The sequence below is a fragment of the Halohasta litorea genome (assembly GCF_024494645.1).
Taxonomy (GTDB): Archaea; Halobacteriota; Halobacteria; order Halobacteriales; family Haloferacaceae; genus Halohasta; species Halohasta litorea.
Genome location: NZ_JANHDJ010000004.1, coordinates 1 through 109,472, shown reverse-complemented (window position 1 = coordinate 109,472; position 109,472 = coordinate 1). Strand labels below are relative to the sequence as shown.

Annotated in this window: 118 protein-coding genes, 3 tRNA genes and 3 pseudogenes (1 of these 124 running past the window's edge); 57 read left to right on the top strand and 67 right to left on the bottom strand. The window is 61.9% G+C overall.

Annotated features, from left to right (window positions below; translation table 11 throughout):
• The 6 genes from NO877_RS10900 to NO877_RS10875 form a co-directional block, all read left to right on the top strand.
• A protein-coding gene (locus NO877_RS10900) for a YciE/YciF ferroxidase family protein (protein ID WP_256396366.1) crosses the window boundary here: on the top strand, positions 1-496 show its 3' portion. It extends 14 nt beyond the left edge of the window; 496 of the gene's 510 nt are visible here — the last part of the coding sequence; the start codon falls outside the window, past its left edge; the stop codon is at positions 494-496.
• A gap of 138 nt (positions 497-634) precedes the next feature.
• On the top strand, positions 635-3,136 hold the full coding sequence (locus NO877_RS10895) for an efflux RND transporter permease subunit (protein WP_256396365.1): 2,502 nt from the start codon (positions 635-637) through the stop codon (positions 3,134-3,136).
• 45 nt (positions 3,137-3,181) lie between these two features.
• The gene (locus NO877_RS10890) at positions 3,182-3,496 is read left to right on the top strand and encodes a DUF5785 family protein (protein ID WP_256396364.1); all 315 of its coding nucleotides are present in this window, start codon (positions 3,182-3,184) and stop codon (positions 3,494-3,496) included.
• Between the two features lie 92 nt (positions 3,497-3,588).
• On the top strand, positions 3,589-4,158 hold the full coding sequence (locus NO877_RS10885) for a CBS domain-containing protein (protein ID WP_256396363.1): 570 nt from the start codon (positions 3,589-3,591) through the stop codon (positions 4,156-4,158).
• The gene (locus tag NO877_RS10880) at positions 4,158-4,637 is read left to right on the top strand and encodes a GNAT family N-acetyltransferase (RefSeq protein ID WP_256396362.1); all 480 of its coding nucleotides are present in this window, start codon (positions 4,158-4,160) and stop codon (positions 4,635-4,637) included. The genes NO877_RS10885 and NO877_RS10880 overlap by 1 nt, the downstream gene beginning before the upstream one ends.
• Positions 4,638-4,650: 13 nt before the next feature.
• Positions 4,651-4,724 (top strand) — tRNA-Thr (locus tag NO877_RS10875).
• A 184-nt stretch (positions 4,725-4,908) separates the two neighbouring features.
• On the opposite strand, the gene icd is transcribed toward NO877_RS10875, so the two are convergent.
• On the bottom strand, positions 4,909-6,171 hold the full coding sequence (gene icd, locus NO877_RS10870; protein ID WP_256396361.1) for an isocitrate dehydrogenase (NADP(+)): 1,263 nt from the start codon (positions 6,169-6,171) through the stop codon (positions 4,909-4,911).
• Positions 6,172-6,392: 221 nt separating this feature from the next.
• Here icd and NO877_RS10865 point away from each other — a divergent pair, with 221 nt between their 5' ends.
• Positions 6,393-6,719: a HalOD1 output domain-containing protein gene (locus NO877_RS10865; protein WP_256396360.1), complete on the top strand. Its 327-nt coding sequence runs from the start codon at positions 6,393-6,395 to the stop codon at positions 6,717-6,719.
• Positions 6,720-6,739: 20 nt separating this feature from the next.
• Here the strand turns inward: NO877_RS10865 and NO877_RS10860 are convergent, their stop codons facing one another.
• The gene (locus tag NO877_RS10860; RefSeq protein ID WP_256396359.1) at positions 6,740-8,131 is read right to left on the bottom strand and encodes a hypothetical protein; all 1,392 of its coding nucleotides are present in this window, start codon (positions 8,129-8,131) and stop codon (positions 6,740-6,742) included.
• A gap of 317 nt (positions 8,132-8,448) precedes the next feature.
• Here NO877_RS10860 and map point away from each other — a divergent pair, with 317 nt between their 5' ends.
• Positions 8,449-9,354, top strand: coding sequence for a type II methionyl aminopeptidase (map, locus tag NO877_RS10855; protein WP_256396358.1), 906 nt, complete (start codon positions 8,449-8,451; stop codon positions 9,352-9,354).
• Between the two features lie 15 nt (positions 9,355-9,369).
• Here the strand turns inward: map and NO877_RS10850 are convergent, their stop codons facing one another.
• Positions 9,370-9,570, bottom strand: coding sequence for a DUF7835 family putative zinc beta-ribbon protein (locus NO877_RS10850; RefSeq protein ID WP_256396357.1), 201 nt, complete (start codon positions 9,568-9,570; stop codon positions 9,370-9,372).
• A 128-nt stretch (positions 9,571-9,698) separates the two neighbouring features.
• Between NO877_RS10850 and NO877_RS10845 the strand changes: the two genes are divergently transcribed.
• Together NO877_RS10845 and NO877_RS10840 are read left to right on the top strand one after the other, a co-directional pair.
• Entirely contained in the window at positions 9,699-10,244 is a 546-nt protein-coding gene (locus tag NO877_RS10845) for an HIT family protein (RefSeq protein WP_256396356.1), read from the top strand.
• Between the two features lie 42 nt (positions 10,245-10,286).
• Positions 10,287-11,132 carry a TatD family hydrolase gene (locus NO877_RS10840; RefSeq protein ID WP_256396355.1) on the top strand — a complete coding sequence of 282 codons (846 nt, stop codon included), beginning with the start codon at positions 10,287-10,289 and terminating at the stop codon, positions 11,130-11,132.
• Between the two features lie 14 nt (positions 11,133-11,146).
• Here the strand turns inward: NO877_RS10840 and NO877_RS10835 are convergent, their stop codons facing one another.
• Positions 11,147-12,031 (bottom strand): halocyanin domain-containing protein, encoded by an 885-nt coding sequence (locus NO877_RS10835; RefSeq protein ID WP_256396354.1) that lies wholly within the window; start codon positions 12,029-12,031, stop codon positions 11,147-11,149.
• Between the two features lie 293 nt (positions 12,032-12,324).
• On the opposite strand from NO877_RS10835, the gene NO877_RS10830 reads away from it, so the two are divergent.
• On the top strand, positions 12,325-12,906 hold the full coding sequence (locus tag NO877_RS10830; RefSeq protein WP_256396353.1) for a DUF2150 family protein: 582 nt from the start codon (positions 12,325-12,327) through the stop codon (positions 12,904-12,906).
• A gap of 361 nt (positions 12,907-13,267) precedes the next feature.
• On the opposite strand, the gene NO877_RS10825 is transcribed toward NO877_RS10830, so the two are convergent.
• Together NO877_RS10825 and NO877_RS10820 are read right to left on the bottom strand one after the other, a co-directional pair.
• Positions 13,268-14,557: a hypothetical protein gene (locus NO877_RS10825; protein WP_256396352.1), complete on the bottom strand. Its 1,290-nt coding sequence runs from the start codon at positions 14,555-14,557 to the stop codon at positions 13,268-13,270.
• The gene (locus tag NO877_RS10820) at positions 14,554-15,375 is read right to left on the bottom strand and encodes a hypothetical protein (RefSeq protein ID WP_256396351.1); all 822 of its coding nucleotides are present in this window, start codon (positions 15,373-15,375) and stop codon (positions 14,554-14,556) included. Before NO877_RS10820 ends, NO877_RS10825 begins: the two co-directional genes overlap by 4 nt.
• A 358-nt stretch (positions 15,376-15,733) precedes the next feature.
• On the opposite strand from NO877_RS10820, the gene hmgB reads away from it, so the two are divergent.
• Positions 15,734-17,074 (top strand): hydroxymethylglutaryl-CoA synthase, encoded by a 1,341-nt coding sequence (gene hmgB, locus NO877_RS10815; RefSeq protein ID WP_256396350.1) that lies wholly within the window; start codon positions 15,734-15,736, stop codon positions 17,072-17,074.
• Between the two features lie 52 nt (positions 17,075-17,126).
• Complete coding sequence (locus tag NO877_RS10810; protein WP_256396349.1) at positions 17,127-17,516, top strand: thioredoxin family protein; 390 nt, start codon at positions 17,127-17,129, stop codon at positions 17,514-17,516.
• On the opposite strand, the gene NO877_RS10805 is transcribed toward NO877_RS10810, so the two are convergent.
• Positions 17,513-18,220: a helix-turn-helix domain-containing protein gene (locus NO877_RS10805; RefSeq protein WP_256396348.1), complete on the bottom strand. Its 708-nt coding sequence runs from the start codon at positions 18,218-18,220 to the stop codon at positions 17,513-17,515. The two genes, NO877_RS10810 and NO877_RS10805, sit on opposite strands and share 4 nt — an antisense overlap.
• An 88-nt stretch (positions 18,221-18,308) precedes the next feature.
• Positions 18,309-18,746: a pyridoxamine 5'-phosphate oxidase family protein gene (locus NO877_RS10800; RefSeq protein WP_256396347.1), complete on the bottom strand. Its 438-nt coding sequence runs from the start codon at positions 18,744-18,746 to the stop codon at positions 18,309-18,311.
• A gap of 190 nt (positions 18,747-18,936) precedes the next feature.
• Here NO877_RS10800 and NO877_RS10795 point away from each other — a divergent pair, with 190 nt between their 5' ends.
• Positions 18,937-20,430, top strand: coding sequence for a replication factor C large subunit (locus NO877_RS10795; RefSeq protein ID WP_256396346.1), 1,494 nt, complete (start codon positions 18,937-18,939; stop codon positions 20,428-20,430).
• Between the two features lie 28 nt (positions 20,431-20,458).
• Here NO877_RS10795 and NO877_RS10790 read toward each other — a convergent pair whose 3' ends face one another.
• Positions 20,459-21,820 (bottom strand): FG-GAP repeat protein, encoded by a 1,362-nt coding sequence (locus NO877_RS10790; RefSeq protein WP_256396345.1) that lies wholly within the window; start codon positions 21,818-21,820, stop codon positions 20,459-20,461.
• Positions 21,821-21,911: 91 nt separating this feature from the next.
• Positions 21,912-25,844, bottom strand: a complete 3,933-nt coding sequence (locus tag NO877_RS10785; protein WP_256396344.1) for a PAS domain S-box protein — start codon at positions 25,842-25,844, stop codon at positions 21,912-21,914.
• A 212-nt stretch (positions 25,845-26,056) separates the two neighbouring features.
• On the opposite strand from NO877_RS10785, the gene NO877_RS10780 reads away from it, so the two are divergent.
• From NO877_RS10780 to NO877_RS10770, 3 genes are all read left to right on the top strand, one after another.
• Positions 26,057-27,010 carry a TIGR03557 family F420-dependent LLM class oxidoreductase gene (locus NO877_RS10780; protein ID WP_256396343.1) on the top strand — a complete coding sequence of 318 codons (954 nt, stop codon included), beginning with the start codon at positions 26,057-26,059 and terminating at the stop codon, positions 27,008-27,010.
• Between the two features lie 66 nt (positions 27,011-27,076).
• Positions 27,077-27,541, top strand: a complete 465-nt coding sequence (gene mobB, locus NO877_RS10775; protein ID WP_256396342.1) for a molybdopterin-guanine dinucleotide biosynthesis protein B — start codon at positions 27,077-27,079, stop codon at positions 27,539-27,541.
• A gap of 57 nt (positions 27,542-27,598) precedes the next feature.
• A complete protein-coding gene (locus NO877_RS10770; RefSeq protein ID WP_256396341.1) occupies positions 27,599-27,769 on the top strand; it encodes a hypothetical protein in 171 nt (56 codons plus the stop codon).
• Between the two features lie 98 nt (positions 27,770-27,867).
• On the opposite strand, the gene NO877_RS10765 is transcribed toward NO877_RS10770, so the two are convergent.
• The 3 genes from NO877_RS10765 to NO877_RS10755 form a co-directional block, all read right to left on the bottom strand.
• Positions 27,868-28,587 (bottom strand): TenA family protein, encoded by a 720-nt coding sequence (locus tag NO877_RS10765; protein ID WP_256396340.1) that lies wholly within the window; start codon positions 28,585-28,587, stop codon positions 27,868-27,870.
• The gene (tenA, locus tag NO877_RS10760) at positions 28,584-29,243 is read right to left on the bottom strand and encodes a thiaminase II (RefSeq protein ID WP_256396339.1); all 660 of its coding nucleotides are present in this window, start codon (positions 29,241-29,243) and stop codon (positions 28,584-28,586) included. Before tenA ends, NO877_RS10765 begins: the two co-directional genes overlap by 4 nt.
• A gap of 92 nt (positions 29,244-29,335) precedes the next feature.
• The gene (locus NO877_RS10755) at positions 29,336-29,881 is read right to left on the bottom strand and encodes a DUF2062 domain-containing protein (RefSeq protein ID WP_256396338.1); all 546 of its coding nucleotides are present in this window, start codon (positions 29,879-29,881) and stop codon (positions 29,336-29,338) included.
• Positions 29,882-30,292: 411 nt separating this feature from the next.
• Here NO877_RS10755 and NO877_RS10750 point away from each other — a divergent pair, with 411 nt between their 5' ends.
• From NO877_RS10750 to NO877_RS10735, 4 genes are all read left to right on the top strand, one after another.
• Positions 30,293-31,882 carry an alpha,alpha-trehalose-phosphate synthase (UDP-forming) gene (locus NO877_RS10750; protein ID WP_256396337.1) on the top strand — a complete coding sequence of 530 codons (1,590 nt, stop codon included), beginning with the start codon at positions 30,293-30,295 and terminating at the stop codon, positions 31,880-31,882.
• Positions 31,866-32,735, top strand: coding sequence for a trehalose-phosphatase (otsB, locus tag NO877_RS10745; RefSeq protein WP_256396336.1), 870 nt, complete (start codon positions 31,866-31,868; stop codon positions 32,733-32,735). The genes NO877_RS10750 and otsB overlap by 17 nt, the downstream gene beginning before the upstream one ends.
• A 67-nt stretch (positions 32,736-32,802) precedes the next feature.
• Entirely contained in the window at positions 32,803-33,231 is a 429-nt protein-coding gene (gene sufU / locus NO877_RS10740) for a Fe-S cluster assembly sulfur transfer protein SufU (protein ID WP_256396335.1), read from the top strand.
• An 81-nt stretch (positions 33,232-33,312) separates the two neighbouring features.
• Entirely contained in the window at positions 33,313-33,996 is a 684-nt protein-coding gene (locus tag NO877_RS10735; RefSeq protein WP_256396334.1) for a LysE family translocator, read from the top strand.
• Between the two features lie 9 nt (positions 33,997-34,005).
• Here the strand turns inward: NO877_RS10735 and hemB are convergent, their stop codons facing one another.
• From hemB to NO877_RS10720, 3 genes are all read right to left on the bottom strand, one after another.
• Positions 34,006-34,992, bottom strand: a complete 987-nt coding sequence (hemB, locus tag NO877_RS10730; protein WP_256396333.1) for a porphobilinogen synthase — start codon at positions 34,990-34,992, stop codon at positions 34,006-34,008.
• A 67-nt stretch (positions 34,993-35,059) separates the two neighbouring features.
• Entirely contained in the window at positions 35,060-35,224 is a 165-nt protein-coding gene (locus NO877_RS10725; RefSeq protein ID WP_256396332.1) for a DUF6757 family protein, read from the bottom strand.
• A gap of 96 nt (positions 35,225-35,320) precedes the next feature.
• The gene (locus tag NO877_RS10720) at positions 35,321-36,130 is read right to left on the bottom strand and encodes a PHP domain-containing protein (protein ID WP_256396331.1); all 810 of its coding nucleotides are present in this window, start codon (positions 36,128-36,130) and stop codon (positions 35,321-35,323) included.
• A 124-nt stretch (positions 36,131-36,254) separates the two neighbouring features.
• Here NO877_RS10720 and NO877_RS10715 point away from each other — a divergent pair, with 124 nt between their 5' ends.
• Positions 36,255-36,539 carry a DUF5789 family protein gene (locus NO877_RS10715; protein ID WP_256396330.1) on the top strand — a complete coding sequence of 95 codons (285 nt, stop codon included), beginning with the start codon at positions 36,255-36,257 and terminating at the stop codon, positions 36,537-36,539.
• Between the two features lie 16 nt (positions 36,540-36,555).
• Here NO877_RS10715 and NO877_RS10710 read toward each other — a convergent pair whose 3' ends face one another.
• Positions 36,556-37,605 carry a DUF5784 family protein gene (locus NO877_RS10710; RefSeq protein WP_256396329.1) on the bottom strand — a complete coding sequence of 350 codons (1,050 nt, stop codon included), beginning with the start codon at positions 37,603-37,605 and terminating at the stop codon, positions 36,556-36,558.
• Positions 37,606-37,727: 122 nt separating this feature from the next.
• On the opposite strand from NO877_RS10710, the gene NO877_RS10705 reads away from it, so the two are divergent.
• A complete protein-coding gene (locus tag NO877_RS10705) occupies positions 37,728-37,895 on the top strand; it encodes a DUF5786 family protein (RefSeq protein WP_256396625.1) in 168 nt (55 codons plus the stop codon).
• 44 nt (positions 37,896-37,939) lie between these two features.
• Here NO877_RS10705 and NO877_RS10700 read toward each other — a convergent pair whose 3' ends face one another.
• Together NO877_RS10700 and NO877_RS10695 are read right to left on the bottom strand one after the other, a co-directional pair.
• Positions 37,940-39,622, bottom strand: coding sequence for an ABC1 kinase family protein (locus NO877_RS10700; protein WP_256396328.1), 1,683 nt, complete (start codon positions 39,620-39,622; stop codon positions 37,940-37,942).
• Complete coding sequence (locus NO877_RS10695; protein WP_256396327.1) at positions 39,623-39,985, bottom strand: Hsp20/alpha crystallin family protein; 363 nt, start codon at positions 39,983-39,985, stop codon at positions 39,623-39,625. It abuts the gene before it with no gap.
• A 155-nt stretch (positions 39,986-40,140) separates the two neighbouring features.
• Here NO877_RS10695 and NO877_RS10690 point away from each other — a divergent pair, with 155 nt between their 5' ends.
• Complete coding sequence (locus tag NO877_RS10690) at positions 40,141-41,370, top strand: molybdopterin molybdotransferase MoeA (RefSeq protein WP_256396326.1); 1,230 nt, start codon at positions 40,141-40,143, stop codon at positions 41,368-41,370.
• Positions 41,367-43,286, top strand: coding sequence for a molybdopterin biosynthesis protein (locus NO877_RS10685; protein WP_256396325.1), 1,920 nt, complete (start codon positions 41,367-41,369; stop codon positions 43,284-43,286). The genes NO877_RS10690 and NO877_RS10685 overlap by 4 nt, the downstream gene beginning before the upstream one ends.
• Before the next feature lie 19 nt (positions 43,287-43,305).
• On the opposite strand, the gene NO877_RS10680 is transcribed toward NO877_RS10685, so the two are convergent.
• The 4 genes from NO877_RS10680 to NO877_RS10665 form a co-directional block, all read right to left on the bottom strand.
• Positions 43,306-43,668, bottom strand: coding sequence for a DUF8113 family protein (locus tag NO877_RS10680; RefSeq protein WP_256396324.1), 363 nt, complete (start codon positions 43,666-43,668; stop codon positions 43,306-43,308).
• A 47-nt stretch (positions 43,669-43,715) separates the two neighbouring features.
• Complete coding sequence (locus NO877_RS10675; RefSeq protein WP_256396323.1) at positions 43,716-44,561, bottom strand: ubiquinol-cytochrome c reductase iron-sulfur subunit; 846 nt, start codon at positions 44,559-44,561, stop codon at positions 43,716-43,718.
• Between the two features lie 132 nt (positions 44,562-44,693).
• Positions 44,694-45,836 carry a CBS domain-containing protein gene (locus tag NO877_RS10670; RefSeq protein WP_256396322.1) on the bottom strand — a complete coding sequence of 381 codons (1,143 nt, stop codon included), beginning with the start codon at positions 45,834-45,836 and terminating at the stop codon, positions 44,694-44,696.
• An 82-nt stretch (positions 45,837-45,918) separates the two neighbouring features.
• The gene (locus tag NO877_RS10665) at positions 45,919-46,122 is read right to left on the bottom strand and encodes a hypothetical protein (RefSeq protein WP_256396321.1); all 204 of its coding nucleotides are present in this window, start codon (positions 46,120-46,122) and stop codon (positions 45,919-45,921) included.
• 123 nt (positions 46,123-46,245) lie between these two features.
• Here NO877_RS10665 and NO877_RS10660 point away from each other — a divergent pair, with 123 nt between their 5' ends.
• The 4 genes from NO877_RS10660 to NO877_RS10645 are packed head-to-tail and all read left to right on the top strand — an operon-like array spanning position 46,246 to position 48,639.
• A complete protein-coding gene (locus NO877_RS10660; RefSeq protein ID WP_256396320.1) occupies positions 46,246-47,385 on the top strand; it encodes a PTS fructose transporter subunit IIC in 1,140 nt (379 codons plus the stop codon).
• A gap of 26 nt (positions 47,386-47,411) precedes the next feature.
• A complete protein-coding gene (locus NO877_RS10655; protein WP_256396319.1) occupies positions 47,412-47,873 on the top strand; it encodes a PTS sugar transporter subunit IIA in 462 nt (153 codons plus the stop codon).
• Positions 47,870-48,151, top strand: coding sequence for an HPr family phosphocarrier protein (locus NO877_RS10650; protein ID WP_303646948.1), 282 nt, complete (start codon positions 47,870-47,872; stop codon positions 48,149-48,151). The genes NO877_RS10655 and NO877_RS10650 overlap by 4 nt, the downstream gene beginning before the upstream one ends.
• Positions 48,148-48,639, top strand: a complete 492-nt coding sequence (locus NO877_RS10645) for a PTS fructose transporter subunit IIB (protein WP_256396318.1) — start codon at positions 48,148-48,150, stop codon at positions 48,637-48,639. Before NO877_RS10650 ends, NO877_RS10645 begins: the two co-directional genes overlap by 4 nt.
• 167 nt (positions 48,640-48,806) lie before the next feature.
• Here the strand turns inward: NO877_RS10645 and ppsA are convergent, their stop codons facing one another.
• Positions 48,807-51,191 (bottom strand): phosphoenolpyruvate synthase, encoded by a 2,385-nt coding sequence (gene ppsA / locus NO877_RS10640; RefSeq protein WP_256396317.1) that lies wholly within the window; start codon positions 51,189-51,191, stop codon positions 48,807-48,809.
• 226 nt (positions 51,192-51,417) lie between these two features.
• Between ppsA and NO877_RS10635 the strand changes: the two genes are divergently transcribed.
• From NO877_RS10635 to NO877_RS10625, 3 genes are all read left to right on the top strand, one after another.
• Positions 51,418-52,425 carry a sodium:calcium antiporter gene (locus NO877_RS10635; RefSeq protein WP_256396316.1) on the top strand — a complete coding sequence of 336 codons (1,008 nt, stop codon included), beginning with the start codon at positions 51,418-51,420 and terminating at the stop codon, positions 52,423-52,425.
• A 515-nt stretch (positions 52,426-52,940) separates the two neighbouring features.
• Positions 52,941-53,981: an aspartate-semialdehyde dehydrogenase gene (gene asd / locus NO877_RS10630; protein ID WP_256396315.1), complete on the top strand. Its 1,041-nt coding sequence runs from the start codon at positions 52,941-52,943 to the stop codon at positions 53,979-53,981.
• Positions 53,982-54,110: 129 nt separating this feature from the next.
• Positions 54,111-54,512, top strand: a complete 402-nt coding sequence (locus tag NO877_RS10625; RefSeq protein ID WP_256396314.1) for a CBS domain-containing protein — start codon at positions 54,111-54,113, stop codon at positions 54,510-54,512.
• Here NO877_RS10625 and NO877_RS10620 read toward each other — a convergent pair.
• Positions 54,509-55,459, bottom strand: a complete 951-nt coding sequence (locus NO877_RS10620) for a D-2-hydroxyacid dehydrogenase (RefSeq protein WP_256396313.1) — start codon at positions 55,457-55,459, stop codon at positions 54,509-54,511. The two genes, NO877_RS10625 and NO877_RS10620, sit on opposite strands and share 4 nt — an antisense overlap.
• Before the next feature lie 106 nt (positions 55,460-55,565).
• On the opposite strand from NO877_RS10620, the gene NO877_RS10615 reads away from it, so the two are divergent.
• Positions 55,566-55,904, top strand: coding sequence for a hypothetical protein (locus NO877_RS10615; RefSeq protein WP_256396312.1), 339 nt, complete (start codon positions 55,566-55,568; stop codon positions 55,902-55,904).
• Positions 55,905-55,922: 18 nt separating this feature from the next.
• On the opposite strand, the gene NO877_RS10610 is transcribed toward NO877_RS10615, so the two are convergent.
• Positions 55,923-56,447, bottom strand: a complete 525-nt coding sequence (locus NO877_RS10610) for a PAS domain-containing protein (protein WP_256396311.1) — start codon at positions 56,445-56,447, stop codon at positions 55,923-55,925.
• A 126-nt stretch (positions 56,448-56,573) separates the two neighbouring features.
• Between NO877_RS10610 and NO877_RS10605 the strand changes: the two genes are divergently transcribed.
• Positions 56,574-57,965 carry an NAD(P)/FAD-dependent oxidoreductase gene (locus NO877_RS10605; protein WP_256396310.1) on the top strand — a complete coding sequence of 464 codons (1,392 nt, stop codon included), beginning with the start codon at positions 56,574-56,576 and terminating at the stop codon, positions 57,963-57,965.
• 37 nt (positions 57,966-58,002) lie between these two features.
• Here NO877_RS10605 and NO877_RS10600 read toward each other — a convergent pair whose 3' ends face one another.
• From NO877_RS10600 to cofD, 5 genes are read right to left on the bottom strand one after another with little or no spacing between them, the layout of a single operon-like run.
• Complete coding sequence (locus NO877_RS10600; RefSeq protein ID WP_253736401.1) at positions 58,003-58,188, bottom strand: 30S ribosomal protein S17e; 186 nt, start codon at positions 58,186-58,188, stop codon at positions 58,003-58,005.
• 45 nt (positions 58,189-58,233) lie between these two features.
• On the bottom strand, positions 58,234-58,833 hold the full coding sequence (locus tag NO877_RS10595) for a DUF447 domain-containing protein (RefSeq protein ID WP_256396309.1): 600 nt from the start codon (positions 58,831-58,833) through the stop codon (positions 58,234-58,236).
• Positions 58,830-59,702, bottom strand: coding sequence for a triphosphoribosyl-dephospho-CoA synthase (locus tag NO877_RS10590; RefSeq protein ID WP_256396308.1), 873 nt, complete (start codon positions 59,700-59,702; stop codon positions 58,830-58,832). The genes NO877_RS10595 and NO877_RS10590 overlap by 4 nt, the downstream gene beginning before the upstream one ends.
• Positions 59,699-60,496 (bottom strand): tRNA-dihydrouridine synthase, encoded by a 798-nt coding sequence (locus NO877_RS10585; protein WP_256396307.1) that lies wholly within the window; start codon positions 60,494-60,496, stop codon positions 59,699-59,701. The genes NO877_RS10590 and NO877_RS10585 overlap by 4 nt, the downstream gene beginning before the upstream one ends.
• Positions 60,493-61,491 (bottom strand): 2-phospho-L-lactate transferase, encoded by a 999-nt coding sequence (gene cofD / locus NO877_RS10580; protein ID WP_256396306.1) that lies wholly within the window; start codon positions 61,489-61,491, stop codon positions 60,493-60,495. The genes NO877_RS10585 and cofD overlap by 4 nt, the downstream gene beginning before the upstream one ends.
• A gap of 68 nt (positions 61,492-61,559) precedes the next feature.
• Between cofD and NO877_RS10575 the strand changes: the two genes are divergently transcribed.
• Positions 61,560-62,501, top strand: a complete 942-nt coding sequence (locus NO877_RS10575; RefSeq protein ID WP_256396305.1) for a biotin--[acetyl-CoA-carboxylase] ligase — start codon at positions 61,560-61,562, stop codon at positions 62,499-62,501.
• Between the two features lie 13 nt (positions 62,502-62,514).
• Here the strand turns inward: NO877_RS10575 and NO877_RS10570 are convergent, their stop codons facing one another.
• The 7 genes and pseudogenes from NO877_RS10570 to NO877_RS10540 all read right to left on the bottom strand — a co-directional run.
• The gene (locus NO877_RS10570; protein ID WP_256396304.1) at positions 62,515-63,036 is read right to left on the bottom strand and encodes a universal stress protein; all 522 of its coding nucleotides are present in this window, start codon (positions 63,034-63,036) and stop codon (positions 62,515-62,517) included.
• 68 nt (positions 63,037-63,104) lie between these two features.
• Complete coding sequence (locus NO877_RS10565) at positions 63,105-63,683, bottom strand: NADPH-dependent FMN reductase (RefSeq protein ID WP_256396303.1); 579 nt, start codon at positions 63,681-63,683, stop codon at positions 63,105-63,107.
• 82 nt (positions 63,684-63,765) lie between these two features.
• Entirely contained in the window at positions 63,766-64,176 is a 411-nt protein-coding gene (locus tag NO877_RS10560; RefSeq protein WP_256396302.1) for a transcriptional regulator, read from the bottom strand.
• Between the two features lie 132 nt (positions 64,177-64,308).
• A pseudogene (locus NO877_RS10555) lies at positions 64,309-64,464 on the bottom strand (universal stress protein); the annotation flags it as partial.
• Positions 64,465-64,699: 235 nt separating this feature from the next.
• A complete protein-coding gene (locus NO877_RS10550; RefSeq protein ID WP_256396301.1) occupies positions 64,700-65,209 on the bottom strand; it encodes a hypothetical protein in 510 nt (169 codons plus the stop codon).
• A 175-nt stretch (positions 65,210-65,384) separates the two neighbouring features.
• Positions 65,385-65,732: a PadR family transcriptional regulator gene (locus NO877_RS10545; protein ID WP_256396300.1), complete on the bottom strand. Its 348-nt coding sequence runs from the start codon at positions 65,730-65,732 to the stop codon at positions 65,385-65,387.
• 76 nt (positions 65,733-65,808) lie between these two features.
• Positions 65,809-65,974, bottom strand: a pseudogene (locus NO877_RS10540) (IS6 family transposase); the annotation flags it as partial.
• 168 nt (positions 65,975-66,142) lie between these two features.
• Here NO877_RS10540 and NO877_RS10535 point away from each other — a divergent pair.
• Entirely contained in the window at positions 66,143-68,428 is a 2,286-nt protein-coding gene (locus NO877_RS10535) for a nitric-oxide reductase large subunit (RefSeq protein ID WP_256396299.1), read from the top strand.
• 76 nt (positions 68,429-68,504) lie between these two features.
• On the opposite strand, the gene NO877_RS10530 is transcribed toward NO877_RS10535, so the two are convergent.
• From NO877_RS10530 to NO877_RS10515, 4 genes are all read right to left on the bottom strand, one after another.
• On the bottom strand, positions 68,505-69,176 hold the full coding sequence (locus NO877_RS10530) for a helix-turn-helix domain-containing protein (RefSeq protein WP_256396298.1): 672 nt from the start codon (positions 69,174-69,176) through the stop codon (positions 68,505-68,507).
• 113 nt (positions 69,177-69,289) lie between these two features.
• Positions 69,290-69,595, bottom strand: coding sequence for a cupin domain-containing protein (locus NO877_RS10525; RefSeq protein WP_256396297.1), 306 nt, complete (start codon positions 69,593-69,595; stop codon positions 69,290-69,292).
• Positions 69,592-69,978, bottom strand: a complete 387-nt coding sequence (locus NO877_RS10520; protein WP_256396296.1) for a cupin domain-containing protein — start codon at positions 69,976-69,978, stop codon at positions 69,592-69,594. The genes NO877_RS10525 and NO877_RS10520 overlap by 4 nt, the downstream gene beginning before the upstream one ends.
• Positions 69,979-70,163: 185 nt before the next feature.
• The gene (locus NO877_RS10515) at positions 70,164-70,751 is read right to left on the bottom strand and encodes a DUF7998 family protein (protein ID WP_256396295.1); all 588 of its coding nucleotides are present in this window, start codon (positions 70,749-70,751) and stop codon (positions 70,164-70,166) included.
• 124 nt (positions 70,752-70,875) lie between these two features.
• Between NO877_RS10515 and NO877_RS10510 the strand changes: the two genes are divergently transcribed.
• Complete coding sequence (locus tag NO877_RS10510; RefSeq protein ID WP_256396294.1) at positions 70,876-71,181, top strand: hypothetical protein; 306 nt, start codon at positions 70,876-70,878, stop codon at positions 71,179-71,181.
• A 73-nt stretch (positions 71,182-71,254) separates the two neighbouring features.
• Here NO877_RS10510 and NO877_RS10505 read toward each other — a convergent pair whose 3' ends face one another.
• Positions 71,255-71,563: a CGCGG family putative rSAM-modified RiPP protein gene (locus NO877_RS10505; RefSeq protein ID WP_256396293.1), complete on the bottom strand. Its 309-nt coding sequence runs from the start codon at positions 71,561-71,563 to the stop codon at positions 71,255-71,257.
• Between the two features lie 88 nt (positions 71,564-71,651).
• Here NO877_RS10505 and NO877_RS10500 point away from each other — a divergent pair, with 88 nt between their 5' ends.
• The 3 genes from NO877_RS10500 (at position 71,652) to NO877_RS10490 (ending at position 74,021) form a co-directional block, all read left to right on the top strand.
• Positions 71,652-73,388, top strand: a complete 1,737-nt coding sequence (locus NO877_RS10500) for a cbb3-type cytochrome c oxidase subunit I (protein WP_379827495.1) — start codon at positions 71,652-71,654, stop codon at positions 73,386-73,388.
• 65 nt (positions 73,389-73,453) lie between these two features.
• Positions 73,454-73,726 (top strand): DUF2249 domain-containing protein, encoded by a 273-nt coding sequence (locus tag NO877_RS10495; protein ID WP_256396292.1) that lies wholly within the window; start codon positions 73,454-73,456, stop codon positions 73,724-73,726.
• 61 nt (positions 73,727-73,787) lie between these two features.
• Positions 73,788-74,021, top strand: a complete 234-nt coding sequence (locus tag NO877_RS10490) for a DUF2249 domain-containing protein (RefSeq protein WP_256396291.1) — start codon at positions 73,788-73,790, stop codon at positions 74,019-74,021.
• 1 nt (position 74,022) lies between these two features.
• On the opposite strand, the gene NO877_RS10485 is transcribed toward NO877_RS10490, so the two are convergent.
• On the bottom strand, positions 74,023-74,289 hold the full coding sequence (locus tag NO877_RS10485) for a DUF2249 domain-containing protein (RefSeq protein ID WP_256396290.1): 267 nt from the start codon (positions 74,287-74,289) through the stop codon (positions 74,023-74,025).
• A 196-nt stretch (positions 74,290-74,485) separates the two neighbouring features.
• On the opposite strand from NO877_RS10485, the gene NO877_RS10480 reads away from it, so the two are divergent.
• The 6 genes from NO877_RS10480 (at position 74,486) to NO877_RS10455 (ending at position 80,612) form a co-directional block, all read left to right on the top strand.
• A complete protein-coding gene (locus NO877_RS10480; RefSeq protein WP_256396289.1) occupies positions 74,486-75,604 on the top strand; it encodes a TIGR04053 family radical SAM/SPASM domain-containing protein in 1,119 nt (372 codons plus the stop codon).
• A 21-nt stretch (positions 75,605-75,625) separates the two neighbouring features.
• Positions 75,626-75,919, top strand: coding sequence for a glutamyl-tRNA reductase (locus NO877_RS10475; protein ID WP_256396288.1), 294 nt, complete (start codon positions 75,626-75,628; stop codon positions 75,917-75,919).
• 58 nt (positions 75,920-75,977) lie between these two features.
• Entirely contained in the window at positions 75,978-77,339 is a 1,362-nt protein-coding gene (locus NO877_RS10470; RefSeq protein WP_256396287.1) for a heme-copper oxidase family protein, read from the top strand.
• A 182-nt stretch (positions 77,340-77,521) separates the two neighbouring features.
• On the top strand, positions 77,522-78,664 hold the full coding sequence (locus NO877_RS10465; protein ID WP_256396286.1) for a hypothetical protein: 1,143 nt from the start codon (positions 77,522-77,524) through the stop codon (positions 78,662-78,664).
• A gap of 369 nt (positions 78,665-79,033) precedes the next feature.
• Positions 79,034-79,963 carry a D-2-hydroxyacid dehydrogenase gene (gene ddh, locus NO877_RS10460; RefSeq protein WP_256396285.1) on the top strand — a complete coding sequence of 310 codons (930 nt, stop codon included), beginning with the start codon at positions 79,034-79,036 and terminating at the stop codon, positions 79,961-79,963.
• A gap of 175 nt (positions 79,964-80,138) precedes the next feature.
• Positions 80,139-80,612 (top strand): redoxin domain-containing protein, encoded by a 474-nt coding sequence (locus tag NO877_RS10455; protein ID WP_256396622.1) that lies wholly within the window; start codon positions 80,139-80,141, stop codon positions 80,610-80,612.
• Positions 80,613-80,815: 203 nt separating this feature from the next.
• Here the strand turns inward: NO877_RS10455 and nirK are convergent, their stop codons facing one another.
• Positions 80,816-81,910, bottom strand: a complete 1,095-nt coding sequence (gene nirK / locus NO877_RS10445; protein WP_256396284.1) for a copper-containing nitrite reductase — start codon at positions 81,908-81,910, stop codon at positions 80,816-80,818.
• A 297-nt stretch (positions 81,911-82,207) separates the two neighbouring features.
• Between nirK and NO877_RS10440 the strand changes: the two genes are divergently transcribed.
• Positions 82,208-82,717 carry a halocyanin domain-containing protein gene (locus NO877_RS10440; protein ID WP_303646947.1) on the top strand — a complete coding sequence of 170 codons (510 nt, stop codon included), beginning with the start codon at positions 82,208-82,210 and terminating at the stop codon, positions 82,715-82,717.
• 13 nt (positions 82,718-82,730) lie between these two features.
• On the opposite strand, the gene mobA is transcribed toward NO877_RS10440, so the two are convergent.
• The 14 genes and pseudogenes from mobA to NO877_RS10370 form a co-directional block, all read right to left on the bottom strand.
• Positions 82,731-83,333 carry a molybdenum cofactor guanylyltransferase gene (mobA, locus tag NO877_RS10435; protein ID WP_256396282.1) on the bottom strand — a complete coding sequence of 201 codons (603 nt, stop codon included), beginning with the start codon at positions 83,331-83,333 and terminating at the stop codon, positions 82,731-82,733.
• Between the two features lies 1 nt (position 83,334).
• Entirely contained in the window at positions 83,335-84,600 is a 1,266-nt protein-coding gene (locus tag NO877_RS10430) for a P-loop NTPase (RefSeq protein ID WP_256396281.1), read from the bottom strand.
• Positions 84,600-85,436, bottom strand: a complete 837-nt coding sequence (locus NO877_RS10425) for a HEAT repeat domain-containing protein (protein WP_256396280.1) — start codon at positions 85,434-85,436, stop codon at positions 84,600-84,602. The genes NO877_RS10430 and NO877_RS10425 overlap by 1 nt, the downstream gene beginning before the upstream one ends.
• Positions 85,433-86,326 carry a DUF8068 family protein gene (locus NO877_RS10420; RefSeq protein WP_256396279.1) on the bottom strand — a complete coding sequence of 298 codons (894 nt, stop codon included), beginning with the start codon at positions 86,324-86,326 and terminating at the stop codon, positions 85,433-85,435. Before NO877_RS10420 ends, NO877_RS10425 begins: the two co-directional genes overlap by 4 nt.
• On the bottom strand, positions 86,319-87,053 hold the full coding sequence (locus NO877_RS10415) for a molecular chaperone TorD family protein (RefSeq protein ID WP_256396278.1): 735 nt from the start codon (positions 87,051-87,053) through the stop codon (positions 86,319-86,321). The genes NO877_RS10420 and NO877_RS10415 overlap by 8 nt, the downstream gene beginning before the upstream one ends.
• Positions 87,054-87,055: 2 nt before the next feature.
• On the bottom strand, positions 87,056-87,904 hold the full coding sequence (locus tag NO877_RS10410) for an ethylbenzene dehydrogenase-related protein (RefSeq protein ID WP_256396277.1): 849 nt from the start codon (positions 87,902-87,904) through the stop codon (positions 87,056-87,058).
• On the bottom strand, positions 87,894-88,952 hold the full coding sequence (gene narH, locus NO877_RS10405) for a nitrate reductase subunit beta (RefSeq protein ID WP_256396276.1): 1,059 nt from the start codon (positions 88,950-88,952) through the stop codon (positions 87,894-87,896). The genes NO877_RS10410 and narH overlap by 11 nt, the downstream gene beginning before the upstream one ends.
• On the bottom strand, positions 88,949-91,837 hold the full coding sequence (narG, locus tag NO877_RS10400; protein ID WP_256396275.1) for a nitrate reductase subunit alpha: 2,889 nt from the start codon (positions 91,835-91,837) through the stop codon (positions 88,949-88,951). The genes narH and narG overlap by 4 nt, the downstream gene beginning before the upstream one ends.
• A gap of 6 nt (positions 91,838-91,843) precedes the next feature.
• Complete coding sequence (locus NO877_RS10395; RefSeq protein ID WP_256396274.1) at positions 91,844-92,032, bottom strand: DUF8120 family protein; 189 nt, start codon at positions 92,030-92,032, stop codon at positions 91,844-91,846.
• On the bottom strand, positions 92,029-93,402 hold the full coding sequence (locus NO877_RS10390; protein ID WP_256396273.1) for a cytochrome b: 1,374 nt from the start codon (positions 93,400-93,402) through the stop codon (positions 92,029-92,031). The genes NO877_RS10395 and NO877_RS10390 overlap by 4 nt, the downstream gene beginning before the upstream one ends.
• Positions 93,399-94,082 (bottom strand): QcrA and Rieske domain-containing protein, encoded by a 684-nt coding sequence (locus tag NO877_RS10385; RefSeq protein WP_256396272.1) that lies wholly within the window; start codon positions 94,080-94,082, stop codon positions 93,399-93,401. Before NO877_RS10385 ends, NO877_RS10390 begins: the two co-directional genes overlap by 4 nt.
• Positions 94,082-94,654: a hypothetical protein gene (locus NO877_RS10380; RefSeq protein WP_256396271.1), complete on the bottom strand. Its 573-nt coding sequence runs from the start codon at positions 94,652-94,654 to the stop codon at positions 94,082-94,084. Before NO877_RS10380 ends, NO877_RS10385 begins: the two co-directional genes overlap by 1 nt.
• Before the next feature lie 426 nt (positions 94,655-95,080).
• Positions 95,081-95,229 (bottom strand): annotated as a pseudogene (locus NO877_RS10375) (IS6 family transposase); the annotation flags it as partial.
• 51 nt (positions 95,230-95,280) lie between these two features.
• Complete coding sequence (locus tag NO877_RS10370) at positions 95,281-96,213, bottom strand: HhH-GPD family protein (protein ID WP_256396270.1); 933 nt, start codon at positions 96,211-96,213, stop codon at positions 95,281-95,283.
• A gap of 89 nt (positions 96,214-96,302) precedes the next feature.
• Between NO877_RS10370 and NO877_RS10365 the strand changes: the two genes are divergently transcribed.
• The gene (locus NO877_RS10365) at positions 96,303-96,626 is read left to right on the top strand and encodes a ribbon-helix-helix protein (RefSeq protein WP_256396269.1); all 324 of its coding nucleotides are present in this window, start codon (positions 96,303-96,305) and stop codon (positions 96,624-96,626) included.
• A 1-nt stretch (position 96,627) separates the two neighbouring features.
• Here the strand turns inward: NO877_RS10365 and NO877_RS10360 are convergent, their stop codons facing one another.
• Together NO877_RS10360 and cca are read right to left on the bottom strand one after the other, a co-directional pair.
• Entirely contained in the window at positions 96,628-97,977 is a 1,350-nt protein-coding gene (locus tag NO877_RS10360) for an aminotransferase class III-fold pyridoxal phosphate-dependent enzyme (RefSeq protein WP_256396267.1), read from the bottom strand.
• A 61-nt stretch (positions 97,978-98,038) separates the two neighbouring features.
• Entirely contained in the window at positions 98,039-99,403 is a 1,365-nt protein-coding gene (cca, locus tag NO877_RS10355; protein ID WP_256396266.1) for a CCA tRNA nucleotidyltransferase, read from the bottom strand.
• Between the two features lie 99 nt (positions 99,404-99,502).
• On the opposite strand from cca, the gene NO877_RS10350 reads away from it, so the two are divergent.
• Both NO877_RS10350 and NO877_RS10345 read left to right on the top strand, forming a co-directional pair.
• Positions 99,503-99,575, top strand: a tRNA-Asn gene (locus tag NO877_RS10350).
• A gap of 308 nt (positions 99,576-99,883) precedes the next feature.
• A tRNA-Ile gene (locus tag NO877_RS10345) sits at positions 99,884-99,958 on the top strand.
• A gap of 61 nt (positions 99,959-100,019) precedes the next feature.
• On the opposite strand, the gene NO877_RS10340 is transcribed toward NO877_RS10345, so the two are convergent.
• Both NO877_RS10340 and NO877_RS10335 read right to left on the bottom strand, forming a co-directional pair.
• Complete coding sequence (locus tag NO877_RS10340; RefSeq protein ID WP_256396265.1) at positions 100,020-101,498, bottom strand: ribonuclease FAU-1 family protein; 1,479 nt, start codon at positions 101,496-101,498, stop codon at positions 100,020-100,022.
• An 8-nt stretch (positions 101,499-101,506) separates the two neighbouring features.
• Positions 101,507-101,884: a DUF7532 family protein gene (locus NO877_RS10335; RefSeq protein WP_256396264.1), complete on the bottom strand. Its 378-nt coding sequence runs from the start codon at positions 101,882-101,884 to the stop codon at positions 101,507-101,509.
• A 99-nt stretch (positions 101,885-101,983) separates the two neighbouring features.
• Between NO877_RS10335 and NO877_RS10330 the strand changes: the two genes are divergently transcribed.
• Entirely contained in the window at positions 101,984-103,006 is a 1,023-nt protein-coding gene (locus tag NO877_RS10330; RefSeq protein WP_256396263.1) for a PrsW family intramembrane metalloprotease, read from the top strand.
• A 6-nt stretch (positions 103,007-103,012) separates the two neighbouring features.
• Here the strand turns inward: NO877_RS10330 and NO877_RS10325 are convergent, their stop codons facing one another.
• Positions 103,013-103,363, bottom strand: coding sequence for a cell division protein SepF (locus tag NO877_RS10325; protein ID WP_256396262.1), 351 nt, complete (start codon positions 103,361-103,363; stop codon positions 103,013-103,015).
• A gap of 165 nt (positions 103,364-103,528) precedes the next feature.
• Between NO877_RS10325 and NO877_RS10320 the strand changes: the two genes are divergently transcribed.
• Complete coding sequence (locus NO877_RS10320) at positions 103,529-104,236, top strand: DUF1028 domain-containing protein (protein WP_256396261.1); 708 nt, start codon at positions 103,529-103,531, stop codon at positions 104,234-104,236.
• A 9-nt stretch (positions 104,237-104,245) separates the two neighbouring features.
• Here NO877_RS10320 and NO877_RS10315 read toward each other — a convergent pair whose 3' ends face one another.
• Complete coding sequence (locus NO877_RS10315; RefSeq protein WP_256396260.1) at positions 104,246-104,725, bottom strand: RNA-binding protein; 480 nt, start codon at positions 104,723-104,725, stop codon at positions 104,246-104,248.
• A 180-nt stretch (positions 104,726-104,905) separates the two neighbouring features.
• On the opposite strand from NO877_RS10315, the gene NO877_RS10310 reads away from it, so the two are divergent.
• From NO877_RS10310 to NO877_RS10300, 3 genes are all read left to right on the top strand, one after another.
• Positions 104,906-105,208 carry a DUF7562 family protein gene (locus NO877_RS10310; protein ID WP_256396259.1) on the top strand — a complete coding sequence of 101 codons (303 nt, stop codon included), beginning with the start codon at positions 104,906-104,908 and terminating at the stop codon, positions 105,206-105,208.
• A gap of 66 nt (positions 105,209-105,274) precedes the next feature.
• Positions 105,275-106,606, top strand: coding sequence for a ribonuclease catalytic domain-containing protein (locus NO877_RS10305; RefSeq protein WP_256396258.1), 1,332 nt, complete (start codon positions 105,275-105,277; stop codon positions 106,604-106,606).
• A gap of 69 nt (positions 106,607-106,675) precedes the next feature.
• Entirely contained in the window at positions 106,676-106,807 is a 132-nt protein-coding gene (locus tag NO877_RS10300; RefSeq protein ID WP_256396257.1) for a transporter, read from the top strand.
• 220 nt (positions 106,808-107,027) lie between these two features.
• On the opposite strand, the gene NO877_RS10295 is transcribed toward NO877_RS10300, so the two are convergent.
• Positions 107,028-107,219, bottom strand: coding sequence for a hypothetical protein (locus NO877_RS10295; RefSeq protein WP_256396256.1), 192 nt, complete (start codon positions 107,217-107,219; stop codon positions 107,028-107,030).
• Positions 107,220-107,251: 32 nt separating this feature from the next.
• Between NO877_RS10295 and NO877_RS10290 the strand changes: the two genes are divergently transcribed.
• Together NO877_RS10290 and NO877_RS10285 are read left to right on the top strand one after the other, a co-directional pair.
• Positions 107,252-107,467: a hypothetical protein gene (locus tag NO877_RS10290; protein ID WP_256396255.1), complete on the top strand. Its 216-nt coding sequence runs from the start codon at positions 107,252-107,254 to the stop codon at positions 107,465-107,467.
• Between the two features lie 180 nt (positions 107,468-107,647).
• Positions 107,648-108,739 (top strand): type I restriction enzyme HsdR N-terminal domain-containing protein, encoded by a 1,092-nt coding sequence (locus NO877_RS10285; RefSeq protein ID WP_256396254.1) that lies wholly within the window; start codon positions 107,648-107,650, stop codon positions 108,737-108,739.
• 198 nt (positions 108,740-108,937) lie between these two features.
• Here the strand turns inward: NO877_RS10285 and NO877_RS10280 are convergent, their stop codons facing one another.
• Positions 108,938-109,243: a hypothetical protein gene (locus tag NO877_RS10280; protein WP_256396253.1), complete on the bottom strand. Its 306-nt coding sequence runs from the start codon at positions 109,241-109,243 to the stop codon at positions 108,938-108,940.
• Positions 109,244-109,472 lie beyond the last annotated feature (229 nt).

Here is a 109,472-nt window from a genome sequence, read left to right as displayed (position 1 = left end):
CCTCCACGACAAGTTCGTCTACGAACTCCAGCAGGTGTACTACATCGAGACCGAACTGGTCGACATCCTCGACGAGATGGTCGAGAGCACGGCCGACGAGACGATCAGCGAGGGGTTCGAAACCCACCAGCGGGAGACCGCCGAGCAGGCCCGACGGCTCGAAGGCGTCTTCGATGCCCTCGACGAGCCGACCGAACTGCGGCAGTGTCACGCTCTCGACGGCCTCATCGAGGACCGACAGGCGTTCCTCGATAGCGCCGTCGCGGATACGGACCTGATCGACCTCTACAACGTCGGCGCAGGGGTGAAAGTCGAGCGCCTGGAGATTTCGGCCTACGAAGGACTGCTGACCCATGCCGATCGGCTGGATCTCCCGAACGAAGTCACCGAACCCCTTGAGGAAAACCTCGACCAGGAGGAGGCCACGCTCAAAGAGCTAAAAGGAACGATGAGCGGCTCGACCGTCCACCAGCTTCTCGGTCGATTGATGGGCTAAGGCGAGCCGAACGCACCCGAGTAGCCTGTCGTCACTCGATCGGAGACAGGTACCCGCGGTGAATCAACTCGTTGTCCGTTTCTTTCAATGTGAGCATCCTTTTACTCCGTCGTCCGAAACGGGCTGATAACACAGACGATGGAATATCAGTGGCTGATAGACCGCGGCGACGAGATCATTGTCAACCGCTCGAAGACGGTCATCGTCGTCTTTCTGCTCGTAACGGCCGCGTTCGTCGGTGGGCTCGGCAGCATCTCTACCGAGAGCGGCCAACAGCAGTTCATCGAGGATCTCCCCTCCTTTCAGGCCATCGAGGACATCAACGAGGATTTCGGCAGTAGTTTCTCCGATGAGACCACGAGTACAACCCTGATCCAGGAGGCGACCAACGTGCTGGCGAAGGGTGCGCTGGTCGATATGCTCGAAACGCGAAACCGGATCGAAGAGACCGGGGCCTTGCGCGTCAGCGAGACGTCCACAGTGGCCGAAACGATCGCCACGACACTCGACCCCGAGGCGTCGACGCGCGACCAGCAGCTCCGGGCAGTCGAGCGGGCGACGCCGACCGAGATCGACGAAGCGGTACGAGAGGCCGCCGACACGAATTCGGGTTTTACCGGGCAGTTGAGCGATGATTTCAACCGAGAGTCCGCCTCGGCCTCGGCGACACAGGGCAGCGTTACCCACCGGGCCGGACCCGGCGAGGGAGCGGCGACGGGACCGGGTGGGGCCTCGGAGTACCCCCCGAACAAAGAAGAGCGGATGGAGCGGCTTGTTACTGACGACAGTTCGACGATTTGGGTCCAAGGGACCCCGCCGAACACCACCGGAATCACGACAACAGTGGTGCTGCCCTCGGCGCTCGTGTTGATTATGCTGTTTTTGGTCGTCGCCTACCGTGATCTCGTCGACGTCCTCATCGGGCTGCTTGCGATCGTGATGACGCTGGTCTGGACGTTCGGCTTCATCGGCCTCGCGGGGATTCCCTTTGCGGTGTTGTTGATCGCGGTGCCGCCGATCCTCATTGCGATCGGCATCGACTTCGGGATTCACTCGATCAATCGGTATCGTGAGGAACGGGTCACGGGGAAGGGGATCTCCGAGTCGATGATCCTAACGACCGACCAGGTGAGCGTCGCCTTCTTCATCGTCGTCGGCACCTCCGCGATCGGCTTCCTCTCGAACGTCGTCAGTCCCTTCCCGCCGACGCGGGACTTCGGGATCGTCGCCGCCGCCGGGATCGTCTTCACGTTCCTCATCTTCGGGGTCTTCGTCCCCGCCCTGAAGGTGACCGTCGACCGCGCCCGCGAGAAGTATCCCATTCCAACCTTTTCACAGGCCCCGTTCGGCTCCGAACGCTCGCCGCTGGGGCGGCTGCTGGCGGTTGGCGTGACGGTCTCGAAACGCGGGCCAGTCGTCTTCCTGTTGCTCGCGTTGGTGCTCACGGGGGGCGCTGGCGTCTACGCGACAGATGTGGGGACCGGATTCAGTCCCGATGACTTCAATCCGGAAGCCGAGACGCCGGAGTACCTCCAGTATCTCCCCGAATCGATCCGCCCGCCAGCGGAGTTCGACTACGTCCGGCTCAACGACTACCTCGATGAGAACTTCGAGCAGGACGGCCAGGTTCAGATGTATATCGAGGGCGATATGCGGCGGAATACGGCGCTCGAAGAGATACATCGGGCGGGTGAGGATCCACCGCCGACGTTCCGTACTGACACCCGACAGGCCGAGACGGAAAGTATCGTGACGGTCATCGAGTCCCGCGCCGAACAGGACCCCGAGTTCAGGGCGCTCGTTGATCGCAACGACCGCAACGACAATGGGATTCCAGACCGGAACCTCCCGCGGATCTACGACGAACTCGGCGAGGACACCACCAGCGGCTTCCTCGATGCGGACCGCCGGAGCACGCGGGTCCTGTACACCGTCGACGGCGATGCCGACGACGATGTCGTCACCGACGAGGCATACAGCCTCTCGGAGAACTTCCGGACCAACGCCCAGCCGACCGGCACGAACGTCATCTTCGACGAGGCCATCTCGCTGGTCTTCGAGTCGGTCGTCCAGAGTCTCGTGTTGACGCTTATCGGTGCCGCGCTGTTCCTCGTGGCCGCCTACTGGGTGATCGAGGGATCGCCCTCGCTGGGCGTCGTCAACGTGATTCCGATCATCGTGACCGTCGTGGCGCTGGTCGCCTCGATGCGTGCGCTGAATATCAGCTTCAACGCGATCAACGGCACGATCCTGGCGATCGCGGTCGGCATCGGCATCGACTACTCGGTCCACGTCGTCCATCGGTTCGCCGACGAGTACCACGAGCGGGACCTCTACGAGGCGCTCCAGCGCACCGTCGTCGGCACCGGTGGGGCGCTGACAGGGAGCATGCTCACGACCGTCTTCGGGATCGGTGTCCTCGTGCTCGCGCTCAACCCCGCACTCGGCGCGTTCGGCGCGCTGATGTCGCTGAGCGTGCTGTATGCGTACCTCTCGTCGCTGATCGTCCTCCCGTCGGTGATCGTCGTCTGGGCCCGCCTTCGTGGTGACACGACTGCGAAGCTTCCGCTTGTCGGTGCGGTTAGCGACAGACTCCTCGGGCAGCAATCGTCGACACTCCCATCGGGAAGCGACGACTGACCGTGGGAGCGTAAGACTAACCATCCACCGTGGGAATCACTCTGTATGGATTGGCCACACGATCCCGATGGCGAGCAGGGCAGCGAGGGTGGACGCCAGTACGGCCACGCGGTAATCGCAAAGAAAGTCGACGAGGAGGGCGACTTCCCGCTGGATCGCGACAGTTTCGTCGCGGAGTACGGCGACGATCCGATCCGCATCGACCACGAAACGGTCGTCCCGCTCCGGGAGATCTTCGAGAACGTCGAGGAGTCGTCGTTCGAGGATATCGTCGAGATGCATCAGGCGGTCGGACGGGCGATGCGCCGCAGCGGGCTGTGGTTCTACGAGGGTGCCGACCAGTTCAGCCGAACGAGATAAGCGGGCTGACGGCTCCAACTACTCTTCTTCGTTCGTCAGTATCTTAATGGTTCTGCAGGTGGCTTTTAGCCGGTTGCCGCGATATAGCCTGTATGCGCAATGGTATCACAGTTCGTGACGTAATGAATCGAGAGTTCGTCGGTGTCAGCGAGTCCGACGGGCTCGTTGAGGCCGCCGAACTAATGCGGTCGGAGCCGACCGAGGCAGTCGTGGTGGTGCGCGGCTCGGAGCCCATCGGAAGCCTCTCGACGGCGACGGCGTTGGCCGCGCTGTTGGATGGTGATCCAGGAGACCGAACGGTTGGCGACGTGATGGAGCCGCCGGTGCCGACGATCAGCCCCGACGCCTCGCTGGCCGACGGGACCCGGCAGCTCATCGCGCGCGGGACGACCCATCTGCTGGTCGTCGATGACGACGAGATCGTCGGCCTGCTGACCGAGCGGGACGTACTGGCCGCCACTGAGACGGCCGAGGCTCCCACGACCCCCACCGCCGCGGCCGGAACCGGGGCGACCGAAGCCGCCGAGGGTGGTGCGGAAATCGACGCCGAGGGTGCCACCGAGGAGTCGGTCCAGGGGATCTGTGAGGGCTGTGGCTCGTTGACGCCGGAGCTCTCGACGGTCAACGGACAGCTGGTCTGTCCGGACTGCCGAGCCTACTGATGGAGATCACCCAGCCAACTCTCTCGGATGTCGAGACGCTCGTCGACTGCTGGGTCGAGCTGGCGGCCGACCAGCGGCAGTACGGCTCGCGGCTGCTGACCGAGGAAAACCGCGAGGCGGTGAGCGACGCCATCGCCCAGCACATCGTCACCGACGGGCTGTTGGTCGCCGAGGCCGACGAAACGCTGGGATTCGTGATGTACCACGTCGAGGACGGGCGGTACCAGCAGGACCAAACAACGGGTGTGATCCTCAATCTCTACGTCCGGCCCGAGGCGCGGGACGACGGTATCGGTAGCGAACTGCTCGAAGCCGCCGAGGCCGATCTCGCGGAGGCGGGCGTCGACACCGTCACCCTTGAAGTGCTGGCGGCCAACGACGCCGCCCGGCGGTTCTACTCGCGGCACGGCTACCGGGACCACCGCATCGAGTTGGCAAAGCGGATCGAAAACGATACACACTCAAAGGGGGACCCGTAATCGACAGATGCGCGCTAGGAGAGCATGGGGGGTTCATGCACTCGACTTGTAATCGAGACTTCCAGGGTTCAAATCCCTGTCCTAGCTTCTCTCAACTGACTCACTTCGGTAGCCGACGCTCTCGTTTTTAAACAACATCGCTGTGGCTCTCAGTCAACTGCATATAAAAATTCGGTGGTAGGTATGAGTCGACAGGCCGACAGCGCCCAGTTAGCCTCAGGCTAACTGCTCGATGTTCTGGCGGCTTCGCCGCCAGAGCCAGAGCGGCTTTCTACGAAAGCTGCTCTATATTTTCGACGACGGCGTCGGCGAACTCGCTGGTGGCGAGTTTCTCGCCGCCCTCGATCTGTCGGTGGAGGTCGTAGGTGACCGTCCGGTCGACGATCGTCTGCTCGACGGCATCACGGACGAGCTGTGCGGCCTCGTCCCAGCCGAGGTAGTCGAGCATTTCGCGACCCGAGAGGATCATCGCGGTCGGGTTGACCTTGTCCTCGCCAGCGTATTTGGGTGCGCTGCCGTGGACCGGCTCGGCCAGACAGCGGCCGTGACCGAAGTTCGCACCGGGTGCGATGCCGAGCCCACCGATCTGGGCACCGGCAGCGTCGGACATGTAGTCGCCGTTGAGGTTCATCGTCGCGATCACGTCGTACTCGTCAGTCCGGGTGAGGATCTGCTGGAGCATGTTGTCGGCGATGCGGTCCTGGACGACCACGGTGCCCTCCGGCTGTTCGCCGTCGTACTCCTCCCAGAGTTCGTCCTCGGTGAGGACGTCGTCGCCGTACTCCTCTTCGGCGAGCTCGTAACCCCAGTCACGGAACGCGCCCTCGGTGAACTTCATGATGTTGCCCTTGTGGACGAGTGTGACCGTCGGCCGGTCGTTGGCGATGGCGTAGTCGATAGCCTCGCGGATGAGCCGCTTCGAACCGAACTCGGTGATCGGTTTGACACCGATGCCGACCGGGCCGTCGTGGATCGTCGAGTCGAAGCCCATCTCGTCTTCGACGAACGCTTTTACTTCCTGGACTTCGTCGGTGCCGGCTTCCCACTCGATGCCCGCATACACGTCCTCGGTGTTCTCTCGGAACGTGACCATATCCATCGCGCTCGGGTCCTTGACCGGCGACGGCACGCCGTCGAGGTGGTAGGTCGGCCGAACATTGGCATAGAGATCCAGCTTCTTGCGGAGCGCGACGTTCAGCGAGCGGAAGCCCGCACCGACCGGCGTCGTCAGCGGCCCTTTAATCGCCACACGGTGTTCGCGGATCGCGTCGACGGTCTCCTGGGGAAGGTTCTCGTCGTACTTCTCGCGGGCGGAGCCACCGGCGTACAGTCGCATCCACGCGATCGAGCGACCGGTCGCCTCGGCGGCGGCGTTCAGGACCTTCTGGGCAGCAGGGCCGACATCCGAGCCGATCCCGTCGCCGTAGATAATCGGAATGGTTGGCGTCTCCGGAACGTTCAGCTCCCCGGTTTCCTCGTCGGCAAGCGTGATCCGCTCGCCCTCCTCGGGGACATCGATCTGATCGTAGCTCATAGACGTTCACGGATTTTCAGGGGATGGTAAAAGTCCTGCCGTTCTCCGTGTCAGCAGCATAATTACGAGTAATTCTCCGAAGATGTATGTCTCCTACAATAATACTACAAGCAGTACTCCAATTCACGGCCGTCCGAACAATGGTTGGACTGGCAACCAGATCTCATGTCTAATAATTTAAACCAAGAAATTAAGGTATCCAGCCGGGATATTACCCACCGATGACCGTATCAGCAGCCGACACATCCTGTGCCGACGATGGGATCTACCGAACGACCTTCGACCCGTCGGCGCAGCACCCCTGTGCGGCGGTCGTCGAAGCCATCGAAACAGCGACGGGCTCCAGGACGCAGGCTGTGCTCGCAGACAGCATCGACCCCGACACGCTGACCCAGTTGTATCGGGACGATGGCAACGGTTCGTGGATACTGTGTTTCGAACACGACGGGGTGGAGGTTACCCTCTGGGGTAGTGGTCGGATCCACGTCGACACCGAGGCGGTCGAATCATCACCCACAGGGACGACTGAGCCGAGTACACACTGTTGAGATCCGGTCTGCAGTCGGCACTACCGACCCGAACGCCACGTAAAGAGGGCAACCCCTGCAATGACGGCGACTGCGACCCAGACACCGAATCCGGGCGTGGTGTCGCCGGTCACATCCGAGCTGTCGCGGGTTGGTGACTCCTCGTTGTCGTCTTCGATTTCGGCGACGGCAAACAGCGAAAAGCCACCGGTCTCGGCGGCCAGTGTGACGGTCTCGGTGGTGGCGTTTTCCACGCTCGTATCGAGTTCCTCCCAGCCGCTATCGGTTTCGTGAACGATCGTTGCGTTTTCGGGGTTGTTCAGGTCGGCTGCATCGATATCCATGCTGACTGTTGCCGCCGTATTGCTGGCTTTCGTGCCGTTCTCATCAAAGACTGAAATATTGGCAACAGTGATGACGTTGACGCGGTCTGTCGCAGTCGACTCGTTGGTCGACGCGTTGGCTGCGGTTTCGTTGGTCCCAGTATTGTTCCCATCGCTGTCGTTCGCGGGAGGGCCCCGAGTAATGTTTCGGGCTACTGTTTCAGCAACGGAGTCGGTCAGTGCCCTTGGTGGGTTTCTGTACTCCTTGATGTCGACAGTGCCGCGGAGGTTCTCGTCGGCGAGTGTGATCTCCGAGACGGTTTCGGTTTCCGTCTCGGGGGTGACCGTGAGGCCAGGCGTCTCCGGCCTCCTGTCTTCGATGTCGACTGTGGCCGCAGCGTCAGGGGTTCTCTCCGAGACCTGTTTGACGACCTCGGCGATATCCCGTCCGGCTCCGTTGGCGGCCTGGCTGTTCGCCGGGGGCCCGGCATCACCCGGCCCACCAGCATTGCCTGGACCACCAGCATTGCCGTCTGGAGTGCCCGCTCCCGGAGTAGCGTTTCCTCCTGGTCTCCCACCAGCATTCTTCGAACCAGTTCCACCAGCGGTTCCAGGACCGCTACCAGCGGTGTCCGAATTACCACGACGGCCATTTCCAGGACCGCTACCAGCGGTGTCCGAATTCTCAGTACCAGCAGTTCCGCTACGGCCTCCTGGGTTGTCCGAACTGCCACTGCCACCGTCTCCGTTGCCGCCACCTGCAGTATCCGAACTGCCACCGCCATTGTTTCCATTGTTGCCACCCGCGGTATCCGAACTGCCACCGCCATTGTTTCCATTGTTGCCACCCGCGGTATCCGAACCGCCACCGCCATTGTTTCCGTTACCGCCACCCGCAGTATCGGAACTGCCATCGCCACCGTCTCCGTTGCCGCCACCTGCGGTATCCGAACTGCCACCGCCATTGTTTCCATTGCCGCCACCCGCGTTGTCGGCACCGCTCGATTGAGCGGCGGTCGTCCCGGCGAATGCAGCTCCCGTCGCACCCATCGACACCACGACAACCACCGCGAGCACGACAGCCTGAATTCGCACGCGACGCCCCGTCATCGTGTGATCTGCTTCCTGGTCGAGACGGTAGCAGTTGGCCGTTGCTTGCGGCGACCTGTACACGCCATCGGGAGGGTCGGGTTGGGATTCGGTTTCATAGCGGAATTATATACGCCGTATTGTAGTTCTCGAAAGCGCCCACGCGTCCATCGGCTGTTGCCCGGATAGCGATATGCGGTGTTCGGTACTTGCCAGATTTGTGTCTCTCTACTTTATATTATTGGTTGAATGTATGTAATCTGTTGCTTCGTTGGCCTGTTGTCAGTGGCTGGGGGCTGTCGGAACCTCTTTGCGGGCGAACTGCCAAAGAGGCGGGTATGAGCAGCGAACCGCTCGATGACGACACAGTCGACAGCTACCGCGAGGCCGGTGACATCCTCGTCGAGACGATGAACGAGGCACGCGAGATGATCGAACCCGGCGTCACACAGCTCGAAGTCGCCGAATACGCCGAAGACGCGATCCGAGAGGCCGGAGCCGGGCTGGCATTCCCAGTCAATATCTCGGTCGACGAGGCGGCCTCCCACGCGACGCCCGCCCGCGATGACGATACCGAGTTCGGCGAAGAGATGATCTGTCTGGACATCGGCGTCCACGTCGACGGCTACATCGCTGACGCCGCCGTGACCGTCGATTACACCGGCAACACGGAACTCGTCGAGGCCTCGGAACAGGCCCTCGAAGCCGCCGTAGACGCCGTGGGCCCGGGCGTCGAGGTCGGGGCGATCGGCGCGGAGATCGAGTCGGTGATCGAGGGCTACGGCTACACGCCGATCCTCAATCTGACGGGCCACGGCGTCGAGCGCTACGACGCCCACACCGGGCCCAACATTCCGAACCGGGCGGTCGATCGGAGCGTCGAACTCGAAGTCGGCCAGGCGATCGCCATCGAGCCGTTCGCCACCGACGGCCGCGGCAAGGTCGGCGAGGGCGCGACCGAGGAGATCTACGAACAGGTCGCCGACGGCAGCGTTCGGGATCGCCGGGCCCGGCAGGTCCTCGAAGAGATCAAAGCCTTCGAGGACCTCCCGTTTGCGGCGCGGTGGCTCGATAGCTCGCGGTCGGAGATGGCCCTGCGGCGGCTCAAGATGGCGGATGTCGTCAAGGGGTATCCGGTGCTCAAGGAGGACGACGGCCAGCTAATCAGTCAGGCCGAACACACGCTGTTGGTCACCGAAGACGGCTGTGAAGTAACGACTGCGGGCATCCACGACTTCGACTGACGGCGTCGGCAACGGTCAGGCGTTGTTCATTCGCAGCGTCGTTTCGGTCCCGCAGTCGACACACCGCGTGACTCGGTAAGGTTCCCGGGAGAACTCGGCGTTTTCGGTTTTCTGGCTCTCGGTTCGGATCTCGACGCGGACGGCATGGGAGGTCTCCCGGCCACACTGCGAACAGTACTCGACGGTGTTGTCGGGGGTGGAGGGCGTTGTGGCCATGTGCCCGCAGGTAGGCCACACACGAGAATAAAACCAGTATCCGACAGTGCTGAATGTTCAGCCGTCTTTCGGGAGATAGCAACTGTCTAACGGATACGATTATACCGGCTTACTAACTGTACGCTTATATGGACCAGATCTTCGCGCCGTGGCGGATCGACTGGGTCGAACGCGACGACAAGAACGCTGACCTGGAGGGGTGTCCGTTCTGCGTGCTGCCCGAACGGGACGATGATCGGTCGAACCTCATCGTCGCCGAAAGCGACGCTACAGTCGTCATCCTCAACAACTACCCCTACAACCCCGGCCACGCGATGGTGATCCCGCGCCGCCACGTCGGCAGCTACGCCGAGCTGACCGAGGCCGAACTCCTGGATCACGCCCGGCTCAAACAGGTCACCCTCCGCGCGCTGGATGCGGGACTCAACCCCGACGGCTGCAACACGGGGATGAACCTCGGGGAGGGCGCTGGCGGCTCGATCGGCGACCACATCCATACCCACATCGTCCCGCGGTGGACGGGTGATACCAACTTCATGCCGGTAATCAGCGACTCGAAGGTCATCGTTGAGGCCGTCGACGACACCTACGGACGGCTCCAGGAGGGCTTTGCTGCCCAGCCCGAAGCGACCGACGACGACCCTGACGGGGCCGTCGAAATCGCCTTCGACTAACGAGACCTGCCGACTTTTGTATCGCCGAGCGAACCCACACGCATGGAGGAGCTACAGACGCCCGTACTCGACAACCATCTGCATCTCGACCCCGAGCGGGGCCGCGGGATGGAGGCCGTCGAGGAGTTCGCCCGCCTCGGCGGCACCCATCTGCTGATCGTCAACCAACCGTCGTGGAAACTCGGCGTGGAGTCGACCGACCCCGAGGAGTTCCGGCCGGTGTTCGAGACCACCATCGAGATCGTCGGCGAGGCCACCGACCACCTTCCCGGACGGGCCTGGCCGATTCTCGGTGCGCATCCAGGACTCATCAGTCGCCTCGTCGAGGACCGCGGCTGTTCGCCCGCCGAGGCGCGCGACTGTATGCAGGGAATCCTCGATATCGCCGCCGAGTACGTCCAGGAGGGCCAAGCCCTGGGGCTCAAATCGGGTCGACCGCACTATGATGTGAGCGAGGCGGTCTGGGGTGCGTCGAACGACGTAATGAAACACGCTTTCGAGTTGGGGGGCGAACTCGACTGTGCAGTCCAACTCCATACGGAGGCCAGCAAGGATCTCACCGAGGTCGCCGACTGGGCCGAATCCCGCGGACTCCCGGCTTATAAGGTCGTCAAACACTACGCGGGCGGTCGGCTCGCCGGACCGACGCCGAGCGTGATGAGTAACAAAGACCGGATCGAGACCGCCGCAAAGTCAGGGGAGCCCTTTGTAATGGAGACGGATTTCATCGACGACCCAGAGCGTCCTGGAGCCGTCCTCGGGCCGAAGACAGTACCACGGCGGGTGCGATGGCTCCACGAGCAGGGGTACGACGATGCGATTCGGACGGCTCACGTCGAGACGCCCGAGCGCGTCTACGGGATCGACACCGAGTCGACGCTCTCGTAAGTTAATAATGCGGCCTACTGTTCGACGATGATCGCACCGCGCATGCCGATCGATTTGTGTGGAAGACTGGCGTACCTGTAGATCCCGGTTTCGTCGAACGTATGCTCGAACGTCGTGTCTGTGTCGCTCGTCGGCTCCTCGGAGTCGATGTCGCTGTCTTCAAAACTGACTGTCGCCGAGGGGCTCTCGGCGCTCCACTCCCACGTGACGGTCGTGTCGGGTGAGATTCTGAGGACCGGCGGCGAAAACGCCAAGCTGCCACCGTTGCCCTCCGCACCGACGGTCACCGATGCGGTCTCGGCGTCGGTTCGGTCGGTGATCTCGCCATCGAAATTGCTGCTGTGGACGACCCACTCGTCGACCGTCTCGTAACCGGTCGACGGCGGCTCGTCGACGATGACGAGCCCCTTCATCCCATCGTCCCGATCCGGCTCCGAGACGAAGGGGTAGGTGCCGGGTTCCTCGAAGACGTACTGATAACTCGTTCCGGGCTGGGCGTTCGGTCGGCCGCTGTCGAAGGTTCCATCGAGCGCGACGACGTTGTGAACGCCGCCATGACCGGTCCAGTTCCACCGGACGATGGTGTTGGGAGACACCTCGACGACGACCGGATCGAAGCCAAGCCCGTCGTCGTACTCGTGGCCGACGTGGATGTCGGCGCGTCCGTGAGTACCAGTTCGGATCCGGTCGCCGGTGTAGCCGTTTGCGCTCTCGAGCCACTCGTCGACCGACTCGGGGGGTTCGATTTCGGTGGCTTGTGTATACTCGTCGGTCGACTCGCTGGTGGTGGCTGTCGGTTCCGGGCTGTCGCCCGCCGCGGAGAGACAGCCAGCGACCGAAAGAAGTCCCACGGCTGCCGCACTCTGGAGTATCTGACGGCGTCTGGGTGTGCGTGACATACTCTTAAATATAGGTGCGAAATAGGGAAGGATCTAGGGATAACTAAAATGGTGTTATGTGACCGATCCAGCGAGTAGCCGAAAGTGGTGTGGTAACCAGTCAGTGACGGCAGGTGCAGCATGTGAGGCCTGACATCCCGACACCGAGTCGACGCTGTCGTGACCGGCACCTGTCAGTAGTCACCGGCTACTGTACCGTAGCTAGCGGCTAACAGCCGGGTTATGACCAGCTATGGCCGCTGAGAGTCCGACGATAAGAAAGGCATTTGAGTCCCCACCCAGAGTAATGACGTATGACAGATGAGCCCGCCGAGACGTTTTACTCCGAAGACCGCTGGCAGAACTGGCTAACGCGGGTCGAAGACGAAGAACTCGATCCCGAAAGCGAGGATTTCGCCCGGCTCTATTTTAATCTACAGAACGACACGACGATCGCGATCGCCAAGGTGATCTCGGCGGCCAAGGACGGCCGCGTCGACGAGGAGACCACCCTCGACAAACTCGAATTCATCAACGAGGTCGTGATGGCCGAGCCGGAGTTCGACGGCGAGGAGGAGCTACTGTTGATCGACAGCGTCCAGACCAGCCTCGTGCCGGTCTTCTATGCCGCCGAGGAGTACGTCATCGGCGGCCCCGTCGAGGAGTACCCCATCGAGGAGTGTGTCGACGCCGCCATCGAGGTCGCCACCGAGGAGGAAGACGTCGACGCCGCGTTGGCGTATCTGGTGCAGGCAGGCACCCTGATCATCGACGGCGCAGAGTTCGACGGGACGGAGGTCGACGAGATCGATTCGTGGATCGTCTCGGAGTGGTTGAACGGGTTGGATAGTCTCCAGGATGCGTTTGCGGACCCGGAAGTCATCGACGAAGAGTAACCTCCGAGGCGGTTAGATTGGTTGCTAACTAGTTCGTGCTGTCTCAAAACGATACTGAGTTCCGAGGGTTGATAGTTAAACAACTCAGTGGCATTACCTCTAACGCCGCCTAAACTCCGTTCACAGGGTGTACGCTATTCTAACGTTGTGTTACTGTCTGTAATAAGATGCTGCTGTGACTCTCAGCGGCAACACTCTAGACGGCTTTGCGACGCAATCTGTGAGTTTACTCGTTGCAATCCGCCCGGAGACAGACCGGCGTTGGTCTCATCAGCTTGGAGCCGCCTCATTCGACTGATACGGTTTCGAATCCGAAACCATCTACCGATTTTACTCAATGTGATATCTCAGCCATCACAGGTCACCCTGCAAGGAGTTCGAAGTAGTCAATCGCCAGTTCTCGATTCCCACTGCCGTTGGTCTCAGAATCGAGAATCAAATAAAGGTCATCGTAATTATTAGATATGGCTTGTTCCTCGTCATCATCGAAACTATAGGTATTGTCCCCTTCTTCGAGGACTTGTCGCTCCGTAAGTACCTCACCGTCGCTGTTGACGAGTGAGAAGCCGAAGTCACCACCCCCAACCTGTATCCGTTCAATAATAAACCTCATCGTGTACGTCTCGGCTGACTCGTCCGTTGGTGGGAGTGCGAATCCGACATTAAGATCCTCCTGACCACCGGATGAAATGGCTGTCGCAGTATCGCCACCTTCCTCGTTAACAGCAGATGGGTTCTCGATATCTCCGCTGGGATTCACTGGTTGGACGGCATCGCCACTATTATCATCACGGTGGTATGTCTCTTCAGCGTAATCGTACTCCTCTTCTGATTCCTCTTCAACACTCCCGTCGATTCCGGTAGGCTCGAGCTGAATTCCAACGGAACTCAATTCAAGTGCCTCGGGTGCTACACTGAGATTGAGCAAGTCATGGTCTTCACCAGCTACGGGATCGATATCTACACCGTCTCCGAACTGACGTTCCCAGTAGCCGGTTCCATTTAGCCTGGTTGGAATCTTCACGGAGTAATTCCCATTCGGATCAGGGAGTGAGACATTATTCAGATCGTTTGAAGGATACAGCTCAAGCGTGACCCGTCCGGTTCCCGTCTCCTGGAACTCGTTTTGAAGTGCTACAATAGTCAGATTACCGGTATCATCGACGATCTGTTGATCTTCGATAACGACTAGATCGTTCCCACGGTCACGTTCGTCAAGATAGAGTACCGAGTTTTCATACCATGTCGACCCGATATCTAGTTCATTGTATCCTGGCTGGTATTCGATAAATCGGGTTGGAATATCCTCGGTGGAAGATCCGTTCGAAATTGAAATATTGTGCTGCTCTGTCCGTATGGTCCCTGCTGCTGGTGGTGGATTGATTCCTAGAGTCCGTGCTCGATAATCAGTTCCCAGATTGAGACTCTGGAACCGAGGGGACTGTTTCTGGCTAACATCTGTGATCGCATGATGAAGCGATCGGAGCTCATACCGAATATCTTCATGATGTTCAAATTCGGTCTCAGCATTCTGTTGCGGAACTACTTGGGCTTGATAAACCGCCAACAACAAAACGAGAAACCCAATCACGAAAATAAACCCAATAACGGGGGCAACAGCACGGTTGTTTCCTACGAATCCCTGCCTCATGAATATATTTCAACGGCGTTTATTTCGAGATGTTCTTTATTAGTCGTGTTTAAGACAAGATAATTTATATCACCGCTTTCATCTACGTGCTCATAACCCACATGATCGTCAGTATCAAGCTTCTCATCAAGTGTGTCCCAATACTCAGTTTCGTTCAGCCGCGTTGGAATTCTCACCGTTAGCTCTTCGCTATCATCAAGATCGCTGAGATCGACGGCAGACTGATTGGGGAGTAGCTCAACCGTTTCTCGGTTGGTCCCGCTTCGTTGGAAGGTGTTCTGTAGGGTCGTGATTTTGAGTTTATTTCCGTCTGTAACCAGATGTTGGTCTTCGATTGTGATGGCATTTCTCGTCCCTGGTTCATCAACATACAGAACAGAATGCTCGTACCAGGTCGACCCCGCGGTTATTTCATTATATCCTGGTTGGTATTCGATGAATTTAGTAGATATGTTTTCTGTATCAGTACTATCGCTGATAGAAATGTTATACGCTTCGCTTGTCTGTAGTGTCCCCGCAGGTGGTGCCGGATTAATTGTCAGTATCCTCGATTGATAATTTGTCCCCAGCTTTACACTCGGAAACTGAGACACATCGGCCTGTCCAGCCGTCGAAATTGCGTTTCGGAGTTCAATCATCTCGTTTCGTACGTCCTCGAAATGTTGGAATTCCGTTTGTGCGTTCTGTTGGGGGAGGATTGTCGCCTGGTATGTTGTGAGTGTCAGGACGAGAATTCCTAATATCAGAATGAACCCAACAACTTCAGAGACACCACGCCTATCGTTCCAAATCGTCGTGCTGGGATTCCGATCACGCACAGTTTATCACTTCGGTTGTCCTCGACAATCGTATATCAGTGTCACTCCGTTCCGGTCCGATCTGCCGGTACCGCAGTCGCTGGCTTGGTCTATTTGAGACAGTAATGTCAATTTTGCAATCAGTTATAAACTGACCCGTAAAATCAAAAAAAGAGACCGTATTGAGAAAGAAAGCCGAAATAGAGGTCGCTCGGAACAGGTGACTGAGCCAATTCATCGGATACTGAATGAACGGCTGTTGTGTACATAAATACGTGGCTAAAATCCTGATAAATTGTCATTTGCGGCACCAGCAAATTCGACAGTCAACGTATATACTATCGACACACCCATAAGCCCACTCTCGCAATCAGCCGGTATGACTCCCGTCGGCATCGACGCAGTCGAGATCTGGACTGGCAAGCTTCAGTTGGATCTCCCGGAGACGTTCGCGCCCGCCAAGGACGAAGACCCCGACAAGTATCGGAAGGGAATCGGCCTCGAACACTCCTCGTTCCCCGATACCTACGAGGATATCGTCACCATGGGCGCGAACGCGGCCAAACGCCTCCTGGAGCGCAAGGGACTCACCCCCAGCGACATCGGCCGGATCGATGTCGCCACCGAGTCGGCCTTCGACAACTCCAAACCCGTCTCGACCTACATCGCTGGCTGTCTCGAACAGTATTACGACGAGGACTTCCGGCACGCCAACAAGGGCGAGCGGAAGTTCGCCTGCGTCGCGGGCACCCAGTCGGTCGACGACGCCTACAACTGGATTCGGGCCGGGCGAAATCGTGGCCGTGCCGCGCTCGTGATCGCCACCGACACCGCCCTCTACGCCCGCGGGGACCCCGGCGAGGCAACCCAGGGCGCGGGTGCGGTCGCCATGCTGATCGACGAGAACCCAGATCTGGTCGAGATTTCGACCGAACAGGGCTACGGTAGCATGGACGAAACCGACTTCCTCAAACCCAATCAGCAGTTCCCCTCCGTCGACGGCAAGCGGTCGATGCAGGTGTATCTCTCGCGGATGCGTGAGGCCGTCGAGGATTTCGAATCCGTGGCGTGGGATATGCACCCCGACGACTTCGCCTACATTCCGTTCCATACGCCGTTCCCGGGGATGGTCCGCAAGGCCGCCCTGCTGGGCTATCGGCATATGAGCCGCGATACCGAGCTCGAAGACGAGCTGGCCGACGAGCTCGGCTACCAGCCCCGCCAAGACGAGTACACCTCGTGGGATGCCTACGAGGAAGCGATCCGCGACTACATGGACGAACTCAAAGACACCGACCAGTACCGCGCGTGGTACGACAAGGCCATCGAGCCGACCCTCGGCATTTCGCGGCACGTCGGCAACTGGTATACCGGCTCGGTCCACATCGCCCGCATTGCAGCGCTGAAATACGCCGCCGAAACCGACCGCGAGCTGGCTGGCGAGAAGCTGCTGATCGGCTCGTATGGCTCGGGTGCGCAGGCCGAGATCCATGCCGAGACCGTCCAGGAGGGATGGCGCGAGGAGATCGCGGAGCTCAACATTGACGCCCAGATCGACGCCCGCTACGATCTGAGCTACGAGGAATACGAGCAGGTCCACGACAGACACAACCACGACAAAACGGCCACCGATCTCGAAGAGTTCACCGAGCCCGAAGACGAGTTCGTCTTCACTGGCTGGGGCCGGATGAGCGAGCGAAAGTACGACTACGTCGAGTAGTCTCCCCCTCCCGGCGCAATCGGTATCCGCCCGGCCCGCGTTGTCGACACCAATGGAGTCCCCCAACGACGAGCACGCCGCCGGCTCGCCGCCGAACAAACCGGTTCGACTCGCCGACCGCGACGAACTACTCGCTCTCCTGGAAAATCACTCACCCGTACTGGTCGATTTTTATACCAAGGGCTGTACGCTCTGCCAGTCGATCGAACCCGTCTTGGGCAACGTCGCCCGAACCGGGATTACCGTCGGAATGATCAACCCACGGGTCGACCTCGATCTCGTCGACGAATACGCGATACGGAGCGTGCCGACGCTGATCGTGTTCGAAGGCGGCGAGGAAGTCGGTCGGCTTGCCGAGGGGTTCCAAGGAACCGATGCAGTTGTCGAGTTTATAAACAGTCACGTCACCGATGACGCGGTCGACCCATCCGTGGAGCCTTAAGCCAACGCCTGCAGATCGGTGAGCGCGTCGTCGAGATCTCGCGTCGACGTGGCCAGCGAGAACCCGTCGACCTGCGCCAGCGCCCCAGCGTGTTCCCAGAGATCGTCGGCCTCGATCCCGTGGAGGATGACGGCGTTCGGGGTGGGGTTGACCACGCGCATGGCGACCAGCGGCCCCTCCCCGCGGGTCACGTCGGTGAAGACGAGCCCCCGGTCGGTGCTCTGGCCGTAGAGCCGATAGAACTCCTCGTTGGAGAGTCGAGTGATCGTCTGGATGCTGTTGATGACGGTGTGGCCGTTGACGTAGTCCCGATCCCCGCGGACGATCTCGGTTGCATCGAGCGCCTCGTAGAGGTCCTCGATCGGTAGCGCCGTCGAGTACTCCCGGAGATCGTAGACGATGTCGTTTTCGAAGCCCGCCGACAGCACGCGACCGTACTGTCGGATTCGGCTTCCGCCGCGGGACTCGTCGACGTCCAACAGCGCCATGACGAGCCGCCGAACGATCCCGATACCGGGGCTCTCTCGCCGCCCGCTTTCGTAGTCGGAGATCACCGACGAGGAGACCTCCATCCGGGCAGCCAGATCGGTCTGGGAGACCTCGAAATCCGTCCGCCACTTGCGGAGCGTCGCCCCGGGGTCCTCGCTGAGGGTGATCTCGCCGGCGATTCGGTGGGCGAGATCCTCACGAACCGTCGACGTCACCGTGGCCCCGCTGTGAACTGTTGCATACTGTGTGACCGGCCGTCCGAGACAAAAGCGTATCGAAACAGGGGTTCGACACCTGACGAAGTCAGCGTTCCTGACGGCCGGAGATCGAGTCGGGTTCGAGCCGGTAGAGTTCGAACTCCAGCTCACTGGCGCGTCTGTCGTAGATCGTCACGAAGGGAATGTTGATCTTCCGGACGCTCTCGGCGGCATGGGAGTCGAGTGCCATCTCGGTGACTTTCCGGAGCGGGCCACGGGCGATGACGCTCTGCCAGCCGTCGATCGATTCGGCCATCACGACCAGCGAGGCGGCGACACCGTCGTCGACGAAGGCGCGTTTGTCGCTCTCGGGGGCGAAGCCGAACCGGACATAGAGGCACTCCGCGCCGGAATCGTAGCCATAGGAGACCGGAATCGAGTACGGCTCGTCGCCGTCGGCAAAGGAGATCACACCCACACCACCCGAACCGAGCAGTGAATCGATCTCCTCGTCGTCGAGTTCGGTCGATTGGACCTGTGACATACTACCCATTTCTGTCGATAGACGAATGAATCCACCGGTAGGTTCTGTTTATAAAGGATGTCGCCGCTATATGGGCTCCCAGTCGACGGACGGTCGGAAACGAAGCCACTGTGCTGCCAACACCGGAGCCCGACAGGCTCCCGTCGATGGCTTCGCAATCACTAAGCACCGGACCGACCTTGTGCCGGTAATGGTTGATTGGACCGAAAGCTATCGCCCGCGGAGCCTCTCGGAGCTTCGGGGCAACAACAAGGCCCGCGATGCCCTCCGAGAGTGGGCCGACTCGTGGGACGACCACCGGGAGGCGGTCGTCCTCCACGGCTCGCCGGGTGTCGGCAAGACCTCGGCGGCCCACGCCTTAGCCAACGATATGGGCTGGGAGACGGTCGAACTCAACGCCTCCGACCAGCGGACCGCCGACGTGATCGAACGGTTCGCCGGGCGGGCGGCGATGAACGCTACCCTCTCGGGCAGTGCCTCGGGTGGCGGTGCGGCAGGTGGCGACACAGCCAGCCGACAACTCGTCGTCCTCGACGAGGCCGACAACATCCACGGCAACTACGACCGCGGCGGGAAGGCCGCGATCACCGAACTCGTCAAGAACTCCGGCCAACCCATCGTCCTGATCGCCAACGAGTTCTACGAGATGTCCCGCGGCCTGCGCAACGCCTGCCAGGAAATCGAGTTCCGCGACGTGGGCGCGCGCTCGATCGTCCCCGCCTTGCGAGATATCTGTCGACACGAAAACGTCGAATACGAGCAGGCAGCACTCGATGCGATCGCCGAAATCAACAGCGGCGACCTCCGCGGGGCAGTCAAGGATCTCCAGGCCGCCGCCGAGGGTCGGGACGAGATCACCGAGGCCGACGTCGTCACGAGCGAACGGGACAAGTCGATGGATATCTTCCCGTTCCTGGATGCTGTTTTAAAAGAGGAGTCGGCTCAGGAGGCCCTCCAAGCGTCCTACCGCGTCGACGAGACACCCGACGACCTCACCAAGTGGATCGAGGATAATATGTTGGACGTCTACGACGCCGAGGAGGCGGCCGTTGCCTACGATTTCCTCGCCAACGCCGACGTCTGGCTGGGCCGGGTGCGGGCCACACAGAACTACAGCTTCTGGCGGTATGCGGGGGATAACACCGCCGCGGGGGTGGCGGCCGCGCGCAAGGGAACCAAGGGCGGCTGGACCCGCTACGGTCGACCGCAGTTCTGGCCGAGTTCGAACAGTACCGCCGACGAGGTCTGCCAGCAGATCGCCGAGCACAGTGGCACGAGCATCGCCATCGCCCGCCGGGCGATTCTCCCCTTCTTGTCGGCGATGACCCACCACTGCAAGCCGCGGGCGCTAACGGTGACGATGGCTGCCGCCTACGATCTCGACGAGTCGCAGGTCTCGTTTATTACGGGAAGCGGCGAGTCGACCAAGAAGGTTAGTTCGATCGTCCAGGACGCCCAAGCTCGACGCGAGGACGCCATCGAGGACCACGCTGGCGGGGCGTTCGCCGGGCGGGAGACGTCTGCCGACGCCGAAAGCGAACCCGAACAGGAGGGCGAGCCGACCGATCCGATCGACGACCCTGCCTCGGAATCGGCTCCCGACGAGGCGACTCCCGACGATCCCGAGGCGTCCGAGTCGGATGAGGCCGCCGACGATCAGGCCGGGCTCTCCGATTTCTTTTAACTATTTGCCGACTACTTTTCATATCGTATTAGTTTGAGCCGTCGGATAAATCGACGACGTACGCAGCACCGGAAGTGAGTCCCTGTTCGGGGTCTTGGGTTGCGCCGACCAGACCCGTTTTGCCGTCCCTGGAGATGTCGACGGTAGTTCCGAAGGAGTCGGGGATCGCTCGTCCCGCAACTGCCGCGTATTTTTCGCGTTGTGTCCAGCCGCTGCCGTCGGTTTCGAGCAGATGGACCGCACCGGCTACGATCTGCTCGCCGTCCTGTTCTGACCGTTCGCCGTTCTGGCTTCCGACAAGCGCCCTCGTTCCGTCGGGAGAAAGCGCGACCGAACTCCCGAACCGAGAGTTGGCGTCGACGGCGTCGGGGACGACCGTCGCCTGCTGTGTCCACGAGCCACCGTCAGCTTCGAACACGGACACCGACCCGGAGTTCTCGCCAGTGTCGGTGTCGTCCAAGTAGTCACCGAGGAGCGCGAGCGTGCCGTCGCTCGACAGTGCCACCGCGCTTCCGAACTGTCCGTTGCTCTCGCCGCCCTCGGCGAGGAGTTTGGCCTGCTGGCTCCAACTCCCGTTGTCGTCGGCAAACACGTATGCTGCACCGGCCTCGTCGCCGTTCTCGTTGGTGTCGTCGGTGGCTCCGAGTAGGGCCGTCGTCCCGTCGCCCGACAGCGCCGCGGTCATTCCGAACTGGTGGGCATCCTCGCGGTCGGCGGCGGTGAGTCGCGCTCGGTGTTCCCACGTGCCGTCGACCCGTTCGAGGACGTGGGCCGACCCGTCGAGATAGTCGTTGGGGCGTTCCCGGGAAAGTGGGTTCGCACCGACGAGCGCCGTCGTGCCGTCAGCCGACAGTGCCGCCGAGAGACCGAACCGCTCGCCGGGTCGTTGTCGAGCCGACGTGAGTTCGGTCTCGCGGGTCCACTCCTCGCCGTCGTTCGTGAGGACGTACACCGTTCCCGTCGGGGGACCGGACTCCCTTGCACCCGCCGGAACGCCGACCAGTGCCGTGGATCCATCGGCCGACAGCGCGACAGAGAAGCCCAGCAGGCCAGGAGCGTCCGGCTCGTCGGGGGTGATCTCGGCCACCTGATTCCACGCCTCGCCGTCCCACTCGAAGAGGAAGGCCTGTCCGGTGTCGTCGGCCGTCGTCACGTCGCCGACGGCACCGACGATGGCCGTCGTTCCGTCCGCCGAGAGAGCAAGATCGTTGCCCATTCGGTCGTTTTTGCCCACACTCTCAGGGAGGAGTTTCGTGTTTCCCGACGGTCCCCCGGTCGACTCGGACGGTCCCCCAGTCGACGTGTCGGTCGACGAGGTAGTACAGCCAGCGAGCCCACCCACTGCAGCCACCCCGACCACGCCCAGCAGCCGACGTCTGCGTCGTTGCATAGGTGATACTGCCGAAGTTCTTTTTTAAAATGATATTGGTCGACGAATATCTCGGTCGAGTTCGCCGCCCGCCGTGGTGAGTCTGTCTCGATCACGACACAGTATCGTCGGCCAGCGGGAGCTCGATCGAGATCGCGCTGCCGGTCTCGCGGTCGTGGTAGGTGAGCTCGCCGCCGTAGCCCTCGGTGACCCACCGGACCAGCCAGAGGCCGAGCCCGCTGCCGTGTTCGAGCTGTGAGATCTCGGTGTCGCCAGTGACGACAGCCCACTCCTCGGGCGGCAGCCCCGGCCCGTTGTCGCTGACGGTCACTGTGGCGGTCTCGTCGCCGACCGCGATACTGATTGAGACGGTCGGTGGCTCGCTGTCGTTGTGTTCGATCGCGTTCTCGATCAGTTCGGCGACCGCAGTTTCGAGGTGGGGACCGGCCGAGACCGAGATCTGGGGAAGGTCTTCGAGGAATATGTCGGCGTCGTCGTAGGTCTGGGCACAGGTTTCGACCGTCGACCGAACGAGGTTGCCGATGGCGATCGGCTCGTGGCTGAGCGATCGGTGACCGGCAACCGACTCGATCGTTTTGGCGGTCTCGCTGAGTTCGGCCAGCTGGGTGGCGTTCGAATGGATGCGCGCAGCGAACTCCCGGTGCTGTTCGTCGTCGAGTTCGCTTTTCAGCATCTCGGCGAACCCTTCGATAACGTTGAGATCGTTCCGCAGGTTGTGTCGCAGGAGTCGGTGGAGCACCTGTAGCTGGATCTCCCGCTGTTTGAGCGCGGTGATGTCGGTGTAGATCTCGAAGCCGCCGAGCTCGTCGTCGACCTCGTAGGGGACGCTCCGGTAGAGGTAGTATTTGGTCCCCTCGGTGGTCGTGAGCTTCAGCTCGCGTTCGACCTCCGAGCGGAACTCCTCGGAGAGCGACTGCTGGCTCTCGCGGTCGACGATCCGCTCGTCGTCGAGGGCGATGGGAGCGACCGCGGGCTCCTCGCCGGAAAGGGTGGTTTCGACGTCTGCCGGGTCGCCGAACTGCGAGCGGAAGGCGCTGTTGACGCCTTTTATTTCCGGCTTGTCGACCCGGATCTCGTCTACGGGATCGGTGAGGTTCTCGAACAGATAGGTAAACCGCTCGCGCTCGGCGGCGGCGGCCTCCTTGGCCGAGATGAGGTCGGAGATGTCATGGATCGTGATTACCGCCTCCGGCTGTCCCTCGACAGGCGGCAGCTGGGAGGCTTCCACACTGACCGGTACTGACTCGTCGTCGGCGACGCGCATCGAATCTTTGAACGTGATGTCCTCGGTCGACGCATCGTTGAAAAGGTCGGTCAACGGGCCGTTCGGCTCGTCGGTCGACGCCGTAAGGACCGTCGAGAACTGTCGGCCGACGAGCCCCGAGCGGTCGGCATCGAGTCGGCTCGCCAGCGGGTCGGTGAGCAGTTTGATCCGGCCTGCGGAGTCAACGACACACATCATCTCCTGGACCGATTCGAGGATCATCTCGTAGCGCCGCAAGGTCTGTCGGCGCTGGGTTCGGTTGAGTGCCTCCTCGGCGTTGGCGGTCAGCAGCTGGATGAGCTGACAATCGGATTCCGTGAACGCGTTGGACTCGCGGGCCCCGACCGTTAGCGTACCGTAGGGGCCGAGGGGGACGCTCATCAGCTCGGCGCTGTCCCCGTACTCGGCACCGGCGACGTCGCCCGGATCGAAGCGGCTCGCCGTGCCGGATTCGAAGGCCGATCCGATCGGTCCCTCCCCGTCGACCGGCGTGCTGAAGGTATCGACCTCCTCGTGGATGACCTCGGTGGCCGCCTCCGGGCGCAGGTGGTCGGACTCCTCGTCGGCAAGATGGACGACCGTACGATCGTACCCCAGTACGTCGGAGACGGCCTCGACGACGAGATCGGCGACATCACCTGTCGTCTCGGCTGCCATCAACGCCCGTGTGACTGTGAGGAGGCCACTCAGTGTCTCCTCGCGTTGTTTTTGGGCGCTCACATCGCGAAGCGTACCGACACTGCCGCGGAACCGGTCGTCGAACGGTAGCAGCGCGATATGATCGGTGCAGGGGACTGTCCGACCCTCGGCGGTTTCGATCTCCAAATCCAGCGAGATATCCCCAGCGTCGTCACCGCTCTTGGCTCGGCCGATCTGCTCGCTGACCGCCGCCTCGGCGTCTGCGACGGTCGAGTCGCTTTTGAAAATGCTGACGTGGGAGCCGACGAGTTCCGAGCGACTGTAGCCGGTGAGGTCGGCCAGCCCCTCGTTGACGTAGGTGAACACACCCTCCCGGTCGAGCGCGTAAACGCCGTCGGAGACCGTTTCGAGGATCTGTTCGTAGCGTTCCAACTCCATGGTGCGTTGCTGCTGGTCGGTGATATCCCGAAAGTAGACCGACAGCCCGCTGTCCGAGGGGTAGACGGTCACGTCGAACCAGCCATCGAGTGCAGCCGACTCGACGACGAAAGAAGCCGACGAGCCGGTCTCGACGGCCGCGGCGAACTGGTCGTACCACTCGGGGTCCTGACGCTCGGGGATGATCTCCTGGATCGACTGGCCGAGCAGTGCCGACGCGTCGGCGTCGAGCAGCGTTTCGGCCCGGTCGTTGACGTAGCTGAACGTCCAGTCGGCATCGAGCGCGAAGAAGGCGTCGTCGACCCGGTCGAACAGCTCGGCGAGTTCGGTTCTGGTCGACGCCAGCGCCTGCTGGTCGGCGTGCTGCTGGAGCTCGTAGCTGACCAGCGTGGCCAAAAACTCGGTCAGCAGCCGGTCTTGAGGGCTAAAACCCGACTGTTTGGTGTTTGTCCCGACGAAACACAGCGTTCCGGTGGTCTCGTCGTCGACTGCGATCGGCGTCCCGAGATACCGGCAGACACCGAACTCCGAGACGACCGCCCGGCCGCCATACACCGGATCGGATTCGGTTACGCCGGTGACGCTATGGGTCTCACCGTTGGCTAGCGTTCGCTCACAGAACGTATCCGACAGGGGAAACCGGTCGCCCGGATCGACGGTTCCCAGCGCCGCGTCGTCGCTGGTAATCTGTTCGATCTCGTAGGTCTCGTCGTCGACCGTGGCGACGATCCCGGTATCGATATCGAGATACGACTGGCCGACAGCCAGCAGCGCCTGGATTCGGTCCTCGACTGGCCCCTGGGTTGTCGTCAGCGTCCGGTAGAGTTCGTCGACGATCTCGTAGGCGATGGCTCGGTCGGTGTCGGCCGCAGTCCGACTGTTGTTGCTGTCGGAACCCACCGCAGCGACCACCGTTAGTCGGCGGCTACCGGGTATCGACGCGCCGTTCGTCTCAGGGGCTGTGCCGTTCGTCTTCGGGGATACACCGTTCGTCGCTGGAGCTGTGTCGTTCGTTTTGGGCGTTGGATCGGCGATGATGATTCGCTCGCCGTCGCTCGGCGTGTCGACGGGAGACGGCTGGCCCGGCTCGGCAGTCGCCTGTTCGATAGCCGTCTCGACGGCTGCCTTGGTGGGTGCCCACGACAGCTCCCACAGCGGTAGCTTGTCGTCGGCTCGCTCGTCGCGGTGGCCCGCCGTTCGGTGGACGGTGCCACGGTCGTCGATCGTGGCAGCCACCAACTGCTGTGGGTGGCTGTCGGACGGTGGCTCATGTCCGGCAGTTTCGATGGCCGCTCGGACTCGTTCCTCCAGGACGGACAGATCGTCGGTCTCGCGGCGGAGATGCACGGCGGTAAAGCCGAGTTCGTGTGCCCGAGAGAGTGCGTCGGCCGAGTTGACGTAGGCGACCCGCGGGAGCTGGGGGGCCGCCGCCGACAGGAGTTCATAGAGCGCTTCGGTTGCGGCTGTCGTCTCAGTGCTGTACTCACAGACCAGACAGTCGGCTGTCGAATCCGCAAGCGCTGCCACACAGTCGACCGGATCGGAGGGGGCTCGGATCGTCGTCGGCCCATCGATCCCGTCCAGCCGGGAGGCGAGGCCGTCTTGCGGGGAGTCCGACCGTTCGTAAACGACGAGCTGCCGCCGGGATTGATCCCGGTTGGCAGTCGTATCCCGGCTACTCATAGCGTCTACGGCCCACTTCCACGGATCGTTAGTTAAACCCCTGTTTCCAATTATCAGTTGCTGTATCTAGTCACGAAACGGCGGGAGAGTGGACGGTTCGTCGCTGTCAGCGAGGGTCTCCTGGAGGGACATATCGGCCGAGTACGAAGGCCGTTTTTGCGTCGACTAGCCGTACAGTGAGTCAGTGCCGCGGCCCCCGCGGCAGTCCGCCAATGACCCACCTCGGCTACACACTCTCCAGCGAGGAGCACGGACCAACCGAACTCGTTGAGTACGCCCAGCGCGCCGAAGGCGTCGGCTTCGACTTCCTATCGGTCTCCGACCACTACCATCCCTGGACCGCCCAGCAGGGCAACGCCCCGTTCGTCTGGAACGTCCTCGGCGGCGTTGCGGCCGCAACCGAGGGGATCGATGTCGGCGTCGGTGTCACCTGTCCGACGATGCGGATTCATCCCGCGATCGTCGCCCAGGCCGCCGCGACGACCCAGGCGATGCTGCCCGGCGAGTTCTACTTCGGCGTCGGCACCGGCGAGAACCTCAACGAGCATATCATCGGCGAGCAGTGGCCGGAACACGGGGTTCGCCTCGACATGCTCGAAGAGGCGGTCGACGTCATCCGATCGCTGTGGGCAGGCGGCCAACAGAGCCACCACGGCGAGCATTACACGGTCGAAAACGCCCGGCTGTTCACGCTGCCGGACTCGCCGCCGCCGGTGGTGGCCTCGGCGTTCGGCGAACACACCGCCCGTGCGGTCGCCGACTGGGCCGACGGCTTTTGGACGGTCGGCCCGCAGGGCGAGTTACTCGATGCCTACCGCGAGGCGGGTGGCGAGGGACCGGCGTTCGCACAGCTCTCAGTTTGTTATGCGGAGACCGAAGCCGAGGCGGTCGAAACGGCGATCAGGAACTGGCCGAACACGTTGCTCCCCGGTGAGCTTCCCCAGGAGCTGCCGACGCCGCAGCATTTCGAACAGGCCTGCCAGTTGGTCGACGCCGAGGATATGCGCGACGCCCCGCTGCTCACCGATCCGGACCCCGATGCCCACATCGAGCTGCTCCAGGAGGCCTTCGATCAGGGATTCGACCACGTCTACGTCCACCAGGTCGGCCCCGATCAAGACCTGTTTTTCGAACGCTACGAGTCCGAGATACTGCCCTCGCTGTGAGCGGCTGCCGATCGACGCCCTCGGCGAAGCGGACACTGTTTTGGTCGACCGGCCGAACCCGTAGCTATGTCCATCGTCTGTCTCGTCGGCCCCAGCGACAGCGGCAAGACCACGCTCGCCGAATCGCTCGTCGACGCGCTCGGCGACTACGGCCGGGTGGCGACGATCAAATCGATCCACCACGACATCGAGATCGATACCCCCGGCAAGGATACCTACCGTCATCGCGAGGCCGGAGCCGACACCGTCGTCGGCCTGACGCCCTCGCTGTCGTTTCAGATCACCCCCGGCGGGAAGGAAGCCACCGGCGAGCAGGCCTTACTCGAATCGACTGTCGACTCGCTGCGTGCGGAGGGGTACGAGTTCGTGCTCATCGAAGGGTTCCACGACGCGCCGTATCCCAAGATCGAAGTCGGCGAGCGCGCCGACACCGAGCCGCCGATCGTCGCCAGCGGGAGCCTCGACAGTCTCGATGTCGAACAGTTGGCAGCGTCAATTGCCGACGGAACGCTGTTCGAAGGGTTGGAATAAGGCCACCGTACTCGGGCGGTCGGGGGAGCTATATTCGACGCTCACGATTGGGATGGTATGGCCGACGACCAGTACTGTCGACGGTGCGGCCAGCGACTACTTACAGGGGCCGTCGCCACCGAACAGCGGGCCTGCTGTCTCAACGCAACGCCCATCGTCGGCATCTGTCCAACTCATGGCCCGCTTGGCCCCCACCACACCGTCGACTCGCCGTTAGAATCCAAATAGGACCATTGTACACCAATTAGTACCTCCTAATACCAATTAGTACCTCCTAATACCAATTAGTACCGCCAAATCGACGAATAGCGACTGTCAGCAGCCAGTTACTGTCCCTCGTCCTCGTAGGCGGCGTCGAAGAACGTGACCTCCAGCTCGACGGTCCGTTTAAATAGGCGAGCGACGCGCTGCTGTTGTCGGGGCGAGAGCGTCGGCCCCACGTCGTCCAACTGACCGCGGAGCCACTCGACAAACGAGACGAAGCCGGGGTTCGCATGGAGATCGATCCACTCGTCGAAATAAAAGGCCGCCGGGCGGTCGTCGGCCTCGGCGGTCGCCCACGTCAGATAGATCCACTCGGCGGGCACGAGGACAGCGAGCGTTTCGGCGTACCCGCCCCGGTTGGCCGCCGCCTCCAGGAGGTCGATCATCGCCGCGGTCGTTTCGGTGGGTTCGGGGTCGGTTCGTTCCGCGGCTGGAACATCGATCGCGTCGAAGGAGCGCTCGAAGAAGTCGTTTTCGTCGTCGGTGATCACGTCCAAAAACTCGATCAGTCGGCGCTTGGCGGCCATCGAAGGGGCCTGGCCGACGGCGTGGCCGAAGACGCCGACGAGGGTGCCGACGAAGGCGTAATCCTGCACGAGGTAGCGACGAAACGCCTCGTCGTTGAGCGTGCCAGCGCCGAGTTCTTCGGTGAAGCGGTGGGTCGTCGCTTCGGTCCAGGCTGGCTCGGCACGGGCCCGGAGCCAGTCGGTGAATCGCGGCTCGGCGGTGGCGGTCGCGTAGGCCGTATACGAGTCCAGTGCCGCGGCCGACTCCTCGCTCATAGTCCCCACCCCTCTTGGGTGTAGGCCATCTCCCAAAAGCGGTATTCGAGTTTCGCGCTGGTGCGGAACGCCGCCTCCATCGCCTCGCGTTCGCCGGGAGCAGCCTCCCAGCAGCGGTCGACGAACCCACGACACCACTCGACCTCCGCGCGGAACTCGTCGCTGGTGTAGAGCTCGATAAACGGGGTGTAGCGGTGCTCTTCCTCGGCGATCTCGGCCATGTGGTCGGCCACGTCGAGATACCCCTGCATACAGGGGTAGAGCGCGGCGGCGATCTCGGCCAGGCTCCCCTCGTAGGCGGTCCGGACCAGGAAGTTCGTGTAGGCAACGCAGGTCGGCGCTTTTTCGGTGGCTTCGAGCTCGGCCCGGGAGATCCCGTAGTCGGCGGCGAACGAGCGGTGGAGATCCATCTCGGTGTCGAGCACGCTGTGGGCGATCCCCAACAGTTCGGTCATCGTTGCCTCGTCGCGGGCGGTGGCTCCCGCGATGGCGAACAGCCGGGCGTAATCCTGGAGATACCGATAGTCCTGTCGGACCCAGTGTTCGAACGCCGCCGGATCGAGCGTTCCATCGGCGAGTTCGACCACGAACGGATGGGCCTTCTGTGCCGCCCAAATCTCGGCCCCCGCTTCGAGCAGCCGCTGGCTCCCTGACATGGCTCAACGATCGACTACCACCGCTATATAAGTTACTAATACAATCAGATTATATGTGGCCGTGCGTGTGAGACAGTCGGATTGCCGTCGTTCTATTCGGCATCCACTGTTTCGTTGTCGGGGTCGTGGCGGTCGTCAGTTGCCGCCGACTCCGAGTCGGTACTGTCGGTGCCAATGACGGTTTCGACGATCTCGAACTCGCGGTGCCGGTAGCTGACGACCATGCGATAGACGACAACGTAGCCGATAACAGTCGCAATAGCAGCGAGTACGAGGTTCCCGACCCACAGCCGAACCAGGACATCCCAGCCAGCATCCAGCGAAACGGCGGCTCCCTCGATCCCGTCTACGGGGCCGAGCAGGAAGACACCGAGAGTAATACTGGCTCCATAGACGCCCCATTTGACGGCCGGATTGAGGACGAGCACCGAGGCGAACAGCGCGATCCGATTGATCCGTGCGAAGAGGTACGAGAGAATGACGAACAAAACGAGTCCGGTCCCGAGCGTCGGCAGCATCGTGATGAAGACGCCGAGTGCGAAGCTTCCGGCTACCTCCGGTGGCGTGTGGTCGGCGGCAAACGACTCCCGAACCCCGTCTCGGATTCGTCTGAGATACCCCTTCACACGGGCGCGCATATAAATTGCACACTGGGGTAGAACAAAAGGACGTAGGGTACCGCGTGCTGGTTACTATCTAGTAGCGTTCTTTGATGTAATCGGTTGTAATCTGGCCAACAGCGACATGATTGGGGCTGCCGTGGTCCCGCCAAGGCGGTATCGCGTTCGCGCGAGTCGTTTCGCCGTCTTCCTCCACCAGCCGACCCCTCCATCCTGCGGCTGGTTGTGCTACGAGACGTGCGGAGACTGCCATGAGCAAACGAGACTCTCATCCACCGCGGCTGAGCGCCCCGCTGTTGCTGTCCCCTGCCAGCCGGTGGCCTCACCGCCGCAGACGACGCTCCCGTGTACCGATTCACAGACGACCGACGACTGTCGCGGGACCCTGTCCGACACCGAAAGAGCCCTCTGTCCCGTGGAGGGGTGGCCGTGTCTGAGTCGACCGACGTGTCGCTCGATGACGTGCTGTCGATGCTCGACGCCTGGGACCTGGTCGTCGTCTCGAACCGCCAGCCCTACCGCCACACCTACGACGCCGACGGCGAGATCGCCGTCGACCGACCGGCCGGTGGGCTGACCGCCGGACTCGACCCGGTCGTCCAGGAGACCGACGGCACCTGGGTCGCCTGGGGCGACGGCGATGCCGACAGGGAGGCCAGCGACGACGCCAACTCGGTTCGCGTGCCGCCGGAGGACCCGGCCTACACGCTCAAGCGCGTCTGGCTCTCGGAGTCGGACGTCGCCGACTACTACTACGGGTTCAGCAATCGAGTGCTGTGGCCGCTATGCCATAGCCTCGAAGAGAAAATCACCTTCGAGGACCGCCACTGGGAGCGCTACCGCGAGGTGAATCGAAAATTTGCCGACAGCGTCGTCGATACTATCGAGTCCAACACCGTCGACACCGACAGCAGTGTCGAGCGGGCCGATAGCGACGCCATCGCCGAGACGGTCGAGGGCGACACGGTCGTCTGGTTCCAGGACTACCACTTCGGCCTCGCCCCGCGGTTCGTCCGCGAGTCGATCGGCGACGAGGCCCTGCTGAGCCAGTTTTGGCACATCCCGTGGCCCGAACGCGAGGTGTTCCGGGACTGCCCCCACGGGGCCGAACTGCTCCGTGGCCTGCTGGCCAACGATCTGCTGGGGTTCCACATCCCGGCGTACTGTGCCAACTTCCTGGACTGCGTCTCGACAATGCTCCCCGAGGCCGCGGCCGACTGGGAGGACTGGACCGTCTCGCTGGCCGACGCCGAACATACGACCCGCCTGCGGGCGTTCCCGATGGGCGTCGACACCGACCGGATCGCCGAGCACGCGGCGGCCCCCGAGGAGGGCTTTTGGGAGCGGTTCCGGGCCGACTACGGGATTCCCGACGACCAGCAGGTCGCGGTCGGCATCGACCGCCTCGACTACACGAAGGGCATCCCCGAGCGACTGGCCGCGATCGAGCACCTCCTGGAGGCCCATCCCAACTGGCGCGGGGAGTTCACCTACATCCAGAAGGCGACCCCAAGTCGAACCGAGATCCCGGAGTACCGCGAGCTCGGCCGCCGGGTCGACCGGGGCATCGAGCGGATCAACGAACGGTTCGGGACCGATGAGTGGCAGCCCGTGATCGAGATCGACGACTACCTCTCGGAGGAGGCTCTCTACGGGCTCTGTCGGTACAGCGATCTCGCCATCGTCAGCTCGCTGGCCGACGGGATGAACCTCGTGGCCCTCGAATACGTCTCCGCGCAGATCGACCGCACCGGCGTGTTGCTCCTCAGCGAACGCGCCGGGGCCGACGAACTGCTGGGCGATGCGGCGGTTTCGATCGACCCGACCGACACCGAGACCTTCGCCTCCCGACTGGATCTCGCCCTCTCGATGCCCGACGAGGAGCGTCGCCGCCGGATGACCGCCCTCCGGTCGGTGGTCTCCGAGACGAACATCCAGTCCTGGATGGCCGACGTCTTCGAGGCAACACTCACACTCGACCAGGCAGCCGACACCACTACCGATGTCAGAACACGATAGCACCGTAGGGACCGCAAGCGGCGAACCGAGCGCCGAAACACCCCTCGTCTGGGACCACCTCGCCGAGGTTCGGGGCCGCCTCCGGCAGGCCGAGGGATTGCTGTTCGGCACCGATTTCGACGGCACGCTCTCGCCGATCGAAGAGAACCCCGAGGCCCCCGAACCGACCGCCGAAAACCTGCGGTCGTTGCGGACGCTGCAGGATCATCCACAGGTCCGACCGGCAGTTATCAGCGGCCGAGGGTTGGCCGACCTCCGCGAGCGGGTCGGTATCGAGGGCGTCGACTACATCGGGAACCACGGACTGGAACTCGGCATCGACGGCCAGCGGGAGACCCACGCCGACGCCGCTTCGGCCGAGCCGAAGATCGCGGAGATCTGTGGGACACTCGGGCGGCAACTCGACGACATCGAGGGCACGGTCGTCGAAAACAAGGGCGTCACCGCGACCATCCACTACCGGATGGTCGACCGCGAACAGGTCGAGACGGTCCGCGAGCACGTCTTCGAGGCTGTCGACGAACTCGGCGACGGCGAGGTCGAGATCCACGACGGCAAGGAGAGTCTCGAACTCCGCCCGGCAGCCGACTGGGACAAGGGGAGTGCGATCGCCCAGCTCCAGGAGCACGTCGACGGCTGGCAGCCCGTCTATATCGGCGACGACACGACCGACGAGGCGGCCTTCGAGGCGATCACGCCCAACGGGATCACCGTCCACGTCGGCGACAACCACGAGACGGCCGCCGACTACCGGGTGCGGTCGTCGGCCGAGGCGGAGGTATTTATCCGATGGTTAGTTACCGACGGGCTGGCCCTCCTGGAAACAGTGGATGACAACGTATCCGCGACGTAATCGTCACCGGTTTCACATCGTCGACCCCGGAACCCTTTTGAAAACGCCATCCCTACACAGACTCAATATGGGAATGGGCTCGGATATGTATCGCCAGCAGATCCTCGATCACTACAAAAGCCCCCGCAACTACGGGGAGCTAGAGGACCCCGATTACACACACACCGGGGAGAACCCCTCCTGTGGCGACACGATCCAGATGAACGTGCGGCTCGAAGACGACGACGAAACCATCGAGTACGTCTGTTTCACCGGCGACGGCTGTGCGATCTCGCAGGCCTCTGCCAGTATGCTCTCCGAACGGCTGGTGGGGATGACACTCGACGAACTCGAAGACCTCGAAACGGAGGACATCACCGAGATGCTCGGCGTAACGATCTCGCCGATGCGAATCCCGTGTGCGGTCCTCGGCAATCAGGTCGCCAAGGACGGCGCGAAGATCCACCAGGGCGATCTCGACCCCGAGGAGTACGGCGAGACGATCACCGAAGAGTAGCTGCAGTCTTTTATATACCAAAGCTGCGTCGCGGTCGACTATAAATAGTAATAGCCATCGAGCGCCGAGCCACAGCCACACGTGAGTTCGGTACTCGTCACGGCCGTCGCCGGGATGGTCTTCGGCATCTCGCTGGCCGCTCCGCCGGGACCGATGAATGCGATCATCGCCGAAGAGAGCGTGCTCCGGGGGTGGACCGCTGGCTGCCGGGCTGGCCTCGGGGCGATGCTCGCCGATGCGATTTTCTTCGTCCTGACGCTTGTCGGTGTTACCGCGGTGGTCCAGGAGTACGGAATTCTCTCGGACCTGCTGTATCTGCTCGGCGGCGGCCTGATGCTCGTCTTCGCAGTCGACGCCGCCACGAACGCTCGGGCCGAAGCCGGGTTCGTCGACAGCGAGGCCGCCACCGGTGCCACCGGGTTCCAGAAGGCGTTCGTCCTCGCGTTGACGAACCCCTACCAGCTCGCCTTCTGGCTCACCGTCGGGGTCGGCCTCACACAGCCCGGCACGCTCGAACTGGCGCGCCACGTTCCCGCGCCGGTCGCCGCGTTAGTGGGCGACCTCGTCGTTGAAACGGGAAGTCCGATGCTCCTCGGTGGCTTCTTCGGCGGGATTCTGGTGTGGGTCACAGGGTTCCCGGCCGCGCTCGTCGCGAGTGGGCGGCGGGTCGATGGCTTCGCGCCCGTGATCGCCGCCGGGAGTGCAGTCGTTCTCGCCGGGTTCGGCCTGCTGTTCTGCTGGCTCGGCGTGACCGCCCTTGTATAAGAACTGAGTCTACAGCTTATCGGCCAGATCCTCGGCGAAGTAGGTCAAAATGAGATCGGCACCGGCGCGTTTGATACTCAACAGCGACTCGTAGGCCGTTGCTTCGAGATCCAGCCACCCTTTGTCGGCGGCCGCGTGGAGCATGGCGTACTCGCCGGAGACGTTGTACGCGGCCACCGGCTGGTCGACCTCCCGGCGGACCTCGCTGACGACATCGAGGTAGGGCAGGGCGGGTTTGACCATCAGTACGTCCGCGCCCTCCTGGACATCAGCCCGAACTTCCCGCAGCGCCTCGCGGCTGTTGGCGGGGTCCATCTGGTAGTGTCTGCGGTCGCCGAAGGCGGGCGCGCCGTCGGCGGCATCCCGGAACGGCCCATAAAACGACGATTCGTATTTCGCGGCGTAGCTCATGATCGGGACGTGTTCGAACCCGGCCTCGTCGAGGGCCGCCCGGATCGCTCCGACCATCCCATCGGTCATGCTGGAGGGGGCGACCATATCCGCGCCCGCCTCGGCCTGCGAGACAGCAGTTTGGGCCAGCAGTTCCAGCGTCTCGTCGTTTTTGACCGTCAGCGTCGGATCGTCCTCCGCGTGAGGTTCGATGACGCCGCAGTGGCCGTGGTCGGTGTACTCACAGAGACAGACATCGCCGATGATGTAGGCGTCGGTGTTGGCACTGATTTCGCGGATACCGCGCTGGACGACGCCGTCCTCGGCGTAGGCCTCGCTGCCGACCGCGTCTTTCGAGTCGGGGACGCCGAAGACGATGACCGCCTCGACGCCGGTTTCGCGGATCTCCGCGACGCGGGCGGCGGCCTCGTCGACGGGCACCCGTTCGTGGCCCGGCATCGAGCTAATAGGCAGTCGCTCCTCGATCGTTTCGTCGACGAAAACGGGAGCGATGAGGTCCTGTGCGTCGAGGCTCGTCTCCTGGACGAGCGGCCGGATGCCGTCGGTTCGGAGACGGCGCGGCCGATCGGTGGGCTCGAATGACATACCAAGAGGTCGACACGCAGTATCCAAAGGGGTATCGCTCCGGCGATCAACAAGAGTCGACTGCTACTCAGTCGGTTCGGGTGACATCGAGCTGGTCTTCGAGCGAGGCGAGCTCCTCGGAGTCGCTGATGCATTCGAGTCGCTCCCGGAAGTGATCGGTGCAGAGTCCGACTTTGACACCACCCTTCTCAGCCGCAAATGTGGCCTCCTCCTCGCAGTAATGGCAGCGCATAGTTGTTGTATGGGTTCCAGACGGTTTAACCGTTCGGCAGCGGCTGTTCTCTTTCCGCAAAAAATTGTTTATGATTTGAATTTTCACACGATAGAACTACTCAGGAACCGAGATGGACTGTGCGAGCCGACGACGAAAGCGATCGAATGCCGGTTGGTCGAGTCCCGCCCGGCCCACCGTTTCGTTGTGGGCGTCGCTGCCACCCGTTCGGAGGAGATCGTACTGCTCGCAGACGGGATCGAGCGGAATCGTCTCCTCCCAGTGGTCGTAGGGATAATCGTATTCGATGGCATCGAGATCGGCCGCCAGTTCGAGGGCCGACTCGGGGTCGGGATACCGGAACGGGTGGGCGAGACTGACGACCGCTGCCGCGTCGGAGAGCAGGTCGGCTCCGCGCTCGAAGGACGTGATCGATCGAGCCACATAGCAGGGGTCACCGTCGCCGATCAACTCGGCAAAGGCGCGGTCGACATCGTAGGGAGCCGGACTGTCGGCGATCGCCCGGGCGATATGTGGGCGGCCGATCCCCGGCCGTGGCTCGATATCGAGGTCGACGCCGAGTCGAGACTCGACGCGCTCGATGATTCGTTGGCCCCGCTGTTGGCGGTTCTCCTGGAGCCGCTCCAGTTCGGCGGTCAGTTCGGGTGTGGGTTCGACTCCGTAGGCCAGCAGATCGACCGTGAGATCACCGGCGTCGACGCGGAGCTCGATCCCCCGAATGATCCGTATGCCGTCGAGGACCGTCACGGGAGCCGACAGCTTCGGGTGGACAATATCGTGGTCAGTCACCGCGACCCAGTCGACACCGGCCTGCCGGGCGGCCGCCGGAAGTGTCTCGATCGTCAACACGCCATCCGAGGCCGTCGTGTGGAGATGGAGGTCCGCAACCGGAGCCGTCACGTCCATACCGCAGGTAGTCGGCGACTACTCAAATCGGTGTCGGGGATGGCGTACGGAATCATACCAATCGAGAGGACTGCCGGTTCTATAATAAAAAATCATTAAGTTTGTGTGTCCCGGACAGTGGTGTATGCGATTACCCACAACCGAACGGGCGTTCGTCGACCACAGCTATCCGTCGACGACAGCGGAACTCATCGCGGACTACGGCGACAGCGAGATCGCCCTGCCGAACGGGAGCGAAACCGTCGGTGAAATCCTCGATCGAATGGGCGACGAGACGTACGAGAACTCCGAAGCCGTCAGTCAGGCGCTGCTGACGGGTGTGAGCCACAAGGCGATCGGCCGCCGGTTCTACAGCGACCGCGACCAGTATACACCCGGCGAACACGGCCCCCAGCAGGTGTCGTTTTAATTAGTTGCCGCCTACTTTATAAAAAGTCGATAGCGTCGTCCAGCGACAGCGGCAGCCGACCCTTTCGGTACCCCTCGACGGAGCCATCGGGACGGGCGCGGAAAACCACTGCCGGACGGTGGCGGACATCGGGCTGTTCGTCGGCAACCGCCCGCCACCCGTCGTCGGGGAACGACGAACAGTCGACGAAGAGGACGATCCCACCTGCGTGGGCGTCGAGCTGGCCGTCAGTTTTGGTTTTGGCCGTCTCACGAACCGCCGACAGTGGCGAGTCCGCCGCCCGTCGACCGGGCGGCAGCGGTCGGGTGACCTCGACGAGGACGCCCTGCCCGCCCTCGGAGTCGGGGGGATCGGCCCGGTAGTCGATCGAGTGGCCGGTGGTGACCTCGATCTCGGGGGTGATCTCGTAGCCCGCATCGAGGAGGATCTTCGCCACGTTGAACTCGCCCATCGCGGCGGTCATCCGCGTGAGATCCATGTAGTCGGAGGTGCCGAGTTTGCCGGCCATCTCCTCCTGATAGGGGTCGAGCGCGCCCGTATGGAGCACCGACTCGTAGTAGTCGAGGGCCGCCTCCCGCGAAGTGTCCGGAAAGCCAGCGGCGTGATCGTGGAAGAACTCCCGGGTCGTCTCCCGGCCGTCCTTCGAGAGGAAGACGGGCAGAAAGAACCACGAGAGATGCGGGTAGGCTTCGAGCCACGGCGACTCCATGTGGAGCTGCGCCAACAGCTCGCGTTCGGCCCATCGCCGTACGGGATACGGAACCTCTTCGAGGCCGTACTTGTCGGTCCGCCAGAGCGAACTCGGGGTTTCGGTGTTGCCGAGCCAGTAGCCGCCGGGGCCACCGCTCGTCCCGGCTGGTCCGTCGCCGTCATCGGTCCAACAGAACAGCGCGATATCGCCGTTGTCCATCTCGAATCGCCGGGCGTCGTAGCCCGACGGCGACTGAAACCACGGTTCACGCATTGCTGCACCGAGGTTCGAATCCAGCGGCTCCAGGATCGCCGACCGAACACGGCCGACTGACCAGCCCTCCGGGGCGTATCTGAAGCGAAGCGGTCGTGCCACGCTTGCCCAGAGACAGCGGGGATAGATACATATTCGGATTGTTGCAGTCGATCCGCAGGAACTCACCTGAACAATCGTTAGGTATAAATCGGAACCGTACCAAGGTATGGCATACCATGTCGATGGGAGCCTACGACGAAGCCGAACACGAGCGACGCGAAGCGAAAACCTCGACTGTCGACGCGGATTTCGACCAGGAGCGCTCGGAGTTCCGCGGCTCGGTAACGTACGATTCCGGCGAATCCGCCGACGAACTCTTAGATCAGTTCGCAAAGCTCAACGAAGAGTAATGGCCGACTATTTGTAAGGGTCGACTACTGGGCTGCCAGCGGTGCTACTTGTTGCCGGGGCCACGCCGGTCGCGAAGGTTCTGCCGGGTGAACTGTGGTCGGGCCCGGAGCCCACGCGGCTCCTTGAACGACCGATAGAGGAAAAACACCATCGGCGCGGTCAGTCCGAGAATCGCCACCGAGATCTGCCACTCGTTGGCGAACGCATAGATGATCGAGGCCGACAGCAGGCCGACCGCGACGATAATCGAATACGAGATGCGTTTGGCGAGCTTGTCCAGGACGTGGTTTTCGTCGTCGATCTGGACGTTGACCGTCAGGTCCTCGCGTTCGACCGTATCGAGGACGCGGTCGAGCTTGGGCGGGACCGTAAACAACGACTGCGCGGTCCGCTGGGCCTGCTGGCCGCCCTCTTGGAACAACTTCTTGGCGGTCTCCTCGCGGTAGCCCTCCTCGGTGAGGTAGTCGGTGGCGACCGAAATGAAGTCGAAGTTCTGGTCGAGAGTGACACAGACGCCCTCGACGACCGTTGCCACGCGGAGTACGAGCGCGAGGTTTCGAGGGAGGCGGAGCGGGAACTCGTAGATCGTCGACTCGACCTGCTCGATGATCTGGTTGACCCGGTACTGCTCGATGTCGTCACCCCGGGCGTCGGCGATCGCTAGCTCCATCACCTCGCCCATGATCTTGCGGTCGGCGGTCGGACTCAGCGTCCCCATGTCGATCAGCGTATCGAGAATGGCGTCGATGTCCTGATTGGCGACGGCGATGTAGAACTCGACGATCTTGTCCTGGATGAAGGGGTCGACCGTACTGCTCATGCCGAAGTCGTAGAAGATGATCGAGCCGTCCTCTGCGACGGCGAGATTGCCGGGATGGGGGTCGGCGTGGAACACGCCGTCTTGGACGATCATCTGGAGGTAGATCCGCTGGAGCTTGGTCGCCAACTCGGTGCGGTCCAGCCCCATCTCGTCGAGGGTGGCGGTGTCGGTGATCTTGACGCCCGGGAGGTACTCCATCGTCAGGACTCGTGGCCCGCAGGCGTCGTCGATCGGTTCGGGAATCTCGATGTCGCGGTTGTCGTCGAAGTTCCCCCGGATCTCTTCGAGGATGTCCCGCTCGCGGCTGTAGTCCATCTCTTGGCGGATGGTTTTGGCGAACTCGTCGGTGAGGTTGTCCAAGGAGAACGCCCGACCTTCGCCGAGGAAGCGAACGAGGATCGGCACCGACCACCGGAGGACCCGTAGGTCGGCCTCGACGAGTGATTCGATGTTGGGACGGCGGATCTTGACCGCTACTTGCTCGCCCTCGTAGGTCGCGAGATACACCTGGCCGAGGCTCGCGCCACTGATCGGTTCGGTGTCGAACTCGTCGAACCGGTCGTCGATGGGGCCGAGCTCGTCCTCGATGACCCGTTTCGATTCGGGCCACGGAGCCGGTGGAACGTCGTCCTGGAGGCTCGACAGGACGTCGATGTAGGCTTTCGGGAGGATATCGGGCCGCGTCGACAGCAGCTGGCCGAGTTTGATGAACGTCGGGCCGAGTGTGAGCAGGGTGTCCAGGAGGACGTCGGCCCGTTCGAGCTGCATCTCGGTAGTGACGCGTCTGGAGCCGCCGAAGAGGACGTAGCGCTTGCGGTCTCGGAGGTAGGCGACCAGCAGTGGCGAAAACCGGTAGAAGACGACGACGAATCGCCAGTAGGCACGGAGAGAGACCAGTGTGATCACCTACTCCGCGGCATCGTCGATCGGAATGGGTTGCCCGGAGCCGTCTGTCGTCTTCGGCAGCGTGATTTCGAGGACGCCCCGGTCGATGACCGCCTCTGCGGCCTCGCCGTCGGCCTCACGAGGCACCGGCAGTTCCGCGTCGAGAAACAGCGGGCGGTCCTCGCGGAGGTACCGGAACTCCTCGGGGACGGCCTTCTCCCGGCGGGCTTCGATGGTCAGCCGACTGCCGTCGGCGACGATCTCGGCGGTGTCGGCGGTCACACCCGGCACGTCTAAGACGAGCCGGTAGGCTTCGTCGGATTCCAACAGGTCCGCAAACACCGCATCCGGGAGCTCTCGGAGCGCATCGCGCAGTGCTGACATACCCAAGCCTATGAACGCGAGGTCGAAAAACCCCGCGGTCGACTCAGATCCCACGAGCGGGCCGAGAGCGACGCATGCACCGATTCCAACGAGGAACGCGGCCACGGCTGTGCGACATCGGGCGGGCTTATGAGGCTTGCCCGACAATTTCCCCTATGACAACACCGGACAGACGCACCTCAGGGTTCAAGGACCGAACCCGTCTGGACGCCGCCGTCGACCGGCTACTGGCGGCGGTCAAGCCCCACGACCGCACCGAGCGGCTCCCGCTCAACATGGCTGATGGCCGCGCCGTCGCGACCACGATTACCGCGCCGAACCCAGTTCCGGGCTACGACCGAGCGGCGATGGACGGCTTTGCGGTTCGGGCGGCCGATACCTTCGGCGCGGGTGAGCGATCGCCGAGCGTCTTGGAGACGGTACCGCCCGAAGACGAGATCGTCCCGGGAACCGCCATCCCCGTCGACACCGGCAGCGAACTCCCCGCAGGGGCGGATGCGGTCGTCATGATCGAACAGGTCGAGACCAACGGCGAGGAGATCCACGTCCACCAGGCGGTCGCCGAGGGCGAAAACGTCGGCGACGCCGGGGAGGATGTCGCCGAGGGCGAGACGCTCTACGAGCCGGGCCACCGGCTTCGGCCCTCGGATCTCGGCCTCCTGAAATCGGTCGGCCTCTGGAAGCTCGACGTATTTAAAAAACCGACCGTGGGCGTCGTGCCCACCGGCGAGGAGTTGGTCGAAGCCGACCCCGACCCCGGCGAGATCATCGAGACCAACGGGCTGACGGTCGCCCAGTACGTCACCCGCTGGGGCGGCGAGGCGACCTACCGCGACATCGTCACCGACGACGAATCAGCCCTCCGGGCGGCGATCCAGCGGGATCTGACGAAGGACATCATCGTCACCACCGGCGGCTCCTCGGTCGGCGAGCGGGATCTGATTCCGGAGATCGTCGACGACCTCGGCGAGCTGTTGATCCACGGTGTCGCCATCAAACCCGGCTACCCGGTCGCCATCGGCGTCGTCGATGAGACACCGGTGCTCATGCTCCCCGGCTACCCCGTCTCGTGTCTCGTCAACGCGGTCCAGCTGCTCCGCCCGGCGCTTAAAAAGGCAGGCCACCTCTCGATCGAGCCCGTCCCGAGCCGCGACGCAACGCTCTCCAGGAAGGTTCCGAGTGAGCCGGGTAGCCGAACGTTCGCTCGGGTCGAAACGCATGACGACGAGAGCGGTGAGCTCACGGCCACACCGGTACGAACCACGGGAGCCGGGGTGTTGTCGAGTGTCGCGCTGGCCGATGGCTGGGTCGTCGTCCCCGAGGACCGCGAAGGGTACGCGGCGGGTGATCGTGTGGCGGTCGAAAACTGGGAGCAAAAGCCATGAGCCGCAAGCAGTTCCGCACGCTGGCCGACCCCGCCGAAGCCCGCGAGACGATCGACGCGCTAGAACTCGGCGGGGGAAGCGAGGTCGTCGACCTCCAGGAGGCCCATGGCCGGGTGCTCGCCGAACGCGTCGATGCCGAACTCGACGTGCCGGGGTTCGACCGCGCCGCGATGGACGGCTACGCAGTCAGGGCCCGCGAGACCTTCGGAGCCGACGAGGCCGACCCAGTGACGCTCGACCTCGCTGGGGTCATCCACGCGGGCGAAGAACCCGATGTGACGGTCGAGCCCGGCACCTGCGCCGAAATTTCGACCGGCGCGGTGATGCCTGAAGGGGCCGACGCAGTCGTGATCGTCGAACGCACCGACGAAACCGAGCGGGAGGACGGCGAGACGGGGATCGAGATTCGAACCGCGGTGACGCCCGGCGATAGCGTGATGGTCGCAGGGGCAGATATCGCTGCCGGGACGCGAGCCGTGGGTCCTGGACGGCAGATTACGCCCCGAGAGATCGGCCTGCTGTCGGCGCTCGGCGTCGACCGCGTTCCGGTCCGGGCCGCCCCGAAAGTCGGGATCATCTCGACGGGCGAGGAGCTCGTCCGGCCCGGCGACAACCTCGACAGCAGCCGCGGGGAGATCCACGACGTCAACAGCTACACGGTCGCCGCGGGCGTCGAGGCCGCGGGCGGCAAGCCGGTCGTCTACCCCCACGCAGGCGACGATATCGAGGAGCTGGAACGACTGCTCCGGACCGCCGCCGACGACTGTGATCTCGTCTTGTCGTCGGGTTCGACCTCCGCGAGCGCGGTCGACGTGATCTACGAGGTGATCGAGGACAAGGGAGAGTTACTGCTCCACGGGGTGGCGGTCAAACCCGGCAAACCGATGTTGGTCGGACGGCTCGACCGCAGCGGCGGCGGCCAGTCGGCCTACATCGGCCTGCCGGGGTATCCGGTCTCGGCGCTGACGATCTTCCGCACCTTCGTCGCCCCCGCGATTCGAGACGCAGCGGGCCAGCCGGAGCCAGCTGCCGCCACGACCAGCGGCGAGATGGCCGTCGAGGCCCGCTCCGAGGCGGGTCGGCTCCGGTTGCTGTCGGTCGGTATCGTCGACGATGGCAGTGGCAGACGACTGGTCTACCCGGTCGACAAGGGGTCGGGTGCGACGACCAGCCTCGTCGAGGCCGACGGCGTGGTCGCAGTCGACCCCGACACCGACTATCTGGCGGCGGGCGAGTCGGTGACCGTCCAGCTGTTCTCGCCGGACGTCGAGCCGCCCGCGCTGCTCGGGATCGGCGAGGACGACCCAGCACTGAACGAACTCCTGGACGGCCTCAGCTCGGTGCGGTATCTCCCCACCGGAAGCCGAGAGGGGCTGCGTCGGCTCCGCGATGGCCTGCCGGATCTCGCGGTCGTCGCCGGACCGGTCGACGGGGACCACGGCGCAGCGTCGGTCGGTAGCTGGCATCGCGAGTGGGGCCTGTTGGTTCCCGAAGGGAACCCCGACGAGATCGACGGCCTCGGTGAGCTGGTCGACCGCGACGTCCGATTTATAAACCGCGAAACGAACTCCGGGCTCAGAACGAGCCTCTCGAATGCGCTCGCCGAGTTGGCCGACGAGCGGGACGTCTCCCGGCATAGCCTCATCGAATCCATCGAGGGGTTCGAAGCGACTGTAAAGGCCTTCGAGAGCCCCGCCCGGCGGGTGATCGAGGGGCGCACGGATGTCGGTCTCGGCCTGCGGACGACCGCCGACAAACACGACCTGGGCTTCGTCTCGCTGGGCGACCAGCGGGTCGACCTGCTTATAAACCTCGAGCGAACGGAGAAACCGGCGGTCGAACGGCTGGAAGCGGTTTTACAAGAGCTACCGGAGGAGTGTTCGTCGCTGTCCGGCTACCGGTTCCCCGGCGAATAATCGGCAGTCAGCGTCGTCGCTACGTGTCGCTGCCGTCATCGGTGTTTTCACTGTCGCTGTCGTCTCCATCCTCGATAGCTTCACTGTCGTGGTCGGCGGGAGCCTCGACGGGGAGTTCTTCGAGCTGGGCGGCGATCGCGGCGGCGTCGGCGGCGACGGTGTCGTAGTCGACGCCCGCCTCGGCGGCGACCGCCCGGATGTGGGTCGCAAGCAGCGACAGCGTCTGGAGTTCGGCCTCGGAGTCGGCGTCGGTCCGCCGGGAGGCGACGGTGTCGACCGTCTGGTCGTCGTGGATGACACCGACGTGGAGCGCGGTGAGATCCTCGGCATCGAGCAGCTGGCGGGCGCGGTCGCGTTCGGTCTCGAAGCTCGTTTCGGTCATACGACTACTCGGGCGAGAAAGCGGAAAAATCCGGGGGTCGGCGTCGGCTACTCGGTCGGCCGGGGCCGGGAGATGTAGAGTGCGGTCACGATCGAGAGCGGATCGTACACCGACTGGTGGCACGCACAGTAGACCTTGTCGGCGGCGTCGTATTTGGGTGCGTCGGCGGCGGTCTTGTAGGTCGGCACACAGCAGAAGTGGGTACATTTGTTGAGCCACGCGATCACACCCTGGTCGGTGCTGGCGGCCAGCCACTCGTTGTCCTGGGCGGCCTGTTCGATCGCTTCGGATCGGAGGATCGTCACCGGCATCGGGTTGTCCGAATCGCCCGACCGCCAGATCGCCGACCCGGCCTTCCCGACGCCAGCCGATCCGATCCCGGCCTCGGAGTTCCACTCGGTGTAGTCGTCGAACTCCGAGATGTTGAACCGGTCGCCCTCCTCCTTGTCCGACTGCCACTCGTAGCCCGCACCGGGGTCGGTGACGAAGTAGTTGTCCGACTCGTAGCTCGGATCGAGTGCGTTGTTCGATTCGAGGCCGCAGTACTGGAACCACTCCTGGGAGTAGGTGACCCCACCGAGATCCTCCCGGGCGACCTCGACTTCGACACCCTCGACTGTTTCAGTTTGGATCTCCGGCCAGACACCCTTGATAAACCCCTCGTCGTCGATCTCGATCGGGATCTGTGGCATCCCACGCGGCGCGGGACCGGCGGTGTTTTCGATCACCATCGCCTCGACCGGTCCCCCACCGGCACCGGATGAGGTAGTCAGTGTGTTCATCGACACCGCACCGGTTGCGCCCACACCGGCGAGTGCCGCCCCACCGACAACACCCTTAACGAACCGTCGACGCCCGGACTCCGCGGGATACTTGTCCTCGTCTGCACTCATAGTTCGGTGTTGACTGTCTGCGGTCAAAAACATGACGAAGTGGACGGTTCACATACGTAACCGATAGAAACCGCGAACGAAGAAAAATAAATCAGTCAGCGAGGGCCCCCTCCAGCCCTGTCGAGGACGCGGCTAGATCTCGTTGAGCTTGCGGAGCAGCTGGCCGCGGTACTCCTTGTCGGCATTGATTCCCTTCAGCTCCAGGACGTTGCGTTCGAGTTTGTCGAGGGCGACGTGGAACGCGTGGTTCGCGCCGTACCCCTCACCGGTGCCCGCGAGCTGGCCGTGGCTCGTCCGCAGTCGGATTTGGGACTGGATCAGTGGCGTCCCGCGGAGCTTCTCCTTGTGTTCGTGGAATCGAACGTGAGCGTGCATCACGTTCATCTCCTGGTATTTGTCGACCACCTGCGTGATCGACTGGACGATCTCCTCCCGTGAGATCGTATCCAACAGCTCGACATTGGTGATCTGGACGTCCATCGACTCCTCTTCGGTGAACGTCAGCGCCCGCAGGACGTCGGTTTTGGTGATCACACCGTCGACGGTCCCCTTGGTGTCGCCGGTGGTGACGACGAGCCCGGAGATGTCGTTGTCGAACATCCGCTCGACGATCGTCTCGACGCTCTCCGCTGGCGTCGCGGTCACAACTGGGCTGGACATGAGGTTCTCGACCGGCAGATCGAGCATTCGGTCCCGGTCGCCGCTGCGGTCGCCCTTGTGCTGGCGCTCGTGGTCACGAACCACGAAGTCGACGATGTCGTGGGTGGTGATGACGCCGTCGAGCGAGCCGTCGTCGTCGACGACCGGCAGCCGGGAGATGCCGTGTTCCCGGAGCCGGTTGATCGCCTGGCCGACGCTCGCTTTCGCGGTGATGTCGATGACGGCCTCGGTGTAGATCTGTTCGACGACCAACGCATCGAGGTTCCCCAAGACCGCAGTGAGAATCGCGTCGGTCGTGATGATCCCCGCCAGCGTCTCGCCACGGAACACCGGCGCGATCCGCACGTCGCCCTCGACGAGCAGCCGGGCGACCTCGCGGATGTCCTCGTGGTGGTCGACCCGCGGTGCAGAGGTCATCAGCACGCTCGCTTTGGTGTCGTCCTGGATCTGCGATTTCACGAGCTCGGACTCGCCGATCACTCCCTCGTAGCTGCCGTCGTCAGTAACAATCACCCCCCGTGGATTCTTCTCGTCGAATTTGGCTCGGACCTTCGCGAGTCGTTCGTCGACGTCCACCTCGACGAACTCCGTCATAACAATATCAGTTATATCCATAGTCCAAGTTGTATGTAGGTCGCCGGGGGTATTGAACCTTGTTGCACGGTAGCATGATTATCCGCCGGTAGAGTGGGGCAGATCAGTAGTGGTTCCGGCGGTCTACAGCCGGGTTTGCCCTGTATTTCGTGATGACGACCTGCTCGAACCGCATATCGAGGTCGAGGCGGGGTTGCGTGGCGGTACAGATCAGCTGGCCCGTCTCAATGGTGCAGCCGACACCCGTTTGCGTGGCTTCGAACTTCCGGAGATCGGTGCGTTTTGACCACCACGTGTCAAAACACACTCGTTGTTTTTGACATTTTAATTTTATTACGTTTGAATACCAATTTACCCCTATTTTAGTTCCAAAAACAAACACATTCGAAGGCATTTTTCTATTTGTCATGGTAGATTATGATGGACAACTATGGTAACAAAACAGCAATTACGATCAGACCTCACATCCGTGAAAGAAGACCTCATGACAGGGGTCTCGTACATGATTCCGTTCGTGACGATCGGCGGGATCTTCCTCGCTCTGGGCTTTATGGTCGCCGAGCTGCCGTTCACGCCAGGCGATACGGAGACGGTGTTCGAAACCACCGGCTCGCTCGCGTGGTATCTCGCGGAGATCGGCAGTCTTGGACTGACGATCATGATCCCGATCTTGGGGGCGTTCATCGCCTACTCGATCGCGGACAAGCCCGGCCTCGCGCCGGGGTTTATCCTCTCGTATGCGATCCAACAGCCCGGGATCATCGAGGCCGCAGGCGGGCTCGTCGGTGTGAACGCGGAGGGTGCGGTCGCAGGCTTCCTCGGCGCGATCATCGCTGGCCTCCTTGCTGGCTATGTCGCCCGGTGGATGAAAGGCTGGAACGTGCCGTCGGTCATCAAACCGATGATGCCGATTCTCGTCATCCCGGTTATTGCGACCGCGCTGCTCATCCCCGTGGTCGTCTTCGCCCTCGGCGTCCCGATCGCACTGGTCGACAGCGCGCTCACGTCGGCGCTCGAAGGAATGCAGGGGGCCAACGCCGCCCTGCTGGGGCTGATCCTCGGCGGGATGATGGCCGTCGACATGGGTGGCCCCGTCAACAAGGTTGCCTACGTGTTCGGCACCGTACTGGTCGCCGACGGCATCTTCGGTCCGATGGCCGCGGTGATGATCGCCGGGATGACCCCACCGCTCGGGCTGGCGCTGTCGTACTTCATCGCCCCCCACAAGTACCCCGAGCAGATGCGGGAAAGCGCCGTCGCCGCCGTCCCAATGGGGCTGTCGTTCATCACGGAGGGTGCGATCCCGTTCGCGGCTGCCGATCCGCTTCGGGTGATTCCCAGCATCGTCGTCGGCAGCGCGACCGCCGGGGGCGCCGCGATGGCCCTCGGCGTCACGATGCCCGCCCCCCACGGCGGCATCTTCGTCGTCATCCTCTCGAACAACATCCTCGCCTTCCTCGGCTGTATCGCACTCGGAGCCGCGGTCACCGCCGTCATGGTGACGCTGCTCAAACCCGACCACACCGAAGCCGAGGCAACAACCACCACCTCGTCGAGCCAAACCGCCTAACTCGACCGAACGCCACTATCCCCCCAATGGCACACCACGACCACAAACCCCTCACGACCGACCTGATCGATCTCGACCACGAACCCGAAACCAAACCCGAAGCCATCGAACAGTTGCTGGATCTCGCCGTCGAGGCTGGCCGCGTCACCGACCGCGAGCAGGCACTGGCGGACCTGCGGGCCCGCGAGGCGGAGGCCACCACCGGCGTCGGGATGGGGATCGGCATCCCCCACGCCAAGAGCAGTGCAGTCACCGCTCCCACGATCGCTTTTACCCGTTCGTCGGCGGGGATCGACTTCGACGCGATGGACGACGAGCCAGCGACGCTGCTATTCATGTTACTGGTCCCCGCGGAGGGCGGCGAGGAGCACCTCCAGATGCTGAGTTCGCTGTCACGGTCGCTGATGCACGAGGAGACACGCACCGCCCTCCAGGAGGCCGACTCCCCCGAACGTGTCGAATCGATCATCCTGGAGGCCGTCGAATGATCGAGCGGACGATCACCGTCGTTCCCGAGGACGGCCTCCACGCCCGGCCCGCTTCGAAGGTCGTCACAGCCGCAAACAGCTACGACAGCCAAGTCACCATCGGCCCTGCCGGGAGCGATGGCGTCGACGCCGCCAGTATGCTCGCAGTGACTGGTCTCGGCGTCGGTCCGGGCGACGACGTCGACATTACGGCCGATGGTCCTGACGAGGCCGACGCAGTCGACGAACTCGAATCGATTCTGACTACCCCCGAACACGACACGGAACACACCACATGAAATTCGTCGCAATCACCGCCTGTCCGACCGGCATCGCACACAGCCAGATGGCTGCCGAAAACCTCGAACAGACCGCCGAAAAACGCGGCCACGACATCCACGTCGAAATCCACGGCGCGATGGGAACGGAAAACGAAATCCCCGACGACACCCTCGCGGCGGCCGACGCGGTGATCATCGCCGCCGACACCGGCGTCCAGCGGGACCGCTTCCAGGACCACATCGTCGTCAAAGGAACGGTCAAAGACGGCGTCAACGATGCCGAGGGTCTCATCGACGAGGCCGTAGAGCGGGTCGAAGCAGCCGGTGGGGGAACCGAGACCGAAACAACAGTCGACGAGACGACCGGAACCGAGTCAGAAGCGGGGACAGCCGACCCAACAGGAACCGAATCGACACAGACAGCCGAACCCGATCAGTCGACCACCCCGGAGTCGACCGACTCGGACTCGGGCGTTCTCGCCCGTCTCAAACGGCTGTTTTCCTAACAACAGTCGGCGCTGCTTTTGTAATCCTGCCAGTAGCCAGTGTCTACCACCGAGTAGTCGAGTTATAACGGTACGTGTTGGCAGTTACTGGTAGATAATGGTAGCAAATGGCAGCTTGTGGTCACGACTAGTTGAAAACCGGCCGACGGTCGCTGGCGGCAGGCCGGTTAGCGCACCGAATCGAGCAGCAGTTTCTGTTCGACCCGTTTGACCTCGTGTTGGACATCCCGGACGGCATCGATGTTCGCGCTGATCGAGCTGATGCCCTGTTCGACGAGGAAGTCGACCATATCGGACTTGGAGGCGGCCTGTCCGCAGATACTGGTGTCGACCCCGAGTTCGCGGCAGGTCTCGATCGTGGTTTCGATCAGCGAGAGGACACCGGGGTGGAGTTCGTCGAACCGATCGACGACGTGTTCGTTGTTTCGGTCCACTGCGAGGGTGTACTGGGTGAGGTCGTTGGTGCCGAAGGAGACGAAATCGATGCCCTCGGCGGCGATCTCCTCGATCAGCAGCGCGCTGGCGGGGGTTTCGACCATCACGCCCCACCGGGATTTTGCGGGGTCGATGCCGACCTCCTCCATCAAGAGCTTGGCCCGCTCGACGTCTTCTGCGTCGTTGACCAGCGGCAACATCAGTTCGACGTTGTCGTAGCCCGCATCGAACAGCCGTTTGAACGCCCGCAGCTCGCATCGGAACGGCGCGGGTTTGTCGAGACTCCGGCGAATCCCCCGGTAGCCCAACATCGGGTTGTGTTCGTGTGGCTCGTCGCTACCGCCCTGGAGATCGCGGAACTCGTCGGTCGGCGCATCAAGCGTGCGAGCGCGAACTGGTCGCGGATAAAAGGCCTCGGCGACCGTTCGAACCCCGTCGACCAACTCGTCGATGAACGCGTTCTCCCCGTGGTCGGCGATATACTGCTCGGGCGTCTTGCCCAGCGAGATCACCATGTGTTCCATCCGCAACAGCCCGACGCCGTCGGCCCCCGTCGCCGCCGCCCGCTCGGCGGCCTCGGGGATCGAGAGGTTGACCTTGACCTCGGTGGCGGTCATGGGTTTGACCGGCGTCTGGGGGCGGACCGATTCGACCGGATCGTACTCCTCGGCCGCGGCCTCGTCTTCCTCGGGGCCGCCCTCGGTGACCGTGCCCATCTCGCCGTCGACGGTGACCTGCTGACCGGGTTTCAGCACGTCGGTCGCGGTGCGGGTACCGACGATCGCGGGGACGCCCATCTCCCGGGAGACGATCGCCGAGTGGGAGGTCATCCCGCCCTCGTCGGTGACGATTGCGGCGGCCCGCTGCATCGCGGGCACCATGTCCGGCGTCGTCATCGTGCTGACGAGCACGTCGCCCTCGGTCACCTGATCGAGATGGTCCAGTTTCGTGATGAGCCGGACCTCTCCCGACGCGGTGCCGGGGCTCGCACTGACGCCACGAACGAGCACGCCGTCGTCGGTCTCGCTGTCGGCGTCGGCCTCGGTCACCTGCTGGTCTCCCCCGCCGTCGACGGCCGTCTGCCCCGGTCGACCGGCGGTCTCGTCGCCCCCCTGCGTGGCGTCGGTCTCCTGGACCGTCTCGGAGTCGCCGGCCTCGCTGATCGTCGTGATCGGTCGCGACTGGAGCATGAACAGCTCGCCCTCGACGAGCGCCCACTCGACGTCTTGGGGCTCGCCGTAATGATCCTCGACGCGGCGGCCGAGTTCGACCAGCCGCTCGATCTCCGCGTCGGTCACGACCCGTTCGGTCCGCCGCTCGTCGCCGACCGGCTGGAGCGCCGTCTCGCCCGTCTCGGGGTCTTTGATCATCTGCTGTTTCTTGTCGGCGATCGTCGAGTCGACGATCGTCGCCGTCTCGGGGTCGATCTCGTAGTGGTCCGGCGAGACCATCCCTGAAACGACGGCTTCGCCGAGCCCCCAGGCGGACTCGACGATCATCTGCCGGTCGCCCGTCGAGGGATGACGGGTAAACATGACACCGGATTTGTCGGCGTCGACCATCTGCTGGACGACGACCGCGACGTCGACGTCGTCGTGGTCGAAGCCGTGGGTGTTCCGGTAGTGGACTGCCCGCTCGGAGAACAGCGAGGCCCAACACTCCTTGACTCGGTCCAGGAGGTCTTCCTCGGTGACGTTGAGGATGGTCTCGTACTGTCCGGCAAAGGAGGCGTCGGGCAGGTCCTCGGCGGTCGCCGAGGAGCGAACCGCGACGAACGGCTCGCTTTGGTCGTCGGGCTCGGTGTCGGCCAGCCCGCCGAGGTCGCCGTAGGCCGCGAGGATCTCCTCGCGTACCGCCTCGGGGACCGGTGTCTCGACGACGAGTTCGCGGGCCCGTTCGGCGGCCTCGGCGAGGCCGTCGTCGTCGACCGCCAGCGCGTCGAAGATCTCGCTGCCGATGCCTGTGGTCTCCAGGAAGGTACGGTAGGTCTCGGCAGTGACAACGAACCCGGGCGGAACGGGAAGCCCGGCCTCGGTGAGTTCACCCAGCGAGGCCGCCTTGCCGCCGACCGTGTCGATATCGGCCGACCGCACGTCGCCGATCCAGAGTACTGTCATACTGTATTTGAACTTGCTGTCGGAGGTCTCAAGAATCTATCTTCAATAATAATATTAATTCAATTGTACGTACGTCTCAGAACGTGTGCTGTGGTACCTTCCAACAGTTAATTGGGTACAAACCACATACTACGACGGAACCCAGGTTTTCAGGCCAACCACCTCTGTGAATTCCACGCCGACCGATCAACTACATCTTTTAACCCATGTTAACAAGGAGTGACCGATGGTTGGACTCCTCGCCTCGCTCGTGCTCGCTGTCGTTGCGGTCGCCGTCATCTGGAAGGGCAGTACCCATTTCGAACGGGCCGCCGCACGACTCAGCCGGTACTACGGCCTGCCAGTCGCCGTCCACGGCGCGGTCGTTGTCGCCGTCGGCTCCAGTTTTCCCGAGATCAGTTCAGTCGTCATCAGCACGCTCGTCCACGGCGAGTTCGCCCTCGGCGTCGGCGCGATCGTCGGCAGCGCCATTTTCAATCTGCTCGTCATTCCGGCGGTCTCGGCGCTCGTCAGCGAAGACCTGGAGGCGACTCGGAGCCTCATCCACAAGGACGCGCAGTTCTATATCATCAGCGTCCTCGTCCTCTTTATCGTCTTCGCGCTCGGGGCGACCTACGTTCCTGGCGGAACCAACAGCGCGGCCATCTTGACGCCGGAACTCGCAGTCCTCCCGTTGGCGACCTACGGTGTCTACATCTTCCTTCATCAGCAAGACGCCAGCGACCACGTTGCGACGAGGGCCGTCGGCGTCGACGCTCGCCGGGAGTGGGGCACCCTTGCGGTCGCACTGCTCGTGATTACGGTCGGTGTCGAGGGACTCATTCGCGCCGCGCTCACGTTCGGTGACGTCTTCGGGACATCGAGTTTTCTCTGGGGGTTGACGGTGATCGCCGCCGGGACGAGCCTCCCCGACGCCATCGTCTCCGTTCGCGCCGCCCAGAACGACGACAGCGTGACGAGCCTGACGAACGTCCTGGGGAGCAATACGTTCAACCTCCTGGTGGCGATTCCGGTTGGCGTCCTGTTGGCGGGCGAGGCGACGATCAACTTCCTGGCGGCGATTCCGACGATGGGGTTTCTGGCGGTTGCGACGCTCGTGTTTATCGTCTTTACTCGAACCGATCTCGAACTCACGAATTTGGAAGCCTACGGCTTTCTGGGGCTCTACGTCCTGTTTTTGCTCTGGATGGCTCTCGAATCGATCGGCGTCATCGAGACCGTTCGCGGCATCTAACGACGGCATCACACGTGCCGCAAAACGGGAGCCATCGCTAGGGTTCGAAATGTAGCCCGGAACACTAACGTCCGACCTCATCCTGTCGGCGGCATGCCGCGTCGGTCGGGAAACCCTCGTGCCGGGCGGCTGTCAGTCGCGGTCGACAGCGGACCGTATATGGCGTGCCTGGGTTCTCCGGACGATCATCGCTCCCAGAGAGGAGTACTCCGCCGGGGACTAGGGCACGCAGGTCGACCTCTGCCAGCCAGCGATTTACACCTTCCGTCCGAGCGAACGGGTGTCGACGAGGATCAACGTCCCGCGACCGAATTTAAAAACACCAACTGAAACAGGTTCGGAGATAGACAAACACGATACGGTGACTGTGTGCAGTTCTTTTATATAACAAAGCATCCAAGATTGGCTGACAGTTGCGGTCGAGTTTCGCCGATAGCGGCCGTGTTCTTCCTGATTGTTCGACACCCTCCCGGCAATCCGACCCACTTATGTGTGTGAGACTGCACCCCACGGTAATGGCAGTACAAGTAGGCATTCTCGGGGCGACGGGCGCAGTCGGACAGCGGTTCATTCAGCTGCTCGACGACCATCCCACCTTCGAGATCGCTGCACTCACCGCGAGCGAATCGAGCGCCGGAAAAACCTACCGCGAGGCCGCCAAATGGCGGGTCGAAACCCAGATTCCGGACGACGTCGCCGAGATGGAAGTCGGTGCGACGACGCCCGACGACGTCTCCGACGACGTCGACTTGCTGTTTTCCTCGCTGCCCTCGTCGGTCGCCGAGGAAGTTGAACCACAGTTCCTGGAGGAAGGCTACGTCATCTCCTCGAACTCCTCGAACGACCGGATGGCCGACGACGTGCCGCTGACCATCCCGGAGATCAACGCCGACCACCTCGGCCTGATCGAGGTCCAGCGCGACAACCGCGGCTGGGACGGCGCACTCATCAAAAACCCCAACTGTTCGACGATCACGATGGTGCCCACGCTGGCGGCCCTCGATCAGTTCGGCCTAGAACGCGTCGACGTCACCACCTTGCAGGCAGTCTCGGGAGCCGGTTACTCCGGGGTCACATCGATGGAGATCATCGACAACGCGATCCCGCATATCGGCGGCGAGGAGCCGAAGATGGAGACCGAATCCCGAAAACTGCTCGGCGGCTTCGACGGCAGCGAGCTCAGTATGCACGACTCGACGGTCAACGCCTCCTGCAATCGGATTCCGACCTTGGATGGCCACCTCGAAAGCGTCTTCGTCGACCTCGCCGAGGAGCCAAGCCCCGAGGAGGCCCGCGAGGCAATGCGGGCGTTCCCCGGCGTCGACCTGCCGAGCGCGCCCGACCAGCTGATCCACGTCTTCGGCGACGACGAGCCGGAGCGACCACAACCCCGACTCGACCGGAGCCGCGCCGACGGGATGCAGATCTCCGCCGGTGGCGTCCAGTCGACCAGCTCCGGGCTCAAATACAACTGTCTGGCTCACAACACCATCCGCGGCGCGGCTGGTGCGAGCCTGCTGAACGGCGAACTGCTCGTCGAAGAAGGCTGGATCTGACGACCGCGCGACGACTCTTTTCGTTGGTTTCCGGTACCGAATCGGGACGGACACTGATTGGTGACTGTGAAACAGCGGATAACGAGTTCCGGCACTAACACTTTTGTATGTGACTGTCTACCAACGATCATGGACGATATTTTCGTCGGTCGGCTGATGTCCTCGCCGGTCGAATCAGTTTCACCGGAGACACCGATCGAACAGGCCGCAAGAACCATGCTGGACCTCGATATCGGCTCGCTCGTCGTTGTCGAGGATGCCACGCTGGTCGGCATTCTGACGACAACCGACTACGTTCAGGTGGCTGCCGACAGCACCGATACGGCCGCTGCGACTGTCAGCGATTACATGACGACCGACGTGGTGACCGCCACTGCGAACGATTCGATCGTCGATGTCGCCGAAACGATGGTCGACAACGGCTTCCACCATCTGCCGGTGGTCGACGACGAGGCTGGCGTCATCGGGATGTTGACGACCACGGATCTGACGGCCTATCTCTCGACGGTCGAATCGCCACCAGTCGTCTAAATGACGCGGTTCTCGAAGTCGGTCTCTCCGTGTCGGTAGCGGTCGACGTTCGTCGCCAGGATGTCGGCGAGCCGCTCGTAGTAGTCGGGGGTGTGACCGGCGTTGTGCGGCGTAATCGAGACGGTATCGAGATCCCACAACGGGTGGTCGTTCGGCAGCGGCTCGGGGTCGGTCACGTCGAGGGCCGCCCCCGCGATCCGGTTGGCTTGCATGGCCGAGACGAGGTCATCGGTGTCGACCACGCCGCCGCGGGCGATGTTCACCATGAACGCGTCTGTCGGCAGTGTGAGGAGGGCCTCGCTGTCGATCAGGCCCTCGGTTTCCTCGGTCAGCGGACACGCCAACACGAGGTAGTCGGTCCGGGCCAGCGCGTCGTGGATCTCGTCGAAGCCCAGTACTTCGTCGGTCGGCCCGCCCTTCTCGGGCGTATACCGCACGCCGATAGTGTCGACGCCGAAGGGATCGAGTCGGTCGACGACGGCCTGGCCGATCGCGCCGAGGCCGACGACGGTGACGGTGCTACCCTGTAGCTCGCGGGCGGGATACGAGCGCCACTCGTTGCGGTCTTCCTGTCGCCAGGCCCGCTTGAACCCCCGGACGAACGAGAGGATCGAGCCGAGGACGTACTCCGAGATGTTCGGGCCGTGGACGCCCGAAGCGTTGGTGACGGCGGTGCCGTTGGCCTCGAAGGCGTCGAGATCCAGATGGCCGACACCGGCGTACACACAGGCGAACAGATCCATATTCGCCGCCGCCTCGACCTCCTCTGTGCTCATCGAAAAGCCGGTGACGATCGGGGCCGATTCGAGCAGCTGCTGCTCCTCGGCGGGTGTCCGGGCGATGGTGACCTCGGCATCCGGCAGGCGGTCTCGGAGGGCCGCAGCGTAGTCGACGGCCGACAGTCCGTGGATCTTCTGTCGCAGCACCGCGATCTTCGGCTCGCTCATATACGGGAGATTAGTGGCCTCCCATATGAGTGTACGGCAGTCCGAACGGACTGACGAGGCCGTACCGGACCAAAGGACAAAGTCGCCTGACAACCATCACACAGCTATGAGCATCGGAAGCCGCCTGCGGTCGGCGTGGAGGCCGTTCCTCGTCGTACTCTCGCTGTGGTTGCTGATCGGCGGGAGCCTCTGGGGACTCCTCGCGATCAGCTACGGCGAACTCCTCCTCGTGCTGGTCGGGATCGCCGTCTGTCTGTTCGGTTTCTCGCGGCTTGGTGGCGGTGAGGCCACCGACTCCGAATCGGTGTGGAACGCGATCCCAAGCTGGCAGTACGACGGTCGACACGCCGAATCCGGGGGGTTGGCTCGCGGCGAACAGGAACAGGCCCTCCAGGAGATCCACGACGATGCCCAGCGCCGCGACGAGCACCACCGCGGGAAGTAGCGACGCCCAAGCCAGTGTCTACGACCGTTGGTGAGTGATATCCTCCTGGAGGCCGACCCAGTTGCTGATCGTCCCCGTCTCATCGGCGATCGGGGCGAGTGCGAGCCGGTTCCGGAAGGGCGTTCCGTCGTTGCGGTAGTTGCGGAGTTCGACGATCACCGGGGCCCAGATATCAAGTGCTTCGCGGATGTCGGCGACTGGCTCGGGGTCGGTCTCGGGGCCCTGAAGGACCCGGAGGTTGCCGCCGAGCAGGTCGGCCTCCTGGTAGCCCGTAATCGTCTCGAAGCGCTCGTTCACGTAGTAGATCGGATCGTCCTGATAGGCGGGCCCCGAAATCGCCATCCCGACCGGTGCGTTGTCCATCGAGGGCGTGTTCCAGTCGAGCGTCGACGCTTCGTCGTGATGGATGTCGGCGCCTGCGGCGGCGCGGATCTCGCCGAGGATCTCGGCGATCCGCTTGAGGAGTGCGAGCGACGGGATGATCGGACCCGCGGTCCGCTTCCGGTCCTGGAACAACCGTTCGAGCTCGGCATCCGCAGTCATACCGGCACGTAGACGCGGGATTATATACCACCTTCCGATCTCTTGGGAGTCAGTAGCCGACGGCTTACAGCGTGATACCAGCCACAAGTTCAGTGGCTTTAATATCGGCTCGGGGCGGTTGGATGTATGGAACGCGTAGACGTTGCGATCGTTGGCGGCGGGCCTGCTGGCACCGCGGCGGCCCACGCGGCCGCCAGCGGCGGTGCCTCGGCGGTCGTCTTTGAAAAGGGCGTCCCGCGGGCCGACCGCGAGGCTCTGGGCCCCGATTCGACCGACGCGGCGGGGATTCTCGACTACTGGGTCGACATCATGGACATCCACCCCGATGAGTTCCCCGACGATGTCCTTCTCCAACACCTCGACCGCGCGGAGTTCATCGGCCCGACCGAGTCCTGCACGCTCACGAGCACCGGGATCGAGTCGTCCTACGACCACTTCGGCTACACCTTCAACCGCGCGCGGTTCGACGACTGGTTGCGCGAGCGAGCCGAGGATGCAGGTGCGGAGTACCGGATCAAGGTTCGCGTAACGGGCGTCGACAGCGATCTCTACAACGAGGGAACCGACGACCCACGCCACGTCGTCTCGCTGGCCAACGGCGACCGCGTCGGGGCCGACTATCTGATCCTCGCAGATGGGCCCCAGCGGACGGTCACCAACCGGGTTCTCGACGGCTACCTCCCCGACGGCACCAAGGCCTCCGAGCTGCTGGCCTCGCCGAAAGCCAACCACATCGCCTACCAGGAGTACCGCCGGTTCCCCGAAGAGGTTTTCGAGGAGCTCAAAACCTCGATCAAGTTCTGGTGGGGCGTCATGCCCGGCCACACGGCCTATCCGTGGGTCTTCCCGAACGACGCGCGGGTCTGTCGGGTCGGGCTAACGATGCCGATCGGCCTCGATATCGACGCCGTCGAGGACCGCGAGGAGTACAAACTCCTTCGTCCCGAAGACGACTCTATTCCGCAGGGAAGCACGTACATCCGTCGACTCCTCGAATGGCAGTGGGGCGACGAGTACGACATCGAGACCGACTTCCCACTGGTCGAGGACCGCGGCAAGCGCGGCGGTACCGAGACCTACAGTATTTCTTCGACGCGGCCGATCGAGTCGCCGGTCGACGCCGGTATCGCCGTCGCCGGTGGGGCGATGGGGACGACCTCGGCGTTCCACGAGGGCGGCGACCACGTTGCCGTGCGAACTGGGGCAATCGCCGGGGAGTTGGCCGCCGACGGCGACCTGTCGGCGTACAACGAGCGGTGGCGGGAGACGATCGGCGACGAACTACTGCGGAACGTTACCTTCGCCGACCTCTGCCGCGAGTACGGACCGAGCGATTGGGATCAAACGTTTAAAACGGTACGCGGGATGCTCGCGGCCGATGGCTCGAACCTACTCAAAACGAGCACGCTCCGGTCGGGGCTCTCCAGTGCGAAGGTGCTGTACAAGTATAAAAAGCAGAAACGGTCGCTCGAGAAGAACGGCTACACGCAGCTCACTGCCGAAGACTACGTCTACTGACTGGTGTGAGTGTCTTTCGGCGAGTCGTGCCCGAGAATTAGACCGTTGCGGCTTTCTTGCGCGTGATGTATCCGGCGACGCGGTTGCGGACGCCCTTCGAGTCGACGGTGGTGAGCTTGGCGACGTTTTCCTTGTTGGTGTCGAAATCGGTGTTGAACGCCTCGGGATACCGTTCGAGCAGGGTCGTTGCGAGCTGTTTGACGTACTTCGGTTTGATTGCCATGCAGGGTGGTCGGTCCGAGCGACACTAAAACGATTCGTTCCGTCCTCAGTACTCCCGCCAGCCTGTCTCCCTACTGAGCGTCTCGAATGCCTCCCGTTCCCGGGGGCCGCCACACTTCTCGACAGTCTCCGCGAAGTAGCGCAACCGATCGACCAGCACGTCGGTATCGAAACTCGGCACGTCGAGCCGCGAGGCCGCGACGGTGGCATCGACGACGGCGTAAAACCCGCGGTTGATTGTTAGTGGCCGACTACGGTCGACCGTTCCTGCCTCAGTGGGGCGAAGTTCCCACCTCTCCCATTCGGTGTCGCCTTCAGTGCCGCTGTCGACCGACTCGGTGCTGATTTCGACCCATGCGTCGGCGTTGGGCAACACCGGCTCGCTCTCCTCTCGGATCGTTACCGCGCTTTCGACGAACTCCCGCGGATCGGCCGTAAACTGGACGACGCCACCGCCCTGTCGGTGGAAGTTCCGCCGGGTTCGGGTGTTCCCCCATGTCGTGGCTTCGACTGGTTCGCCCGGCTCGTCGGGCGCGTGGAGGCCGAGGGCGGCCATGTTCCACAGGTCGTTTGGTCCGAGCGTGGCCACGACCGACTCGGTGACGCCGCGGAGATCGACGGGCCAGTCAGCGGGTGTATGAGTCATACCGGCAACCCCCGTTCGAGCGCGACAAACAGCGCGGCGGCGGTAATATCTGCGGTCGTCCCCGGATTGTACCCATCTTCGACGAACTCATCGGAGAGCTCTGCGGCGGCCGCGAGATCACCCTCGACCGCGGCTGCACGCTTCGAGACCTCGCGGGCGGCGGCCTCGCCGTGGCTGGTCGCAACGTGGGTGTCGGGTCGCTCGGCGAGCAGATCAACGAAGACACGAGCCGCCCGATCGCCCACCAGCCCTTCATCGGCCAGCAGCGCGTCGGCCGCCCGAAAAGTTCGCTCGAAGCCTGAAACCCACTCGCGGGCGTTGCCGTCGCCGATCCGATCGTCGGGGTCGGCTGACAGCGCCATGATGTCGGACAGCGTTAGGCTCCGCTTCCGGAGCGTGTCGGCGGCGTCGCTCCCCCGGCGCACGTCGAGGTCATCGGCCTCCGGTGGCGGATCGTCGACCGCGACGTCGACGTGTTCGAACGCTCGGTAGAAGTCGACGGCATCGTCGACTGTCGTCGACTCGACGACCGACTGGACACCCGCTGGCGTGAGCGACCGACCCGCGGCGGCTTTGATAAGCGGAACGAGCAACAGCAGACAGCCGAACTGGGTGTTGCCGCCGCGTTGGGTGGCCATTCCCGCGACGGCCTGTTCGAAGGCCGCTCCGACGGTACCGCCCTCGGCAGCCTCCTGGAGGCCACGACGGGCACCGACCGCACCGGCCAGAAAGTGTTCGAACCGGAGGTCCTCCAGGTCGCGGTGACGATCGACGTTGCCCGGTTTTGGGGTGCCCGAGACTTCGAGCAACAACGCGAGTTGGGCGTTGTCGACCGTGGTTCGGCCGCCGTTGGCGTCAGATCGGGTCATTGGACCGGGGCCTCCCACTGCTCGACTGCTGCAGCGACCCGACTCAGTACGGGACCGGTCGGCTCCCGGCTGGGTCGGCCGACACTCACGGCATCGGCTCCGTACTCGAAATACTCCTGGACGCTCGCGCGATCACGAACCTCGTTGTTGGCGATCACGAAGAGGTCGGTCGCGGCGGCTACGTCTCGAATCACGGCCTCGGAGTCCATCGCATCGACGTGGATCACGTCGGCTCCCGCGGCTTCGATCCGCTGGGCGACAGTCGGGAGATCGACGCCCGGTACCTCGGCGCGGACTTTGACGCTCACCGCCGGTCCTTCCGCGGCGGCCGTCTCGACGTACTTCGTTAGGCGGTCGCTATCGGCCAGCAGGGATTCGCCACAGCCGATCTCGCACAGTTCGGGCTGTCGACAGTGGGCGTTGATCTCCAGGATTGCCCCGTGCTCCGCACAGATCGCGGCGGCCGCTCGAATCGGACCGGCCGACGTGGCCCTGACGTTGACGCCCGGCTGGATCGGCACGCCATCGAGTGCCGTGAGCTGCTTGCTTATAAACGCCAGCGGATCGGCGGGCAGGAACTCCTGTCGATCACGGTCGACGAGCGCGCGTGCAGCCTCGCGGCTTGGCTCGTCGAGAGCGATGCCACCTATAAAAGCCGCACCCGCGAGGTCGGCCCCCGCAGCCGCCCAGTCGGCGTCAGCCTCGCCGCTGAGACTCGCCAGCGCGAGCCGCGGCTCGAACGGGGGGCAGTCGCTCCCTGCCGTCGAATTGCTGGTCGACGAGTCCCTGCTCATACGTCGATCCCCAACTCGGCCAGCGCGTCGATCACTGCCTCCATCACTCGTCTGCTGTCGGCTTCGTCGTCGATTTTCGTGTCGGTGCGGACGACCGGTCGGTCGAGGTCGGTCCCGTCGTCGGTGTCCAGGACGAAGGCGTCGACGAACGGGTAGGCGTCGGCTACTCCCCGTGTACTCGGCTCGCGGCCCGTTCCTGCCATGAGTTCGGCGGCCGGGCCCGAGAAGACCTCGTCCTCGACGAACGGCGAGACCGCAACGACGGGGGTCCGCTCCAGTGCCTCCTCGATGCCCGGTACGGCAAGCATCGGGCCGATGCTCGTCACCGGATTCGAGGGGCCGATCACGACCGGGGCATCGAGTGCATCTAGGACCTGTGTCGTCGGCTCGGCCTCGTCGGCCCCCCGGAACTCGACGCCGGTGACTTCCCGGTCGGCCTTGTCGAGCCAGTACTCCTGGAAGTGGATCGGGCCCTCGTCGGTTGCGACGATCGTCGCAACGGGGTCGTCGCTCATCGGGAGCAACGTGGGATCGACATCGAAAGCGTCAGCCAAGATTTGGGTGGCTTCGGTGAGCGTCTTCCCCTCGTCGAGCAGGCTCGTGCGCGTGATGTGGACCGCGCGGTCGCGGTCACCGATGGTCATGAATTCTGCAATGCCTGAAAACCGTCGCCAGCGGGCGAGTGGTCGCCCCGCAGTCTGATCGCGCGGCGGCAGGTATCGCGGTCCAGTATCGAGATCGGCCGCGTCGGCGAGGTGGTGGAGTTCGGCGTTGGTCTCGTGTGTGTCGTCTTCGATCCCCCACCATCGCTCGGTATCCAGGACGCCCCCCTCGTGAAAGAGGACCGTATCGAGATCGGGACAGACCAGCAGCCCCCCGAGTTCGATGTCGTCGCCCGTGTTGCCGACGACGGTGAGCTCCTCTGGGTCGAACATCGCTGTGGCTCCGGCCAACAGCTTCGGCGTGCCCGTGCCGCCAGCGAGAAACGTAATCATGGGCGTCCGTAGGAAGGGCGTGGGTTTGTATCCGACGGCTCTTTGGGATGGAACGAGTACTGTGGGCAATGAACGAGACACGCCGCGCGCTGCTGGCGGCCTTCGAGGCGGGACCCGTCGGCGGGCCGGAGCTTGCCGAGCGGTTGGATATCTCGCGGGCCGCAGTCTGGAAACAGGTCGAAGCGCTCAGAGACGACGGCTTCGAAATCGAGAGCACTGACGACGGCTATGCGGTCACTGGAGTCCCCGACTACGGGGCAGCGGCCATCGAGTTCGGACTCGATGCCCCCTACACCGTCGAATACCACGACTCGGTCGACAGCACCAACAATCGCGCCCGCGAGCGGGCTACTGAGGGAACAGTCGATACCGCTGTCGTCGCCGACGAACAGCTCGGCAGCCGCGGGCGACTCGACCGCTCCTGGACGGCCCCCAGCGGCGGCGTCTGGTGTTCGGTCATCCTCCAGCCCGACCTTCCTCCGGCCCACGTCCCGCTGGTGTCGCTCGCGGCTGGCGTGGCGACGGCGACCGCCTGTCGGGAAGCAGGCGTCGACGCACATCTCAAATGGCCCAACGACGTGCTGGTCGGCGACGGGGGCGAGCGGGGTGGCCGCAAACTGGCCGGGATTCTCACCGAGATGGAGGGCGAGGCCGACCGGGTTTCGTGGCTCATCGTCGGTATCGGCGTCAACGCCAACATCGACGCCGCGGAGTTGCCGGAGGGAGCGACGACGCTCCGAGCCGAAACCGGCGGCGACATCGACCGGCGGCTGTTCGTCCAGCGGCTCCTGGAATCGCTCCACGACCAGCTGGCCGATCCCGACGGTGTCCTGGATCGCTGGCGGATGTACAGTTCGACGCTTGGACAGGCTGTTCGGGTCGAACTGCCGAACCGAGTGATCGAAGGCGAGGCCGTCGATGTCCAGTTCCCTGGCGGGCTCGTCGTCGACACTGGATCGGGGCGGGAAGTCGTCCACGCGGGCGACTGTGAGCACCTGCGGCCGCAGTAGCAGGACCCGAGAGTTAGCCGGTCTGATCGGCCTGTATTGCCGTCTCGGAGTCAGTCTCGCCCTCGGCGGCTGTCCGGTCGGAGACCGCGGCTGGCTCCGCGCCGACTCTGACGGTCAGGACGGGGACGTGGGCGGCGCGAACGACTTTTTCGGCGACACTGCCCAGCAGGAGGCGGTCGATCCCGCCGCGACCGTGGGTGCCCATCACGATCAGGTCACAGCCCTGTGATTCGGCGGCGCGGACGATCTCCGTGCTCGGCGACCCCTCGGTGATCTCGGTCTCGACCGGTACGTCGCGCTCATCGCCCAGTTGCTCGACCACTTCGACCGCCTCCTGGGCGTCGGTGTTGAGGAGCGTCGTCACGCCCTCCCACGACGCCTCCATCGGGAGGCCGTTGTAACTCGCCGTGTTGATCACGTACAGCCCGGAGACCGTTGCACCGTGTGCTTCCGCGAGGTCGACCGCGTGGGCGATTGCTTGCTCGCCCTCTGGGGAGCCATCGGTCGGGACCAGAATCCGATCGTACAGTGTCATGGTATATCATGTCACAGTTCGTGACCCGATAGCTTAACAGTTGTTACCAGTTGTCGTGCGGTGTCCAGCTAGTCGTCTGCGCCTTCGTTCTGGCCGCTCTCGAAGGTCGCCGGATCGGGTTCGATGTCGGCGTACTCGACGACCCGCCGCCCGAGGGTGTCGACCCGTTTTTCGATCCCTTCGTCGACCAACTCGCCGTCCTCGAAGGCCGAGTGGACGTTCGGAATGGCCGCCTGATGCGGGAGGACCCAGCTGTCGAGTGCCCGACAGACCGACCGAAGGTGTTCGAGCGTCGTGATCGGGAACGAGCCGCCTGACACAGCAAGGAGGCCGACAGTTTTGCCCTCGAACTCGTCGAACCCACAGTAGTCCAGCGCGTTTTTCAGAACGCCGGAGTAGGAGCCGTGGTACATCGGGCTCCCGAGGATGATCGCGTCGGCCGCCCCGACGCGGTCGACGAGCCGCTGGCTGTCGCCTTGGCCGTCGTGGTCGGTGTTCAGCGCGGGGAGGTCGTACTCCCGGAGGTCGAGCAGTTCACCACGGCCGCCGGCGGCTTCGACGCCGTCGAGAGCGCGATTCGTTGCGAGACGGGTGTAGCTTCCTTCTCGGAGGCTGCCAGCAAGGGCGAGGACGTGTGTCTCGGACATACGTATTCAATGGAAAGGCGGAATAAAAAGGTCAGTCGACGGTCGCCTCGTCGGTGAGCAGGAAGCTACCGGGTGTCGATGCTTACTCCTGTGGTTGGGCCTGTGGTTGGTCGGGCGTCCGGTAGGTCTCGACGATGTCGTCGAGCAGCAGGCTTCTGGGGTCTGTTGCTGGGTAGTGGGTGTCGATCAGGTCCCGGGCGGTTTCGATCTCGCCGCGGATGGCAAACTGGCGGACGCGGGCGGCGATCTGGTAGAACTCCGCGCCGGGCTCGGACACGCCCTCCTCGCCGCGGACCGGGGAGTCATCCGGGAACACCTCGTCACGAACGTCTTCGAAATCAAGCATCTCGGGCTCGTAGTCGTCGATCTCCGAGAGGACGAACTCGACGGCGAACCGCTGGAACTCGGATTTGCTCGAAAACGTCTCCCCCTCGACCAGCTCTTCGACCCGATCCATCACCGTATCGGAAAATCGGACTGTAGACTTGACCATTACCGCACAGTTGCGACAGTCACCCATGTAAACCTATCTCCTGCGGAGAACTGTCACACGAGCACAGCCGGTCAGGCGATAGTCAGCCGAGCCGCCGACAGCAGCTGGGAATTGCGACAACCGAGACCACTGTTATCGCACGACTGTTACAGGCGCAGGTGACCGTCTCGAAACGGTTTCTGCGACACTGCCGAGGAGTACTCTTGAGATACCTGAGCGACCATGACTACCCATAATCACATGGTCGATGTCGGTGGCTGCAACGTAGTCGAGAATCGCGTCCGCTGGTCGGTTCGGTCCCCATCGGGGAAGGTGGTGATGGCCTGTTGGAATGCGTCTTCCAGAGTGGAGAGCCGTCTGTCGGTATCAACACGTTTCGTGGCATAGCAGCCGGGTGGCTGCCAACTGTGTTAGAAATTCCCACCGGTAGTATGAGTGTCAACAGAGACTGAAAAACACGCCTTCGATGACCGATGAGCACCAGTGCTGCCAGGAAGGCGGTCGAAACCGAGTTGTCAGGTAATTACCCCGCGAGTTCACCGATAGTCTGGACGGCATCAACCACACGATCAACGACGTAGGTCGCCGTCCCACCGACGACGCCAGTTGACGTGATTTCAATTCGATCATTCGCATATGCGGTTTGGAACGATTCAACCGGATCGTCAGCAGTTGTTATTTCACACGCCGTGTTCCGGTTCGTTTCAACAACAACGTCGGGGTCGGCAGGCTCACCGATTTCAATCCCCGTTACCGTAAAGTCGGCATCGGTTGTTACGGTATAATCGGCTGTTGCTGCGCCCTCGATGTGGAGGTGGGTCGTGTTCGACGCAAGGGCTGGTTTGATCACATCAGGGATCTGGTCCGTATTCGCTTCGAATAGTGACACTGCGGTTTCGATATCAACCGTTGCTTGCGATCCATTACAGCTGATTTCTGTTGTCCCACCTGAAACAGTCTGACCCTGTACTGGCATCATCACCACACTCGTCAACACCACAACCGCAATCCCGATAGCGATTGACTGTCTCATACATAATACAGTATTCTCTTTTCACATAATCTTTCTTTGTAGAGCCTCTCCGAGATTCAATAGCTGAGCGGGACGAGACTGCCACACCACCGGCTCACAACCGAGCCCAATGTGGGAGACGGTCGGAGCGTTTTGATAGCTTCGGTTGCACAAAGACGGAGTCACACGACGCCTCTCATGACGAGGACGAACTCGCCAGAGACTGCTGATCCGACTGTTCGTGGTTCGAATCGTGTGGGAAATCGACGTACTGATTTTCCCACTCACGTCGGCGTGCAAGTAACTGTTCGCCACGTGGCGTCACCTCGTAGTAGTTGGTGCGCTTGTCTTGGGAGCCTTTCTCGACGAGTCCGTGTTCGACCAACACATCGAGATTCGGGTAGAGTCGACCGTGATTGACGTTATCGATGTGGGTTTCGAGTTTCTGTTGGACTGTTTGGCCGGAGGGCTGATCTGATCCGGCGATGACGTACAGGAGGTCACGCTGGAAGCCGGTCAGGTCGAAGGATTTCGTGTGGACCATTCCAGTCGGCAATATATTGGCCACCGGATTAGTTTGTTTGGGTGACTCAAACAGGAAATGTCTAGATAAACTGAATCTATGCGACGCTGAGCGAACTGATCCAGCCGTCGGCAGTATCTGCTGAGGCGTTGGTGAAACAGTTCGAGAAACAGATAGTTTTGCGTTTCATCTCACGAAAAACACGTTCAACAACACTCCGATATCCATGTGTTTTCATATGTGAAATCACGATGGTACCGTTGTTGCTGGTCATGTGACTGTGTAGCAATTACTACGCACGTCCCCCATTGTAACCGAACCGCTCAGCGAGTTTATGAGAAGAAATCGCCTACCGAATATGTTCACAGGGATCGTCAGCGACTGAGAGTCCGACTCGCAGTATTTGGGATTGAGACCGAACGGTCGACTGTATGCAACTCGAACGCAAAACGATAGCCAAAGTAATTGCCATCGCGTTCCTGTTCAATCTCATCGTGATGGGAGGCGGTGCGTGGTTTGCCTATCAGGAGGCACCGCCGATCCCCGATGAGGTGGTTGGACCAAACGGTGAAACACTGGTCACTGACGAAGCGATCAAGGACGGCAAAAAGTCGTTCCAGAAAAACGGGCTGATGAACCACGGCTCGATTCTCGGTAACGGTGCCTACTACGGCACGGACTACACCGCCGACGGGCTGGATTTGAAAGTTCAGTTTATGCGTGAGTACTACGCTCAGGAGCGGTACGAGGCCGACTACGAGTCACTGTCCTCGGAACGACAGGCCGCAGTCGGTGATGTCGTCACACAGGACCTCGAAAGCGAGTACGACGGCGGAGCCATCGAGTACAGCGCGGCCGAGGTGTACGCACACGAGCAGGTCCGCGAGGAGTACGTCGACCGCTACCACGAGGGGAGCCACGAGCGCGGTGTCCCCGAAGGGATGATCGACTCCGAAGCCGACGCCGAGCGATTCGCCGACTTCGCCATGTGGACCGCGTGGTTCTCTCACACCGACCGGCCGAACAGCGACCACTCCTACTCGAACGAGTGGCCCTACCAGCCCGACGCCGGAAACGATGCGACCGGCGCGGCGATGACCTGGAGCGTGATCGCCATGATCCTCTTGGTCGGTGGTGCCGGAGGCGGCATTTGGCTGTACAACGCCGTCAAACTGCCAGAGCCCTCCTCGAAGGGACTCTCCGTTCCGAAACCAGGCGAGGTGAGTGTTTTCCCTAGTCAACGAGCGGCGTTACGATTCATACCAGTTGCGGCTGGGCTATTCCTCGCACAGGTGTTGCTCGGGGGGCTACTCGCACACTTCTACATCGAGCGCGCTGGCTTCTTCGGTATCGAGGAGATATTCGGGATTCATATCCTCCAGATACTGCCGTTCGCACTGGCCAAAACGTGGCATATCGACCTCGGAATCCTCTGGATCGCCGCCACATGGCTTGGTGCGGGGCTGTTCCTCCCGCCGCTGTTGACCGGCCACGAGCCGAAAAACCAGTCGACATATATTAACGTCCTGCTTGGCGCAATCGTCGTCGTCACAGTCGGCGGGCTGGGTGGGATCTGGCTCGGTGCCAACGGCTACATCGACGGTGAACTATGGTGGATTATCGGCAATGAAGGGCTGGAATACCTGGAAGTCGGTAAACTTTGGCAGCTCGGCCTGCTGGCCGGGTTCGGACTCTGGGCTGTTCTCTCGATTCGTGGTCTCAAGCCGCTTTTGGATCGTGAGCCGGTCTACGGACTGGCCCACATGATCCTCTATGCTGGCGGCTCGATCGCGCTGCTGTTCACCGCGGGGTTCTTCTTTACCCCCGATACGAATATCGCCGTCACGGAGTTCTGGCGCTGGTGGGTCGTCCATATGTGGGTCGAGGGAGCCTTCGAGTTCTTCATCGTCGCCATTGTCGGCCTGACGTTGGTTTCGATGAACCTCCTGCGTCGACGGAGCGCTGAAAAAGCGGTCGCCCTGCAGGCCCTGCTGGTGATGAGTACCGGTGTGATCGGGGTTTCGCATCACTACTGGTGGGTCGGAATGCCGGATATGTGGGTTCCCATCGGGAGCGTCTTTTCGACGCTCGAACTCCTGCCGCTGGTGTTCATCCTGTATGAGGCGCTCGGTCAGTACAGCGTGCTGTCCGAATCCGATGGCTTCCCGTACAAACTGCCGTTCATGTTCATCATCGCAAGCGGCGTCTGGAACTTCGTCGGGGCTGGCGTGCTCGGCTTCTTTATCAACCTCCCGCTGATCAACTACTACGAACACGGCACCTACCTAACCGTCGGCCACGCCCACGCCGCGATGTTCGGCGCGTTCGGCTTTCTCGCATTGGGGATGGTGACGTACATGCTCCAGCTGTCGATCGAGCCCGAACGCTGGGACGGCTCGTGGCTTCGAGCGGCCTTCTGGTGTTGGAACATCGGCCTGGCGCTGATGGTGTTCGTCTCCGTGCTCCCGGTCGGCTTCCTCCAGCTGGAGGCGGTCTTCACCGAGAGCTACGCCGCCGGTCGCAGTCTCGCCTTCTACAATCAGCCGCTCATCCAGAACCTCTTTTGGGCACGACTTCCGGGTGACACGCTCATCATCGTCGGGACCGTGATCTATGCGGCCGATCTCGTCCGCAAACGGTTCGTCCTCCGGCAGTCGGAGGACGATCCCAGCGTCGACGATATGGCGGTCGCAGAGGGTGTGTTAAGCGACGACTAACCGTCGTTGATGGCTCTTGATTTTCGCAACAAAAACTGGACGACAAGCGTCAGACAGTTGCCTCAAGTTACTGTGACTACTCCGAGGCAGTGATCCGTGTCTCAGACTCGATCGGTGTCGGCAGATCCTCCATGAACCGTTTGATCATCGTCTCCTCGGCTCGGTGGAGTGTCTCACTACAGGTCGACTTGGCGATGCCAACTTTCTCGGCGAGTTCCGTCAACGAACAGGTTCGTGGCGTGTCGTAGTAGCCGTGGTCGACCGCTGCACGCACCAGTTCCCGTTGTTTCTCCGAGAGCAGTTGGCTCGTATGGAGTCGCTCCTGGATGTACTCGACACGGAACTCCAGGCCGAAGTTCCCGAGTTGGGTTCCGAGCTCCGAGAGCCGATCGTGGGAGCCGGTGGCGTCGACGGTCGCCTCGCCGTCGCTGATCGTCACGGGGAACTCGATCGGCATCCCCGAGCTCTGGGCGGCCGACTGCAACAGCGGCGGGCTCACCGTTTCGACCTGGATCGTCGCCTCGCTCTCGGTCTCCTGGAGCACCGAGAGATCGGTGATGTGGTCGTGATCCTCGATCGCCGTCAGGAGCCGGTCGACGTCGGGGGTCGTGAGGCTCATCAGCGCGAATGCGGCATCCGCATCCGGGACTGCCGAGAGGATCTCGAAGGTCGCCGCCGGATACTCCCGCGACACGTCGCCGATCCAGATCCCCTTGGGCAGCGTAATGACCAGTTGCGCTTGTGTCATTGTCCGATCACTCCACACTGTACCGCCCGCCGATCCGGCCGTGGCTCTGTCATAGGAACACGTTCGGGATGGAAAGGGATACCGATATGTACGAACATGTTCGGGTAGCGTGGCTACTCTGTCGACCGGCGGGCCAACACGAGCAGGGCTGTACTGGCCTCGAGAGCGCGTGGCGAGATCTGGTGGTCGCCGTCGAAGCGTGCGACATCGCCCGCAGTCAAAGTATCCGTCTCCTCGCCGACTTGGAGTTCGATAGTTCCAGAAACGAGATACAAGACGATCTCGCGGTCGGGATGGGAGTGTTGTGGGACCTCCTCACCTGCCGAAAGTGTGAGACGGATCGTCTTCGGTTCGGCGTCAGGAAAGACGCGAGCGTGTGGCTCGCCGTCCAGTTCGGAGAGCGTGTGTATAGTTGTCATTCGGTGTCCTCGTGTGGATCGAACTCGCTGGTCTGCAGTCCGGTTCGAACCGGTTCGTGTTCGGCGTCAGTCGGCGGTGGTGCGGTGACGAGCAGCGCCTCCAGTCGGCTGTCGTCGTCGGCCTTGATTCCTCGGTCAGTGTCAGCCTCGACAACGACTATGTCGCCTGCCTCGACGCGATGTTCCGTTTCGCCGTCGCGGACGACGCCGGTTCCCGAGCGGACCTCGATCACGACGTCGCTGCCGGGAGCATGAACCGGGATGAACTGTCCCGGCTCGAAGAAGCCGCAGACGACTTTCATCCGGCCGCTTCGGAACGCTTCGATGGCCGAAAACCGCTCGGCGTCGTAGCTGCGCTCCGCATCGAACTCGATGGTCGTCATCGACATCCCTCCCGCTGTTGCCGATCAGTACGGGTCGACGGTTCGGTTTCGACCCATCGCTTTTTAGGTGTGCCTAGACACATGCGGGTAGAGATGGTCGGAGAAACAGCAAAAGGGTTCACCCGAACACGTTAGGCGCTGTCGACGACGGGACTAGTCCCATTCGAACTGGCCGGACCTCGGACTCAGAACGGTGCGTCCTGCGGGCCGGTCGACCCCTCTTCGGGGAGCGTCAGCCCCTGACGACCAGTGTTGGCCGTGCCTTCCTCGGGATCGGAAATCTCACCGGTCTCCCAGAACGCGGCTTCGACCTCGGCCAACTGGTCGTTGATCGACTCGCTTTGGTGGTGCATCGGGTGGGAGCGAACGCGGACAAGCTCATAGTCGTGGCGTTCGGTGAGGCCGTTCCAGGCCCGGAACGACCCGATAGTCAGCGTGTGGGTCTGTGGGCAGAACGGCGTCGTCGGCGTGAACTCCGCCCGGAGGACCGTGGGGTCGTCGGCCTCCTCGGCGTACCGATACCCCGCGTTCGGATGGCGTGTATCGAGATTCAGCCGGGCGAGGTTGTAATTGAAGGTCATGTCGTAGACGCCGCGCTCCTCGAACAGCTCCTCGGTGAGCGTGTGAACCGCGACGTGGTCCTCGCCGGTGAGTACGGCGTGGCCCGCGAGGAACTCCCCCGGTTCCGGGAGGTGGTCCGGGACGAACGCCGTGATCTCGTCGAAGAGATCGTCGTCCTCCGAGTCGCCGAACGGGGATGGAAAGCCAACCATGCCACATCGTGTGGTCCCTAGAGTCCTATTCATGGTCCCGAATACGTTCGGGCGTGCGGTCCGGATGGGGGACCGAATATATTCGTCCGGAGTGTTTTGCGGGGTCGACCCGATGTGTTACTGGATGACCGACAGAGCGGCCGAACTCCGCGACCTCGTCGAGGAGATCCGCGAGCACGACGCCGTCGACGATGCGTTCGTCGCCAAGAGTTTCACCGACCGGTTGGTCGTTGTGGATCTCCACTGTGACCAGCCGTTCCCGGAAGCGCTCGAATCAGTTCTTCGGGATTCCGGGCTTCGCGGAGCCAACACGGTGTCTGCCGACGACGACACCGACCGTTCGTTCGCCGGGAGTGTCGGGAATACCACCCGACACCAGTTCATTGATATGCAAACCCGTGGGGACCACCAGTCGTACGTCGTCGACTGACGACCCACGACGCGGGTGGCACTCGGTCAGTCAACGCGTCAAGGCAGCCGATCAGTCGACGTAGTAGCACCGATCAACCGACGTAAACCCGCGTTACGTGGCCGCCACAGCCACACTGCTCGATATACTCGTAGTCGACGTCCGCCTCTAGGTCGTCGAGGGCCTCGTAGAGGTACTCCGACGGATGGCCGTTGGTCCCGTGAGTCACGAGGTTCACGTGGTAGCCGGGGGCCGTGTGGTCGACCGCCTCGAGGGCCTGCGCGACGACGAGCTCGCGGTCCTCGGCGTGTTGTGGTCCTTCAAGATTTGCCGACCACGAAGTCTCGTGGGTGCGGTCGGTGATCGGGTCGACGTTGTCGTGGTCATGGACCGGTTGTGCCATGGCTGGCGCTTGGAGTCAGTTTATAAAAAGAACTGATGCGAATATGTTCCGGTCAACTCCCATATGGCTACAATCGTATTCGGTCGGTATGGTTCAGCTCTCTTCACAGGTCGCGCTTACTGTCGTCATGGGAATCGTTTTTATAAGTATCGCCGTTCTGCTATCGCGTCGACAGCCACAGTCCGTTCCCTCCGGCGGGGGCGAGTTCGTCGGCTCCGAGGAGATCGGCGGGGAGAAATTGCGTGGACTCCTTCGGTGGGTGACGACCGTCGACCACAAGGACATCGGGCTCCTCTATGGCGTGTTCGCAGTCATTTCCTTCGCGTGGGGCGGGATCGCGGTCGTCCTCATGCGGTTCGAACTCATTACCCCTGCGTCGGACCTGTTGGGCCGGTCGACGTACAACGTCCTGCTGACCAGCCACGGCATCACGATGCTGTTCCTGTTCGGGACGCCCATTTTAGCCGCCTTTGCCAACTACTTCATCCCGATTCTGATCGGGGCCGACGATATGGCGTTTCCCCGAATCAACGCCATCGCCTTCTGGCTGTTGCCGCCGGGGGCGCTGCTCATCTGGGGCGGCATTATTCTGAACCCGGTACTGTCGGGCGTCGAGGGCGCAGCGACCGCCTGGACGTTGTACACGCCACTGTCGATCCAACAAGCGAACCCTGGCTTGGATCTCATGATCCTCGGGCTCCACCTGTCGGGAGTCGCCGCAACGATGGGGGCGATCAACTTCATTGCGACCATCTTCACCCAGCGCGGCGAGGACGTCACGTGGGCGAACCTCGATCTGTTCTCCTGGACGATCCTCGTTCAATCCGCCCAGATTCTCTTTACATTCCCGCTGCTCGGCAGTGCGCTGATGATGCTGCTGGCCGATCGGAACTTCGGGACGACCTTCTTCGCCACCGACGGCGGGACGATCCTCTGGCAACACCTGTTTTGGTTCTTCGGTCATCCCGAAGTCTACATCCTCGTGTTGCCGCCGATGGGACTGATCAGCTACATCCTGCCGCGGTTCGCGGGCCGAAAACTGTTCGGCTTCAAGTTCGTCGTGTATTCCACTCTCGCATTGGGTGTGCTCTCGTTTGGCGTCTGGGCCCACCATATGTTCGCCACCGGCATCGACCCCCGACTTCGGGCCTCGTTCATGGCGGTCTCGATCGCGATCGCCATCCCCTCGGCAGTCAAGGTGTTCAACTGGATTACGACGCTGTGGAACGGCCGGATTCGGCTACGGACGCCGATGCTGTTCTGTATTGGCTTCATCGCTAACTTCATCATCGGCGGCGTTACCGGCGTCTTCGAGGCGGCGATCCCGGTCGATCTCGTGCTACACGACACCTACCACGTGGTCGCCCACTTCCACTACGTCATCATGGGGGCGATCGCGTTTGCGGTCTTCGCAGGCATCTACTACTGGTTCCCGCTGTATGCCGGACGGTGGTACCAGGCGACGCTCGGCAAGGCCCACTTCTGGCTGACGATGGTCGGGACGAACCTCACGTTCTTCCCGATGATCCTGCTGGGATACGGCGGGATGCCCCGTCGATATGCCGCCTACGCGACGCCGGTCGGCCCGGTCGACTACTTCACGCTGTTGCACCAGCTTGCCACCGTGGGCGTGGTTCTACTGGTCGTCGGCCAGTTGATCTTCGTCTGGAACCTCGTGAGTTCGTGGCTCGAAGGAAAACGCGTCGACAGCGACGACCCGTGGAACCTCGAACGCGACGATCAGAACACCCGCGAATGGCAGTGGTTCGCCGAACAGCGAGCGGCGGCCCTCACGGTTACAGACGGCGGCGAAGAAGCCGACTGAGACGGAGTACCAGGCGAACATTATCGGGGAAACCAGTACCCCCCCTCGGCCCCGATAGGCCGGATATGGCAGCAGACACCACCGAGGAAGCCGCTCAAACCGCAGACACGACTGGGAGCGACGACCCGACACGGACAGTCGACGCACGGACGATCAACGGCGAGCCGTTTAGCGATATTATGGCCGCACTAACGGACCTTCCGGAAGACGGCACCGTGTTGCTGATCAACAGCTTCGAACCCAAACCACTGTACTCCGTTCTCAAACGGAAGGGATTCGAATACGAAACCACGCAAGCGACCGACGACGAGTGGCGGGTGTTGATCAGCAAGGCCTGACCCACGTCCCGAATATATTCGGGAGACGAACCATACTGGGGGCGTGTCTTTTGAACAGTGTATGGCAGACACGACACTTGATGTCCGTGACATTCCACCATCGAAGCGACATCCGAAGATCCACGCCGCCTTCGAGGACCTCGACTCCGGCGAGGCACTGACGATCATCAACGACCACAACCCCAAACCCCTGTTCTACGAGATGCAGGCCGAAGTCGACGCCTTCGACGAGGAGGCCTACGAGGTCGACCAGCGCGAACCGAACGAGTTCGCCGCGACGTTCCCAAAGAAGTAGGCTACTGGGCAGTCCAGATCGCCGTCACCACACACTCCTTGACTTCAACTGTTTCGTAGTCGTATCCCCGGTCGGTTAGTTCGGGAAAGAGGTGTTGTGGTGCCCGATCGTTCAGCTGAACGAGTACTGTTTCCGAACCGAGTTCGACCAATCGCTCCAGCGTTTTCTGTAGCGGTTGTGGCGGCGGTAGCTCCCGTGCATCGATCGTCTCCCGTGGGCTCTCGGATGGAGCATCGGTCTCCGCCAACACGCTGTCTATCTCAACCATATGTCGACTCGTTGCCGAACACATAGGGGGATACTCCCGAAGATGTTCGATTCTGACTGCGATACCAGGGACGAACATATTCGGCAGTCCGTTTTACCGGATGGCCTCACAGAGTTACTTCGCGGAGCATCACCGTTCGAGAATGCAGTAGTGACCGCAGCCTCAGTACACCGCCGATTCCGAAGACCAATCCGATATGAACCCACGAGATATCGATACGACACAGCGACCGTTCGTTCTTATTTGGGAGGTAACCCAAGCCTGTGAACTCGCGTGCAAACACTGCCGCGCCGACGCACAGGAGCGTCGTCATCCCGACGAACTCTCGACCGAGGAGGGGAAACAGCTCCTACAGAACGCCCGCCAGTTCGGGGACGGCCAGTTGGTAGTGCTCTCCGGCGGCGACCCGCTTGCTCGGGATGATACCGTCGACCTCGTCGAGTACGGCACCGAGATCGGCCTTCGGATGACACTCACGCCCAGCGGCACGGGGTCGCTCACCCGGCGTCGGATCGAGACGCTCGCCGACGCCGGACTCCGACGGCTGGCCCTCAGTGTCGACGGCGGGTCGGCAGCCGTCCACGACCGCTTCCGGCAGGAACAGGGCAGTTTCGACCAGACCATGCAGGCCGCCGAGGCAGCCCGCTCCGCCGGGCTCCCGCTCCAGATCAATACAACCGTCTGTGCGGAGACGGTCGACCAACTGCCAGCGATCCAGGAGTTGGTCGCGGAGCTCGGTGCGGTCCTCTGGTCGGTGTTCTTCCTCGTCCCGGTCGGTCGCGGTCGAGTCCTCGATCCCATCTCGCCGGAACGTGCCGAGGGCGTAATGGAATGGCTTTGCGATGTCGCTGCCGATGCTCCGTTCGGGGTCAAGACGACCGAGGCACCCCACTATCGGCGTGTCGCACTCGACCGACGGGCAGACGGGAGTGCGACGAGCACACCGTCGGCCGACGGGATCGGTCGACGGACGGGTATCACCGCCGGGGACGGATTTGCATTTATCAGTCATCGTGGCGAGGTCTACCCCTCGGGGTTCCTCCCGAAGTCGGCGGGCAACGTCCGATCGGAGCCAATCACCGAGATCTACCGCAGCTCGGAGCTGTTCAGTTCCTTGCGGGATTCCGACGCACTGCGTGGGAAGTGTGGAGCCTGTGAGTACCGCCACGTCTGCGGCGGCAGTCGGTCGCGGGCGTTCGCCTACACCGGCGATCCGCTCGACTCCGATCCCCTCTGCAGCTACGTGCCCGAGGGGTACGATGGGCCGCTGCCGACACAGTCGGAGCCAGTAGTCGACCCGACAACTGCCGACTGAGTGGATGGATACACAGACGATATGGACCACCAACAGACTGCTGTCGGAGAGGGCGACGGCGCTGTCGACCCCGAAGCGGTCAAACAGTCGATTCGAGCCCACGGCGAACGAATCAAACAGCAGGAACTCCAGCAGGCGATGAATCGCCTCGAAGCACACGGAACGCTAACGGCCGAGCAGCGGCGGATCGTCGACGAGATGGCGACGGCCATCCTCGATGAAATCCTTTCCTCACCCGAGTCCGTCCTCGAAGCCGACGATCACGACCCGGAGACGGTTCGGACCGCAGTCGACCTCTTCGATCCCAAAGCCTGAGATCGGCTCGAATATATTCGGGACTATTCGCAGGGATGTTGGGTCCCAACAGCGCAGTATGACCGTTGTTCCGAACGACCTCGACACCGCCAATCAACCGCCGATGCGGGTTCCGCTTCGCCACTTTCTCGTCGGGCTCGGCTGTCTTCTGGGCGGGGTCCTCATCGGTATTGGAACCGCGTTCGGCCAGTTTTCGGCGTTGCTGACGCTTGCACACGTCCATCTCTTGTTGGCTGGGTGGATCTGTATCACGATTATGGGCGCGATGACGCAGTTCGTTCCCGTCTGGTCGGGCACCGAACTCCACTCCCGGCGACTGTCGACGCTCCAACTCTGGGCTGTTACAGTCGGTCTGCTCGGGTTCGCCGGAGCACTCGCAACTGGAAGCCTCGGGATCGCACCGGTCTTCGCTGCGATCCTCCTCGGTGGGTTCTGGATCTTCGTCTACAATATCGGCCGTACGCTTTGGGGGCAGTCCGCCTACGACGTTACGGAGCGTCATTTCGCTCTCGCACTCGGATTTCTGCTCCTCACGACGACACTCGGACTGTTACTCGCCATCGATTTCACCCGCCCGCTGTTCGGTCCCGAAACGGTGACACGAACGGCTGTGATCCATGCCCACGTGACACTCGCTGTGTTCGGTATCGTCATCACAACAGTCCTCGGTGCACTCTACCAGCTGGCGACGATGTTCACCCAGACCAAACTCCACGGGGTCGACCGCCCGCTTCGAGCGTTCGAAGCGGTCGGCTACCCAGTCGGTGTCCTCGGGCTTGCGGCCGGTCGACTCCTCGATTCCGCGCCACTCGCCACTGTTGGTGGGCTGCTCATGGTAGTTTCCCTCGCCGGATTCAGCATCATCCTCGGTCGCCGTCTCTACGAGACGCAGATCGACTGGACGCCGATGTGTTCGCGGTACGCCGTCGCAACGGTCGCCCTCGGCGGCTGGGCGATCCTCGCGGCTCCGGCGTGGATCGCCGATCCGCTCGCACGGGAGGCGCTGTTCGGCGGCCCGCGGACGCTGTATCTGCTCGTACTCGGCGTTATCGGTTTCGTCGTGCTCGGTACGCTCTACCACATCGTTCCGTTCATTATCTGGGTCGACCGTTACAGCGACCGACTGGGCTACGAGCCGGTACCGATGATCGACGATCTCTATGACGACCGACTCGCAGCGACCGATTTCGGCCTGCTGTCGGTGGGTACGATCGGTCTCGTCGGTGCTGCCTGGCTCGATGTCTCCTCGACCGTTACCGTGACGAGTGGCGTCGTCCTGCTGGCGGGTATCGTCGTATTTGTAACCAATATCCTCGGTGTGATCCACAACCACAGCCCCGATTCGCTGTCGAAAATCCTCGGTGGACGGCTCGCGACGGTTGTGAGCCAGCCAGCAACGGATGGGAATACTGATCAGTAGGATGTCTATATTGATTTCGAATTCACCAGTAGCGGTGGGCAAAGTGAGTCTGTTACAATTGATAAAAGGGAGTTCACTGTCGCGGTATGTCGGTTACGCAATCGGGGTTTCGGGTGGCGTACTGATGGTGGTGTATGGCCACAGTGAGTAAACCCGTCTCAAGATGGGGCCGTGGATTCGTTGTGGCCAGTACGATCTGGCTTGTCGTCTGGCAGCTCGCTGTCCTCGTCGGTATCACTCGACGATCCTCGGTTACCCTCGGGTTGTTCGGATTCGTCTTTCACATGGTGTTTGGAAAGGCCTACTCGCTCATCCCGTCGTACTTCGACCGGGAGTTGGCAGTCCCACAGGCACCAGCGTTACATCTTCCACTCGCTGTCGTCGGGACGGCGATGCTCACAGTGGCACCGCTCTCCGATCGGCTGGCTTCGGTCGGTGCCGTTCTGTGGACCGCCGGGGTTTGTATCTTTCTGGGGATTCTCGGCTGGACGCTCCGTGACAATCCTACCGGCCGCGAAACGGGGACGGGTGAGCATAACGCCGAGCGGCGGTCGGTCGACCGGATGGCCAATGCCGTGCTTCCCATTGCTCTCGCGTATCTGGCCGTTGGAACGTATGGACTGCTCGCCACGCAGCTGCCACTACCCACAGGGTTCGATGGGTCGGTGCAACGACTTTCCCACCTGCTGGCGGCTGGCACTACTGGCCTACTCGTCTTTGGAATCGGATTCCGTCTTCTGCCACGGTTTCTCGGAGCGACTCCCCCGGAGTGGCTCGTCGCCCTCGTGTTGTCGACCGGCGTTCTCGGTCCAGGACTGATCGCTGCTGGTCTCCCCAGTGGCAGACTGCTCCTGGTAGGTGCACTCTTCGAGACTGTTGCCCTGACCGGCTTCGCCGCCGGTTTCGGCTGGCTCTTCTACCGGAGCGAGCGTCGTCGGATCGGTTTGCACGGTGTGCTCGGCGGGGCATTGGCTGGGTTGGCCCTCGTCGGTCTGGGTGGGTTGTTCGCGCTGGCTCCCGGCTATCGGTCGACCCTCCTCGTTACCGCTCACTATCGACTCGCCATCTTGGGATTTCTCGGCCTGACGATCGCCGGTATCGGGTTCCAGTTTTACCCACCCGGAATCACACGGGTTCCTGCAGCCGGTGATCGGTTCGCGACTGGGGTACTGGTCGCACTGGCTGGTGGACTCGCCGTTGAGGTGAGTGGGTACCTGATCGATACTGAGAGCCTGGTGATCGTCGGCCAGACGCTCGGCGTTGCCGGGGCCATTGGATATGCATATCTCCTAATCGGGCTGTTCTTCAGACAAGCAGCACAGTAAGCGATCCCTCCGTGACTGTCTTCTGGTCAGTAATTACCTCTGAAAGCTGGGTTTGTCGTGTTCTCCGCGAAGCATTTCAACGGCTGTTCACGTCAGTAACTGCCCAGACGGTACTTTGGATGGCATTACCGAGAAAGTATCCGATGAGACCACATAGAATGGCAACCTCATACGAATACACAGTGAGACCGACACCGCCTGCAATACTGCCGAATACAACCGGGGCTATGAGACCGTTTGTGGACATGGTAGATGAAACCAACATGGACGTATTCGATTTGTGGCGAATATATTCGGTTGTACTGCCCTTCAGTAGTGAGGGTTATCGTTTTGAACAAGCGTTAGGTACTGGACTGTATACACGCCCGTATGGATCTACAGAGGCTCGTGGTCGACGAGTCGGTGTCGACACTTTTCCCACCAGGGGTACTGCTCGATGAACTGAACGACACGCCGATCGAGACGACAGTTTTCGACGAGTCGGTAGATCGTCTCTCCCCGGATCAGGGTGTCGTGACGTTCGACTACCATGAGGCGTTCCTCGATTCCGGGTGGGTTCACTGTGTGCTCGCGGGCGTCGACCAGTTCCCCTTCGAACGGTTTCAAGACGAGAGTACCCCTCTCACGAACAGTACTGGCATCCACGGAGACGCGATCGGGGAGACTGTTGCGGGCTACGTTCTCGCATTCGCCCGGCGGCTTCACCAACACATCGGGAATCAACAACGGAGGGACTGGTCACAACCCGACTGGGACGAAGCCTGGACAGTCGACGGCGAAACAGCTTGTGTCGTCGGATTGGGTAGTCTCGGGCGAGGCATCGTCGACCGGCTCACTGGGCTCGGTCTCGATGTGGTCGGCGTTCGTCGGACGCCGACGCCGGAACCGGGCGTCGAAGAGGTCTATACGCCCGACGACCTACTAGAGGCCGTCTCGGAGGCTCGATTCGTCGTGTTGGCGGTCCCACTCACCGATCGGACGAGGGGGATGGTCGACGGGGAAACGTTTGCAGCAATGGACGACGATGCGTACGTTATCAATGTCGGCCGCGGGGGCGTCGTCGACCAAGCCGCACTCGTGACTGCACTCGAAGACGACCTGATTGCGGGGGCTGCACTGGACGTCTTCGAAACCGAGCCGTTGCCCGACGCCTCGCCCCTGTGGGGGATGGACGACGTGATCGTCTCGCCACACTGTGGAGCCTTCACCCGGGACTACTGTAACCATGTAGCAGCACTCGTCGATGAGAACGTCTCCCGGATTCGTGACGGAGACGATTTGGTCAATCGGGTCGTATGAGGAGTATCCTGTTTTGGACACCCATTGTCTCTAATTTAGTTCGATGTAGAGTGTTATGAGAGTAAGGGGACTGGTGTCCACATGAACTAGTTGGTATCAAAACACTTGGTCAGCTAGCCCGTAGGGAACAAATTCGCACTGGATATTATATATACACGAACATCATCTTCTAATGATGCTCGAACCTGGCGATACAGCACCGAATTTCACCGCGACGCGTGGTACAAGCGATCATGAACCGTTTGAACTCGAAGAGACGCTCGGCGATGGCCCCGTTGTGCTTGCGTTCTTTCCGGGTGCGTTCACACCTCCCTGTACGAACGAAATGGTTGCCTTTCAAACCCGACTTGATGAGTTTCAGGAGGCTGGAGCGACGGTGCTCGGTGTGAGTGCTGACTCCCCGTTCGCCCAAGGCGCGTTCCGCGAAGAACACGGTATCGAGTTCGACCTCATCAGCGATATGGCAGGCGAAGCTATTCGCACATTCGATCTTGAAATCGATATCGAAGATCTCGGCCTACATGGGATCGCAAACCGGGCGGTGTTCGTTCTTGATGAGGACGCTACGATAACAGACAGTTGGATTGCAGACGATCCAACGAACGAACCGGACTACGAGGAACTGCTTGATGCGGTGCGAAATATATAGCTCAGACAGAATTCGAGACAGAGAGACCAGTCAAGTGTAGTTGTATACCGAGCTTCATCAGAGACTCCAGTGTCGCTTGTTGGTCCGCAAATGTAACTGGATTCGACCGAGAACACATTGAATCGTCCGAATTCTGCCATAGAAGGAGAAGAGATACTCATTTTTAAAACTGAGCGAGGATACGCACGCTTGACCGGCGTGGACTACGGCTTATCGTTAAACACCTCTGAATTCTCTTCGCCCGTGACGTTGACCGTCGCCAGACAGCCCTTCCGTGCGACCCGCGTTAGAGCGTGGTCGACGAGTTTGATCGTTCCAGGAACCGGGAACTCCATTGTGGCGATGGTCGTACTCCCCGGTGGGACGGGTGTTGTCTGGATATTGGTCTGAGGCGTTGTGCTGAGCGATCCCTGTGGATACATGTTCTTCCAGACGTTGCCAATGGGATGGAAGCTGCTCGTGATGTTCGGTCCCCCGTTGACGAAGTAGACACGAGCTGTGTCACCCGTTTTGACTGTTGCGGCGTGACCGTGAACGTCGGCAGTCATCGCGTATTTCTCACCGTTCATCACCACGTAGGTAGGATTCTCCGTCAGCAGCGAATCCACATCGAAGGCGTGGTGGCCTTCCTCGCCGACCTCTCCCTTCGTGTAGAGGCCGTGTTGACCAAGGTAGATCTCGTGGTCGACATCTGTGAGTCCACCCTGTGGTTCGACGAGGATGATTCCGAACATCCCCGCGCTAATGTGCATATCCATGTTCTGTACCGCACAGTGGTAGATGTACGCGCCTGGGTAGGTCGCTTTGAATCGTAGCTGTGCGGTTTCGTCCGGCGCGGTTGTCGTTGCCTCAGCACCGCCGCCCGGTCCGTACACCGCGTGGTAATCGACGTTGTGCGGCAGATTACTGTCTTCAGGGTTCTCGAAGGTGAGGTTGACCGTATCACCCTGCCGGACCCGGACCATCGGTCCTGGAACTTGACCACCGTAGGTCATGTAATCGAATGTGACGCCCGGTTCGATTTCGGCAGTTACCTCCTCAACAGTGACTGTATGGTCGTGTTCTCGTGGTTCGTCCCAGTCGACTGGGTCGGGAATATCAGTTGGATCGGCAGCCACACGATCCGTGTCTACTGCTTTGGCGTCGGGGAGTCCCTCATCGGCCGTCTGCTGGGCCGAACCGTCGACAGTGCCCTCGCTACCGTTCGGTGCCGACGATCCCAGACAGCCTGCGACGACAAACGATCCACCGACAGCCGCAGTTCGTAGGACCGTTCGACGGTTGGGTTGGTTATCCATGGGATTTCCTCCAGCTAAATCTCGCGCAGAGAATTGCTTCAATCAATGGTGTAAATACTTCTGACTGAGAACAACATCGAACATAATCGGTCCAACGTAATTAGTGGGAACGTATATACTGACAGGTGAGGAGCGCGATCCGAGTAGTTGTCGTATGTTCACTGAAACAACAGATCCTGAAATATTAACTCCCTGTTTGCAGGTATGACTAATTAGAGGCGAACATATTCGACCATAGTATTGTTTCCTGAGAATACAAGTTACCTGTTTTGGTAGGAGGGTGAGACCCACTAACTGATGGCACCATCCAAATACAGTCGACGGGCCATTGTGAGCACCACGGGTATCACAGCAATCACACTGTTGGCTGGCTGTACGTCTAGCAATGCCGATGCAGGTGATAACACCGAATCAAACGGAGACGACAGTACAGCGGGCGGCTCGGATGAGCTGACCTACCTAACCGAGGAGCCGGAGTATGACGGATGGTTCGATGAAACGGATAACTATGATGGGACAGTTGACCTGACCGGACAGGACGAAGTGACGGTGGCGGTCGGCTACGAGCAACTGCTGTTCGATCCAGCAGCGATTGCCATCTCGCCGGGAACGACCGTTACGTGGAAGTGGACTGGCAACGGCGGCCTTCACAACGTCTCCTCCGCGGGCGATGGGCCACTGAATAGTGAAACCGTCGAGGAGGAAGGCCATACCTACCAATACACCTTCGAGGAATCCGGAACGGTTCTCTACCAATGTGATCCTCACGCCACTCTCGGTATGAAGGGTGCAGTCTACATCAGTTGATATATTAGCGGATCTATTCGCGACCGTCTACGCTCAACGAATCGAGATCAGCACGTGTATTCACGTTCTTGAGCCGAGTGTCGACAGCGAACGGTTGGTGTTCTCCAGGACGTACTTCAACGGACAGTTCCGATACGAGTGTGGTCACTCGGCGGCAGTCCGCTGAAAGCAGGTTGTCGGCGGCTACTGCGGTCGGTTCCGTTCGATACCGGCCACAGAGCGGTTGCGTCCGTCCCGAAGACGCGAACAAGACCGCCTCCGCATCCGTTTCCCCATCCAATGCCTCCAGTGTCTGCGTATCGATGCCTGGGAAATCACAGCCGACCACGTAACTCCACAGTGTATCTGCTTTGTGTAACCCATCACGGATGCCTCCAAGCGGTCCGACAACCGCCTCGTCGACGACGACCGTCGGGTCGTATCCGTGGCTCCCGAGGGCCTCTCGAAGCGGTTGCTGTTGGGACGCCCGACAACTGATGAGCAACGCATCACACGACGCCGCCAACGTCTCAGCAACATGGACGATCAACGGTCGACCTGCAAGCCTCGCGAGGGCCTTGTCCCCGTCAGCAAACCGCCTCGAGTGGCCGCCTGCGAGAATCACTCCCGTCGTCATCCTAAGGACGGACGGTACGCACCAGCCACGTTTCGGGGTTCTGTTGTTTCACCGCAAACGTGTCGAGTTCCTCGATGCCGTCGGAGAGGTCGACGAGATGTGACTGTAACGGCGAGGGGTCACGATCACTAACGACGTACATCGGTTCGCCCGACTCCAGTTCGGCGAACTCGTTTTCGATAGCGTCGTACCGGTTTTCGGCGTTCATTCCCCTGATATCCAACGCCTCCGGCGGCACGTCGACCGACCAGATGTCATCATATCGTTCGGAGACCGCATCGCCGAGGCTCCGCAACGACGCAGGCAACTCCTGGTCGGAGACTGTCGGGAACTCCTGGAGCGTTTCGTCGAACGGTAACTCGGCCAAGACGGGTCTGTTTAGTGCAGCGATGGGATCGCCGTCGCTGAACAGATCGTGGGGCTCGCCACAGTTATCGCAAATGAATTCACCCATGTTCGAGACGACCCCCAGTACGGGGACGTCGTTTTCCTCGAACAGCTGCAGGGAGCGGTGGGTATCCGAGACGGCGGCGTGGAACGGCGTCGTGACGAAGACGACGCCATCGATGGGCACCGCTTCCAACGTCGTCAGCGCAATATCTCCCGTTCCCGGCGGGAGATCAATGATAATGGTGTCCGGATCGTGCCAGCTGGTCTCCTCGAACAGTTCCGACAACGCATCGTGGGCCATCGCCCCGCGCCAGGCCAACGGGGCCGAGTCGGACATCAATCCGACGCTCATGATCTCGACCCTCCGTTTTTCGACCGGGATCGGGTTCCCGTCATCGTCGGAGTGGACCGGACCACTCACCTCCATCAGTTCCGGAACGTTTGGGCCGTGAATGTCGGCATCGAAGAGGCCGACCGAATCGCCAGCCGCAGATATGGAGCGGGCGATCCCTGTGGCAACGGTCGACTTTCCGACGCCGCCTTTCGCGCTGGCGACCGCGATCACACGGTCGGCCGTCCCGATCCCGGCCGTTCGACCATCCGTGTCGGGTCGGGATGGGACCTGCTCGACGTGGGCACGCCGCACCCCGTCGACCGCCGAGGCGGCTTTCATCAATGTGGCCGTTACCGATTCGGCCTCCTGTGGCGGGAAATCGTGGAGGTCGACCTCGATGATGACCGTGCCATCGGTCGTGTGGATGTTTTCGATCAATCCGGCCTCGAAGACGGAGACGTCCGCCTCGGGGTCCCGAACGGTCCGCAGTTCGGCTTCGACAGCGTTCTGTAGCGCCTCGTCTGTGGTTGGTGTCGGTGACATTAGAAATCGGGTTGCTTGTTCAGTCGGCTCTTGGTTGGATCGCCGCCGGTCGACCCTTCGGTCCCGCCGGTGAACTGTCGGCGGAACGCGCCCGAATCGGCTTCGAGTGACCGCGCGGCGGTCGATCTGACGACCTTCGGCTCTGATTCGTCGTCCGCAATCTCCTGGAGCCGGGTTTCGGCCTGCTCACCGGGGATTCCCGCGAGCAAGTGGGCAGCCCACTCCCTGACGCGCTCGCTTTCGTCGTGGGTTTGCTCCAGGAGGATCTCCTCGGTTTCGGTGCCGCGGAGCTTGAACAATGAGACGGCCGCGTTTCGTCGCACGGCGTGGTGGTCGTCCGCAAGCGAGGCCTCAATCGTCGACGCGTATCTCTCCCGGTCGATCTTGTCGAGCGCAATAAGCGCCTCGGAGCGAACCCACGGGTTCGGGTCCGAAAGGGTCTCTGCGGCGGCACTGGCGGCACGCTCGCCGCCGAGATCGCCGAGTGATTCCACCGCGAACTGTCTGACGTCCTCGTCATCGTCAGCCAGCCCGATCTCGATGAGTGCGTCGAGGACGAGGTCTGCGGGGTCTTCTTCGCCGAGGGCGAGTGCGGCCCGCCGCCGGTCGACGATATCATCGGATTCGAGATCGGCGACCTTTTCGACCGCTTCCGTACCAATGAGCGGAGAGATATCGGTCGCCTGGAGCTCACGCGGTGTCGCCTCACCGATCGTGACATCGCGGCCCACCTCGATGTCTTCCAACCCCTCGGATTCCTCGCCGAATCCAGGACTCTCCTCGGGATGGACGCGTGGATCTGTCGGGCCATCTGTCGCCTCCTCCGGATCCCTCATGCGAACTCACCTCGCGGGGTGGCTATCGAGTCACGACAGAGGATAATGGTAAATCCGATCACGAGTCCAGCTGCGCTTTCAGGTGTCGTAGAGACACCAGAAAACAGACAGAGGCCGCACCCAGCGACCGGAAGCACAGCACGATCCCGAAGACCTGAAGCCAGCGCCGCAACCACACCAGCGACCGCGATAGCAACACCGACGACAGGGATATTTGTAATCCCGAAGCCGACAAGCAGCGTCGCACCAGTGGCAAACGGAGCCGAGGTACCGGCCCCAACGAGACCTAACGCGGCGATGATCCCCACGAGCAGTGAGGGACGGTCGACCGGCAGTTCGAGCCCGAGCAGGGCGATGGCGAGTAATGTAGCCCCGACGCCGACCGTATGGCTACCACCCGGGGCGAGTCCGACCGTCCGCCCCAATGAAAGGGCAATACCGAGAATTGCAGCACCGACGAGCAGTAACTGTCGGTAGGTATCGGCATTCAGGTCATCACTGACAGCGCCAAACAACGAGAGGGAGCCACCGGTACTGACACCGAGAACGGCCGGGAGTCCCGCTGCCGGTGATATCGCACCCGCAATCACGAACGCCGCAGTAAATAACAGCCCGACTCTCACCGGGGAACTCTCAACAGTCACCGCAACTGCAGTGGCGGCCGCAGCCAAGGTAAATGGTGTTGTAACTGAGAAGAAACTCCCAATGAGGGACGTTCCAGCTACCGGTTCATACGGAAGGTTTCCCGCGATTGTGAGAACAGCCCCTCCCATAACGGACACCGCAGCAGCGACCGCAGTTACCGCAATCACTGACCCCTGTCGGGAGAGGACGTGATCTATGAAAGTCCGTCCGTGACGGTCGCTGCTGATCATCGGTTCGTTACTCATCAGTCGATCCTCCCTCACGGGTGGTTGGCTCCTCGATCTCTCGATGTGCCAACTCCTCGATGTCGGCTTTCACAAGCCGCTCGACGAAGTCGGCGGCGCGACCGAAGATCCCGGTTCCCGATTCGTCCTCGACGGCGTCGGCCAACCCCTCGGCGAACACGCGGAGATGCCGGTCGTGGAAATCGAGCCGTGCTGCGGCGACCCCCGGATCGACGGCCGCCTCGCGCCGACAGAGATAGCTCATGAATTCGAGTTCCAGTTTGAGGTGATCGTGGTTGCGCCGTATCTCCTGGTCGACTTCACAGCCGAAGAACTCGTATGCCCGAGCCAGATCGAGGTTGACCTCGTTCCAGGAGATCTCCGAGCGGTAATCGGACTCGTAGAGCGACACCGGCGGGCCGTGGTTGTTCATCGTGCCGTCGGTTTTGTCGACGACCTCGGAGTAACCGATGACGAACAGATCGTTGAATCTGGCCGACACCGTTTTGTGATCTTCAGCAACGGTGAAATCCGGTGGCTCGACCGACAGCGTCGTGTGATCGAGGAGCGTTCGGCACTCTCGGGTCACGGTCCCGTTGGCCAACAATGCATATAGCTCGTCGTCCGGATCGGTGAAAATCCGACTACAGAGGGCATACAGTGCCCCCCGGGCGCTCGGCTCCTGGTCGACGCCGTCCGGCAGGGTAGCGGGCCGATAGGTGAGTATCTCGCTGTCTTCGACAGCCATGATTACTCATCACCCCGTGTCCGCCGAACCCCTTCGATAGTCACGATCGTCGTCAGCACGATCGCCACGCCAGCGATCACCCAGAGGAATCGCTCGTAGGCGGGCGGGCCGGAACTGACAGCCAACCGGTGCCACTGACTGGCAGATTTCTGTCCGGCGACCTCCATGTTTGACCCGTTCCAGACCGCAACGGCGACATCGAGATCAGCGTCATCCCGTGGGATCGTCGTCCGGGACGAATCATCCGACCCCGGTAGTAGCGCGAACGAGCTATCGGGATCGAGTGGACGAGAGAACACGACAAACCATCGCCCGTCGGCGTACTCCTGTTCGGTACGCAACTGGCTTTCTTCGAACGGCGTTGTCGACCCCGGCCCACCGGCAAGCAGTTCCTCCGAATTTCCGCTTCCCGACCAGTACCAGACGTTGACCGGATTGTCGGAGCTCCCCATAGCGATCGGCGGCTGTTCGTCACTGTCGGATGGGAGTTGGATAGCGACGTTGTCGTCGAACTCACGGACAGTTGAATCGGAGGTGTCTCGTGTCGGATCTGCCCACGAAGTCCGAACGTAGATCCGCTCGTCTGTGCGGACCGACGCCACCTGCAGCTCCTCGACGGTCACGTCATTGGCCGAGGGAACATCCGCCCCGGCACTGCTGAGTGGGAGCGTCGAAGTCTGGACGTCGTCCCAACCACCCCCGGTCGGCGAGTCGAACCCGTCGGACGTTTCCACGAACTCGACCGGAACCCCGGGTTCAGTCTGGGCCCCGACAACCGGCGGCAGGAGGACGGTTCCCCCTGCAACAACGGCCGCGAGCGCGACGGCCAACAGCAACTCGTTACGCTTCATCGAACACCTCTAACCGGTACTTTTCGGATCGATCACTGTTCAACAGTTCCATCAGTTCGCTCTCGCCCCCGTTTCGAACCCGCTGGCGTTCCCGGTTGATCGTGTCGAGGGCGTCGTTCACTTTCGGCCCGAACAGCTCTTCGAGGTACTCCCGTGGGATACGCTCCTCGTCGGTCGACTCGCCATCTTGGGTGTGTTTCGGTGGAGCGAACGGCGGGATGTAGTAGACGTTCGGCTCCGTCCGGAACTCGGGATGCAGCCGCACGGCAACTTCGTACTCGTTGACCAGTTTGTGGATCGGCCCCTGTTCGTCGTCGAGATAGCCGACCATCCGGAGCTGTGGCGGACAGTCCTCCGCACACGCCGGGCCGCGAACCTCACCCTCCGGGCCTTCGCCCTCAATACGGGGATAACAGAAGATGCACTTTTCCGACTTCTTCTTCATCGCGTTGTAGTAGACCTTCTTGTACGGACAGCCCTCGACACAGTAGCGGTAGCCGCGACACCGATCCTGATCGACGAGGACGATGCCGTCCTCCTCACGCTTATAAAGCGCGGAGCGCGGGCAGGCTTCGACACACGAGGGGTGCGTACAGTGGTTGCAGATCCGAGGCAAGTAGAAGTAGTAGGAGTTGGGGTACTCCCCGGCACCCTCGTCTTCGTCCCAGTTGGGGGCCCAGTCGGCGGCGTCGTCCATAGGCCGGAGCGGTTCGTCGCTCCCCTCGTACATGATCTGCTCGTGGTTGAAATCCCACGGCGCGCCGTAATCCTCTTGCTCTGGAAGCTCTCCTGGAGTCCGTTCTTCGCCCTCGTCGTCCCAGCCGCCGCCCAACTCCTCCCAGTCCCGTGGGTAGCCAGCGCCGGGTTTGGTTTCGACGTTGTTCCAGTACATGTACTCCCGGCCGCCGCTGTCGGTCCAGTTCGTCTTGCAGGCGATGGTGCAGGTCTGACAGCCGATACACTTGTTCAGATCCATCACCATCGCGACCTGATGGTTGACGCCCTCCGCGAGGTCGACCGTCTGGCTACTGTCGGTGTGTGAGCTCATTCGTTGGAACCTCCGTTACTGTCGTCACCACTACCGTCCGCAACCGGCTCGACGTCGACGCGAACGTCGCTGTTGACACCGGTCGGCCCCCAGTAGTTCGGCCGGAACTCCAGATGCTCGCCGGTGTCTTCGGGATACTGAATCAACTGTGTGGGTTTCATATACAGCGGCACGAGCGAGTTGAAGTTGCCACGGTCGGGGAACTGGAACCGTTCCCACGCGAAGTACATCCGCGCCGTGCCGGGTTCGCCGCTCGGATACCGTTTCGCCTGCACCTCGATGCTTCCGAGATCGTTGTAGAGGCGCACCGTATCGCCGTCTTCGATCCCCCGGTCGTCCATATCATCGGGGTTGAGGTGGACGACCGGTTCGCCCCGCTGCAAGCGAAGCATCTTTTCGCTGTCGCGCCACGTCGAGTGGATCGACCACCGGCCGTGCGGTGTCGTGTAGTTGAGCGGGTAGTCGGCCCTGTCCTGGAGCGTCGGCGGCTCCTTGTACGTCGGGAGTTCCTCGCCGAGTTCGAGATACCAGTCGTGGTCGATGTAGTACTGCTGTCGACCGGTGAATGTCGGCCACGGGTTTTTGTCCTGGACGTACCGTTGCCACGGCGTATAGGGCTCGTTCTCGACGAGATCGGACGTCCAGTGGTCACCGACCGCTGCGACCCGCTGTGGCTGCTCATCGATATCGTCGAAGGTAATCTGTTCGTCGCTGTTTGAGGGGTTGGTCTCTTCCGAATGTTCGAGGATGTACTCCGCGGCAGCTTTGTCGTCAGCTAAGGCGTCGGCCTCGTCGTCCTCCCAGTTCCGGACGTAATCGTCGTGGACCGATTCGAGATCGATCTCCCTGTCGAACTCCCGGTCCGGAACCGGGTCGACGTCGTCGCGCTGTTGGGCGAGCTCCTGGATCTTGGCGGCGAGCTCGCGGAAGATCTGCCAGTCGGTTTTGGCCTCACCGAGCGGCTCGACCGCGGGCGTGAACGGATGAACGTAGCTGTGCATATCCGTCATCGACAGATCGTGTTTCTCGTAGTGGCTCGCGGTCGGCAGCACGATATCCGAATACATCGCCGACGAATCCATCCGGAAATTGATGTCGACGATCAGATCCAGTTTCGGCCAGAGCTGCTCCTCCACCGCGACGTTGCCCTTGGCCTGGTTGAAGTAGTTCCCCCGCCAGATGAACATGAGTCGTGGGTCCGGTCGGGAGCCGTCGGCGCGTTCTTCGGGATACACCGGCATCCAGTCGTTGTCGATCGCCTCCTGGACGCGCTGGGTGGTCTCGGGGTCAGCATTGTCAAGCACGTCGCAGTGGTAGTAGGTCCACAGCGTCGTCGGCACGTTGCGACCCGGAACGGGCGAATTGAGCTTACTCCAGCCCTCGTAGGTCCAGATCTTCTCCTGGCCGACATAGTGGTCGAGCCCCGTCCCCTTCCGGCCAAGGTTCCCGGTGAGCGTAACGAGCAGCTGTATCGCGCGGTTCCCCAGATCGTTGTGGTACCAGTCGTTGACACCCTTCCCGTGGATGATCTTGGCGCGATCCGCCTGCGCGAACTCGCGAGCGACCTCCTGGTAGGTCTCGGAGCCGACCTCGGTTATCTCGCCGACCGTCTCCGGCGTGTAGTTCGAGAGTTCGTCGCGCAGGTTGTTCCAGACCGACCGGACCTCGACCTCGCCGTCCGTCGTCGACACACTCTCCTCGACATTGAGCTGTGGATCGAAGTCGAGTTCGATACTCACCGAGTCGTCGTGTTGCCCGTCGCGCATCCCGAGCGATCCCGGTGCGACCCGGAGGTTGCCCTCCGCGTCCTGCATGACGAATACGTGGTCGGATCGGTCTGCATCCACGCTGAGGCCGTCGACCTCACTGGCACGGAGGAACTTGCCGGTGTCTTCCCTGACGAGCAGCGGCATATCGGTCTGTTCTTTCAGGTGGGCCTCGTCGTACAGCTCCTCCGAAACGATGGTTTGGGCCATTCCGAGGGCGAGTGCCGGATCGCTCCCGGCATCGGGACTGAGCCAGTCGTCACAGTGGATTGCCGTCTGTGAGTAGTCCGTGAAGATGCCGACGCGTTTCGTCCCGTTGTACGCCGCATCCAGGAAGTATTTCGCGTCGGGAATCCGCGTGACGTTGATGTTCGAGCCCCACGCGATGATGTAGTCGGCGTGGTACCAGTCGGCGCTTTCGGCGTTGTCCGTCTGGGTCCCCCACGTAATCGGCTGGCCCGGCGGCAGGTCCGAGTACCAGTCGTAAAACGAGTGGGCGACTCCACCGAGCAGCCGTGTGAGTCGGGTACCACTAGCGTAGGAAACCGGTGACATCGCGGGAATCGGCGTGAACGCGCTGATCGCGTCGTACTCCTCGTCCTGAACGGCATCGATCACTTCTTCTGCGATTTCCGTCAGGGCGTCGTCCCAGCTGATCCGCTCCCATTTCCCCTCGCCTCGCTCCCCGGTTCGGCGTAAGGGATGGAGGACCCGTTGATCCGCATTGACGTAGTCCGAGTAACAGGCCCCTTTCTGACAGCCTCGCGGGTTCGGGTTGGGGGAGTCCTCGTCGAAAACTGGATAGTCCGCCGCCTGATCCTCCCGCCAGATCTGTCCGTTGCGGACGTACACCTCCCACGAACAGCTGCCGGTACAGTTGACGCTGTGTGTGCTGCGAGCCGTCGAATCCCAGTCCCACTGTTCGCGGTAGAGGTCCTCCCAGTCGCGATACTCGTAGGAGCCGATCGGATCGTCGACGACCTGCAGCCCGTCGGTTTGGAGGAAACTCCCGCCAGCGGCCACACCGAGTCCTTTGAGGAACTCCCGCCGTGACGTATCTGTCAGTTTGCGTCCGTCGCTTCCGTCGCGTCGATCGTCCGTGTGATTGGTATCTTGCATAGTTGATTAGGGGTTCGTGATAACTACCGTACTGAGGCCGACGAGAACGCCGACGACTGCCAGCGCCATTCCGGTCGGTGTTGCGCCACCGGCTTCGAGACCGGCAGCGATGAGACCGACACCGAGGAGTTTCGTGATCCGGTCTACCCAACGGTACTGTCGACCGGTCAGACTGGTAGATCGAGCACCGCTCATTCGTCGTCCTCCGTGTTCGGCGCTCCGCCATCCATTGTCGCTGTGCCCTCTGTCGGCGAGTCGCTACCGAAGCCACCCAACACTGCATAGCTCGCCAGACCGATCGCAATCGGTGCGCCGATCACCAACGCGAACAGATACGGACGGAGTGTATCTGTCTCCATCCCGACCACGTCAGCGACGATAACGTCCATCCCAGCGATCGATGCAGCCATGATGAACGTTATCCCGGCCATTCCAACGGCGGTTTGCCACGGGCGCTCGGTGGGATCGGCCGTGAAGTGAACCGGTTCCGGCGTGTAGTCGATAAACGGCCATGCGGCGACGGCCGTGAACACGACTCCTGGAAGCACCAGCCCGCCGATGAACTCGGCACTGAAGTGGACGCCAAACAGATCGAAGCTGAGCCACGACGGGATCAGCTTCAGGAATCCGTACCCCCACATCAGAAACCAGTCGGGCATGATGAGCTCCGGCGTCGACGCCGGATTGTTCGGCCCGTATTCGGCGATATTGTGAACTGGCAGGAACCCCGAGAGGAGGGATAATGTCGCCAATGTCAGGAAGAATACGACGGCACTGACAGCCACCTGATTCGGAACCGCAGGGAGGCCGACGATCACGGTATCGTCCTCGGCGTCGATCGTTTCACGTCCCTGAACATCCCCATCGCGTTGGGCTTCAGTGTGTTTCTGCCGAATGAGGATCGCCATGTGGACCGCTAGTAACCCTGCGATGGCCAACGGGATCACCAAGACGTGGAAGAAATATAGCCGTGGGATCGTCGCGCTCGATGGGAACGAGCCTCCGAAGGCGACGTTCGCGAGCCACTCTCCGAGTATCGGAATGGACAGGGTGACGTTGTAGCCGATGCCGACCGCGGTGCTCGCGAACTCGTCGAACGGCAGCGAGTAGCCCGTGTAGGCTGCCCCCATCGAGAGTCCGGCGAGGCCGAGGCCGACCAGCCAGTTCGGCTCCCGTGGATTGCGGTAGGCTCCAGTGAAGAAGACCCGCAGCATGTGGAGCGCCATCGACGCGATGAACAGGTGGGCGGCCCAGTGGTGCATTCGCCGGATCAACATCCCAAAGGGCACGTCGTAGGTGATCTGCAGCACACTGACGAACGCGGCGGGCATCTCATCGCCCTGATACTGCATCACGCTGCCCTGGTACTGCGTCGCCGCGGTACTCGGCTCGTAGAAGAATCCGAGGAACGTCCCCGAGGCGACGAGCAGGCCGAAACAGAACAGCGCGACCTCACCTAGGAGGAACGAATCTTCCGCCGGGAACGCTTTCCCGAGAAACGACTGGGCGTGGCTGAGTCCGAATCGGCTATCGAACCAGTCGTATAGCTCGTCGAGACGGCTCATCCGCCACCTCCAGGGCCGATGGCCTCCTCAAAATCACCGGTGGCGATGAGTTCGCCGTCGCTCGATACAGTAATCGGTAGCTGTGGCAGTGCACGTGGTGGGGGTCCACCGACAACCGTGGCCCCAGACAGCGGATCGAACAGTCCGGAATGGCACGGACAGACCAAGGTGTCGCCGTCACGGTTGGCTACCATACAGCCAGCATGGGTACACACCTTTGAGAAGGCGGCATACCCCGAGACTGTGAATTCGAGATTCGTCTCGCCGCCGTAGTCGTCCTCTGAGAACCGAACTAACAGCGTCGGTGCATCCTCAAGACCCGGTCGTGGCTCGGGGAACACAGTGAGTTGTTCACCGGCGGACAAGCGGTCCTCCTCGATTCGGTTTCCATCCCCGTCGACGAGTGCGATCCCGTCTTCGTACATCGGTCCGGTGTAACTGGTTTCGAACGCCCGACTCAATCCTGCAAGCGGGGCAACGAGACTGCTTACAGCGGTCAGACCGCCGAGTGTGGCCAACCCTTTCGCGTAATCTCGACGCTGAAGTTCTGCTCGGGCATCCTGCCAGAAGTCTTGATAGATACTTGGCTGGCTCACCGAGGGTGATTCACAACAGCAGCCGTCGGCTGAGTCACTGCCCGGATATTGTTGTTCAAGAATATCGTCTTTCTCAGACTCCATCAGTGTCCCCTCCGTTCGGCGACTTCGATGTGTGGCATAAACCACGCGTAATATGATACTGTCAGTCCGGTCAACGACATAAACATTCCAAACGCATAGATGCCGAAGTACTGCGTCCGGGCCAGCGTGAGGTATTCACCCGTGAACAACGCAGCGAACACGATCGACAGTACTGTGAGCCCACCCATTGCGATGAGTCCGGCCAATGAATCGCTCGGGGGATCATAGCCGACGATCCATCTCTCTTCAGTCTCCATCCATTCGAATCCAACAGTTCCACCGTCGGCAGCGGTCGGGGGAGTGTCACTCTCCGGTCTGGCTAATTCGTTCATAAAGCGATGGAAGAACGCCAACACTCCCAGGAGTGCAAAGAGTGCGACCCAAACGACAACTCCCACCTGACTCGGGGACAACTTCGTTGGCGTGTCGACGAACCCCTCAAGTGGTTGAATATTTGTAACACTTTGATCGATTTCGACGGTTTCTGCTGGTGGTTCTCCCTGACCAGCAACAAACCACATTGGGAGTAAGACGACCGCTACCAGAAGAATGAGTGCGAATCGTTGTCTCATCCTTTGATTTTGTATGGTTGTGTCATTTGAACATCCCTCCGCGGTCGAAAACACCTGCAAGATTCGGAGATACAGACAATACGTAGCAGATTAATACTGCTTCTGTTGACTATCTCCGACTTGCACGGGTTTTCGTCCGCCTAACTTCGACTGAGATTAGCATTATATAAAAAAATAATCGCGAATGTGTTCGTGGTTTTTAAATATTCAAGACTGTAGACCTATTGGAATATAATGTGCTGATTACGCTACTCAGCACTCTCCTTATCATTCTAACATTAATTTCTCTAAGAATAACCGGAGGTGGTTCACCGAGATACCGAAGAGAGACGGGTGATCCTTTGAGACTTGTGTACGTAGTCCTCTAAGGTAAGTCCGGAAGCCCCAGCGCACTTGGAACATCCGTGTGAGTTCATAGGGTAGTGTTTAGAGAAAGAGAGTCCATGCGAAACTGAGAGAGCTGATCCAGTCATCAGCAAAATCTGCTGAGGCGTTGCTGAAACAGTTCGAGAAACAGATAGCTCAGCGATTTATCACACAAAAATACGTTCGACGGCATTCCGATTTCCGTGTTTTCATAGATCCTATGTGACTCTCACAGAGTGATTCAGTGGATCTAAATCAGATTATTGGAGTCGAGCGATAGTCCGATCGGTCCCTTCCTCGACCTGGACGAGGCCGTCGTCGGAGAGATCCGAAAGAAGGCCTCGGAGCCACTCTCGACCGTGCTCGCCGTCCGGTGTGTAGTCGACACGAATGCGATGGCCGAGGGAATCAAGCTCCATCTCGTCGTGTTCGCCGAGGAGTCGAACCACGCGCCCGCGGAACTGCCGACGGCTTCCTTCGAAACTCGGTTGTGTCGGCACGTCGGGTGCGGTAAAATCGCCGCTCTCGTAGGCCGCACACCACGCCCGCCACGGACAGCCCGCCGTATCGCATTTGGGTGTCTTCTCGCAGGCAACCCCACCGAGTTCCATGATCGCGTTGTTCCAGACCCGCGAGCGACCCTCGGGCATGAGGTCGCTTGCGGCTGTCTCGAACACAGCGTCGTCATCTGGAATATCGAAGGCGCGATACAGCACGCGTTTGACGTTGGTGTCGACCACCGCATCGCCGTTGTTGAACGCAAAGGAGGCGACGGCGTTGGCGGTGTAGGGGCCGACGCCCATCAGTTCCTGGAGCGCCTGGGGCGTCTCGGGAAACGCACCGTCGTACTCCTCGACGACCTGTGTGGCCGCCTCGTGGAGGTACTTCGCGCGGTTGTTGTAGCCGAGGCTGTGGTCGCTCCAGAAGGCCACCACGTCGCCGCGGGGGGCCGCCGCCAGCGCGTCGGCGGTGGGCCACTCGTCGAGGAAATCCGACCACGCCTCGACAACCCGATCGAGTTGGGTCTGTTGGCTCATGATCTCCGAAACCAGAATCTCGTAGGGGTCGTCGGTCTCCCGCCACGGGTACTCGCGGTGGTCGGCCTCATACCACTCGATCAGGGCCTCCTGGACCGCCGCGACCGTCTCGTCGTCGGGGAGTCCGTGTTCGGCCTGCGTGCCCGCATCAGTCATTGTCGACGCTCCGCACGCGGGCGGTTTAGGGATGCTGATCCCGCCATCCGAACAGCAACGCGTTTCCGTCTGCTGTCCCAGAAGTCGGTATGAGTCTCGACGAGCTTACCGAGGATATCACCGACGAGTACAGCGCTCTCGACGACGAATTCACCGTCTCGCTGGATCGGGAGACGAAAAACGAACTCGCCATGCTGAGTGCCGCCTTCGAGACCGACGATCCCGAGGAACTCATCCGGCGTGGCGTCCATCTGCTCTATCGCCAGACGGTCGACTCCGGCGATCTGGATTTCCACCTCCGGTCGGGCTACGACGTGACTTACGACGAGTACCTCTCGGGGATGACCTTCGACGAGATGACCGGCGGCGACAATCTCCCCTCGCTGGACGACTCGAACCGCTACCGGATGTAGGCTAGCGGGTATCGTCGACCGCTTTGATAAGCAACTCCGCACCGAGTTCGATCTCTCGCTCGGTTACGTCCAGTGGCGGCAGGAGCCGAAGTACACTGTGGCCACAGCCCAGCGTGAGCAGGCCACGCTGCAGGGCGGCTTTTTGAACGGCATCGCGTCGGGCTTTGGTATCGAACTCGACGGCGAGCATGAGGCCCAGACCGCGGATATCGGCGACAACATCGGTGTTTCCGAGCTCATCGGTCAGTCGTTCGAGACACTGCTGGCCGCGGTCGGTCGCGTTCGTGAGTAGATCGTAGTCCCGGATCGCGTCGATCGTGAGCGCGCCCTGTAGCGACGCGAGGATGTCGCCCGCGCCCCACGTCGAGGAGAGCCGACTCGTCTCACTGGGGAATACCTCCTCCCGTGAAACCGTCGCCCCGACCCGGAGTGCCTTGGCCGCCGCAATCACGTCCGGCTCAAAGCTGTAGTGGTCCGACCCCCACATCTTGCCTGTTCGGCCGAGCCCGCTTTGAATCTCGTCCGCAATGAGCGTAATATCGTATTCGTCGGCGATCGCGGCGAGTTCGTCGCCGAAGGCCTGGCTTGGGATGCGGTAGCCGCCCTCGCCCTGCACCGGTTCCAGGATAATAAACGCGACTTCGTCGGGGTCGAGATACCCCTCCTCGGGGTCGACCATCCGACAGAGTTGCGACCCAGCGTCGGTAAAAAAGCCGCAGCCACAGGTTTCAGCCGAACAACCCCGATCCGTACAGAACGGTACATCGTGAATCGATGGCAGTTCGGGGTAGTGCCGACGGTGGACTGCCTTCGAGCGGTTCAGCGAGAGCGTCCCCAAGGTTCGGCCGTGAAACGCACCGTCGAAGGTGATCCCGTACCGGCCGCCGTCGCTGTGGTCGTAGGCGATCTTGATCGCGTTTTCGACCGCCTCTGCGCCCGAATTGGAGAGAAACACCGTCGACATCCCATACTCGCTTGTGGCCTCGACCAGCCGGTCCATCAGTCCAGTCGGGCCGGGCAGCGAATCGTCGTCGGGCTCCTGGCCGCTCGAAACGTAGAAGTCCTGCCCGGCGATCTTGAGGGGATCGACCAGATCGAACGCCCGTAGGCGGTCCATAACTTTGGGATTGTTGTACCCCAGCGGCGCGGCAGCGACGTGACTCGTAAAATCGAGCAGGACGTTGCCATCGACGTCAGTGCAAAACGGCCCCTCGGCTGGCCCCGAGAGGTCCCAGACGAACTCGTAGACGTAGGTGCTCGGGGCGGCCGTCCGGTGGTGATGGTCGACCCACTGTGCGGCCCGCTCGGCCGGAATCCGGTCGACCGACGGCTCGGCCGTCTCGCGGTCCATAATAATTAATACGTAAACTAGCAGCTAAAACGTATCGCCGAAACGGAGAACTCGAGGCGGCTCAGGGCCGTGGATCGAGATAGTCGGTGAGGCCTGCGTCGACCGTATCGACCAACTCCGCGACCTCCGCACTACCGACCAGCAGCTCGTAGCCGTCGGTGAGTGCGTCCTCGACGTGGACGCCGAGGCCGACCTCGAAGATCGCGTCGCTATCGAGATAGGCGGCGGCATCGGTCCACTCCCGCGGCCGTTCGACCACGTAGCGGTCGCCCTCCAGGAACGGCCCGACACAGGATTCGTCGTCGACGTACGCCTCGAAGAAGCCGGTGGCGTGGTCGCGAACCGACACGGGCGGCCCCTCGTGGCGCTCGACAGCCGGGAGCGTGGCGGTCGAGAGCTCGAACAGGAGGACAGCAGTTTTGCCCGCATCATCGACCAACACTGCCGACCGGAAGACTCCGAAACCCTGAGTCGAAAGGCCCGATTCGATCCCGGCGAGGGATTTGTCGAGCTGTGGGTAGAGTTGATCATCGACGATATCCGGTGTCTCGAAGACGACCGCAGTGGGGATCGTCTCTCGGCTGGCCAACCGCTGGCGGGCCTCTGTGGCGGTCAACAGCTCTCGATCGGACGGGAAAAACAGCGAAAGACGGGGGTCGGCGAAGAGTTCCCGGGCGTAGTGCTGGAGCCGGGCGACGTTTTCAGCCGAACACACCGCTGCCACGTTCCGATCGGGGTCGGTGGGATCGATCACGACCAGCGGATCGTCGAACGTCGTGGTGCCGTGGTCCTCGGGATCGAAGACTACCGGAGGAGACCAGTCGGCGGCCGCCTCCAACAGCGGAACGATCCCACCGTACTCGACGACGAGCAGCTCCGAGAGATACCCCGAGAAGCCGCGAGTCTTGAGGTCGCTGCCGTAGGCCCCGATGCCCTTCAGGAATCGTTTGAAAACGCGAACGTCGCCCGCGAGATCCTCGTCAAGTCGGGCCTCGAGATACCGGGTATGAAACGGGGTTCGGTCGACCGCCGAGCGGATGTCACTGGCCGATTCGACGCGGTAGCAGGGGACGCAGTCGACATCGAACCCGTCGACTTCGCCTTTGACGTAGGGGTGTTCGGCGTACTCCTGGTGGCCCTCGGGGAGGACTTCGTGGCCGATGTCGAGGCCGTACTCTTCGAGCTCCTCGCGGGAAATATCGGGCGGAAAGCGGACGAAGAGGTCGATATCGCGGTCCCCGGCCAACCACGTCCCGCGGGCGGTGCTGCCGACCTGTAGTACGTCGGCGTCGAGATCGTGGTCGTCGATGGCCGCCTCGGCTCGGTCGGTGAGCAGAGCCGCAGCGGTCGACAGCCGTCGGCGCTCGTCGGCCATCGGGGTGACGCGCTCGTGGACCGTTGCCAGCACGTCATCGAGGGTTGTCATACACCAGAATTGAGAGACGGCGTGTGAAAGGATGTCGCTTCCGTCGGGGAGAAAACGAAAGCCCTATTAAATGCATCCGACTACCTTTGGTTGCGTTGAGCCGTCGTAGCTCAGATGGTAGAGCACCTCGCTGTTAACGAGGTGGTCCCAGGTTCGAGCCCTGGCGACGGCGTCATTCTCTGACGATACTACACGAGGGGTTTCGTCTCCGAGTAGTTCCATCGTCAGAGAAAGCGTTCAGAAAGGGCTCGTGCAGGCAAGTCGCAGCATCCGAGCGGAGCGAGGATGATCGTCTTGCCGAGTTCGAGCCCTGGCGACGGCGTCTTCTCTCGAAACAATTCACGAGGACCGTCGGCTCCGAGAATCCCGTGGAGAGTCAAGACGGGTCACGCCAGGGTTCGAGCAGACGAGTCGACCGAGAAGACGGACAACACCGAAACTCGACACTCTCATATGGGACCGGCCGGAACCAGAAATCGAGGGCCCTTAGCTTAGTCTGGTTAGAGCGCCGAGCTCATAACTCGGTGGTCACTGGTTCAAATCCGGTAGGGCCCATTTTTATACACAATCATCTCGGGAAAACTGGCATCAATAGCCGGGAGTAGGCGGTGTTTTCTTAAAACGCGTTTTCGAGTGCCGAGGCCACCGACCGCGCTTTCTCGGCTAACGACTCGTCGACGTCTCCGTCCTCGACTGCGGCATCGAGTTCGTCGTCGTCGACCCGCTCGATCCGGCCGTCGGCGTGTTTGAGCACGTCGACATGGAGATCGACGTACCGCACGGCCCCGGGGAAACACTCGACCGGCGTACAGACGTTGACGTAAGTGCCTTTCACCGAGCCCTCGCTGTCGCGGTAGACGGTCGGATACCACCACCGACCCTCGCGGACCGTCGTCGTGGCCGTATCACCCGCTTGGCGGGGAACGCCGAGTCCGTCGTAGGTACCGCCGCCGGAGAGCTCGCGGCGGAGCGTGAGGCTCTCGCTGTCTCGCTCGATGACGGTGCCCGATCCAAGGCTGATACAGTGACCGGCGGGCTTTCCGTGGGCGATTTCGACTTCGTCGCCGACCGCCGGGCCGAACGTGTCGGCGACGGTCTCGAAGGGGAACTCACCCGATGGCGAGCAGAGCGCCTCGACGAAATCGACGCCCGCACTCGCCCCATTCGATCCGGCCTTGATGCGGTGGTGGCCGGGCATCGTCGTCGTTACGTCTCTCCTGATCTCGTCGAGCGCGAACCGGCTCTCACGGCCGAACCAGAGCCACGCGCCTGCTGCTGGTGCGGCGAGTTCGGCGGGCGCATCGCCCGCGGCATCGACGCCGCCGGAGACGTCATCCGCATCGAGTTTCGACGTGAGCGCCGCCGCGCGGTCGGCGGTGCGGTCCAGGACCGTTTCGAGTGTTGCCATCCCGGCCTCGGTGGCGGCGTGGGCCCACCGAATCCGCCAGCCATCGGGGGCCTCGACGCCCAGAAGCTCGGTCATCCCGACGAGTTCGCGGGCCGCCGCCTCGTCGCGCGTATCGACGGTCGGCTCGCCGGCTTCGGGGATGAGTGTCACAAGCCCATCCGAGACCTCGATCGTCGTCGACAGTAGGGGCCGGTCGTCGTCCCACGGCGGCGCAGCCTCCTGGACCTGCACACGGACCGAATCGCCACTATCGAGGTGACCATCGACTCCTCGAAACGGGAGATACCCCTCGCAGTCCCCCAGGTCGACGACCGCGCCGCGGCCCGATGTCTCAGCTACTCGACCGTCGAAGACGGCCCCCTCGGGAGCCGGATCGGCCCAGCCGAGCGTATCGATACCAACCGAGCCGACGAGGTCGGTCGCGGCGTCGACTGCCGCAGGTGTCCCCTGGAGGCCAACGCCCTGTCGGTCGTCCGTGGTCTCGATGGCCACGTCGGCAGGGCCCGTCTCGAAACTCGTCTCGAACCGCCGCTCGATCGGACCCGAGGCGTCGACGACCTGCCAACCGGCCGTGAGACAACGCTGGGTGAGGGCGGTCGTGTAGATGCCCCGGATGCGGGCGCGATGAGTGTCGGCGGCGGCGTTGGTCGCTGTCGGCGTGTCGTCGGTCGGGTTGGTGTCGGTCATCCTCGACCTCACCGGAGTGCCGACTCGTCGCGGGCGAAGCGAACCCGGTCGGTGACCGTCTCGCCGAGGCTGAGTTCCACGACCTCGTCGCTCAGCACACGGCCGCCCTCAATCGGAACGCCCCAGGAGTCGAATCTGAGATAGCCTCGGAGATCGGCGGCATGAGTGTAGAGGTCGATAAACTCGACAGTGTGGGTCTGGATCTCGCTGGCGCTGTGGGCGGTCTCCATATCGGAGTAGACGGTCTCGGCGTCCGCGAAGAAGGCTTCGAGCCGGTCGGCGTCGGCCGCGACCGCCTCGACGACGCGCTCGGAGGCCTCCTGGAGCGCCTCGGTATCGAGGCCGACCTCACGGAGTGCCTGCTGGGTTCGTGGATCGAAATGCATGGCTGACCGTTCGGGCTCGGTGCTTTTGAATGGTCACTGTTCGGAGGCGGCAGCTGCCATCGAGAGAAGACCTTAGTTGCCCGCCGTCGAATCACGCCCATGAGCGACCAGCGAGACCCGGTCGAGGCGGCGGCCGACGATTCCCGGGATCTCTACGACGTGGCGACGTGGGAGGAACGAACCTCGGTCGACGGGGCGGCGGTCGCACTCTACTGGCTGCTGACGCGGGCGGCCAAATGGTTCGTCATCTTGCTCGCACTCGGCATCCTCGTGGGGATCGGTGGACTCACCGCGTTCACCGAACCCGCAGTCGGCCTGCTGACGCTGCTGTCGGTCGTGCCCGCCCTCGCACTGACGGTTTACGTCTATCGCTCCGATGTGACCACGCGGGAGCCGCTGTCGCTTTTGGTGACGACGTTCATCCTCTCGATCCTCTTTGCGACGTTCGCCGCCCTCATCAACACCGCCGCACGCCAGTTGTTCCAGCCGCTCGGCGCAGTCGGACTGGTCCTGTTTTACTTCCTCATCGTCGGGCCAGGCGAGGAGACGGTGAAACTGCTGGCCGTCCGGCTGTATGCCTACTCCGACGAGCGGTTCGATTCGGTCGTCGACGGCGCGGTCTATGGGGCGATCTCCGGGCTCGGCTTTGCGACCATCGAAAACTCGCTGTATATCGTTACTCAACTAGAGGAGGCCGGTGAGCTGGCCGAACTCAGCCTCGGCCTCGGTGCGATCGCCGCTGGCGGCGATATCGCGGCGATCCGTGCGCTGGCTGGCCCCGGCCACGTCATCTACTCGGCGATCGCGGGCTACTACCTCGGGTTGGCCAAATTCAACCCCGAGAACCGCGGCCCGATCATTATTAAAGGGCTCCTCATCGCCGCGGCGGTTCACGCGACCTACAACTCGACGGTTGGGGTGGGGTCGTTCACTATCGCCTCGGTGACCGGCCTCCCACAGCTCGCGTCGTTTTTCGTCTTCGTAATTATTTTCGATGGGATCTTTGGACTGTATCTGCTCCGGAAGATCTGGCACTACCGCTCGGAGTACCGCGCAGTCGGTGCTGGGGGCGAGGCTAGTGTTTCGACTGACCGCGCGTCGCGACTGGACGAACGAAGCTAACCGGGGTTAAAGCTTTTCGCGGGAGACTTTGATGCCGGTCGGGGTGATAATCAGCTGGTCGTCGCCCTTCTGGACGATGTCGCCGTTTACCTCCTCGGCGACCTGTCGCAGCTCGTCGATGATCTGTTCAACCGTCCGGTCTTTGGTGCTGTGGCGCGTGATATCCGCGATAACGAGATCGCCGTCGTAGACCGCGTCTTTGATCGGGATGACGTCCTGTCGACCCGCGACCTCGGCGATACGGACGGCGGGGCCCGCGCCACCGGTGGCGGTTTCGAAACTATCCAAATCCAGTTCGACGTAATCCTCGGTGTTGCGCTGATCGCTGCCGCCGAGAATCTTACTCATGATACCCATAGCCAGTATGCGGGCGGGTTAAACATTAGTTCTTACGTCAGACGCTCCCCGCTGGCAGGAGTAGTCGGCGGCTGCCACAGCCATCGGTTACCGCAGCGAATCGACTCGTGAGACGGGCATAGCCGACGACCAAACTGGTTTCACCACGTAGTCACATGAGTCGGCATGACGCTCAGTCTCTGTGTGCGTGAGCCATACCAGGACGGCGACGACACGCGGCACTACCGGTTCGGCCTGGCGGTGACAACCCGGCTGCCGGGGGTCGGCGCGCTCTGTCCGTTCGTCTCCGAGAACGGCGCGGTGGCCGTCCAGAGCCACACAAGCGACTGGCTGGGCGAGCGGACACTGTCGTATCTCGCCGACGGCCTCGCCATCGACGACGCCGTCGAGGCCTTACTTTCGGCCGACGACAACCGCCGTAACCGACAGGTCCACGGCGTCGACGCCGACGGGAGCGTCGTCTTCACCGGCCGGGAATGTGTCGGCGAGGCGGGCCACCGCGACACCGGCCAGTTCACCGTCGCGGGGAACCTCCTGGAGGACGAACACGTGCTCGATGCGACCGCCGCGGCCTACGAATCCGACGCCTTCGGCGACGCGCCGCTGGCCGAGCGGCTGGTCGACGCGCTGTCGGCAGGCGTCGAGGCGGGCGGCGACAAACGCGAATCGCTGTCGGTCGGGAGTGCCGCGCTCAAGGTCGTGACGACCGAAAAGACGGCCTACCGGCGGTTTTATAATGATCTGCGTGTCGATGCCAGCGAGACGCCGGTGGCGGAGCTGCGGACGACTTACGAGGCCGCACTGTTGGGCTACGAGCAGAGCCTCGACGAGTACGCCGACCCCGAGGATATCGAGTCGCTACGCCCGGAATAAGGTCGGAGATTAGACCGAAAACGTGTAGAGATCGTCGCCGACGTGGTGGATCGACTCGACGACTTTGCCCGAATCGCCGACCATCGCGTCGCCGTCTTCGAGCGCGCGACCGATGGCGAGGATTTTGCCGTGGGTCTCTTCGGCAATAGCCACGAGGTTGTCGGGTTCGATCCCGTCGTCGGCCTCAACGATGCCGGGCCGCATCACGTCCGCGCCGTTGGAGACGAACGAGACCGCTCCGGCGTCGACGGTGACGACCGACTCGGTCGGCGGGAACTCGTTTGCCCCCTGGACGGTGAGAAACGGCTCGCCGTCGAGTTCGGCGATCAGCTGCTCGCCGTCGACGAGGATCACGTCGAAGGGGGTGTCGCTCAACTCGACTAACTCGAAGCTGTCGCCGGTGACCTCGGAGCCGAACGCAGCCGACAGGGACTCCTGGAGCGAGGAGATGGCGTCGCTGCGAAGGTGGTGTCTGGATTTGACCTGCATAGCCGAAGCGATGCCCGCCCACCGAATAAATTGACCGTTCTATGCCCCCACGCGTTATTGTCCAAAAACGATCGTGAGGAATCTGTCGGTACGGAATGATAAAACGGGCCGTAGCGCCGTCGTACACCCGTCAGACAGCCAGGAACAAGTCATAAGTGGGTTGGTATCGACAGACGTGGTATGTGGCGCTCGCGGAGCAATCGGGGCAAACAAACGGTGAGTTGTACCGCCTGTGGAGACGCTGTGCCGCGCTCGGAGGCCCGCGAGTACGACAAGGAGGGCAACCGCTGGGAGCGACACGACAAGGAGTTCGAACACTTCTGTAAGGACTGTTTCCGGGAGCTGTGTCACCAGCCGCGCGGCGATCTCGAAGCGGTCCTGACGGGGATCGAAGCGGGGAATCTCTCCCAGTCGGAGTTCCTCGCGCGCTATCTGGACTCGGTCGACCCCGAAGACGGCCCGGTCGACCACCGAGAGTCCTGAGACCGTCCGGGCGGCCGACCAACCCGCCCCGACACGTCTTTCTATCCAACCCTCATTAGCCAACGTATGTCAGACGAACAGGCCCAGGCTGGGACTGCCGAGGGCCAAGGTCCAGTCAGGGTCACCGAATCGATCGCCGAGCAGTTGGAAGCCAAACGCGAAGACCTCTTCGAGGAGTTCGAGATCCGCGATGAATTCCCCAGCGACGTGCTGGTCGAGGCTCGCAAGCGAACCGAGGACGTCTACGACGAGATCGAAGCCGAGATCGACGACCGGCGGGATCTCCGCGAGTTGACGACCTGGACGACCGACCCCGCCGACGCCCAGGACTTCGACGACGCGATTAGCATCGACGAAGACGATGAACACTACACGCTGTGGGTCCACATCGCCGATGTCAGCCACTACGTCCACCCCGGCTCGGAGATGTGGGCCGAAGCGCTCGAACGCTGTAACACCGTCTATCTCCCCGCCTATACGGTTCATATGCTGCCGCCCGTCCTTGCAGAGACCGTCTGTTCGCTGGTCCCAAACGAGGATCGACTGGCCCACACCGTCGAGATGACCATCGACCGCGAGACGCTCTCCTTTGAGGAGGTCGACATCTACAAATCCGTCGTCCACAGCGACGAGCGGATGACCTACACCGAGGCCGAAAACCGACTCGACGAGCCGGGGACGCCGCTCCACGAGGAGTGTGCCTTGGTCTTCGAGTTGGCCGAACAGCTCCACCAACAGCGGAAGGAAGACGGCTCGCTCGTGCTCAATCCCTCGCGGGACCGCGCCCACACGATCGTCGAGGAGTGTATGCTGAAGGCCAACAAGGCCGTCACCCACGAGCTGATGTGGGGCCGCGGCGTTGAGGCGATGTATCGTGTCCACCCCCAGCCGACGCCCGACCAGTGGAACGAGGCCCTGCGGGAGATCCAGGATCTCGAGGGCGTCTCGATTCCAGGGAGTTCCTGGGACGACCCGCGGAAGGCCGTCAACGCAGCCTTAGAGGAGTCCCCCGGCCGCCAGCTCAACAAGATCCAGCGGGCCGTGCTGAAAGTCATGCCACGCGCGAAGTACATGAACGACCCCTTCGGCGGCCACCACGCGCTGAACTTCGACATCTACGGCCACTTCACCAGCCCCATTCGGCGGCTCTCGGATCTGATCAACCACTGGATCGTCCACCAAAACGACGTCCCCGAGAACCTGATCGAACTCTGTGATAAGGCCTCCGACAAACAGAAGGACGGCGAGACCGCCGAACGGCTGTATAAACAGTTCATGAACGAGATCCATCTCGATCCCCACGCGATCAACAACCGTGGGCTGGAAGTGCTCTCGGAGGCCGAGATCGCCGAGTTGGACGAGGAAGAACGCGAGCGAGTCCACGGCGTCGACGCCTGATCTGTTCCGGGCGATGACTGTCGGGCTACGGGCCACAGCGGTTTCGTGGCTGTCGGCTCGATAGAAGGTATGGTTCGGCTCAGTACAATCGGCATCCTGCTTGGTATCGTCCTGTTTTTCATCCCCGTGCCGCCGTTTGCGATGATCGCGTCGGTCATCGTGCTGGTGGTGTCGGTCGTGCTTCGATTGCTGGGGAAGTAACTACTCGCCGGAGATGTGTTGGCTTGTGACTCCACTTTGGCTGTACTGCTCGCGGACGGCACCGGACTCCTCGGAGATGACCGTCTCGGCGTTGATCATAATCACGGGCGACTCGGAGATGTCGACCCCGTGAGTTTGTCCAGGATCGGCTCGACAGCGCGATTCGGCAGCGGGAGCAGGACCACGTTGCTGTCGGTCTCGTTGCTGGTCTCGTCGCTCATTACGTAGTGATTCCCGCGTCGTTCAGGACGTCGAGGACGGCCCGCCGTCGACCCTCCAGGATCGTAATTGCGAGATGGCGCAGTCGGTTGGTCGTCGGCAGGGAGACGGGTAATGCTAATTCGCGGCCGTCGACTGGTCGCTGGACACGGATCGGAAGTGTGCTGAGAGAGAAGCGTTCGATCTCCCACACCTATTTGTCAGTGAATCACCGTTTTTGGAATAATGGTTTCCGCGCGCTTTCGAGAGGACGTCTCAACGCTCCCCGGCGTGGTTGCGGTGGGATTGCTCTGTGTGGCCGCCGTGTTGGCAGTGGGCAACCGGTCGGTAACGCTGGTGGTTGGTTTCGGCCTTCTCGCGGTCGGCCTCTGGCAGGTGTACCTGCTCTATCGGGTGGTTGTGGCTGTTGAGATGCTTGTGAAGACCGATAGTCCATCATAATCCAAACCTCAGTGTGTCTGTATTAGTTCTCAGCATCCGCGTCGACGCCCGGTCCCCACTCGTCGGGATCTTCGGGACCGAGTCGGTCGTGGCACGGGCAGTCGACAAATCTGCAGGAGAATGTATCGAGGCCAGTAATTTCACCATCTTATAAATAGATGCGTCGTACAACAGTTGCCAATGGATCGGAAGGAAATCGATGAGTACGTCGACCGCTGCCAGCAACTCATCGAATCCTCTCCACAGATGGATGAGGAAAACACGAAAGTCAAACTCGTCCAGCCGTTTTTAGAGCTTCTCGGGTGGGATCTCTACTCGACCGAGGTCGCATTAGAGTACACCGTCCCGATGGCATCGGGAAGTACGCACGTCGACTACGCCCTGCTGATCGGAGATTCGCCGGTCGTCTTCGTCGAGGCCAAGCCGATTCGGTCGACGCTGACCGACAGCGAGGTCCAGCAGTTGCGGAGCTATATGCGACAGGAACTCGACACCGACTGGGGAATTCTGACGAACGGGAAATCGTTCGAGGTGTTGACGAAGAACCAGCAGAACGGCGGTGAAGAGGTCTCTGTCGTGCAGTTCGATCTCGACGATCTCGCCGAAAATCCGGCCGTGTTGGAACTGCTCACGAAGGAGTCGATTCGCTCGGGAAAATCCGACGAGATCGCAGAACAGGTTGCACAGACGAACCAAGCGATTCGACACCTCCAGGAGAACGAAGACAGCGTTACCGAGGCCGTCACTGGTGCGGTAGAGTCGGAAGTGGGCGAGCTGACGATAGATCTCGACGAACAGGCCCGCGAGTTCGTGCAGAGCCTTGTGTCGGTGCTTCGTGAACAGCGGCAGTTCGTGAGTGAAACGCCATCAGCAGAGCAGGATACAACTCCTGTAGAATCGGACACTGGCTCGCAAGCGAGTAATACAGAGGGCTATGTGATCCAGTTTTCCGATGGGGTGCGGATTCCGGCACGTAGAGAGGAACGCCATACGAAACAGAAGCAAAACATGGGTGCCGCAGTCGACTACTTGATCGCCGAACATGACTTCATAGATGCGGTCGATATGCCATATTCACCACCACAGGCTCGGAAGAATTGCGCAGTCAATACCGAGCCGACACACCCTACTGGCGATGAGATGCGGTCTCCATACGAATTGACTAACGGGGACTATCTTGACACGTCATTAAATCTGCAGGGCAAAAGGAGCCGTATTCGTGACCTTGCAGGGGAGGTTGGGCTATCTGTTGAGTTCCTCGGTGACTGGTAGGACGTCGAATCTATGCTTATGCCGGACTCGCTGGGATTCCCGCGAGCGAACACAGTGAGCGAGGGGGAGTAAAGCGAGGCCACTGAGCGAGTTTGAGCGCAGCGAGAACGAAGTGAAGTGGACTCGCTGGGAGATGGGTGTTCGGCCGATTACGCAACTGTGCTACACTGCTAACCGCCTGAATTCCTTTTTTCGAGTTCATTGGTAATCCCCGTGGAACGCATCGTCGAGCCACTCTCGTCGGGCTTCCATCTTTTCGCGGTCACTCCGCTCGTCGTAGTGCTTTTCGAGCACGTCAGCGGAGACGTTACAGCGACCTTCGACAACGACTTGTGGCGCACCTCTCCGTAGATGGTGAGTGATCGATCCGCGCCGGATCGTATGCGGACTCCGTGACGATGGGCAGTTCGCCAGATTCTCGTAGTGTCGATATTCGCAGATGTCGGGGTCCTCGTCGTGCGGACACTCACCGACAAAACAGGGCTGGGTCACCCGGTTGACCATCCGGCGAATCGGCGTAGCCGTCAGTCGACCACGTTCGCTGGTAATCAGCGGCTCTCGACCGTAGTCATCAGTAACGTTGTGCCGGTTGTGGTCAATGTAGTCTCAGTCGATCACATCGGGTTAGAGGAAGTGTCTGCTTGGACGTAGTGTGAAACCAAACCAAGCAGACAATCAGATCGAAGAAGAGCACCTGCTTAATTTTGTCGTCAACACTCTCAACGAGGAGCTT

Bases quoted from the DNA above. Each gene is read 5' to 3' on its own strand.
- NO877_RS10500 (WP_379827495.1), top strand. From the start codon at position 71,652: ATGGTTCAGCTCTCTTCACAGGTCGCGCTTACTGTCGTCATGGGAATC.
- NO877_RS10800 (WP_256396347.1), bottom strand. From the start codon at position 18,746: ATGTCACAGGTCCAATCGACCGAACTCGACGACGAGGAGATCGATTCA.
- NO877_RS10865 (WP_256396360.1), top strand. From the start codon at position 6,393: ATGACCGTATCAGCAGCCGACACATCCTGTGCCGACGATGGGATCTAC.
- NO877_RS10505 (WP_256396293.1), bottom strand. From the start codon at position 71,563: ATGGCACAACCGGTCCATGACCACGACAACGTCGACCCGATCACCGAC.
- NO877_RS10340 (WP_256396265.1), bottom strand. From the start codon at position 101,498: ATGACCGACACCAACCCGACCGACGACACGCCGACAGCGACCAACGCC.
- NO877_RS10885 (WP_256396363.1), top strand. From the start codon at position 3,589: ATGCGCAATGGTATCACAGTTCGTGACGTAATGAATCGAGAGTTCGTC.
- NO877_RS10655 (WP_256396319.1), top strand. From the start codon at position 47,412: ATGGCACACCACGACCACAAACCCCTCACGACCGACCTGATCGATCTC.
- narG (WP_256396275.1), bottom strand. From the start codon at position 91,837: ATGCAAGATACCAATCACACGGACGATCGACGCGACGGAAGCGACGGA.
- NO877_RS10360 (WP_256396267.1), bottom strand. From the start codon at position 97,977: ATGGACCGCGAGACGGCCGAGCCGTCGGTCGACCGGATTCCGGCCGAG.
- NO877_RS10300 (WP_256396257.1), top strand. From the start codon at position 106,676: ATGGTTCGGCTCAGTACAATCGGCATCCTGCTTGGTATCGTCCTGTTT.
- NO877_RS10560 (WP_256396302.1), bottom strand. From the start codon at position 64,176: ATGGTCAAGTCTACAGTCCGATTTTCCGATACGGTGATGGATCGGGTC.
- NO877_RS10830 (WP_256396353.1), top strand. From the start codon at position 12,325: ATGACAGATGAGCCCGCCGAGACGTTTTACTCCGAAGACCGCTGGCAG.
- NO877_RS10790 (WP_256396345.1), bottom strand. From the start codon at position 21,820: ATGCAACGACGCAGACGTCGGCTGCTGGGCGTGGTCGGGGTGGCTGCA.
- NO877_RS10670 (WP_256396322.1), bottom strand. From the start codon at position 45,836: ATGGATATAACTGATATTGTTATGACGGAGTTCGTCGAGGTGGACGTC.
- NO877_RS10895 (WP_256396365.1), top strand. From the start codon at position 635: ATGGAATATCAGTGGCTGATAGACCGCGGCGACGAGATCATTGTCAAC.
- NO877_RS10415 (WP_256396278.1), bottom strand. From the start codon at position 87,053: ATGGCTGTCGAAGACAGCGAGATACTCACCTATCGGCCCGCTACCCTG.
- NO877_RS10780 (WP_256396343.1), top strand. From the start codon at position 26,057: ATGACCCACCTCGGCTACACACTCTCCAGCGAGGAGCACGGACCAACC.
- NO877_RS10675 (WP_256396323.1), bottom strand. From the start codon at position 44,561: ATGAGTGCAGACGAGGACAAGTATCCCGCGGAGTCCGGGCGTCGACGG.
- NO877_RS10530 (WP_256396298.1), bottom strand. From the start codon at position 69,176: ATGACACAAGCGCAACTGGTCATTACGCTGCCCAAGGGGATCTGGATC.
- NO877_RS10430 (WP_256396281.1), bottom strand. From the start codon at position 84,600: ATGTCACCGACACCAACCACAGACGAGGCGCTACAGAACGCTGTCGAA.
- NO877_RS10860 (WP_256396359.1), bottom strand. From the start codon at position 8,131: ATGACGGGGCGTCGCGTGCGAATTCAGGCTGTCGTGCTCGCGGTGGTT.
- NO877_RS10645 (WP_256396318.1), top strand. From the start codon at position 48,148: ATGAAATTCGTCGCAATCACCGCCTGTCCGACCGGCATCGCACACAGC.
- hemB (WP_256396333.1), bottom strand. From the start codon at position 34,992: ATGTCATTCGAGCCCACCGATCGGCCGCGCCGTCTCCGAACCGACGGC.
- NO877_RS10585 (WP_256396307.1), bottom strand. From the start codon at position 60,496: ATGAGCAGGGACTCGTCGACCAGCAATTCGACGGCAGGGAGCGACTGC.
- NO877_RS10795 (WP_256396346.1), top strand. From the start codon at position 18,937: ATGGTTGATTGGACCGAAAGCTATCGCCCGCGGAGCCTCTCGGAGCTT.
- NO877_RS10470 (WP_256396287.1), top strand. From the start codon at position 75,978: ATGACCGTTGTTCCGAACGACCTCGACACCGCCAATCAACCGCCGATG.
- NO877_RS10880 (WP_256396362.1), top strand. From the start codon at position 4,158: ATGGAGATCACCCAGCCAACTCTCTCGGATGTCGAGACGCTCGTCGAC.
- NO877_RS10310 (WP_256396259.1), top strand. From the start codon at position 104,906: ATGTGGCGCTCGCGGAGCAATCGGGGCAAACAAACGGTGAGTTGTACC.
- NO877_RS10635 (WP_256396316.1), top strand. From the start codon at position 51,418: ATGGTTGGACTCCTCGCCTCGCTCGTGCTCGCTGTCGTTGCGGTCGCC.
- NO877_RS10305 (WP_256396258.1), top strand. From the start codon at position 105,275: ATGTCAGACGAACAGGCCCAGGCTGGGACTGCCGAGGGCCAAGGTCCA.
- NO877_RS10680 (WP_256396324.1), bottom strand. From the start codon at position 43,668: ATGACCGAAACGAGCTTCGAGACCGAACGCGACCGCGCCCGCCAGCTG.
- hmgB (WP_256396350.1), top strand. From the start codon at position 15,734: ATGACTCCCGTCGGCATCGACGCAGTCGAGATCTGGACTGGCAAGCTT.
- cofD (WP_256396306.1), bottom strand. From the start codon at position 61,491: ATGATTACGTTTCTCGCTGGCGGCACGGGCACGCCGAAGCTGTTGGCC.
- NO877_RS10325 (WP_256396262.1), bottom strand. From the start codon at position 103,363: ATGGGTATCATGAGTAAGATTCTCGGCGGCAGCGATCAGCGCAACACC.
- NO877_RS10840 (WP_256396355.1), top strand. From the start codon at position 10,287: ATGGAGGAGCTACAGACGCCCGTACTCGACAACCATCTGCATCTCGAC.
- NO877_RS10380 (WP_256396271.1), bottom strand. From the start codon at position 94,654: ATGAGACAACGATTCGCACTCATTCTTCTGGTAGCGGTCGTCTTACTC.
- NO877_RS10825 (WP_256396352.1), bottom strand. From the start codon at position 14,557: ATGAGGCAGGGATTCGTAGGAAACAACCGTGCTGTTGCCCCCGTTATT.
- NO877_RS10525 (WP_256396297.1), bottom strand. From the start codon at position 69,595: ATGACAACTATACACACGCTCTCCGAACTGGACGGCGAGCCACACGCT.
- NO877_RS10290 (WP_256396255.1), top strand. From the start codon at position 107,252: ATGGTTTCCGCGCGCTTTCGAGAGGACGTCTCAACGCTCCCCGGCGTG.
- otsB (WP_256396336.1), top strand. From the start codon at position 31,866: ATGTCAGAACACGATAGCACCGTAGGGACCGCAAGCGGCGAACCGAGC.
- NO877_RS10625 (WP_256396314.1), top strand. From the start codon at position 54,111: ATGGACGATATTTTCGTCGGTCGGCTGATGTCCTCGCCGGTCGAATCA.
- asd (WP_256396315.1), top strand. From the start codon at position 52,941: ATGGCAGTACAAGTAGGCATTCTCGGGGCGACGGGCGCAGTCGGACAG.
- NO877_RS10520 (WP_256396296.1), bottom strand. From the start codon at position 69,978: ATGACGACCATCGAGTTCGATGCGGAGCGCAGCTACGACGCCGAGCGG.
- NO877_RS10495 (WP_256396292.1), top strand. From the start codon at position 73,454: ATGGCAGCAGACACCACCGAGGAAGCCGCTCAAACCGCAGACACGACT.
- icd (WP_256396361.1), bottom strand. From the start codon at position 6,171: ATGAGCTACGATCAGATCGATGTCCCCGAGGAGGGCGAGCGGATCACG.
- NO877_RS10535 (WP_256396299.1), top strand. From the start codon at position 66,143: ATGCAACTCGAACGCAAAACGATAGCCAAAGTAATTGCCATCGCGTTC.
- NO877_RS10660 (WP_256396320.1), top strand. From the start codon at position 46,246: ATGGTAACAAAACAGCAATTACGATCAGACCTCACATCCGTGAAAGAA.
- NO877_RS10595 (WP_256396309.1), bottom strand. From the start codon at position 58,833: ATGACTCATACACCCGCTGACTGGCCCGTCGATCTCCGCGGCGTCACC.
- NO877_RS10390 (WP_256396273.1), bottom strand. From the start codon at position 93,402: ATGAGCCGTCTCGACGAGCTATACGACTGGTTCGATAGCCGATTCGGA.
- NO877_RS10475 (WP_256396288.1), top strand. From the start codon at position 75,626: ATGGACCACCAACAGACTGCTGTCGGAGAGGGCGACGGCGCTGTCGAC.
- NO877_RS10605 (WP_256396310.1), top strand. From the start codon at position 56,574: ATGGAACGCGTAGACGTTGCGATCGTTGGCGGCGGGCCTGCTGGCACC.
- NO877_RS10590 (WP_256396308.1), bottom strand. From the start codon at position 59,702: ATGACCCGATCTGACGCCAACGGCGGCCGAACCACGGTCGACAACGCC.
- NO877_RS10515 (WP_256396295.1), bottom strand. From the start codon at position 70,751: ATGGTTGGCTTTCCATCCCCGTTCGGCGACTCGGAGGACGACGATCTC.
- mobA (WP_256396282.1), bottom strand. From the start codon at position 83,333: ATGACGACGGGAGTGATTCTCGCAGGCGGCCACTCGAGGCGGTTTGCT.
- NO877_RS10810 (WP_256396349.1), top strand. From the start codon at position 17,127: ATGGAGTCCCCCAACGACGAGCACGCCGCCGGCTCGCCGCCGAACAAA.
- NO877_RS10370 (WP_256396270.1), bottom strand. From the start codon at position 96,213: ATGACTGATGCGGGCACGCAGGCCGAACACGGACTCCCCGACGACGAG.
- NO877_RS10615 (WP_256396312.1), top strand. From the start codon at position 55,566: ATGAGCATCGGAAGCCGCCTGCGGTCGGCGTGGAGGCCGTTCCTCGTC.
- nirK (WP_256396284.1), bottom strand. From the start codon at position 81,910: ATGGATAACCAACCCAACCGTCGAACGGTCCTACGAACTGCGGCTGTC.
- NO877_RS10705 (WP_256396625.1), top strand. From the start codon at position 37,728: ATGGGAGCCTACGACGAAGCCGAACACGAGCGACGCGAAGCGAAAACC.
- NO877_RS10765 (WP_256396340.1), bottom strand. From the start codon at position 28,587: ATGAGCGAGGAGTCGGCCGCGGCACTGGACTCGTATACGGCCTACGCG.
- tenA (WP_256396339.1), bottom strand. From the start codon at position 29,243: ATGTCAGGGAGCCAGCGGCTGCTCGAAGCGGGGGCCGAGATTTGGGCG.
- NO877_RS10420 (WP_256396279.1), bottom strand. From the start codon at position 86,326: ATGAGTAACGAACCGATGATCAGCAGCGACCGTCACGGACGGACTTTC.
- NO877_RS10440 (WP_303646947.1), top strand. From the start codon at position 82,208: ATGGCACCATCCAAATACAGTCGACGGGCCATTGTGAGCACCACGGGT.
- sufU (WP_256396335.1), top strand. From the start codon at position 32,803: ATGGGAATGGGCTCGGATATGTATCGCCAGCAGATCCTCGATCACTAC.
- NO877_RS10650 (WP_303646948.1), top strand. From the start codon at position 47,870: ATGATCGAGCGGACGATCACCGTCGTTCCCGAGGACGGCCTCCACGCC.
- NO877_RS10280 (WP_256396253.1), bottom strand. From the start codon at position 109,243: ATGGTCAACCGGGTGACCCAGCCCTGTTTTGTCGGTGAGTGTCCGCAC.
- NO877_RS10365 (WP_256396269.1), top strand. From the start codon at position 96,303: ATGAGTCTCGACGAGCTTACCGAGGATATCACCGACGAGTACAGCGCT.
- NO877_RS10690 (WP_256396326.1), top strand. From the start codon at position 40,141: ATGACAACACCGGACAGACGCACCTCAGGGTTCAAGGACCGAACCCGT.
- NO877_RS10835 (WP_256396354.1), bottom strand. From the start codon at position 12,031: ATGTCACGCACACCCAGACGCCGTCAGATACTCCAGAGTGCGGCAGCC.
- NO877_RS10845 (WP_256396356.1), top strand. From the start codon at position 9,699: ATGGACCAGATCTTCGCGCCGTGGCGGATCGACTGGGTCGAACGCGAC.
- NO877_RS10890 (WP_256396364.1), top strand. From the start codon at position 3,182: ATGGATTGGCCACACGATCCCGATGGCGAGCAGGGCAGCGAGGGTGGA.
- NO877_RS10715 (WP_256396330.1), top strand. From the start codon at position 36,255: ATGCGATTACCCACAACCGAACGGGCGTTCGTCGACCACAGCTATCCG.
- NO877_RS10600 (WP_253736401.1), bottom strand. From the start codon at position 58,188: ATGGCAATCAAACCGAAGTACGTCAAACAGCTCGCAACGACCCTGCTC.
- NO877_RS10480 (WP_256396289.1), top strand. From the start codon at position 74,486: ATGAACCCACGAGATATCGATACGACACAGCGACCGTTCGTTCTTATT.
- ddh (WP_256396285.1), top strand. From the start codon at position 79,034: ATGGATCTACAGAGGCTCGTGGTCGACGAGTCGGTGTCGACACTTTTC.
- NO877_RS10620 (WP_256396313.1), bottom strand. From the start codon at position 55,459: ATGAGCGAGCCGAAGATCGCGGTGCTGCGACAGAAGATCCACGGACTG.
- NO877_RS10545 (WP_256396300.1), bottom strand. From the start codon at position 65,732: ATGGTCCACACGAAATCCTTCGACCTGACCGGCTTCCAGCGTGACCTC.
- NO877_RS10330 (WP_256396263.1), top strand. From the start codon at position 101,984: ATGAGCGACCAGCGAGACCCGGTCGAGGCGGCGGCCGACGATTCCCGG.
- NO877_RS10395 (WP_256396274.1), bottom strand. From the start codon at position 92,032: ATGAGCGGTGCTCGATCTACCAGTCTGACCGGTCGACAGTACCGTTGG.
- NO877_RS10490 (WP_256396291.1), top strand. From the start codon at position 73,788: ATGGCAGACACGACACTTGATGTCCGTGACATTCCACCATCGAAGCGA.
- NO877_RS10720 (WP_256396331.1), bottom strand. From the start codon at position 36,130: ATGGACGTGACGGCTCCGGTTGCGGACCTCCATCTCCACACGACGGCC.
- NO877_RS10315 (WP_256396260.1), bottom strand. From the start codon at position 104,725: ATGCAGGTCAAATCCAGACACCACCTTCGCAGCGACGCCATCTCCTCG.
- NO877_RS10695 (WP_256396327.1), bottom strand. From the start codon at position 39,985: ATGTCAGCACTGCGCGATGCGCTCCGAGAGCTCCCGGATGCGGTGTTT.
- NO877_RS10285 (WP_256396254.1), top strand. From the start codon at position 107,648: ATGGATCGGAAGGAAATCGATGAGTACGTCGACCGCTGCCAGCAACTC.
- NO877_RS10485 (WP_256396290.1), bottom strand. From the start codon at position 74,289: ATGGTTGAGATAGACAGCGTGTTGGCGGAGACCGATGCTCCATCCGAG.
- ppsA (WP_256396317.1), bottom strand. From the start codon at position 51,191: ATGACAGTACTCTGGATCGGCGACGTGCGGTCGGCCGATATCGACACG.
- NO877_RS10335 (WP_256396264.1), bottom strand. From the start codon at position 101,884: ATGCATTTCGATCCACGAACCCAGCAGGCACTCCGTGAGGTCGGCCTC.
- NO877_RS10850 (WP_256396357.1), bottom strand. From the start codon at position 9,570: ATGGCCACAACGCCCTCCACCCCCGACAACACCGTCGAGTACTGTTCG.
- map (WP_256396358.1), top strand. From the start codon at position 8,449: ATGAGCAGCGAACCGCTCGATGACGACACAGTCGACAGCTACCGCGAG.
- NO877_RS10725 (WP_256396332.1), bottom strand. From the start codon at position 35,224: ATGCGCTGCCATTACTGCGAGGAGGAGGCCACATTTGCGGCTGAGAAG.
- mobB (WP_256396342.1), top strand. From the start codon at position 27,077: ATGTCCATCGTCTGTCTCGTCGGCCCCAGCGACAGCGGCAAGACCACG.
- NO877_RS10570 (WP_256396304.1), bottom strand. From the start codon at position 63,036: ATGACACTGTACGATCGGATTCTGGTCCCGACCGATGGCTCCCCAGAG.
- NO877_RS10385 (WP_256396272.1), bottom strand. From the start codon at position 94,082: ATGGAGTCTGAGAAAGACGATATTCTTGAACAACAATATCCGGGCAGT.
- NO877_RS10685 (WP_256396325.1), top strand. From the start codon at position 41,367: ATGAGCCGCAAGCAGTTCCGCACGCTGGCCGACCCCGCCGAAGCCCGC.
- NO877_RS10550 (WP_256396301.1), bottom strand. From the start codon at position 65,209: ATGAGACAGTCAATCGCTATCGGGATTGCGGTTGTGGTGTTGACGAGT.
- NO877_RS10320 (WP_256396261.1), top strand. From the start codon at position 103,529: ATGACGCTCAGTCTCTGTGTGCGTGAGCCATACCAGGACGGCGACGAC.
- NO877_RS10785 (WP_256396344.1), bottom strand. From the start codon at position 25,844: ATGAGTAGCCGGGATACGACTGCCAACCGGGATCAATCCCGGCGGCAG.
- NO877_RS10755 (WP_256396338.1), bottom strand. From the start codon at position 29,881: ATGCGCGCCCGTGTGAAGGGGTATCTCAGACGAATCCGAGACGGGGTT.
- NO877_RS10610 (WP_256396311.1), bottom strand. From the start codon at position 56,447: ATGACTGCGGATGCCGAGCTCGAACGGTTGTTCCAGGACCGGAAGCGG.
- NO877_RS10410 (WP_256396277.1), bottom strand. From the start codon at position 87,904: ATGAAGCGTAACGAGTTGCTGTTGGCCGTCGCGCTCGCGGCCGTTGTT.
- NO877_RS10770 (WP_256396341.1), top strand. From the start codon at position 27,599: ATGGCCGACGACCAGTACTGTCGACGGTGCGGCCAGCGACTACTTACA.
- NO877_RS10425 (WP_256396280.1), bottom strand. From the start codon at position 85,436: ATGAGGGATCCGGAGGAGGCGACAGATGGCCCGACAGATCCACGCGTC.
- NO877_RS10510 (WP_256396294.1), top strand. From the start codon at position 70,876: ATGACCGACAGAGCGGCCGAACTCCGCGACCTCGTCGAGGAGATCCGC.
- NO877_RS10565 (WP_256396303.1), bottom strand. From the start codon at position 63,683: ATGTCCGAGACACACGTCCTCGCCCTTGCTGGCAGCCTCCGAGAAGGA.
- cca (WP_256396266.1), bottom strand. From the start codon at position 99,403: ATGACAACCCTCGATGACGTGCTGGCAACGGTCCACGAGCGCGTCACC.
- narH (WP_256396276.1), bottom strand. From the start codon at position 88,952: ATGAGCTCACACACCGACAGTAGCCAGACGGTCGACCTCGCGGAGGGC.
- NO877_RS10575 (WP_256396305.1), top strand. From the start codon at position 61,560: ATGAACGAGACACGCCGCGCGCTGCTGGCGGCCTTCGAGGCGGGACCC.
- NO877_RS10455 (WP_256396622.1), top strand. From the start codon at position 80,139: ATGCTCGAACCTGGCGATACAGCACCGAATTTCACCGCGACGCGTGGT.